We start from the raw sequence: 115,343 nt of genomic DNA, 5'->3' as shown, positions 1-115,343 counted from the left end.
AGCGTCTTTTTGCCCGTTGGGATTGGTCTTATATTGATTTGTGTTATTAGGATCTAAATCGATAGTATTATCAAAATCGCCAACGCCAATGATTTCTCCATTTGAAACTAAAATATCATTTAAAAAATTATAATCAGAAGAAGTATTTCCAACAAAACCAGCATAAGTTAGTACACCCTCATTGGTTAATTTTTGTAAGAATATGTGGTATTTGGTGTATAAATTAACTGCTAAAGGTGTTAAATTGAAAACAGCAGTACTAGGATCCATATCTACTACACCTTTAAATCTACTCACTGAATATAAATTCCCATTTTGATCAATATCAAAATCTACAAATTCATTATTCCCGTAATCGTTTTTAGCAAAATCTTTAACCCATATAAAATTCAAATTAGAATCTAATTTTACGATATAATTTTTAGCAAAAGTAGAACTGGATAAGTTGAAAGTAGCTGTTGGTGAAGGATCAAAATCATCTGTTGCTGCGTTGAACAAACCTGTTGTAAATACATTTCCACTTCCATCGATATCCATATCCAAAATTTGAGGTGTAATTCTAACCGCCTGAAGATACGAGTGATCATTTAAAGCATATTTAGCTACAAATCCATTAAATCCAGAACTAGAAACTAAATTGTTGGTTACGGTTGTAGAAGGATTAAAATCTACAGTTGCAGAAAAAGCACCTGATATGAATAGTTGATTGTTATAAACTTTTACTTTAAAAGCTTCATCATTAAATGATCCGCCAAGTTTAAAGGCTTTTAGAAAAGCACCATTAGTGTCTAATTGCCAATAAAAGGCATCACCTTGACCATTCGTACTGATAATTAAATTAGTTGAGCCAGTATCAAAGTCTGTAGAGCCTGTAAATTGTCCAACAGCATTTATTTTTCCATTTTCTTCAACATAAATAGAGTTGATAACATCAGAAGAGGTGGAACCTGTTTTTTTTACCCACAGTAAATCTATGTTTAAATTGTATTTTGCAACAAAAAAATCACCATTGCTAATTAAAGAACCTGTCGTAACCGTTTGGATATTTGTAGCAACTGATGGATCAAAATCTACACTGCCGGTGAAAGCACCTGCAAGTAATAGTTCATTATTTTTGATGACCATATCTTTTATGTCGACTAAATCATTACTGCCAATACCAACAAGGGTTTTAACTGAAATAAAATTCCTATTGGCGTCTAATTTTTGTACAAACGCTACAAGTTTATTAGTAGAAGTAGCAGTAAAGACTGCAGTACTAGGATCAAAATCGACTGTACCTATAAAAACACCACAGATGTAATAATTACCATTATCATCTTTCACTACTTTTTTCATTGTAATGTTACCATTAGTGCTTTCATAAAGTTGTGCACTATGGTACTGATATTCTTGAGCATTCGAGGTAGCGAATATCATCAAACATAAAAAATAAAAAAATGCCTTCATAATTGTAAAATTTTAAACAAATATCTAATTTATCATGAAGGCAATCCATTAGCCGAAAAGCGTATTTTTACATATAAAATTAAATTGCGCTCTCAGCAAAACGAATGGTAATCTTATTGTTTGCATACAACAATACTGTAGCTAAAACCTTAAAAGTGGTATTTTGTAATTCTATTTTTCTAGTAATACCTTTTTTTTTATCCTCGTCAGTTATAAGAGTGGATGTATTCTTACTATCATTTCTATATTTTATAATTTTAGACGACATAAAAGCAGCATTTATTTCATCCATAAGTGTTTCTGAACCTTTTTTCTGATATTCTGATACTGCATAATAAGTGGCAAAGTCGTTATACAATAAGGTTTTGAAATCTTTAATCTTCAATTTCGATTCATTTATTTCATAGCGAGTACCTTTTTCAACACCCAAATTTTCACCTTGCTTTTTATAAAAACTTGTTGTGATATAGGTTTCAATTTCATTTGAAAATTTAGCATCTAATTTTTGTGCCTGAATTGCTGCAGAGCTCAGAACAATTGAGAATAAAACAAGAAATAATAATTTTGATTTCATATTTAGTTTTTAAAATTTATATTGGTATTCTATAATCGTATACAATAAATTATCATTTGTATTAATATTGGTTTGGGTGAGATATCCGTTAGCATCATATTTATTGAAATATAAAGTGACAGGCTCTCTCACTTCTGTTAAATTCCCTTTATCGTCGTATTTTTTAAACAATTCAAAAGGTTGTTTACCTGTAATATCAGATTTAGAACCAATTTGCAAGTTGTTTTCATAATAATATTCGTCAATAATATGATCTTGTGTTGTATATTTAAATTCAACTCGTTTGGTATACTTGTTTTTGGAAGTGTAAATAAAGTCTTCTTGACACGAAATAAAACCATCATTTTCTTTAAAAATTTTGGTTTTTAAAGTCCCATCAGCATTGTACTTGAAGAGCATCAAGTTGGTAACCACATTTTGATCTAAAGCCTTTATTTCCTGCAACTGCTGCTTTCTATTGTACGAATACATTTCAGTATAAATTAAATCCGCGTCTGTTGCTTCGTATTTCACTAGCTTATCATTTTCATACGTATAGGTAAACTGTCTTGCAGTTCCATTATCATAGGATTCTGTTTTATTTTGTAAGAGGTTATTTGAAAAAAAATAACTTGTTTTTTTAAACCATTTTTTATCTCCTGTTACACGATTAATTTCGTATTCGTTTACTTCTACTTCTTTAACATTGTTTGGAAATTTAAATTCCGAAGTTTTATAGCTTTCTTGAGCATGAATCTTTATCAAGAAAAAAAGAAAAAAGAGTATTTTAGTTTTCATATTTGTATGTATTATTTATCTATCGTTACCTTGAGCGTCAATATCATATTCAACAACGTTTAATTTAGTACCATGAAACGGATACATTACACTTTGTTGTGTGGCTCTTTCTCTAAATTCAACCTGTACAATTAATTCTGGATTTTGCCATCGTTTAATTAATTTATTTTTAAGTACTTCATAATCTGGATCTGCGACATCGGTAATATGATAAATTCGAGCATTCGCTACATCCTTTCCACCAATATTTTTTTGATATAAAATAATGGCTCCTTTATAAGTAAAGTCTCTAATAGGATTAATTTTTGAAAATATTTTTAAACTGATACTTTTAGAACTTCTGTTTTCATGATATTCCAAAACTTTCTCTTTATTAGCATCATAATAAATTACGCCATTGACCTGATCTTTAACCAATTTATCTTGTGTGTATTTTTTAGATTTCCAATTATATTCTTTGGCTATTTGTGAGATATATGGAAGCAAAATACTATTAAATTGTTTTTCTTTTTCACTACCAATTGGAATGTAATCTACATAATAATATTCATCAGGAAAAAACTCTTTGAGAGTGAAACTATAATTGGCTTCGTAACGAACAATATGTCCTTTTTCATCATCGAAAATCCCTTGATTTACATCATAAATAGTAGTATCATAAGTTCTAGGGTTTTTAACTGTAGTTCTTATTTTCTCAAAAGATTGAGCTGCATCAGTTAAAATCAAGGTTACATTTGAAACTAACGAACTTTTCGATGAAACTGCTGTTGCTACTTCTGCTGTAGGTTTTCGGTATAAAACATCTGTTATTAATAGCAGCATTTTATCTTCTTGTATCACGATAGTAAAAACAGGTAAGTTCTCTTTATTTTCTAGTGCAGTAAAACTGAAACTTTCCTCTTTTCCATAAGACATTGCTTGAAGCTGATTTTTAGCAGCAATTTCTTCAAACTGTTTGACACATTTTTGCACTTCCTCGTCAATATACGCTTTAGTGTTGTCGTTATAACTCCATGCTACAAAAAAGGATGTTACATTTTGTGCTTTGTTTTTTACAATCTGAACCTCACCATATTTTACTTCAATTCGCCCTGTAAATTTTTCAAATTCGTCAGAATCTTCTAAAAAATTACCTTTGAAATTAGCAAACTGATTGGGTGCCTCTTTCCAAATTTTTGAAATCATAGAAGATACTTCTTTTTGGGAAAAAAGCAAATAAGGCGTTAACAACATTATGATTATTGAAAAATATTTCTTCATTAGAGTACTAATTGTTTGAGTTGATTAACCAAATTTTCTTGAATTTTATTATAAAACTTACTATCCGAATCGAAAATTCTATTCTGTTTAAAAATCTCATCTGTAACTGATTTAAACTCTTCAGGACTAACAGTTTCTTTAAATTGTTTCATAGACTTTAATGCATTTTCGGCACCCACATAATAAGTTGGTAAATGATCTATAAAATATAAAGTAAATGCCGTGTTACACCCTTTTTCTAACATACTATTAGCATAATCTAATATTTTGTTTTTACTAGAATCTGTATAACCCAATTCATCCAAGTAAAACATATAAGCTCTGATACTATTTTTATCGCAGAGTGCTGCTAAGGACTTAAAAAATTTAAACTTAGGATTATTCTTATCAAATGAAGTATAATAAGTACTATAAATTGTTCCTTTTCCTCCCGAATTTAATACTTTAAAGTCGTCTAAAAGCACCACTTCCATAGGCTCTAAACCATACCGATCACATAATTCAAGAATACCTTCAAGTGTTTTGCTTTTTTCAGAATATCCAATGAGACCAAATTTAATATCCTTTATTTTTTCATCGTTTTTTTTATGTCTTTTTTCCCATTCTTTAGAACTTGCTTTTTCATTATCCCTTTTAAATATAATATTGCCGTGCTCAATTGGATTGTAATTTCCTTCGATTAAACCTTTCATAAGCAATAAAACCGTTTCAGGATATTTTTGTTCTAAATACTGATACAAATCATAATATTTATCATAATTACCAAACAAAATTTTGGAATCGTTTCGACTATTATAAAAATTCACAAAAAGAGTAATAAATGCATTATCTATTTTTATTTCTTCCTGTGGGAATCGCTTTTGAAGCTGAAATACATATTCTAAATTTTGATTGGCATTCAAACCTTCTAACGAACTTAACTTCAATATTTTGCTTAAAAGTTCATCTAATCCGGCTGTATTTATAGTCTTTTCGACCTCAATTAACGCTAATAATTCGGTCATTTTTTGTTCATAATTAGGTTTTAAAACCCCATTACTCATTAATTCAAACTTAATATAAGTATCTCTTTCTGCTGTACTCAATGGAATTCCATTTTCTGCTACATACGAAATAGCTTTATGGGCTGTTGCTCGATAAACAGATTCTTCAACTTCTCGATATTTTTCCCATTTCTCACGTTGTTCTTTTTCTAATTTCTCTTGTTGCTTTAAGAATGCTTGAACTTCAATATTTTTTTGTTCGCGCTCGCGTTTTGCGCGTTCTTTTTCTTCGTCACTTTTAGATTTGTAATCATAGAAAACACTTGTTGAGCTGCTAGGTTTGTTGTAATAGGAGTTCATTCTGCTAATATATTCTTGGGTAGCACGCGCTTCTCTTCTAATCATGTCGGTATAATCGGCATATTGCGCCTGTGTAGTACCCAAACAAAACAGAAGTAAAATAAAAAAATTGTGACGCATAGTATGAGAATTAAAATTTTTTAAAATTAAATGGAATGCTTACAAAAAAAAATACGCCATTTGACTTATTCAAATTAGTCTATTTTCTCGTGCTTTTTGAATGAGTTCTATTCTATTGTGTGTTTGAAGTTTTCGATAAATATTTTCAATATGTTTTTTAACAGTTGCCGCTGAAATAAAGAGATTTTCTGCAATCGCTTTGTTTTTTAATCCTCTACTAAGTTGCTCAAGCACATCAATTTCACGAGTCGTTAACTGTATATCATCCTGATTTTCAGTAGATTCTATTTGGAAAGGATTCCGCAATAATTTTAATGTTTTCATGGCTATAGATGGAGTCATGGCCGCTCCTCCATTTAAAGTTTCAACTATACCATTAAACAAATCTTGTGGATTGACTTCTTTTAAAAAATAGCCATCTGCACCCGCTTTAATAGAATTAAAAATATGCACATCATTATCAAATACCGTTAACATGATAATTTTAATTTGTGGGTAAAGCTTTTTTACCTTTTCTACAGCCTCAACTCCATTCATTTTAGGCATTTCTATGTCCATTAAAATTAGATCAATCGTATGATTGTCATTCAATTTTTCTAATAAATCGATACCATTATTTGCAGTAAACTTTACCCTTATTGTATCAAAAAAGGACAACTTATCAATAATAGCTTTTTGTAAAAAAGCATTATCATCTACAATTGCGACTTTAATCATTTAATCTATTTTTAGTTGTATGATAATCTTTGTCCCTATTTCTTTATCTGATAGTATTGAAAAAACACCATCAATTTCTTCAATTCTTTGCTTCATATTGTTCAATCCGTTTCCCAATAGGATTTCAGAAGTTTTAAATCCGATACCATTATCCATAATTTCAATATTTAAGATCCCATTTTGATTGGTAACATTAACGTTTATTTCTGAGCAATTAGCATATTTTAAAGCATTATTTACGGCTTCTTGAATGGTTCTGTATACATTGATACCCAATACCGAAGAAAAAGAATATGATTTTAAGGAATCATCAATAGTAAAATTAAAACCTATTTCTTCTTGTGCTTTTTTGGCGTTTTCTAAGAAATTTAAAATCCTAACTTTTAAGTCTTCAAAAGTAAATTCATTGGTATTCATTGCCCAAATGGTATCTCGTAATTCAATTATAGTATCTTTAGTGAAAGTACTGATGTTATATAATTTATTTTTAATACTATTATCCAAATTTGGAAAACCGAATTTTAAATTATCTAAAGTGGAAATAATAAAAGTCAGTTGTGCGCCAATATTGTCATGTAAATCTCTTGAAATTGCAATTCTTTGTTCGTGGAGCTTGTTTTGATTTTCAATATCCCGAATGGCATTTTTTAATTGAAACTCTTGTTGTTGTTGCTTTAATTTTAATTTTTGCTGGCGATAAAGTAAAAAACCAATTAGGATACAAATTAGTATAAATAAAGCACTACCAATTAACCAATATGATTTTTTTTTATTGGCAACTTCTTCTTTAAATAAATTATTTTTTACCAGTAGAATTTCCTTTTCTTTTTTTTCGGTTTGATATTTTGCTTCAGCTTCGGCAACCGCTTTAGTTCTCTCTGAAATAAATAATGAATCTCTTATCCGTATATAATTATCCTGATTGTTTATTACTTCTTGTAAATCATTCTTTTTTTTACTGAACTGAATTTTTTGATAATAATAATCTCGCTTTTTTTCTGCACTTTTGGAAAGTTTTACAAATGCATAAGCTTTTTCAAACAACAATTCTGCCTCTTTAATTTGATTCAATTCTGAGGCAATTGTAGCTAAATTGGTATAATTTGTAGCTTGACTGTAATAATAATTGACATTTTGTTCTCTCGAAGGACTTTGTTCTTCAATGGCAACAGCTCTTGAAATCCAATTTTTGGCTTCTTTATATTTTTTCTGTTTGAGATAGGTATTCCCGATATTGTTATAGGTAGAAGAAATGTTTAAGGTGTCTTTTCCTTTTATATATTTAAATACTAAAAAATGATATTTTAAGGCTAATTCAGGCTTTTTCCAATCGTCATAGTTAATCGCAATAGCATTAATAGCGGAATACAAACTCATCAGATCTTTTTTTTGATTTTTCTGAAAAACTTCAAGCGCTGCTTTGCCATACTTTACACCCAATTCGTAATTTTCAAAATCATGATATTGCAAAGCTAAAGCCACATTAAAAGTACCTATCCAGTAATCATTCTTTTCTTTTTCAGCTTCCCGAAGTGCTGTTAATGCATATTGTATCGCTTCATTATAACTTCCTTTCTTTTTGTAGGCATTTGCTATATTATTGTAAGTCGTAAACAAATGCGATTTTTTAGTTGTTTTTCTATATTTATCAAGAGCTATTTTACCATAATAAACAGCACTATCTGGTGAACCGAAATCTAAATGTCTGGCATTTTTTGAAAGAAAGTATAAAGCCTCATCCTCAGTATTTTTTAATTTGTTTTTCGCTTTTAAAAAAAAATACTCTGAAGAATCTTTAGAAATATAGGCTTTATAAAGTAACTCATCTATACTTTGACTAAACGAAACTTGATAACAAAAAAAGAAAAATATAACTACTCTAAATAAACGCATTATTATTTTTTTAAAATTAGCTCTAAAAATGACTTTTGTAAACTAACAATTTCAATATTTAACACACTCAACCTTTCTTTAAATGCAGAATTAAACATTAAACAAATTACTGTTTTTTTATTCAGAAGAAATTGTTCTTTCAATAAAATCTCTTTTCTATAATTTAAAATTTCAATTGTATTTTCGTGCTTTTTTATTGACTCAATAAAGTATTTTAAAAAACCAAATAGCAAAACAATTACAACTAATATCAGAACAGAAAGCAAATAATACATCATACATAACATTTTAATCAATCAACAAATTTGAATAATATTATATGTTATTCAAATACGCTATATGCCGTATTTAATCTAAAAATTTTTGAATTTCTTTTTCGTCGGATACCGTTTCACCTTCAATTTCTACTTTCCATTTGATAATCTCTACAAAGGAATATAACTTAAATAATTCTTCTTTCAATCGTTTTTTTGCATCTGTTTTTAAAGACGAAGCATTAATTTTTTTGTTTAAATTTTCTCGTGCTATTTTATTGACTTTATTATAATCTTGGCCTTCAAATTCATTGAAAGTACTTTCATCAATACTATAATATTTATAATCTGGACTAATTTTAATTTCTTCTTTGGGAAGATTTGAAATCTTCAATACTTTATGAATCGAATCTACTTCAAACTTTACTTTACTTAAATCGAAACCCACCGTAACATCAGCATTAATTACAACAATGGCTTTTTTTTCAAATGAAAGTAAATCTCCCAAATATTTTTTTTGATCTTTATACGTAATCACTTCAGAAAAATGCCCTTCTGTAACTACTAATTTACCAACATTCTTAATTTGTTGTTGAATTAAAGCGGTATCGTATTCTATAGTAGAAGTGCTGTTATTTTTAATACTATTTTGATATACTAAATACAAAAGAACTAGAAAACCTAGTACTAAAAGTAATTTTCTAAATTCGGCGATTTTACTAAATAAGGTGGTGGTTGTAGACATAATTAAAAGTGTATAGCAGGATTTTCTTTGGTAATCTTTTGTTTTTTTTCTTCCAATTTACTTAAAAACTTTTGATGACTTTCCGAATCTGGATTAAAAGGTCGGTGTTTTAAAGCGCGTTGAATTTCGCAAACTTGATTCATCAAACTAAATTCTTTTTCAGCCACATAATTTTCAAAAAACTTTATCCAAATATAATCAATTGCTGTTTGATTCGGATGCAACATATCTTCAGTATAAAAACGATAATCACGCAATTCATCCATCATGATTTCGTAGCTTGGAAAATAGTTAGAAGTTGGAAGTTGGAAGTTGGGAGCATTTAAAGCTGAAATTAAATGTGCTTTACTCACATTATTTTCCACAAAACCGTCTTTAATATGTCGCACTGGTGATACTGTAAAAATAAATTTGGCCTTCGGATTTACAGCCTGAATTTCTGAGATTATAGTTTGCAAACTAGCTTCAATTTGAGCAATCGAAAGCAACTCTTTTACAAATTGTTTTTGTGGCACTTTGTGGCAATTCGCTACGATTTCATTGGTTTCAACATGTCTATAAACCCAAGAAGTTCCTAAAGTAATGAGACAATGTGTCAATGTGACAATGTGCTGATTGGTGGCATCTATTAATTGATTCAAAGTTTCAAGAAACTCCTCTTTATTTGGGTTGGAAAGTTCCGAATGTACTTCATAACAATGCCAAGCTTCATTATGATAAAAAATATCCGTTTCTGTAAAATAGGTTTTATGAATACTTCTAACCATTAATTTTTCTAAAGAAACGGGATTAAAAATAATTCCAAATGGATTGACCACTGTATCGAATTTAAAATACTCGAATTTCTGAGCCATATTTTCGGCAAAACAAGAACCTAACAACATTACTTTAGAAGTATAATCTATAGGAAAATCAGATTTTTGAATGGGTATTTGTGTTTGGAAGTTCATCGTGTTTTAAATCTTAATCCAAAAATACAAAAACTAGTTAAATAGTTGTGAAAAATTACGGTAAGACTTTTTATTCCTTACTTTTGTAGTACAAAAATTTTCAAATGAAGCTACTTTATTCTTATCTAAAAAAACACAAATTACTCCTGTTTTTCGCCTTATTAATGGCTACTATCAATATTTGTTTTAGTTTATCCGATTCAATCATTACAGGTAAATTAATGCAAGATTGTGGGGTTGGAATTGCAAAATACAAAGGCAATGAAATCGGATTTATCAAAGCGGTTGGATTTTGGTTAGGACTTTCGCTTGGTGCGGCAATGATTTCCAGAATTACTAAAAATTTTCAGGATTATTTTACCAATATTGTCATTCAAAGAACGGGTGCAGAAATGTATACGGATGGAATTAAAAAATCGTTAGATTTACCTTATGTAGATTTTGAAGACCAAAGTAGCGGACAAACTTTAAATAAATTACAAAAAGCCAGAACCGATTCAGAAAAATTGATTACACTTTCTATCTCGTTGATTTTTCAAACGATAATTGGATTTATTTTTGTGATCGTTTACATCTCTAGAATCGATTACAGAATTGCTTTCGTATTTGTAATTACAGCGCCAGTTATTGCTTATATCAGTTCGTTTTTAGGCAAAAAAATTAAAGCCGTTTCTCGAACCATTGTCATGCAAACCAATTCTTTAGCAGGTTCAACAACAGAAAGTTTACGAAATATAGAATTGGTAAAAAGTTTGGGTTTAACCGCGCAAGAAGAAGGTCGTTTGAATTCGAATACCCTGAAAATTTTACAATTAGAAATTCAGAAAATTCGATTTATTCGAAGTTTGAGTTTCATTCAAGGTACAACGGTTCATTTCATGCGAACTTGTGTAGTTTTCGCTTTGTATTATTTCTTGTTTAGTGAAAAAATTGTAGTGGGCGATTTATTAACAATGGTGTTTTTCACATTTTTCATTTTCAATCCGTTACAAGAATTAAGTGCGTTTATCATCGCGAAAAATGAAACTAAAGTTTCGATGGAAAACTTCGAACAATTATTAAATGCCAAATCAGAACACCGACCAGAAACTCCTGAACATTTCGGAAAAATAAATTCGTTAGTATTTAAAAATGTGAGTTTTCAACACAAATCGGCAAAACAACCAGCTGTTGAAAACATAGATTTTGCTATAAAACAAGGTGAAACGGTTGCATTTGTTGGCCCATCTGGCGCAGGAAAAACCACTTTAGTAAAATTATTAGTAGGCTTATACCAACCCGCAATTGGAAATGTATTGTATAATGGAATTGATTCGAAATCCATTGACATGTTAGAACTGCGTCAACAATTAGGTTTTGTGACTCAAGATGCTCAGTTATTTTCAGGTACGATTAGAGAAAATTTACTATTCGTTAAACCAGAAGCAACCGACGAAGAAGTACTAAACGCATTACACAGAGCCAGTTGTGACAATTTATTAGCTAGAGCTGATAACGGATTAAATTCAACCATTGGTGAAGGCGGAATTAAGATTTCTGGCGGCGAAAAACAACGTTTATCTATTGCGAGAGCGATTTTAAGAAATCCGAATTTATTAATTTTTGATGAAGCCACTTCTGCTTTAGATTCGATTACAGAAGAAGAAATTAATAGTACGATTCGAAATATTTCAGACGAAAATAGAATTACAGTTTTAATCGCACACCGACTTTCCACCATTATGCACGCTGATAAAATATTCGTTTTAGAACAAGGAAAAATTATCGAACAAGGCAAACACGAAGATTTATTACTTGAAAAAGGCTTGTACTACGCGATGTGGCGCCAACAAATTGGGGAAAGAAAATAAGTGCTACCAGTATTTAAAAAGAAACACAGATTAGAGAAATTACTATAATTTTAAAAATTTCTTCAATCTGTGTTTTAAAAAAAGCTTTAATTTATGTTTAAAAAAGAATATTTACATCCAAACGAAGGTTTCTCACAAGTTGTAGTTATAGAAACGGAGGAAACCAAAACCTTACATATATCTGGTCAAATTGGTGAAGGAGATGATTTAGAATCTCAAACTATAGCCACTTTTAAAAATTTAGAAACCCTTTTAAAAGAAAGTAACTCTAGTTTTCAAGATGTAGTAAAAATGACTACCTATATCGTAAATTTCAATCCGGAAGTGGATTTACCCATTTTTAGAAAAGTAAGAAAAGACTTTTTAGGTGCTGAAAATTATCCAGCCAGTACTTTAGTTGGTGTTACCGTTTTAGGAAATAGAAATTGGTTAATTGAGATAGAAGCTACGGCGGTGATTGATAAAAACAAAAACACAGATTAAAGAAATTTTTAAAATTATAGTAATTTCTCTAATCTGTGTTTTAAAAATATTTTAACTTACTTCACAAAACTAACCGCATTCTCTAAAACAGCAGCAATTCCATTAGATTTTTTCCCTTTTCCAGATGCAAAGAAAGGTTGTCCACCACCATTTCCGTCGATTAGTTTTCCTAATTCACGGATAACATTTCCAGCGTTTAAACCTTTATCTGCGACTAATTCTTTTGCGATGTAACAATGAATATTTGGTAATCCTTCTTCAATAGAAGCTAAAACTACAAATGAATTAGGTTTCGATGTTCCAATCGCTTGCGTTAAATCTTTCGTTGCACTCATCGATAAATCTACTTGTTTGACTAAGAAATTAATTCCGTTAATATCTTGAAATTCAGAAACCAAACTCGCTGATAATCCGTCGATTTTTTCTTTTACTAATTGTTCAATTTGTTTTTTCAACTTCGCATTTTCTTCTTGCAAAGAAATAACAGATTTCAAAACATCTTGTGGATTTTTCAAAGTCTCCTTAATTTCTGCTAAAGTATTTTCTTGATTCGTGTAAAAATCTTTCACGGCATCACCGGTAATGGCTTCGATTCTTCTGATTCCAGCTGCAACAGCTCCTTCTGAAACTATTTTAAATTGCCAAATATCTGCGGTATTATTTACGTGAATTCCTCCACATAATTCCATACTTTCCCCAAACTTAATCGCACGCACATTATCGCCGTATTTCTCACCAAATAAAGCCATTGCACCTTCGTCTAAAGCTTGTTGGATCGGAATACTTCTTCTTTCAATTAATGGCAATTGAGCCGAAATTCTTGTATTCACAAAAGCTTCCACTTGACGTAATTCTTCCTCCGTAACTTTAGAAAAATGAGAAAAATCGAAACGTAAATAATTCGGATTCACCAATGAACCTTTTTGTTCTACATGCGTTCCTAAAATCGTTCTTAAAGCTAAGTGCATTAAGTGAGTTGCAGAGTGATTTTTAGAAGAAGCACTTCTTGAATCGGTATTGACTTTAGCAGTGAAAACCGCATTTACATTTTCTGGTAATTGTTTGGCGAAATGTAAAATTAAGTTGTTTTCTTTTTTCGTATCGATAATGTCAATCGTTTCATTGGCTGAAACTAAAGTTCCTTTATCTCCTACTTGTCCACCACCTTCTGGATAGAAAGGCGTGTTATCTAAAACGATTTGGTATAAAATTCCGTCTTTTTTAGAATCTACTTTACGAATACGAGTAATTTTAACTTCGTTTTCAGTTTGATCATAACCTACAAACGTTTCTACATTTCCTTCAATTAAAACATTCCAATCTTCTGTAGAAACTTCTGAAGCGGCACGAGAACGTGCTTTTTGTTTTTGCAATTCTGTTTCGAAACCCACTTCGTCTAAACTAAAACCTCTTTCTCTAAGAATTAAAGCGGTTAAATCGATTGGAAATCCGAAAGTATCATATAATTCGAAGGCTTTTTCTCCAGAAACTTCTTTTCCAGAAGTATTTACCATTACGTTTTCTAACAACTGAATGCCTTGTTCTAATGTTCTTAAAAACGAAGCTTCTTCTTCACGAATTACATTCGTAACCAATTGTTGTTGCGATTTGATTTCTGGGAAAAATTCTCCCATTTGGTTTGCTAAAACAGCTACTAATTTATTTATGAAAGGTTCTTTTGTATCTAAAAACGTAAAACCATAACGAATGGCACGACGTAAAATTCTACGAATTACATAACCAGCTCCTGTGTTAGAAGGCAATTGTCCGTCTGCAATAGCAAAAGCCACCGCACGAACGTGATCTACAATTACACGAATGGCAATATTCGTTTTGTTTTGCTCTTCTGATATATTTTTAACTTCGTTTGAAGTGTATTTTAATCCAGTAATTTCTTCCACTTTCGCGATAAGCGGCGTGAAAACATCTGTATCATAATTGGATGTTACGTTTTGCATCGCCATACACAAACGCTCAAATCCCATTCCGGTATCCACGTGTTGTGCAGGTAATTTTTCAAGAGAACCATCAGCTTTACGGTTGAATTCCATGAAAACATTATTCCAAATTTCCACCACTTGTGGATGATCAGCGTTTACTAAACTTCTTCCAGAAACTTCATTTCTTTCCGCATCTGTTCTTAAATCGATATGAATTTCCGAACATGGACCACAAGGACCTTGATCGCCCATTTCCCAGAAATTGTCTTTTTTATTTCCTAAAATGATTCGGTCTTCTGGTACAAATTGCTTCCAAATGTCCCAAGCTTCCTGGTCGAAAGGCACATTATCTTCTGTACTTCCTTCAAAAACAGAAACATACAAACGGTCTTTGTCTAATTTCAATACTTCTGTTAGAAATTCCCAAGCCCATGGCAACGCTTCTTTTTTGAAATAATCGCCAAAAGACCAGTTTCCAAGCATTTCGAACATGGTATGGTGATACGTATCAAAACCAACATCTTCTAAATCGTTATGTTTTCCAGAAACACGTAAACATTTTTGCGTATCCGTAATTCGCGGACTTTTTGGCGTTCCATTTCCTAAGAAAAACTCTTTAAATTGAGCCATTCCCGAGTTGTTAAACATTAGGGTTGGATCATCTTTTAAAACAATTGGTGCTGAAGGAACAATGGTATGTCCTTTGCTTTCAAAAAATTGTAAATACGCTTTTCTTATGTCTTGTGATTTCATTTTTATGGTATTGAATCGAATAATTTAGTTGATTGAAATTTTTAAAAAAATGTTCGCAAATATGAAACAAATTTTAAGTTCTTTCGTATAATAAGTGTTACTTTGTGATAACGAGCACAAAAATAGTAAATTTTAATGAAATCGCTAACAACAAAAAGTTTCTTAAAAAGCAACTTTTTCAAATATGAAGAGAGTAAAATATTATTACGACGCCGAAAAATTAGCCTTTAAACAAATCGTTACTAAAAACAGTACGAAAATTGGTTATGCTATGCTGTTTCTATTGGCTAGTGCGTTGTTTGGTTTTTTATGTTTTTTTATTCTAAGTAACACTAGTTTTTTCGAAACTCCAAAATCGAAATTACAAGCGCGTGAGTTGGAAACCATGAAGTTGAATTACAATTTATTGAATAGAAAAATTGCTTTAATGGAAGAAGGATTATCTGCTATTGAAGAACGAGATAATAATTTGTATCGGGTTTATTTTAATAGCGCAGCCATTTCGAACGAAGAACGACGTGCTGGATTAGGTGGTGTAAACAGATATAAAGATTTAGAAGATTTTAATAACAGTGATTTGATAATTGGTTCCTCTAAAAAAGTAGATGAAATTATGAAAGCTTTAGCGATTCAATCTGTTTCTTTAGACGAAATTACAAAATTAGCGAAGCAAAAAGCGAATTTATTAAAAGCCATTCCAGCGATTCAACCTGTAAAAAATGAAGATTTAAAGCAAATGGCTTCTGGATTTGGTTACCGAAGTGATCCGTTTACTAAAATTAGAAAATTTCATAAAGGCATGGATTTTTCAGCCAAAACAGGAACACCCATTTTCGCGACAGGTGATGGAATAGTTAGAAAAGCGGATGCTAGTTTATCTGGTTATGGCAATCATATTGAAATAAGTCATGGTTACGGCTATTTAACTCTGTATGCGCATTTGAGTAAATATAAAGTTCGTGCAGGACAAAAAGTAAAACGTGGCGACATCATCGGATATGTTGGAAGCACTGGCCGAAGCGAAGCGCCACATTTACATTATGAAGTACATAAAAATGGCGAAGTAGTAAATCCATTAAATTTTTATTATGGAAGTATTTCTGCTAAAGAATATGTTTTAATTAGTAAATTAGCGAATCAAGAAAATCAATCGTTGGATTAAGCCCCTATCCCCAAAGGGGAATAAACGGCTTAATTGTTTTTAATAAATTAAAAACCTGTTACCCTCTAACAGGTTCCCCCTTTGGGGGATAGGGGGCTAAAATGCAAGTAAACTTACCAGAAAAAAGATATTATGGCATTGGCGAATTAGCGAAAGCATTTGATGTAAACGCCTCGTTAATCCGTTTTTGGGATAAAGAATTTGATGAAATCAATCCGAAAAAAAATGCAAAAGGCGACAGAATGTTTCGTCCAGATGATGTAAAAGTACTTCAAATGATTTACCATTTAGTTAAAGAACGCGGTTTTACTTTGGAAGGCGCCAAAATTCATTTGAAAGAAGGCAAAAAGAAAACCTTAGACAATTTTGAAATTATTAGTAAACTAGAAGGAATCAAACATCAATTATTAGAATTGAAAAAGGGACTTTGATTTAGTTTTCAGTCGCAGTCACAGTCACAGTATTCAGTCGCAGTATTAGAAAAATTATTAACTAAATAAAAACGAATCTGAATCTAAATCAGATTAAATTAACTAAAAAAAAGAAAATTATGAGAAAGTTTGCACCAGTATTAGCTATTGTAGGAATACTTGTTTTAGGATTTTTGTATTACATGAGTGTCAACAACGGAGCCGTTGAAGTAGATCAGTCTGTAAAAAAAGAATGGGGAAATGTGGAATCGTCTTACCAAAGAAGAAATGACTTAATTGGAAATTTAGTTAAAACTGTACAAGGTGCTGCTGAATATGAAAAAGGAACCTTAACTGCCGTAATTGAAGCCCGTGCAAAAGCAACTTCTATTACTATCGATCCAGCTAATGTTACTCCAGAACAATTGGCACAATTTCAACAAGTTCAAAGCGGAATGAGTAGTGCCTTATCTCGCTTATTAGTAACCGTTGAGCAATATCCAAGTTTAAAAGCCAATGAGAATTTTTTGAAATTACAAGATGAATTAGCAAGTACTGAAAATCAAATTTTAACGGCTCGTACAAGATATAATGAATCTATTGAGAAGTTCAATAATTATGTTTTAAAAATGCCTCGTAAAATATTTTTATCAGATTACAAAGAGAAAGCACCATTTAAAGCAGATGCTGGCGCAGAAAAAGCTCCAGATGTAGAATTTAATTTCGACAAAAAAGAAACTAAATAATGTCTAAAACCGAAGCTTTTTTAACCCAAGCGGAAGAACAAGAAATTGTTCAAGCTATTGTGATTGCCGAAAAAAATACTTCGGGAGAAATTCGTGTGCACATAGAAGAAAACAATACCAAACCTCCTGTTGAAAGAGCACAGGAGGTTTTTCATTTCCTTAAAATGGATGCCACAGAATTGAAAAACGGAGTACTTTTTTACATTTGTATGCAAACCAAAAGTTTTGCGATTATTGGCGATAAAGGAATTAACGACTTAGTGGCACCGAATTTTTGGAATTCTACAAAAGACCATGTAATTGAAAAATTCAAAGAAGGGAAATACAAAGACGGATTGGTAAGAGGAATTATTGAAGCTGGTGAACAATTGAAAAAATACTTTCCTTACAACCATGAAGAGGATACCAATGAATTGTCTAATGAAATTTCAAAAGGATAATATGAAAAAAATACTGATTTTATTCGTTTTCCTTTTTGGAATGGTTGCACAAGCACAATTTACAATTCCTGAAAAACCAAGTTTACAAACTTCTGTATATGATTATGGAAATGTTTTGTCTGATGCAGAAGAAAAGCAATTAGGTGACAAATTAGTCTATTATTCCGATTCTACTTCTACACAAATTGTAGTTGTTACAATTAATGATTTAAAAGGTGAAGATGTAGGCGTTTTAGCAACCAATTGGGCTCAAACATGGGGAATTGGTCAAGCTAAAGAAGACAATGGTGTGATTATTTTAGTTTCTAAAAATGATAGGAAAATTTCTATCCGACCTGGTTATGGTGTTGAAGATAGATTAGTTGCTGGTATTTGTGGCCAAATAATTAGAAACGATATTACTCCAGAATTTAAAGCGGGAAGTTATTATAATGGCTTAGATAAAGGTAGTGATGCTATTTTTAAAGTTCTAACTGGAAAATATAAAGGAGAACGCAAACAAAATGCTAAAGGTGGTATTATTCCTATCATAATACTTATAGTTTTTATTGCTATCTTTTTAATTCTTGTATCAAAAATGAAAGGCAATAACGGCGGGAATTCAGGCGGATTTGGCGGTCCAGATTTAATGGACGTTATTATTTTAAGCCGAATGGGTCGCGGTGGCGGTTTTGGCGGCGGAAGTTTTGGCGGCGGTTCATCTGGTGGTGGATTTGGCGGTGGCTTCGGTGGCGGATTTGGCGGCGGTGGCTTTTCTGGTGGTGGTGCTAGTGGAAGCTGGTAGTATTAGTGTTCAGTTTGCAGTTTTTAGTATTCAGTTATGAAAAGTAAATTCAATTTTGTTTTAATATTAATTTTCGGAGTTATTAGTTTTTCTTTTGGACAAACAATTAGTTTTCCAAAACCTATCGGATTTGTTAATGATTTCGAAAACATACTAAATCAAGAAGGTATTACAAAACTAGAAACACTATTGCATAATTATGAAAAACAAACTTCTAATGAAATAGTTGTTGTAACTATTAGTGAAATTGGGGACGAAACTGATTTTAACACCTATGCGCTTAGTTTAGCTCAAAATTGGGCAGTTGGCAAAAAAGGAAAAGACAATGGTTTGGTGATTGTGATTTCCAACCAATTAAGAAAAATTAGAATCTGTACAGGAACTGGAACAGAAAAAATTCTTACTGACGACATTTGCGAAACTATTTTACAAGAAAAAATACTTCCAAATTTTAAAAATGGAGAAATGTTTATTGGCATTGAAACCGGAGTAATTGCTCTTATTGAAAAATGGAAATAAACAACAAAAAACCCGACAATCTCTTATCGGGTTTTTTATTTTATTTCTGTCTGAAGTAAATATCTATTGGCACACCACTGAAATTGTAGTTTTCACGTAATTTATTTTCCAAGAAACGTTTGTATGGTTCTTTTACATATTGAGGTAAATTAGCAAAAAACACAAACTGTGGCACCGGTGTAGGCAATTGCATGCAATATTTAATTTTCACATACTTCCCTTTTAACGCTGGAGGCGGTTGGTTTTCAATAATTGGCAACATTAAATCGTTGAATTTAGAAGTCGCAACTTTTTGTTTTCTATTTTCAAAAACCTCAACAGCAGTTTCTAAACCTTTTAATAAACGTTGTTTTTCTAATGCTGAAACGAATAGAATGGGCACATCTGTAAACGGTTGAATTTGCTCACGAATTTTACGCTCGTAATCTCTTGCGGTCATAGTATCTTTTTCTACTAAATCCCATTTATTGACTAAAATTACAATTCCTTTTCTATTTTTTTCAGCTAACCAGAAAATACTTTGATCTTGACCTTCGAAACCACGAGTGGCATCAATAACTAAGATACAAACATCCGAATGTTCAATCGCACGAACCGAACGCATGACTGAATAAAATTCTAAATCTTCTTTTACTTTCGCTTTTCTTCGAATTCCGGCAGTATCTACCAAATTAAATTCGAAACCAAAACGGTTATAAGTTGTATCAATGGCATCACGAGTAGTTCCTGCAATATCGGTTACTACAAATCTATCTTCTCCAATTAAGGCATTAATAATTGACGATTTTCCAGCATTTGGTCTTCCCACAACTGCAAAACGAGGCAAAGGATTTTCATTCTCTACAACTTCTGGCAATTCTGGTAAAACTTCTACTAATTTATCTAATAATTCACCAGTTCCACTTCCATTCATGGCACCAATAGTAAAATATTCGCCCAATCCTAAATTGTAAAATTCTAACGCATCAGTCACACGTTTTGAATTATCTACTTTATTAACTGCTAGTAAAACGGGTTTAGTAACTTTACGTAGTAATTTCGCCACTTCATCATCCATTGGCGTAATGCCTTCTTCCACATCTACCATAAAAATGATAGCGTCGCATTCGTCAATTGCTAATTCTACTTGTTTTCTAATTTCACCTTCAAAAATATCATCAGAACCTTTAATGTATCCACCCGTATCAATTACAGAAAATTCTTTTCCATTCCACTCACTTTTTCCATAATTTCTGTCACGTGTAACTCCACTTACAGAGTCTACAATGGCGTCTCTACGTTGGATTAAACGATTAAAAAGTGTAGATTTTCCTACATTTGGTCTTCCTACAATGGCAACTATATTATTCATTCTTCTTATATTTTGTGCAAAGATAGTTTAAAGTTAGGAGTTTAGAGTTAGGAGTGCAGCGTTTTTCTACTTTCTCACTCTCTTTGTAACGTAACTTTGATTACTATTTAATTATTTATATTATAAAATTAATTTTTTGCTATTATTATTTTTTATTTGAAGCTATTCCAGCTGTACGCTATATTCCCGATGAAAAATCGGGAGATGCCGCTTCCATCTGGGCTAAACACTCGCTTTCTAGAAAATAAATTCTCCTTTTCTGCAAGTCTCCAAATCCCATTTACTCTTAACTGAATACTTCCAACTCTATTTTTGGTTATATCCAAATCTTCTTAATTGGAAAGCGTTACTTCTCCAATCTTTATTCACTTTTACGAAAATTTCGATATGTATTTGTTTGTCGAAAAACACTTCTAAATCGGCGCGAGCTTGCATGCCTACTTTTTTCAAAGCTGCACCTTTATGTCCGATAATAATTCCTTTTTGCGTATCGCGTTCCACCATAATAACAGAACGGATTCTTATAATTTTCTCGTCTTCCAAAAACTCTTCTGTTTCCACCTCAACCGCGTATGGAATTTCTTTATCGTAATTTAATAAAATCTTTTCACGGATTGTTTCATTTACGAAAAAACGTTCTGGTTTATCAGTTAAAGCATCTTTTGGATAATAAGGTGGTGAATCAGGTAACAAATCTACAATTCTGTTCAACACTTCTTTTACATTGAAGTTTTCTAAAGCTGAAATTGGAAAAATTTCGGCATTAGGAACTTTCGCTTGCCAGGTTTGTACTTGCTCTTCTAATAATTCTTGGTTCGATTTGTCGATTTTATTCAACAAAAGTAAAACTGGAATTTTAGCATGAATGATTTTATTGAAAAACTCTTCGTCTTTTAATTCTTTCTCGCCAATTTCGACCATATAGATTAAAATATCGGCATCTTTAAAAGCGCTTTTTACAAAATCCATCATACTGGTTTGTAAATCGTAGGCTGGTTTAATAATTCCAGGTGTATCTGAAAAGACGATTTGATAGTCTTCATCATTAACAATTCCGAAAATTCTGTGACGTGTGGTTTGCGCCTTACTGGTAATAATAGACAACTTCTCGCCTACCATAGCATTCATTAAGGTAGACTTACCCACGTTTGGGTTTCCAATTATATTAACAAAACCTGCTTTATGTGTCATGATCATTTTTTTAAATTATATATGTCTTACCAAATGTCCACCGGACATTCTCCTCTTAATATCAAATCATTTATATTAACAAAACCTGCTTTACGCGACATATATTTATTTTTTTTTGCAAAGGTACATAAAAAAAGCCACTCGTTTCAGAATGGCTTTTTGCTATAATCTGATTAAAACTGTTGTTCGAAATACTCGAAATACTGTTTTAATTATTCTGCAGCTACTAATTTACTTGCGCTACGGTAAATGAATTCGTTGTAAATATGACGACGAGCAAAACGACCTGGCGATTCTGCATTAACCATTTTCACATATGTATTTCTTGGCACACCAAAGTATTCGAATTTACTTCCATCTACAAAGCTAATGTACAAAACACCTTTATCCATATAAAAATCAGAAATTTGAGACGTTGTCGTAGTAGCTATATATTCTGCTTTTACTTTCTCTCTAGTTTCTGGCGCAATACTTACTAAAAAGTGATACGCTTCAATAATATTCTTACTTCTTTCTTCAGCGGCTAAACGTTCCACTGGATCAGCAATAGTATCTGGATGGTCTTCCTTCATGCTATTTCTGTAAATCGTTTTTAATTCTTTTAACGTTGCGTCTCTTGTAACATTCAGTAACTTTCTGTACCCAATAATTTTTTGTGTAGTCATATAATTTTGAAAATAAAAGTGCAAAAGTAGTGTTTTTTATTTAAAAAAGGAAAGAAAAAGGAAACAAATTAAAACTTAACCATTTGTTAATGAATTAATTGCATAAAAAAACCCTCTCATTTCTGAAAGGGTTCTTAGTAGCGGGAACAGGACTCGAACCTGTGACCTTCGGGTTATGAGTTTAAAAAAACAACTTTTTAAAAATTCAAAACACTGTATATCAACTAATTAAAAAACCAAATCATTAATGATAGAGCAAAAAACGTTTACTGCTTTGTTTACTTTTGTTCAGTACAAATGTATAAAAATATACTTTAAAAACAGTCTTTAAACTCAAAAAAACTATTGTTAATTTTTGTTCTTAAATTTACATTACAAAAAGCAAACAAAATATGTAAACTACTTCTTTTCGATTATTTGGACTTATCAAATACTTTTCATAAATTTAATTCTTACTAAGATTTTGGAATCACTTATCCTGAAATAGTAAATAGTGTAGTTTCCATTAACCTCGATTTATTAAATTATCAAAACAAAAAAAACAAGTATTTCTACTTGCCTTTATATTAAAAAATATATTTATATATTAATTTTAATCTAACATTAATTTAGATACACTCGCTTTTTAAATCTTATTATGGTTTAATCCTAATAATTTTATTATCTTCAAGAATTACCAAATCACTATTCATTCTTTTTTTGAATTCGATTAGCTTATCATAAACCTTATCCATTCCTTTAAGAATTTTCATTTGATGTGGAGTTATTTTATGTTCTTTCATTGTGATACTTTTTTAATTTTTTAAACTTATCTTCATCAACTAGATTTAATTCTGATTTTAAAGTCTTGTCGGCAATTAAAATTGGCTTACCCCCAGAATTGTCAAATATTAAAACTTCATCAACTATTGAAATATAAATATCGAATAAATTTCTAATTCCGTTACTATATATTCTTTTAATTACATCAGTTTCTATATTATGACCACCTTCTAAAACTCTTGTTTTAACTCTTTCAATTGCTAAATCGACATTTTGCAACCAAAAAAACAGAAGTGTTACATTATAACCTTTTCTTTGAGCTTCAGCAACTTTAAATTTATAGCTTTTAGTAGCTAAAGTGGTTTCAAAAGCAAAATTTTCATTTCCATCTAAAAGTTCTTTAATTCTGTTGAGCATAATTCTCCCAGCTTCAAATGCTACTTTCTCAGGTTGAAAAGGAGATAATCCTTTCGCAATTTCATCTGCGTTTACGAATTCTTTACAATTTAATATCTCTGGTAATATTGTAAATGAAGCAGTTGTCTTCCCTGCACCATTACATCCAGCAATTATATAAAGATTCTTGTCCATCAATGCAAATATATACAAAATTAACGAATACTTTTTAACTTCAATTAGGATATAATTTTATCTTACTATGAACATTTTAAAAACTTCAAATCCAAAAATAAATCTTCAAAATTGAAACTAAAACTACCATACTTTTACTGAAGCATATTGTTCTACGATTTAATCTTCTAAGATGCGTTCTTAATGTCAAATTCTTCCTCTCTATATAATTTGTACCAAAACGCTTTACAGAATGAAATTTCTTATCAATTAAATATTTATAATTTTTCAAACCATCTGTAAAAATCCTTTTAGCATCCGACAAATGCAAGGCATCTACAACCTTACTTAATGTTTTATTTGTTCTCTTACCAACATTAAAGCTAACTACATTCTTTGAATCTTTATCCAAAGCATAAACTAACCAAATAAAGTTTCGTTTATGATTTATGTAAGTACACATTTCATCCACTTCATAAGTTTTTCCTTTGCTAATAATTGGCTGACTTATGCTTTTAGCAATTATTATAATTCTTTTTAATAAAGTTGTTGTTGAAATTTTCAAGATTCTGGCAGTGCTTCTAATCCCTAATTCCTCTTTGGTAAACAAGATAATTTTATTGTTTATGTCCGAGAGATAAGCATTATAAGTATAATTTTCTATGAATCTCTTATTGCAATTTTTACAATAGTATTGTTGCTTTTTGTTTTTAGTAGTGCCATTTTTTATAATTTTTATCATTTTACAATTAGGGCAAGTTTTACCATCACTAATTCTGAAACATGAAGTCGGATTTTTTGTCATTAGCTTCGATTTAAGACATTATCTAAAATAAAAAAGACAAGTATCTCTACTTGCCTTTTTGTTTAAAAATTTATTTTTACCTGATTATCAATAGATTAATCATATTGAAATATCTATCACTAACTTTGATACATTACCCACTTAATCTGAAAATCTACCCTTAATATCCTCCTTTGAAAATCCAGCATTTAGTATCAATGCTGTATCTGTAATTTCCTCTTCATAAAATGCTTTTATTGAATTTTCATATTTCTCAGAATATATAATCCTATAAAATTTACCTATATTTTCAGAGAAACCTTTTGGAGCACGACCTCCATTTTCTTTATGTTTTACGCCATTGATATAATACACAAAAAAATTAAGTTCTCCTTTTGCCCATTCATCTTGAGAAACATATTTACCCACAGATACTTTACCTTTATTTTCAGTATTATACTTTATAATGTAACTTTCAAAAAGATTATAAACAAAAGTGATTAAAAATACCAATAACACAAGTCTCAAAATTATTTTTTTCATTTTATTTTTAAATTTAGTTATTTGTCTGCTAAATTTGGTAATACATTAGAACCCGTTTCAACTCCAAATGTAGCCATTTTCCCGTATGTTTTTGAAACCCCTTCTCTAAAAATTGGATTAGATTCTATTTTACCTTCAAATTTATTACTTAAAAAGCCACCACCTATTTGAAGAATTCCATGTTCAAAACTCTTTGGGGTTTGAATTCCCCATTTCCTTTCTGCATAATTATAATTAAATGTTTCACCCACAATCATTGGACCTAATCCTGGAACAGCTGAAGACAAAGCTTCAATTTGATTTATTTTTCTTATATCTCCCAGAAATTTTATGACCAAGTTCAATCACGAAATTAGGATTTGATTTTTTAAATTTAAAATATATTTTTTCATTGTTTATAATTAAAGAAAAAAACAAAAAATCTTTTTTTCTCTTTTCAAAGACAATTTTAGAATAATCGTACATACTCATCTTAAGTTCAAGGTAACTGATGTAAGTACTAAAATCTAAATCATTAAACTTAAATAATTGCGAAAACATGTTATTATAAATTCTACCACTTAAAACCAAAATTTCATCATCACTATACGCAATTAAAATTTTATCAAAAAGCAAAAAATGAATCTTATTAATTTCGTTATAAGTTTGTTTTTCATTCTGTTTATTAGTTATAATTTTATTTACATAAACTTCATACAAACTATAATTAGCCAATTTCAAATCACTTCTCTTAATTGAAAAATCTTCAAAACAAAAATCAATTTCGCTTGTTTTAATTTGAGAATTATTAAACTTAGAATATCCTAATTCATTTTTTACAAAAAAGTTTACTTCTTTCTTAAGAAATGATTGAATTGTTTTTAAAGTATCAACATTATTACTGTAACAGTTAAAAAAAACTAATGTAAAGATTAAATATATTTTCATTTTTATTACTTACTTTTCTTATCTTTTTTTTCTTTCTTCTCTTCTTTTTCTGCTTCTTTTAATTCTTTTTGAAACTTTTCCTCTAGCATTTCATATTCTGCAATTTTGTATTTTAAAATAATGAGACCAATATCAATTTGAACACCAAACGCAACTATTCCACTTGGATGACTTTCTCCATAAGGTTTATTTTCTATATGGCCTCCTTTTGCATTTTTTAATAAATCGCCAATTATATAATTTAAGGCAGGATTTATAATACCAAAATAAGCATGTCCAAATTCATGTCCGCCGATTGTAGCTAAAAAATGAGAATCACTACTATCATTTACTAATATTTTTACAGAACCATCTTTTAAATCAATCTTTGTTAATCTATTTGCGTCTTCTAATGTGATTGAAATTAGATCATTAACGTGCTTTTCAGGGTCGTTATATTCTTTTTCATACTTATTAGGATTTATTGCATAAGCTTTAACGATACTTGTTTCATAATCAGTAGTCTTCCAATCACCATCTTTATCTTTAATTATATTAGCTTTTTGTGATGGAAATGTTGTATGACCGTTTAGAACCATGTTATCGGGAACACCTTCTTGAGAAACAATCCCAACAGAAATTTCAATATTAATTTCTGATTTATCTAATTCTTCAAAAATTTCTGGTCTAGTTAATTTTAAAACATCTAGCATAAACTGGACTTTTAGTTTTTGAGATTTGGTTAAATTTTCTGGAATTACAAATTTTTTCCCATCACAATCTATGTATATAATAGGATTGTTTGCAAATGAGTTATAAGTAGTGAGTGAAGGAAATGATTTTTCTTCAGGGTCTCTTACAAACCATCTTCCCACTCTCGGATCATACATCCTTGCTCCAAAATCATAACTATTTCCTTCTCCTTTCACTTCATTATCTTTTTCCGAACCTTGATAACCATAGCGATAGGCACTGCTTGAACCATGCCTATTTGGTACGAGCATTCCAAAAGGATAGACATCATTGTACAGTAAAATAGAATCTGAAACAAGTTCAGATTAAAGAACGTAGTGTAAATATACACTTTATTTTAAACCAACAAAACCAGCCTTTTATTAGACTGGTTTTAGTTGTTTTTATACTTTGTGTGTACGAGCAAGTTGCTCGCACAAGCACGCCACCTTATGCTTGGAGGAGCAGGGAGCTGGGTATATTACCAATTATCATTTTCTTCTTCATGAAAATTAGATCTTATTATTTTAAAACCCATATTTGCTAATCTCATAACAAAATTACTAGCTGTAGAAACATTTTGAGAATTAAATTCGATAATTAGAGAATTACCTTTTTTTAAAATATCGATCATATTAATTATTTCTAAAGGCTTATATTCAGTATATTCTCTAATTACGTTTATAAATTGTATTTGATAAAAACAACTTGGGATATCTTTTATTTCAATTTTATACATTTTTAATCTTTTAATCTATATGATTTATTTTCTTGATCTTGACTATGATTAAATCTGGAGGTAGATTTAATACCTGAAGGGATTATTTCAGATGATTTTTGAGGCGACCCTTTATCTCGTAATGCTTTTAAAAGCACTCTATCTGCTCGACTTGCAAATGAAGTCCCTTGCGGATAGGTATGGTTAATTAAAATGTGATTTCCTTGTAAAAAATTTGAGTCAAAACTAACAAAATTAAAATCTCTAACCGTTCCTCTTTTGTTTTATAATGATTTACGCCACCTTTAATGAAAGGTTGTTTTTCTAATAAGTCTGTTTCAGGATTACGAAAAGAAAAATAAACAAACCATTGTTTTTTTTAATGCTTTTTCTTTTTCATCATTAGAATATTTAGACCATTTTGACACCTCAATGCCACCAGTATAAATTTTAGGTTCGGTATATTTTCTTTTAGGCTTCAATTCAAAAACGTTTACTGATTCGTTTACTGCTGCCAATATATGAAGAATTTTAGACATAAAAAAAAGGCTTTGAAAGTATCCAAAACCTTTTGTTTTCTAGCTCTACAAGCTTTTCTAATTTAGTAGCGGGAACAGGACTCGAACCTGTGACCTTCGGGTTATGAGCCCGACGAGCTGCCTACTGCTCTATCCCGCGATATATGTTTAAATCAATTTGTCAATTTCGAGAATTAATTAGTAAAACTCCTTCTTAATTCGAGTGCAAATATACAACCTATTTTGATTCTGACAAGTAAAACTTAAAAAAAAATTAAATTATTTTGATGTGATAAAAAAACAAGTACATTTGTAATGCAAAAAAAACAAAACTGTGCTTAAAAAAATATTCCATAAATTACTGTTTATCACTTCTCTTTTAGGGCTGATACTCTCTTTTACCCATGGAATAAATACTTTTTCTATCGAACAAAACAACAAAAACACTGTTGTTTCTGTCGGGAAAAATGCTTTAAAAACTTTCGTTATTTCATGAAATTGAAGAAAGCACAGACTATTTAGATTTTTTTCATGAAGAATCAGAATTAGAAGACGACTTTGAATTAGATTGATTCAATTTCAATACCAGTTCGGAAACTTTCGCATCTACGAAAACAGAAAACCAAAAACTCGATACTTAAACTTCATTTTGCCTCCAACTAAAAAGTACCCCATTATACGATTTGTTTTGTAGTTGGAAGCACCATCAAAGTTAATACAACTATTATATCTATTTGCTATAACAGCAAATTCAAATTGTTATTAACTTAATTTAGCATTTAACCAATTATAATCTGACTCAAAAAAAGATCTAGTGAAACTATTTTGAATTATAACAGAGTGTAGTTATAAAACGAAAAAACCGTCCCGATTTTATCGAGACGGTTTTTTTTATACTTCGTACTTCGTAAATCTAACTTCGTACTTAATCTTACATCATTCCTGGCATTCCTCCGCCCATTGGACTTGGAGCTGCATCTTCTTTAATTTCGATTAACGCACATTCAGTAGTTAAAATCATACCTGCAACTGAAGCAGCATTTTCTAAAGCTACACGCGTTACTTTCTTCGGATCGATAATTCCAGCCGATAACATTTGAACGTATTCTCCTGTTTTAGCGTTAAATCCGAAATCACTAGATCCTTCAGTTACTTTTGCAATAACTACCGAACCTTCACCACCTGCATTTTCCACAATTGTACGTAATGGCGCTTCAACAGCACGAGAAACAATTTGAATTCCTGTCGCTTCATCGGCATTGTCTGCTTTTAATGATGCTAAAACAGTTTTAGCTCTCACCAAAGCTACACCTCCACCGGCAACAATTCCTTCTTCCACAGCCGCACGAGTGGCATGTAAGGCATCGTCAACTCTGTCTTTTTTCTCTTTCATTTCTACTTCAGAAGCCGCACCAACATATAAAACAGCTACACCGCCAGCTAATTTAGCCAAACGCTCTTGTAACTTTTCTTTATCATAATCAGAAGTAGATGTTTCCATTTGTGCTTTAATTTGGTTGACTCTACCTTTAATCAATTCCGCATCACCAGCACCGTTCACAATAGTTGTATTGTCTTTATCTATAGAAATTGTTTCAGCAGTACCCAACATTTCTAACGTTGAATTTTCTAATGAATACCCACTTTCTTCTGCAATTACAGTTCCACCTGTTAAAATAGCGATGTCTTCCAACATAGCTTTTCTTCTGTCTCCGAAACCTGGTGCTTTTACCGCAGCAATTTTTAAGCCTCCACGTAATTTGTTTACTACTAAAGTGGCTAATGCTTGTCCGTCCACATCTTCTGCAATGATTAACAACGGGCGACCTGATTGCGCTACTGGCTCTAAAATAGGTAATAATTCTTGTAAGTTAGAAATTTTTTTATCGTACAATAACACATACGGATTGCTTAATTCAGCCACCATTTTGTCTGCATCTGTAACGAAATATGGAGACAAATATCCTCTGTCAAATTGCATTCCTTCTACAACATCAACGTATGTATCCGTTCCTTTTGCTTCTTCAACAGTAATTACACCTTCTTTTCCAACTTTCGTGAAAGCTTTAGCGATTAAATCACCAATAGTTTCATCGTTGTTAGCAGAAATTGAGGCTACTTGTTTAATTTTTTCAGAAGAATCACCAACTGATTGTGTTTGTTTTGCTAAATCGGCAACAATAGCTTCTACTGCTTTGTCAATTCCACGTTTTAAATCCATTGGATTAGCTCCAGCGGCAACGTTTTTCAAACCTTCTTTTACGATAGCTTGTGCTAAAACAGTTGCTGTTGTAGTTCCATCTCCAGCTAAATCATTCGTTTTAGAAGCTACTTCTTTTACCATTTGCGCACCCATATTTTCTAATGGATCAGCTAATTCAATTTCTTTAGCAACTGAAACTCCGTCTTTTGTAACAGTTGGACCACCAAATGATTTAGAAATAATTACATTTCTACCTTTTGGACCTAAGGTTACTTTTACTGCATTTGCTAATGCATCTACACCACGTTTTAATCCGTCACGTGCTTCAATATCAAATTTTATATCTTTTGCCATTGTAATTTTTTGTTTAAAGTTTAAGGTTGTTTTTGTTTAAATTCAACAACTTTTAAATCAATTTTAATAAATAATTTTCTCAGAAAAATAAAGTTTATAACTTAAAACTTTAGACCTGAAATTTAAAGATTATAATACCGCGTAAATTTCGTCTTCGCGCATAATTAGGTAATCTTTACCTTCGTATTTTAACTCTGTACCTGCATATTTACCATATAAAACGGTATCTCCAACTTTCACTGTCATAGTATAATCAGTTTTTCCAGCTCCAACTGCTACAACAGTTCCTTTTTGAGGTTTTTCTTTAGCTGTATCCGGTATGATAATTCCAGATGCAGTAGTAGTTTCGGCTGCAGAAGGTTCAATTACAACTCTGTCTGCAATAGGTTTGATATTTAATGCCATATTAATATGTTAATTTGATTATGTGTTGACTCTATTTCAGAAATTGTGCCAAAGCTAAATTCTGACAAATTTACTTAAATAAAAAAGCCAGCACTGACAGGCTGGCATTTATTACTTATATTTAAATAATTATTTTTTTGTTGTATCGGCAGCTGGTGTTGTTGTAGTTGCAGATTTTGCTGGAGTTGCTGGAGTAGAAACTGGAGTTACATTTTCATCTACTAATTTAGAACCACCTGTACTTCCATTAAAACTTAAAGTTGATAATAAGATCAACACGATAAGTGCACCTCCTAAAACCCAAGTTGATTTCTCTAAAAAGTCGGTAGTTTTTTGAACACCTCCCATTTGACCACCACCACCAAAAGATGAAGACAAACCTCCACTTTTAGGATTCTGAACCATAATAGTTAAGATTAATAAGAAACATACGATGATGATTAATGCTAAAAAAATTGTAAATGACATAACTTCTGTATTAATTATTTTGTTGTAAAATTTTTATATTTTTTATTCGGTCTGCAAAGAAACTACTTTTTTCTGGATATTTCAAAATTAATATTTCATAAGCTTGTATGGCTTTTGTATATTTTTTCTGCTCTAAATAAATTTGCGCTAAGGTTTCTGTCATAATAGACGATGGCATTTCATTACTTTTAGCAATATTTGCTGGCACTGACGTTGTATCTTTAGCTTGAGGAATTTTCGGGTTTAGTTCGATAAATTTTTCAATTAAATCGAATTTTTTTTCTAATTCTGAAGATATTTTAGGTTTTTTTTCTTCTTCTTGACGAACAATAGGTGTAATTTTAGCCAATTGTAACCATTCTGAAAAGGAATGAGTTTCGTTTTTTTCAAATTGTAATGGTTTGCCGATTTGCAATTCAGATTCCACTCTTTCATTCTGACTTATAAGTGATTCATTTGCTACAAATTCTGTTCGAATAGTTGCGTTGGGTTTAGAAATAGTACTTAAATCTATATCTAAAGCCTCTTCTTGCACCAATTCAAAATCGGATACGATAATATTTTGAATTTCTGTTTGGTATTTATCGTATACTTCTTGTTGGAAAACTTTAAAATCATCGGAAGTAATAAAATCAAACAGCACACTTCTATCAGTGGTGTGTGCAGCCGTTTTCTTTAATTCGTAATTGTATCTAAAACTTTCCTGATTATACAATCCTTTCAAATATAAAGCACGAGCACTTTGATAGAAAGGAAATTCTTGCACAATAGTTTCTAACACTAACGTTTGTTTGTCGTTAATGGCCTTAGAATTATTGAGTAAGTTAATATAATCGTTGGTGTTCATTTTGATTAAAGAGCCAAGTTAAAAGTAAAAAGATTAGAGTTTTAAATTTTAAAGTTACCTTACCATTTCGCTAAAGACTCATTAAAAATATCTTGAGTAATGCGTTCATAAATAACATCTAATGCTGTATTTAAGATGGAAGAAGGCAATACATTCGCGTCATAATCGTAATAAAAAGAAAAGCGCTTTTCAAAATTATCGTCTTCAGAATTTTTACTTGAATACCTTACGTTTATTGAGATTGTCATTCTATTTTGTGAAGACTGCTGCTGTGCATTTGCTCCCATTGGAGTGATACGGTATTCTACAATTTCTCCTTCATATAATAAATCGCCACCAGAAGCTACTAAGTCTAAATTGGTTTGATTTAATATCGTATTTTGTAATCTTTGTGTAAACGTTCTTTCAATACCTACTTCCACAATTTCGGCATTATTTGTAAAGTAATTTACTTGAAAGGTTTTGGCATTAATTTTTCCAGTTCCTGTAAAGTTATAACTCACATTACAACTAACAAAAGTTAACAAGGTTAAAACAGCTACTATTTTTATCTTTATTTTCATTTATTTTACAAATCAAATTGTTTAATTTTTCTATATAAAGTTCGTTCAGAAATCCCTAACTCGTCAGCTGCAGCTTTTCTTTTTCCTTTATTTTTTTCTAGCGATTTTTTGATTAACTCTATCTCTTTTGCCTCTAAACTTAGCAATTCCTCTTCATCAATAGCTTCTGCGTACAAGTAATTGTTGTTAAAATCATCATCATCTTCAAATTCTTCTTGTACAATTTCCTCTTCTTCAGGTAAAACTTTGATTTTAGATTCTTGCTCAAAAATAGTATTTTTTTCCTCAGAATTGCCATAAATTTTCTGAATCAACGATTTATTATTTTCTTGAACTTTTGCATTTCCATTTTGCATTAGTTCTAAAGTTAGCTTTTTTAAATCGTTTAAATCGCTTTTCATGTCGAACAAAACTTTATACAGAATTTCGCGTTCGTTACTAAAATCTGAAGTACTTTTTTTCTCACCAACCACTTGTAAAGAATTACTTTCTGTAGTAGGTAAGTATGATTTTAATGTAACTAGAGAAATGTCTCTATTGGTTTCTAAAACCGAAATCTGTTCGGCGGAATTTCTTAATTGTCTGATGTTTCCACTCCAACGATAATGCGTTAAATACTGCACAGCATCATCGGACAATTTAATTGGAGGCATTTTATATTTGTGTGCAAAATCGGCTGCAAATTTGCGAAACAACAAATGAATGTCTTCTTTTCTCTCGCGAAGTGCAGGCAAATTAATTTCTACTGTGCTTAAACGATAATACAAATCTTCTCGAAATTTTCCTTTTTCAATTGCCTCTAACATATTTACGTTAGTAGCGGCAACAATTCGAACATTGGTTTTTTGTACTTGTGAAGAACCAACTTTAATGAATTCACCATTTTCTAAAACACGCAATAATCGAACTTGAGTAGTTAAAGGCAACTCTCCTACTTCATCTAAGAAAATAGTTCCGCCATCGGCAACTTCAAAATACCCTTCACGAGTTCCTGTTGCACCAGTAAAAGACCCTTTTTCGTGTCCGAAAAGTTCTGAATCAATGGTTCCTTCTGGAATGGCACCACAGTTTACTGCAATATATTTTCCGTGTTTTCTGTGTGATAGAGAATGAATGATTTTCGGAATACTTTCTTTTCCCACACCACTTTCTCCTGTAACCAATACAGATATATCTGTAGGAGCAACCTGAATGGCTTTTTCTACCGCACGGTTAAGTTTTGGATCGTTTCCAATAATCTCAAAGCGTTGTTTTATATTTTGAACTGATTCCATATGTTGTTACGAAGCAATTTCGTTTATTTTTTAGCCGCGAATTTTCGAATTTATCGAATTATTTTATGTTGACTAATCTTTTTACTCTACAAATTTTCAAATTTCGAATTATTTTGTACTTACTAATCGTTTTCTTTCTAATGAAGCTTTATTGAAATTTACAATTAATCCAACATCTGCATTTGATAACTTTATATAATTTAATGTTTGAGCTAAATGTTCTTTTGAAATTTCAGTTACAGATTTGATTACAAGAATAATATCTTCAAAAACTATGAAATCTGCATAAAATTTATGTGGAAGAACAATTCCTTTGTATTCAATTTTAAACTCTTTTTCGCGTTCAAACGAAATTCCTCTTTCTTTGAACTCAATTTCTAAAGCATCTTTATAAACAATTTCCAGCAATCCTGGACCCAAACTATTATGCACTTCAATACAAGCACCAATTACCTTAAAGGTGTCTTTATTCCTATAATCTTCTAAACTCATTATTCGTTATCAATTTTTTCGAAAAATTCGAAAATTCGTGGCGTATATTATTATTTTCTAATTCATTATCTCAGAATATCCAACCGCTTCACCAATTAAGGTTCCACTAGTACAATCAGATATTTTTACCATAACGAAATCTCCTGGTTTATAATTTTCTTTTGGAAACACTACCACAGTATTTTGTGAATTTCTTCCACTCCATTGTTGATCTGAACGTTTAGAATCTTTTTCCACTAATACTTCTACAGTTTTTCCTACAAAACGCTTGGTTCTTTCTAAAGCAATACGTTGTTGTAAATCGATAATTTCATTTAAACGACGTTTTTTAATTTCATCTGGTACGTCATCTTCCATTTTTCTTGCCGCTAAAGTTCCTGGTCTTTCAGAATAAGCAAACATAAATCCGAAATCGTATTTTACATATTCTAATAAACTTAAAGTATCTTGATGATCTTCCTCCGTTTCGGTTGGAAAACCAGCAATGATATCTTGAGAAAGCGATATATCAGGAATAATTCTGTAAATGTTATCAATCAACGTCATATATTCCTCACGCGTATGTTGGCGATTCATTTCTTTTAAAATTCTGGTACTTCCACTTTGAACTGGTAAGTGAATGTACTTGCAAATATTATGGTGTTTCGCCATTACTTCAATCACTTCCACATGCATGTCTTGCGGATTAGAAGTAGAGAATCTGAAACGCATTTTTGGGAATTGCGTGGCACATCTGTCTAACAACTGAGCAAAATCTACCGAAGTGGCTTTTTGCATGTCGCTTGCTTTTTCGAAGTCTTTTTTCAATCCGCCACCATACCAAAGGTAACTGTCTACATTCTGTCCTAATAAAGTAACTTCTTTATAACCATTACTCCATAAATCGGCAATTTCTTCAATGATACTTTCTGGTTCTCGGCTGCGTTCACGACCACGAGTAAAAGGTACAACACAAAACGTACACATGTTATCGCAACCACGAGTTATGGAAACAAATGCTGTAATTCCGTTACTGCTTAAACGCACTGGAGAAATATCAGCATAAGTTTCTTCACGAGAAAGAATTACGTTAATTGCGTCACGACCGTCTTCTACTTCTCTCAATAAATTCGGAATATCTTTGTAAGCATCTGGTCCTACAACCATGTCTACAATTTTTTCTTCATCTAAGAATTTTTCTTTCAAACGTTCTGCCATACAGCCTAAAACACCAACCTTCATTTTCGGATTAACGTCTCTTTTCACTGCATTGTATACCTGTAACCGTTTGCGAACGGTTACTTCTGCTTTATCTCTAATGGAACAAGTATTTACCAAAACCAAATCAGCTTCTTCTAAAACTTGTGTAGTATTATATCCTTCATTTGCTAAAATAGAAGCCACAACCTCACTATCTGCAAAGTTCATTTGACAACCATAGCTTTCTATGAATAACTTTTTTTGGTTTTCTTTTTTTGTTTCCAAAACCAATGAAGTTCCTTGTTTACTTTCTTCAATAACCTTTTCTTCCATAACCCGTTTTATAATTTTATTTTCGGAAACTATTTATTTCGAAAATTCAGTCAGCAAAGATAGTACTAAATTTTATTTTCTGCCAAATTGTCAGCATCAGTTTAACAAAATATTTTAAAAAATAGTAGCAAATCAAAAAAACTAATAAATCAAAAAAACTATACCTATATACATTAATCAAAAAAAAAATCTACTTTTGCCAAATCAAATTAATGAAAATGGCGAAGAACTTAGTTATCGTGGAGTCACCTGCAAAGGCGAAAACCATTGAAAAATTTTTAGGAACAGATTACCAAGTAGAATCTAGTTACGGGCATATCGCCGATTTACCATCAAAGGAAATTGGTGTAGATGTAAACGATAACTTCAAACCTAAATATGAGGTTTCTCCGGATAAAAAAGCCCTAGTAAAAAAACTAAAAGACTTATCTAAAAAAGCAGATATGGTTTGGCTAGCTTCCGATGAGGACCGCGAGGGTGAGGCAATATCTTGGCATTTAGCTGAAGAATTAAAATTAGATCCCGCCAAAACAAAACGTATTGTTTTTCACGAAATTACAAAAACTGCCATCTTAAAAGCAATTGAAAATCCGAGAGATATCAATTACGATTTAGTAAATGCACAACAAGCACGCAGAGTTTTAGACCGTTTAGTAGGTTACGAATTATCACCAGTACTTTGGAAAAAAGTAAAAGGCGGTTTATCTGCTGGGCGTGTGCAATCTGTTTCTGTTCGTTTGATAGTAGAACGTGAAAGAGAAATTCAAAATTTCAAACCTATTGCAAGTTATTCCATTAGTGCAGAATTTAAAAACGAAGCCGGAAAAACAGTAAAAGCTAAACTAAGTAAAAATTTTAATACTAAAGAAGAAGCTCAAGCGTTTTTAGAAAAAAACATAAACGCCGATTTTAAAGTGGCCGATTTAGAAACGAAACCAACTAAAAAATCACCAACAGCACCTTTTACAACGTCAACTTTACAACAAGAAGCCGCTCGTAAATTGTACTTACCTGTTGGAATTACGATGCAAATTGCACAACGTTTGTACGAAGCCGGATTAATCACTTACATGAGAACAGACAGTGTTAATCTATCTCAAGAAGCTATGGCAGCTGCTCAAGCTGAAATTACTTCTTATTACGGAAAAGAATACAGCAAACCAAGAAATTACAATACTAAATCCAAAGGCGCACAAGAAGCACACGAAGCGATTCGTCCGACAGATATGAGTCGCCATTCGGTTGATATCGATAGAGATCAAGCTCGATTATATGATTTAATTTGGAAACGTACATTAGCATCTCAAATGAGTGATGCTGAATTGGAACGTACCAATGTGAAAATTGCTGCAAATACACACAACGAATATTTTTCTGCAACTGGAGAAGTAATTAAATTTGAAGGTTTCTTAAAAGTATACTTGGAAGGAAATGATGACGATGAAGAAGAACAAGAAGGCATGTTACCGGCTTTAAAAGTAAATGAAAAACTTAACAATAAATTCATTGCTGCAACCGAACGTTTTACTCGACCAGCAAGTAGATACACCGAAGCCTCTTTGGTAAAAAAATTAGAAGAATTAGGAATTGGTCGTCCTTCTACATATGCACCAACAATTTCTACCATTATCAATAGAAATTATGTAGAAAAAGGTAGCTTCGAAGGAGCAGAAAGAAAATACGAACAATTGACTTTAATTGCAAACGAAATTAAATCGCAAACACTTAAGGAAAATTCTGGTTCAGACAAAGGAAAACTAGTTCCAACTGATATTGGTGGAATTGTTACTGATTTCTTAGTTAAAAATTTTGAAACAATTTTAGATTATAATTTTACTGCAAAAGTAGAACAAGATTTTGACGAAATTGCAGCAGGAAATGAAGATTGGCATAAAATGATGAGTTCGTTTTACAATCATTTTCACCCTATTGTAACAAAAGTTGAAACTACTGCTGAACGTGAATCTGGAGAACGTATTTTAGGAACCGATCCAAAAACTGGAAAACCCGTTTCTGTACGTTTAGGAAAATATGGTGCAATGGCTCAAATTGGTGCTATTGACGATGAAGTAAAACAATTTGCTAGTTTAAGAGCCGAACAAAATTTAAGCAACATCACTTTAGAAGAAGTTTTAAATTTGTTTTTATTACCAAAGTCTTTAGGAACTTATGAAGGGGAAGAAATTGAAGTTAATAACGGACGTTTTGGTCCTTACGTAAAATTTGGAACACAATTTATTTCTTTAGCTAAAGGCGAAGAGCCATTAGACGTTACGATGGAAAGAGCTATTGAATTAATTCAAGAAAAAACAAAAGCAGACGCTCCAATTGCAACCTACGACAATTTACCTGTTCAAAAAGGTGTGGGAAGATTTGGACCTTTCCTAAAATGGAATGGCATTTTTATCAATGTCAATAAAAAATACAATTTCGATAATTTATCTCAAGAAGATATCAACGAATTAATTGAAGACAAACAACAAAAAGAGATTGAAAAAGTACTTCATAATTGGACAGATGAAGGGATAAAAGTGGAAAAAGCGCGTTGGGGAAGATCAGTAATTACAAAAGGAAAAATAAAAATTGAATTAAGTAAAGACGTTGACGCCACAAAATTAACTTTGGAAGAAGTAAAAGAAATGATTGAGAAAAAAGCTCCTGCAAAAAAAACAGCAACAAAAAAAGCTCCATCAAAAAAAGCAGTAGCCAAAAAGAAATAATACCCCATTTATCATTTTTCTTATTTCAGCAACTAATACAATTAAAAAACAATTTATGATATTCGAATACTTACAACCTGTATCGGAAGAAATTCAGAAATTTACAGAAAATTTATCTAATCAAACATTAGGTAAAAAGGTTGTATTGCATACGGAAACCGATTATCCTAATTTAGATAATATTTCGCTAGCTATTATTTGTGTTAACGAAAACAGAGGTGCAGATTTAGATAATGAAACATATAATTTCGATAATTTCAGAAAAACATTATACAGCTTATTTCCAGGAAATTGGAATAAAGGTATTGCCGATTTAGGTGATGCATTAGTTGGAAATGAAACAAGTGACACCTATTTTGTGTTAAAAACCATTTGCACAGATTTAATTAAACAAAAAATCATACCTTTGGTCATCGGTGGATCGCAAGATTTAACCTACGCAATATATCGTGCTTTTGATAAGCTAGATCAAATGGTTAATTTAGTAACTATTGACAATAAATTCGATTTTGCTAAAGAAGAAAAGTTAGAATCTGACTCTTATTTGTCCCGAATAATTGTAGAAGAACCTAATAACTTGTACAACTTTTCTAGCGTAGGTTACCAAACATATTACACATCTCAAGAAGAAATTGATTTGATTGAGAAATTATATTTTGACACCTATAGACTTGGAGAAATTATAAAAAATCCAGCAATTGTAGAGCCCATTTTTAGAGATGCAGATATTATTAGTTTAGATTTGAAAGCAATAAAATCTTCAGATTCTGGAAATACATCTGAATTTTATCCTAATGGATTAGATGGTAGGGAAATTTGCACACTTGCAAGATATGCAGGAATAAGTGATAAAGTAAGTGTTTTTGGCGTTTTCAATCAATTTTATTCAAAAAATGAAAATGAGTTAATCGCTCAAATAATTTGGTACTTTATCGAGGGTTTTCATTTGAGAACTTATGAATATCCATTTGAAGAAAAAACAAATTATTATAGATATACTGTTTTAGCTGATGACGAAGAATTAGTTTTTTATAAAAGTAATCGCTCTGAAAGATGGTGGATTGAAATAAATTACAATAATTTGTACAATAAAAATGTTAAAAAAACGTTACTACCTTGTACAAACGAAGATTATATAGCTGCTTGTAATGCTGAAATCCCGGAAAGATGGTGGAAAGCACACAAAAAAAGCTACTAAAGCATCGTTAAAAAGATAACAATTATCGGCAAAATACATATTTTTTAGTTTTTTTTAAAATAGCTATTGTATATGTCAAAATAAATAGATAGGTTTGAACCCTAAAATAAAATAAAATTTTATAACCCAATTAATATGAAAAAGTTTTTAGTATTATCGGCAGCATTAGCTTTATTAACAAGCTGTGGTAAAGGCGATAAAGGTGAACTGGTAGGAGTTAAAGGCAAGAAATGGTTTTCTGAAAAACCTTATGGCATGTCACTGATACCTGGAGGTGCATTTACTATGGGTAAGTCAGATGATGACATTGCCAACATTCAAGATGCTCCAACTAAAACTGTTACAGTTCGTTCGTTTTATATGGATGAAACCGAAATTACAAATAGTGAATACCGTCAGTTCGTAGAATGGGTCAAAGATTCAATCATCAGAACTAGATTAGCTATTCAGGCAGAAGAAGCAGGTGCTAAACCAGCAGAAGGAGGAAGAAGCGGAAAAAAAGGTGGTAGTATTGGCGACTATGGTTTTGCCGATGTAGATCCAGAGAAAATGACAGCATATGACAAATATATGTACGAAAACTATTATAGTGTAGGTACAGAAGATGACATGTATGCAAACAGAAAAACAAATAAAAAAATAAAATTGATTACAGAAACATCTAAATATCCAGATGCGGATTATGTTGAAGTAATGGATTCTATGTATTTACCTGAATCAGAATCGTTTAATGGGTTAAAAACGATTGATGTAAGTAAATTAAAATTCAAATACAATCAAGTTGATTTAAACAAAGCAGTTAAGAAAAAAGGGCGTAAAGGATTTTATGATGATGTGCCACCTTTAGAAATTTATCCAGACACTACGGCTTGGATTAAAGACTTCGCTTACTCTTACAACGAACCAATGCATAATGATTATTTTTGGCACCAAGCTTATGGAGAATATCCAGTGGTTGGAGTTTCTTGGAAACAAGCAAAAGCATTTTGTGCTTGGAGAACGATGTACAAAAACTCATATGTAAAAAAACAAAAAGGTAGAGACCAAGTAAACTCTTTCCGTTTACCAACTGAAGCAGAATGGGAATATGCGGCAAGAGGAGGTATTGAATCAGGAACATATCCTTGGGGAGGTCCATATGCTAAAAATGACAGAGGATGTTTCTTAGCTAACTTCAAACCAAACAGAGGAGATTATGCTGCTGACGGTGCATTATACACTGTAGAAGCAAAATCATACGAGCCAAATGACTTTAACTTATACAACATGGCTGGTAACGTTTCAGAATGGACAGAAACAGCTTACGATGCTGGAGCATATGAATTCGTTTCAAGTATGAATCCAAATGTAGCAGATCCTAAAAACCAAAGAAAAGTAGTTCGCGGAGGATCATGGAAAGATGTGGCTTTCTTTTTACAAGTTTCAACACGTGATTTCGAATATGCAGATTCTGCTAGAAGTTACATCGGTTTCAGAACAGTTCAAGATTATATGGGAACAGATGCTACTGGAACAAGACCAAAATAATTATTTAAAGAATTAACTTAACTAAATTAATATACTTAACTAACTAAAAATTAAAAAATTATGGCATTATTAAACAAAAAAACAATGGGGTTCCTTTATGGAATGGGGGCAGCAGTAGTAATTGTTGGAGCACTTTTTAAAATTCAACACTGGCCAGGTGCGGGACCTATGTTAATTGTTGGATTATTAACTGAAGCATTAATTTTTGCTTTATCAGCTTTTGAACCTGTGGAAAAAGATTTAGATTGGTCATTAGTATATCCAGAATTAGCTGGAGGTGACGCTAAACCAAAATCTTTGAAAAAAGAAAATCCTGCAGAAGCTCAAGGTTTATTATCTCAAAAATTAGATAATTTATTAAAAGAAGCTAAAATTGATGGTGAATTAATGGCTAGTTTAGGAAATAGCATTAAAAATTTCGAAGGTGCAGCTAAAGGCATCGCTCCTACTGTTGATGCAATGGCTTCACAAAAGAAATATGCTGAAGAAATGGTTAAAGCATCTAGTTCTTTAGAAGCTTTAAACAACTTATACGCAGCTCAAGTAGATGCAGCTCAGAAAAACGCTGAAGCTAATGCTCAAATTGCAGAAAATGCAGACAAATTAAAACAACAAATGCAAACTATGACATCAAACATTTCTTCATTAAATGCTGTTTATGGTGGAATGTTATCTGCAATGCAAAACAAAGGATAATTAGTTTTATCAAATAAATTACAATTTAATTAACTAAACTAATTATTACGAAATGGCAGGAGGAAAATTAACCCCTAGACAGAAGATGGTAAACCTAATGTACTTGGTTTTCATCGCAATGTTGGCATTAAACATGTCAAAAGAAGTATTATCAGCTTTCGGTAATTTTAACGATAAATTTACTGAATCTAACAAATTAACTGACGAAGCAAATGGAAACTTACTTTCTGCTTTAAATACAAAAGCAAGTGATGAACCAGCAAAATATGCTGAATCTGCAAAAAAAGCGTCAGAAGTAGCTAAAATTTCAAAAGATTTTGTTACTTTCATTGAGAGTGTTAAAGGCGAAGTTACTTCAGCTTATGAAGTTGATGAAAATGGAAAGTTACCATTTGAAGCAATGGATAAATCAAGTATTGATGAAAAATGGTTTTTAGGTGACGGATACAGTGCAAGAGGAAAAGAAATTGTTGGAAGAATAGATAAATATGTTGCTGATATTAAAAAGGTATTAGGATCAGATGTTAAATATATTCCTTTCATAAAAGAAATTGAAAAGAAATTTTCAACTGCTGATATCAAAAACAGAGAAGGATTAAGTATTAAATTTTTAGATTACAAAACTAAAGGTTTCCCTGATGTTTCTACTCTTACTTTTTTAACAGCTTTACAAAATGATGCAAAAAACACAGAAGCTGGAGCTTACAACTTATTTTTAGGAAATGCATTAAAAACTGCAGCTTCTATGAAAAACTTTCAAGCTATTGTGGTTTTAGATAAAAATGCATATTTCCAAGGGGAACAAGTTACAGGTAAAGTAGTTTTAGGTCGTTATGACGCAAATACTCAACCAACTTCATTCAAAGGACCAGGTAAAATTCAAAATGGACAAGCTGTTATCTCTATGACTGCTGGTGGAATTGGAGAACAAACAATCTCTGGTCAATTTGGATTCTTAGAAGATGGTAAAGAAATACCATTAAAATTTGAAGGTACTTATGTGGTTGTACCAAGACCAAACTCGGCTACTATTTCTGCTGACAAGATGAACGTAGTTTATCGTGGTGTTAATAACCCAATGACTATATCATTCGCAGGAGTTTCTAATGATAAAGTTAAAGCAAGTGCACCTGGAATGACAGGTTCTAATGGTAAATATGTTTTAAGACCAGGTGCTGGTAATACAGTAATGATTAACGTTAGCGCTACATTACCTGACGGTAAAGTAGTTTCAGATAAAAAAGAGTTCCGTATTAAAGGTTTACCTGCTCCAACTGGAAAAGTTAGAGGTATGGTTGCTGCTAGTGGACCTGCTTCAAATTTAGAAGTTGTTTCAATTTCAGCTGAAATGGAAGACTTCGATTTCCCTGTAACAGCTAACGTAACTCAATTTAACGTTAAAGTTCCGGGACAACCAACTATCGTAGTTCAAGGAAACAGAATGGACGCAAGAGCTAAAGCCGCAATTAAGAAAGCAGGAAGAGGCGATGTTGTAATTATTTCTGAAATTAAAGCTACTTTCGTTGGAATCGACCAAAGACCAAAAAGCATTTCGCCTTGTACATACGAAATCAAGTAATTTAAATAAATAATAAAATGAATTGGAGAAATTTTTTATTAGTAACAGTATTTAGTATAAGCACGTTATCGTTTGCTCAGTCTAATTTACTAAATGCAAAAACACCTGCTGAAATTGGTAAAAAAACAGAAGCAGAAATGATTGCTGACAATGACAAACCTTTACCTTACGGATACGTTGGTGATAGAGATGTCTTAATGGGAAAAACAGTATGGGAAATTATTGATGTTAATCAAAGAGTCAATTTTCCAATGTACTACCCAATTGAAGGTGATTTAGGTCCAGATAGAAAACCTTTATATGATGTTTTAACTCAGGCAATGAGAGACAAAAAGATCACTGAAGTCTATGACTCTGGTTACTTTACTGCTAAGAAAACATTAGAAGATATTGAAAAATCTTTGGTATTTACTGATACTACAGATCAAGGTATTGAAGAGTTAAATGCTGGAGCAAAATCTGTTTCAGAAGAATATATTGTAAAAACTGAAATTAAAGCAATTGATGTTCAAGGATACAAAATCAAAGGATTATGGTATTTTGATAAACGTCAAGGAGAACTAAAATATAGATTGATGGGTATTTGTCCATTAGTTCCAGATGTTTACACCATGAATTCTGAAGCTGGTAAAAATGAACCACCAATTGAATTATTTTGGGTTTACTTTCCTGCAGCAAGAGAAATTTTACATGGTGCGAAAGCATTCAATGAAAAAAACTCTGCCATGCCATTCTCATTTGACCACTTATTAAATGCTCGTCGTTTTGGCGCAGTAATTTACTTAGAGGAAAATGTTTACGGAGACCGATTAATTAAAGACTACATGAAAGAAAATTCTCAAATGCAGTTATTAGAATCCGAAAGAGTAAAAGAAAAAATACGTAATTTCGAATTAGATATGTGGAATTACTAATTAAAATATTTCTCCAATCATAATATACAAAAACTCTTACTTCGGTAAGAGTTTTTTTTTGTTTTATAAAAGTAATACACGCAATAAGTTTAAATTTGTAACAGTTTTAAAAAATAAAAATGGAAGTTGATTATCTTATTATCGGTTCTGGATTAGCCGGAATATCCTTAGCACAAACTTGTCTACAAAATCAGAAGAAAATTTTGGTACTAAATGATAATTCGCAAAACTCAACAACAATTGCTGGAGGGTTATACAACCCAGTTGTATTAAAAAGATTTACTAAAATTTGGGAAGCTGAAGCACAATTAAAAATTGCTATACCTTTTTACAAAAAATTAGAAACTTTATTACAAGAAGAATTTTTATATGAAATTCCGCTACTAAGAAAATTAAATTCCATTGAAGAACAAAACAATTGGTTTACCGCATCAGACAAACCTACGCTATCCACATATCTAGATCCTAATTTAGAAACTTTGCAAAATGAATTCGTATCAAACAACTATAAATTCGGAAAAGTAAATCAAACTGGATTTTTAGACACAAAAAAACTTAAAGAATCGTATACAAAGTACTTAATTTCTATAAATAGCTATTTAGAAGAAACCTTTGAACACTCTAAATTAGTTATTAAAGAAAATCATATTGAATATAAAACCATTAAAGCCAAACAAATTGTTTTTGCAGAGGGTTTTGGCTTACAAAACAATCCGTATTTCAACAATTTACCACTTGACGGTACAAAGGGTGAACTTTTTATTATCAAAGCTGAAAACTTAAATTTAAAAGAAATCATCAATTCTAGCATTTGGATTTTACCTATTGAAAATAATTTATATAAAGTAGGCGCCACTTACAACTGGGCAGACAAAACTACTAACCAAACTGAAGAAGGTAAAAACGAATTACTAACTAACTTAAAAAATTTAATTAGTTGTGAATTTGAAATTATCGAACACTTAGCCGGAATCCGACCAACTGTAAAAGATAGAAGACCTCTTTTAGGCAGACACCATGAACAAAAAAATCTATATATTTTAAACGGAATGGGAACAAGAGGCGTACTTTTTGCTCCTTACCTATCCGACAAATTATTCCAATTTATTGAAAACAATGTCGAATTAGACAACGAAATTTCTATCAATAGAATTTACAAAAAATTATTGCGCTAATTTTTCTTTCCAATTTTTATCAAAATCAATAAAAAAATTGATCCAAATATTTCTCGATAAGCGCATGATTATAGTGTTACACAAAATCAACGCCACAACAATAGCAATAAAGGAAGTTTTTAAAGTAGCTTGAAATCCGTAATGTGCAATCAAAAATGTGATAATTCCAATTCCTACTCCTAAACCATAACTCACAAACATAGCACCAAAAAAGAAAGAAGGCTCAATTTTATATACCTGACCACAATGGGAACACTTTTCATGCATGGCATAAATTTTCATCACGTTAAACGGATTGCCATCTAAATACATACTTTCCTCATGACATTTTGGACAACAACCTGTTACCATCGCATAAATTTTTGATCCTTTACCAAACATTTGTCTATTTTTTATGCAAAGGTAAGATAAGAGTAGTACTTTTGCAGATTATTAGAAAAAAATCATGCTGAATATACACAATCTTTCTGTTTCCTTTGGTGGAACGTATTTATTTGAAGAAGTAACCTTTAGAATGGGCGCTGGAGACCGCGTAGGTTTGGTTGGAAAAAATGGGGCTGGTAAATCAACCATGCTTAAAATTTTAGCTGGAGATTTCAAACCTGATTCTGGACAAATTGCAACAGAAAAAGAAGTGCGCATCGGATTTTTACGTCAGGATATTGATTTTGAAGGCGGAAGAACGGTTTTAGAAGAAGCCTACCAAGCGTTTAAAGAAATTAAACTTTACGAAACAAAAATCGAAGAAATCAACCATCAATTGGTAACCAGAACAGACTATGAAAGTGAAGCGTATTCCGAATTGATTCAGCAATTAAGTGATTACCAACACCAATATGAAATTCACGGAGGCTATAATTATGTGGGTGATACCGAAAAAATCTTATTAGGTTTAGGTTTCAAACGCGATGTCTTCGAAAATCAAACGGAAACCTTTTCTGGTGGATGGCGTATGCGTATTGAATTAGCGAAATTATTACTTCAAAACAACGACATCTTACTTTTAGATGAGCCCACCAACCACTTAGATATCGAGAGTATCATTTGGTTAGAAAGTTTTTTACGAAATTATCCTGGCGTGGTAGTAATTGTATCGCACGATAAAATGTTTTTAGATAATGTGACAAATCGTACCATTGAAATTTCTTTAGGAAAAGCGTATGATTTCAACAAACCATATTCGCAATATTTAGAATTACGTCACGAAATTCGCGAGAAACAATTGGCTACTCAAAAAAATCAAGCCAAAAAAATTGAAGAAACAGAAAAATTAATTGAGAAATTCCGCGCTAAAGCTTCTAAAGCCTCGATGGCACAATCTTTAATTAAAAAATTAGATAAAGTAGAACGTATTGAAGTCGATGAAGACGATAATTCAGTGATGAATATTTCGTTTCCAGTTTCAAAAGTTCCAGGAAGAGTGGTGATTGAAGCGGAACATGTAACGAAAGCTTACGGCGACAAAACCATTTTAAAAGACATTTCGCTTTTAGTAGAACGTGGCAGTAAAATTGCGTTTGTAGGTCAGAATGGCCAAGGAAAATCTACATTCATTAAAGCGATTGTAAACGAATTTGAATATGAAGGTTCTATAAAATTAGGACACAATGTGCAAGTCGGCTATTTTGCGCAAAATCAGGCAGAATATTTAGATGGTGAAATTACCTTGCTACAAACTATGGAAGATGCTGCAACTGATACTAATCGTGCAAAAGTACGCGACATGTTAGGTTCGTTTTTATTCCGCGGTGATGATGTAGAGAAAAAAGTGAAAGTACTTTCTGGAGGCGAGCGAAATCGTTTGGCTTTGTGTAAGTTGTTGTTGCAACCCATCAACGTGTTGGTGATGGATGAGCCTACGAATCACTTAGACATTAAATCGAAAAATGTATTAAAAGCCGCATTACAGAAATATGAAGGCACGCTCCTACTCGTTTCTCACGATAGAGATTTCTTACAAGACATGTCGAATTTAGTATACGAATTCAAAGACCAAAAAATTAAAGAATATTTAGGCGATATCAATTATTTCTTAGAACAACGCAACTTGGAAAACATGCGCGAAGTGGAGAAAAAAGATACCGAGAAAAAAGAAGTAACGGCAAACAATAATTCTAAAACTTCTTACGAAGACCAAAAGAAAAACAAATCGTTACAAAACCGCTTGTCTAAAATCGAAAGTCAGATTCAACAATTAGAAAAAGACATTCAAAACGACGATAAAGAATTGGCATCCAACTACGACAAACATGCAGAAAATGCCGCATTTTTCACCGCATACAACAAGAAAAAGCAAGAATTAGACAAGTTATTAGAAGATTGGGAAATCGTACAAGGAGAAATTGATAATTTGTAGCTCAATCCAGCTTTCCATTACAAAATTTTGGTTCCACTTTAAGTTTTTAAAAGTGATAAAAGCGCTTCTTAGGTCGCGTTTCACCACTAAAAAAGCTAAAAAAGCGGAACCAAAATGTTTTCCATTGCAATCTGGGCTAGAGTCATTCGTTTTGTTAGAAATTTAGACTACTTATCCAATTACGTTATCACCTGCAAGGTTTTTTAAACCTCGTAGGTGTTCTTAGTCATACAAAAACCTTGGAAAATTATCAATAAAAGACATGTAACTTTTGAAAACCGGATTCGCGTTAGTGATGGGAACGGCATCTCCCGATTTTTCATCGGGAATATAGTGGACAGCACGACCTCGTTGTTGCAACAAACTTTCTATTAAACGCAAACTTGTACAACGAGGGAACGCCCAAAAAAACTTCATAAAACAAAAAAAGTCCCGATTACTCGAGACTTTTTTTACTATTGAAACTTAATGAATTACTTCACTAAAGTCATTTCATCTACAATGTGTTTGGCACCAGAGAAGTTTTCAATTACCCAAAGTACATAACGAATATCTACGTTAATTGTTCTTTGTAGTTTTTTATCGAAAATTACGTCACCAGCCATAGCTTCAATGTTTCCATCAAACGCTAATCCGATTAATTCACCTTTTCCGTTTAATACAGGAGAACCTGAGTTACCACCTGTAATATCGTTATCAGTTAAGAAACAAACGTGTAAAGAACCGTCTTTATCTGCATAACGACCGTATTCTTTTTTAGCATTCATGTCTAAAACTTTTGTAGGTAAATCGAATTCTAAATCTCCTTTTTTGTATTTTTTAACTTGTCCGGCTAAAGTAGTATAGTTGTTAATTGTAGCGTCATTTCTTTTATCAGCTGGTAACGAACGAACTTTTCCGTAAGTTAAACGTAAAGTTGAGTTTGCATCTGGATATAAAGTAGTACCAATTTTAGATTCTCTTAAACCTTCCACCAATAAACGGAAAGAAGCTCCGAAATCGTTTTGCGCTTTCATTAACTCATCACTTCTTTTTCCGAAATGAGCCGTTAAATCGTTCGATAAAACATATAATGGATCGTTTGTTAGCATTGCCTCACTTGGTAAATCTAAGAAAGCTTTAATTCTGTCTTTAGAAGTAAAAATACTTAAATCGAACGCAGCACTTACATATTTAGTAAAATCACCATTATTTTCCTTAGCTAACTTTTCTGCAACTGGAGCTAATGCATAACCTGCTTTTTTAGTATATAAACTTAACTGAGCCGCTAAAATGTCTTTTTCAGCAGGAATGTGAACTTCTTTAAACATTTCATCTGCCATTTCTAAAATAGCAGGAGCCATTTCAGCACGTTTCGCAGCATCTGCTTTAGTATATACATCTAATTGTCTTCCTAAAGATCTACTCACTGTTCCGAAAGCTGACGTTCTGAATAATTGTTGTAAATAGTTATCGTGACGAGATTTTTCATTCGTCATGGCATAATATTTATTGATTGTAGCTACTACATTACCATATTTGGCTTTATTAGCTGGTTTATTAGCCCAAGTATTAAATTTAGCTTCTTGCGCCGCTTTTGATTTAGCAGTACCAAATTTAGTTAAGGCATCAATCATACCTTGACGGTTTTTCCAGTAATTGGCAACACCAGCAAATTTTGAAGCGTAAATTAAGTTTAAAGCATCCGACTGCACCATGTATTTTTTCATGTTGTCCATACCTGTTTTAGAACCTTCTACCCAAGCTGGATAAGCAAATTTTACGTTTTGCTCAATTCCACCTGCTGGCATCCAACGGTTTGTACGACCTGGATAACCTAAAATCATGGCGAAATCATTTTCTTTTACACCACCTAAATTAACTGGTAAGTGGTGTTTTGGTTTTAAAGGCACATTATTCGGAGAATATTCTGCTGGATTACCATTAGCATCTGCATAAATTCTGAACATTGAGAAATCTGCTGTATGACGAGGCCATTCCCAGTTGTCTGTATCACCACCAAATTTCCCTAAACTTTCTGGAGGTGTTCCCACTAAACGTACATCTTTATAATCTTGATAAACGAAATAGTAATATTCATTTCCTTGAAAAAATGGACGAACAGAAACCGTATATTTTCCGCCTTCGTTATTTTCTTTTTCGATTTTTGCAATTTCAGCATTGATTGCTTTTTCTCTATCTGCTTCACTCATTCCTGGTGTTACAACAGATAAAATTCTTTTAGAACAATCGTCCATACGAACGAAAAAACGCACGAATAAACTAGAAGGTTTTAATTCCTCTTTTCTATTAGCTGCCCAATATCCGTCTTTTAAATAATTTTTTTCAGCAGTTGATAGTTCTGCAATTGCATCATAACCACAGTGGTGATTGGTTAATACTAATCCGTCTTTAGAAATTAATTCAGCTGTACAACCTCCGTTAAATTGCACAATGGCATCTTTTAAGCTGTGATTGTTAATACTATAAATTTCCTCTGGCGTTAATTGTAACCCCATTTTTTGCATATCGCGGTGGTTCAATCTTTCGATAAACATCAAAAACCACATTCCTTCGTCGGCCTTAACACTAAATGGAACAAGCATAAATGCCGCCACTAAGGATAGAATAACTTTCTTCATAATTAGTTAGTTTAAATTTTAAAATCTTAATTTACAGATTTCGTAAAATAGTTTGTTATTTGTGTTGCGAATATACTTTATTTTTAAAAAAAAATCTAAATTTTTAGTAATCAATAAAAGCAGTTAAGAAAATTTTAACTTTTAGCCATAAAAAAAGCGTTCTGTTTTAGGAGAACGCTTTAATTTTATTTTTGTATCACTTAATCGATAATAATTTTCTTAGTGAATAAACCTTCATTGGTTTTAATTTTCAAGAAGTAAATACCTCTACTAACTTCATCTTGAATTTTAATTTCTTTAACTAAATCCGTATTTTGATAAAACTCGTTAACATAAACCATTTTACCAGTTATGTCGTAAATTTCTACGTTAAAATCAGATATGATTTCTTTAAATTGTAAATTAAAAGTTCCTGTACTTGGGTTAGGATAAATTGAAAAACCTGAAGTAGCAAAAGTTGAATTATTTAACACATTTGGCTTAAAATCGCTTACAATAGAATTAATGTAAGCCAACATAACATTTTTTTGACCTTCTGTAAACATGTACATACAAGCATCATTTGAATAATCCATATAATTCATAGATAACACCTTTTCTGGAGCATTGCATGCATCAATGGAACCAGCAGCTGCACAACCATAAGTAGCAGCAGCTTGTTTTGGTGTATCTGCAATTCCATCTTGGTCAGCACCTGCACAATTTGTTGCATTTTGATTACCAGATTTAAAAGTATGATCTAAATTAAAAAAATGACCTAATTCATGAGTAACAGTTCTTCCTAAATTATATGGAGCACCAGGAACATAACCCGTACAACCTGCACCAGAAGCAAAAGCATTATTATCCATAACAACTGTTTGTCCAGCATTTGGAGAACCTCCAAGTGGAGAATAACCTAGAATACCACCAGAAATATTTCTAACCACGAAATTCATGTATCCAGACCAAGTTGGATCTTGATCCTCATTAGCACCTGGTAAAAAATCTGTACCAAAGGTCACAGCAACATCTCCATTCACTAAACCTGTTCCTGCTGGATGGTTTTGAGTTGCCAAAACAAATTCTACATCTAAATCACCTACATTTATTCCTGGGTAAAAAGCACTATCATTAATCCAATTTGATAAATCTGCATTGGTAGCGTTATAATCGGCATTTAAAATATCAATTTGATTTTGTGCAAAACCTCTTAAACAAGTTCTTAGAGTAGCGTTAGCAGAAGCCGCAGATGGGTAATGAACAGCAACAGGAATTCTTATTACTGCATTTGTACTTTGTATTACATTCCCATTTTTCTGAGCATTTTGCTTATCTATTATTTTTTGATATTCAATTTTAAATTTAGCTTGTCTTTCCTCATATTGCTTTTTTAATACTGGATTGAACATCATTTGATTCATATGTTCTTGCATTCCACAGGTACGTTGCTGTGCAAAACCAAAAGTGGATACAAATAATAATAATAGTAATTTAGTTTTCATTTTCAATAAGATTAAATTGGTGTTCAAATATAAGAAAAGTAATAGAAACCATGAAAAAACAATAAATTTATGTTAGGCATTTAACATTTTCCATAATTTATCTTTCAATTCTGTTAATCCTTGCTGCGCTACGGAAGAAATAAACATAAATTCTGTGCCTTTAAAATCTTTATCTAATTGCACTTTCAGCTCAGCTTGTAATTCATCATCTAACATATCACATTTAGAAATGACCACTAACCGGTCTTTATCTAACATTTCTGGATTGTAACGTCTTAATTCATCTAACAAAATTTCATATTCCTTTTTTATATCAGCTGCATCAGCAGGAACTAAAAACAACAACGTTGAATTTCTTTCGATATGACGTAAAAAATAATGACCTAAGCCTTTTCCTTCCGCGGCACCTTCAATAATACCAGGAATATCCGCAATTACAAAAGATTGAAAATCGCGATATGCTACAATTCCTAAATTAGGTTTTAAAGTCGTAAAAGCATAATCTGCAATTTTTGGTTTTGCCGAAGTTAATACAGATAGTAATGTTGATTTTCCAGCGTTTGGAAATCCAACCAAACCTACATCAGCTAAAACTTTCAACTCTAAAATTACATCTACCTCTTCACCTGGAATTCCAGGCTGCGCATATCTTGGCGTTTGGTTAGTAGAACTTCTGAAATTCCAGTTTCCTAAACCACCTTTTCCACCGCGAGCTAAAATTTTAGTTTCGCCATCTTCTGTAATTTCAAATAAAACTTCACCAGTTTCTTTATCTTTCACAACCGTTCCTAACGGAACTTCAATAATTTTATCTTCTCCATCATGACCTGTACTTCTACTGCTACCTCCATCACCACCGTGACCTGACTTCACATGGCGCAAAAATTTTAAATGAAACAAGGTCCATAAATTTTTACTTCCTCTAACAATAACATGACCACCACGACCACCATCTCCACCATCTGGACCACCTTTTTCAATAAATTTTTCTCTGTGTAAATGAGAAGAACCTTTCCCGCCTTTACCAGATGCAACATATATTTTTACGTAGTCTACGAAATTTCCTTCTGTCATTTTCTTAAGTTTTCAGTTTAAAATTCAGTTTTATATATTTATACGAATGTTATTTAAACTATTTTTAATCTTTATTTATATTTATTCGGCAAAGATACAATTTTTAGCCTATTTATTTAAATACAAAAAACAGCCTAAAATGGAATCCAATTCAGGCTGTTTTAGTTGTGATTTATTCTAAATTATTCTTTTAAAGGTTTTACTAAAACTTTATCAATAATAGTACCTTCCATTTTTAAAACCTCAAACTCTAATTTATTCCAAATTAACTTCTCTTCTTCTTTCGGAATTTTACCTAACTCTGTTGCGATAAAACCACTAACTGTAGTCACTTCATAATCGTTAGTAAGTTCATCCATATCGAAGAAAGTTAAAAAATCATGTAACGAATATTGTCCATCAACTGTCCAAGTTTCGTCTTCATTCACTATAATTTGATACTCGTCTTCATCAAAATCTGAAGCTTCACCAACAAGAGCTTCTAAAATATCATTCAAAGTAATTATCCCCTGAAAAACAGCATGTTCGTCTACAATAAATGAATTATGCACTTTGGTCTTCTTGAAATTTTCCAGAGCTTTGTATGCAGATGTTTGCTCAATCAAATAATCGGGTTGCCTACAAAAATCTGCTAAATTAAAATTGTTTTTTTCAAAATTTGAAAATAAATCTTTTAGTGAAACCACTCCAATAATATTATCTAAATTTTCCTGACAAACCGGATAAAAAGAATGCAAATCCACCAATACTTTTTCTTTAATTTCTGAAACGGAATCAGACAATAACAAGTATACAATTTCGCTTCTATGCGTCATTAAAGAATTCACTTTTCTATCTCCAATATGAAACACACGTTCCACAATATCTTGTTCAATTTCTTGAACTTCCCCTACTTCAGTTCCTTCTTTAATAATAGCCTTAATTTCTTCTTCGGTAACTTTACCGTCTGCAGTTGGTTTAATTTTAAAAACTTTTAGAATAAAATCGGTTGAAGTCGTTAACAACCAAATGAAAGGAGCCGTTGCAACTGACATTAATTTCATGGGAACAGCCACAGATTTTGCGATAGCTTCTGGATAATTTAAACCAATTCTTTTAGGTAATAATTCTCCAAACACAAGAGAAAAGAAAGTTAACACAACAACCACAACACCAACTGCAAGTGAGTGTGCGTATGGAAAAGTTAATTCATACGATGCGAAAAAAGTTTCCACATCGGTAGTAATTTTATCACCAGAATAAATACCTGTTAAGATACCAATTAAAGTGATACCAATTTGCACCGTAGACAAAAATTTGTTAGGCGAATTGGCTAAATCCAAAGCTGTTTTTGCACTCGTATTGCCTTTTTTGGCAGCGGTTTCTAACCTGTTTTTTCTTGCTGATATGAGTGCAATCTCTGACATGGAGAAAATTCCATTGAGTAGTATCAACAAGAATATTATGACTATTTCCAATTTTTATGTAGTTGAATTAAATGCAATATACTTAAAATTTATCGATTATTGTACTTAATCGTGCTGTAATTTCTTCAATTGTACCAATTCCGTTCACCGCATAAAACTTACCTTGTGATTTGTAATAATCCATCAAAGGCGCTGTTTTTTCGTTATATTCTTGGTATCTATTTCTTATCTTTTCTTCATCTTGATCGTCTGGTCTTCCAGATGTTTTCCCTCTTTCTAACAAACGTTTTACCAAAATTTCGTCATCCGCTTCTAAAGCAACTGTTGCTGTAATTGCTTCATTTTTAGAAGTTAAAAAAGCATCTAAAGCTTCTGCTTGTGCAATCGTTCTTGGAAATCCATCAAACAAAAATCCTTTAGATTCTGGATTTTTATCTACTTCGCTTTGTAACATTTGAATCGTTACCGAATCAGGCACCAAATCTCCTTTATCCATGAAAGTTTTAGCCAAAAGACCTAATTCTGTTTCGTTTTTGATGTTAAATCTAAAAATATCTCCAGTTGACAAATGTGTTAGAGTGTATTTTTCTTTTAAAAATTCTGCTTGAGTTCCTTTACCAGCACCCGGCTTACCGAATAAAACTATGTTAATCATTGTGTTGTGATAATTAAAATAAATGGCAAATTTACAAACTATTGAACATATAAAAATATAAATATTACTTTTTTTAAAAAATCGTTATTTTTACAAGATGGATCAATCATTTTATAAATTAATTGAAAATAGTACTGCACACCGTTTAAATCGGGAATTTATCCGTGATTATGTAATTCAAAATCCGGATAAACTACATTTTTTAATGGCAATTGCACTGAACGAAAATGATAAAATTCATATAAAAGCATGTTGGAGTTTAGAATTAATTTTCGAACTAAAACTAGCACTTATTCTCCCTTTTTTAGAAGACTTTATTTCGAAAATGGCAAATTATAAAAATGATTCTGCAATTCGTCCGGTTTCTAAAATCTGTCTGTTTTTATCTATATCGAAAACCATAAAACTTACCGAAAATCAAGAAAACAAAATCATTGAAAACTGTCTAGATTGGTTAATTCAAGATAAAAAAGTAGCTTCAAAAGCGTATTCCATGAGAGCTTTGTATCATTTTAGTAAAAAACACACTTGGATTAAGGATGAACTAAAAATGATACTTTCACAAGATTATCCCAATCATTCCTCAGCCTATAAAGCTGCAGCAAAGGACATTTTAAAAAAACTAAAATAAATGCCAATTGCGAAACAAATTCAAATTAGTATCTTTGCGCAAACACAACAAGAACTACAATGAATTATTTCTCATCAGAATTTAGATTAGGAATTTTAGGTGGCGGTCAATTAGGTAAAATGCTTTTGACAGAAACCCGAAAATTCGATATTTCAACTCTCGTTTTAGATCCAAGTAAAGACGCACCAGCACAATTTGGCGCAACTAAATTCTTTACTGGAAGTTTAATGGATTATGAAACCGTTTATCAATTTGGTAAAATGTGTCATGCCATTACCATTGAAATTGAAAATGTAAATTTAGACGCCTTAGCACAATTGGAAGAAGAAGGACATGTTGTATTTCCTTCACCTAAAACGTTGCGATTAATCCAAAACAAAGGAAAACAAAAAGATTTTTATGTAGAAAATAACATTCCGACTTCCAAACACCAAAGATTTGTTGATTTAAATGATTTGAAAAAATCTTTAGAGAAAAACGAATTAGAATTTCCTTTCGTTTGGAAATGTGCTCAATTTGGATACGATGGAAACGGCGTGAAAATTTGTCGCTCTACAATTGATTTATTACATTTACCTGAAGTGGAATGTATTGTAGAAGAAATGATTCCATTTAAAAATGAACTTGCAGTTATTGTAGCTAGAAATGCAAATGGCGAGGTAAAAACCTATCCAGTTGTTGAAATGGAATTTCATCCTGAAGCGAATCAAGTAGAATATGTAATTTGTCCAGCAAGAATTGATGAAAAAGTAGCACAATTAGCTATTGAAACTGCTTTACAAGTATCAGAAGCTTTCCATCATGTGGGTTTATTGGCCGTTGAAATGTTTCAAACAACAACCGATGAGATTTTAGTAAATGAAGTCGCACCAAGACCACATAATTCAGGACATCACACGATTGAAGCCAGTTATACTTCACAATTTGAAAATCATTTGCGCTCGGTTTTAAACTTACCGTTAGGAAATACCGATAGTAAAGTGGCTGGAATTATGGTAAATTTAGTAGGTGAAGAAGGTTTTTCTGGTCCAGTTGTTTACGAAAACATAGAAAAAATTATGGCCATTGATGGTGTAACACCTCATATTTACGGGAAAAAAGAAACAAGACCCTTCAGAAAAATGGGACATGTAACTATCGTAAATGAAGACATGATGGAAGCAAGAAAAATTGCAGAAGAAGTGAAAAATAGTATTAGAGTGATTAGTGTTCAGTAATTAGTATTCAGTCGCAGTTTTCAGTCACAGTATTCAGCAATTAGTTAAAAAAAGAACTATAACCAACAAACAACAAAATGAGTAAAGTAGCCATTATAATGGGAAGCATTTCGGATATGCCGGTGATGCAAGAAGCCATAGACATTTTAAACGGATTTGATATAGAAACAGAAGTAGATATTGTTTCAGCACACAGAACGCCAGAAAAATTATTCGATTTTAGTAAAAACGCACATACTCGTGGCATTTCAGTAATTATTGCTGGAGCAGGTGGCGCGGCACATTTACCTGGAATGGTGGCTTCTATGAGTCCACTTCCTGTAATTGGAGTTCCTGTGAAATCAAGTAATTCTATTGATGGTTGGGATTCTGTTTTATCCATTTTACAAATGCCTGGCGGAGTTCCCGTAGCAACTGTAGCATTAAATGGCGCAAAAAATGCTGGGATTTTAGCCGCACAAATTATTGGAAGCGCTGATAAATGCGTATTGGATAAAATTGTGTTTTACAAAGAAGGCTTACGCGATACCGTTTTAAAAGCCTCTGAAAACTTGAAGAAATAAAAAACCCCGAAATAATACTAATTCGGGGTCAAAAATCTATTCACAATTAAGTGACAACTATAAAAAAAATTCTATTAGGGAAAAAAGGGCGAATAATTTCGCATCATTTCTTTTACAAATATATGCGATTTGTCGACAAAAACAAACTTTTGGTCGGCTTTTTTCTTATTTTTTTTCTTCATTTCATGAAAAACCCAATAAAATAAGGACTTTACAAAACATATAATAATTCATTTAAATTACATAATTTATAAACATATGTCGGTTTTAACTCAAAAATTCAACACAAAACATAATACGGCACCATTTTCAAAAATAAAAGTTGAAGATTATTTGCCTGCTTTTATTCAAAATATTGAAAAAGCACGTTTAGAAATTGACAACATCATTCATTCATCAGAAAATCCAACGTTTGAAAACACGATTGAAGCGTTAGATTTTGCTGGCGAACAATTGGATCGTTTATCAAATGTATTTTTCAATTTGAACTCAGCAGAAACTTCAGACGAAATGCAAAAAATTGCACAAGAAGTTACGCCCTTAATTACAGAATTCGGCAATGACATTGCGTTAAACGAAGATTTATTTAATAGAGTCAAAGCGATTTATGAAAACAGAGCCAACTTAAATCTATCTACAGAACAAGCGACTTTATTAGAAAAAAAATATAAAGGATTTGCCAGAAATGGAGCTTTATTAGCTGAAGATAAAAAAATACGTTTACGCGAAATTGACACCGAATTAGCCAAACTTCAACTGACTTTTGGAGAAAATACTTTAGCAGAAACTAATAATTTTCAATTACACCTTACCAACGAGGCCGATTTAAAAGGTTTACCAGAAGGTGCCAAAGAAGCTGCTGCAGATTTAGCCAAATCTAAAAATCTAGACGGATGGATTTTTACTTTAGATTTTCCTAGTTATGTGCCTTTTGTAACTTATATTGACAATCGTGAATTACGAAAAAAAATGGCAATTGCTTACGGAAAAAAAGCGTTTCAAAATAACGAATACAACAACGAAGAAATTACTAAGAAAATCGTGGCACTTCGTCATGAACGCGCCAATTTATTAGGATATGAAACACACGCACATTTTGTTTTAGAAGAACGAATGGCTCAAAACCCAACAAAAGTATTATCGTTTTTAAATGATATTTTAGAAAAAGCCAAACCTGCTGCCAAAAGAGAATTTGAACAATTAGCAGCATTCGCGAAAGAATTAGACGGCATTGAGCAATTAGAAAAATGGGATGGCGCTTATTATTCTGAAAAATTGAAACAAAAATTATTCAATTTAGATGATGAAGTATTAAAACCGTATTTCAAATTAGAAAACGTTTTAAACGGTGCTTTTGCCATTGCAGAAAAATTATTCGGAATTACTTTTAACGAAGTGTTTGATATCGACAAATACCATCCAGATGTACAAACGTTTGAAGTTTTAGATGAGAATAAAAATTTAGTAGCGATATTTTATACCGACTTTTTCCCAAGAAAAGGCAAACGAAATGGCGCTTGGATGACTTCATTCAAACCACAATATATTAAGGAAGGCAATAATGAGAGACCACATGTTTCTAATGTGTGTAATTTCACACCGCCAACCGCTACAAAACCCTCTTTATTAACATTTAATGAAGTGACAACTTTGTTTCACGAGTTTGGACACGGATTACATGGCATGTTAGCGAATACAACTTATCCAAGTTTGTCTGGTACTTCAGTATTTTGGGATTTTGTAGAATTACCTTCTCAAGTTATGGAAAACTGGTGTTACGAACCAGAAGCGTTGGCTTTATTTGCGAAACATTATGAAACAGGAGAAATTATTCCACAAGAATATGTCGAAAAAATTAAAGAATCGTCAAGTTTCTTAGAAGGAATGGCAACAATGCGTCAGTTGAGTTTCGGATTATTGGACATGGAATATCATGGAAAAAATCAAGTTATTGAAAATGTAAAAGCGTTCGAAAAACAAGCCATGGGCGACACCTCATTATATCCTGATGTAGCTGAAAATTGTATGAGCGTTTCCTTTTCTCATATTTTCCAAGGCGGTTATTCTTCTGGATATTACAGTTACAAATGGGCAGAAGTTTTAGATGCCGATGCGTTTGCGTATTTTCAAGAAAACGGCATTTTCAATAAAGAAGTCGCAACCAAATTCAAAGACAATGTATTGTCAAAAGGCGGAACGGATCATCCAATGACTTTATACAAAAATTTCAGAGGTCAAGAACCAAAACCAGATGCTTTGTTGAAAAGAGCTGGATTGATTTAGAGTATTAAATTTTAGATATATAGAAGCCGAAGAAAATCACTTCGGTTTCTTTTCACAATAAACTTTCATTTTTTTTTGAAAGTTTAAAAACTTTTATATATCTTTGTGTCATCAAAATGAAATTACTTTCAAAATGGAATTCAAAGAAGCTAAAAATAAATTCGTACAAACTTGGGGAGCACTTGGTTCTCAATGGGGAATAAACAAAACGATGGCGCAAATCCATGCTTTGTTGATGGTTTCTAACGAAGCAGTTTCTATGGAAGACATTATGGAAGAATTACAAATTTCTCGTGGAAATGCTAGTATGAATATTCGTGCTTTAATGGATTGGGGAATTGTATATAAAGAATATAAAGCAGGCGAAAGACGTGAATTTTTCACTGCTGAAAAAGACTTGGACGAATTAGCCGTAAAAATCTCCAAAGAAAGAAGTAAAAGAGAAATTAAACCGGCTTTGAAAGTCTTAAAAGAAGTCTCGTCGATTTCTGCTAACACCACCTCAGAAGAAAAACATTTCGTAGATCAAACCAAAAAATTATACGATTTCGTACTAAAAGCAGACAATGTATTAGATAAAATCACAGAATACAAAGACAATTGGTTGGCACAGATTCTGATGAAATTCATGAAGTAACCTAGATATAATAAAAAAATTTAATTAAAACTTTCATTTTTTTCTGAAAGTTTAAAAATAAAAAGAACTATGAAAGAACTTAATTTCTACATCAATGCAACTGCTGTCTCAATCGCCCTAATTTTAATTTTAGTGAATTTGATATGTAACACTAACGACCAAGCAAATATTGTAATACTTTTAGCTTTAGGAACATTACAAGTATGTACTTCATTTGTTTTAACTATAATTTCAGTTGTTAAGAATAAATATTTATTTGCGCTATTTATAATCTATTGGTTTATAGTTATTCTCTTTTTTAAATTTATAATTCGAGATTATTTTTACTTCTGCATCCTAATTGCGTTATATAATTTATATGTTCATTATTGTAGTTTTTCAGAATCAAAATATAATATCATTAAGTCATGAACCTCAACATTTTAGGATATTTAATTTATCTAAGTTTCACATGCATAATTATCATAAAAGTTGGAAAATTATGCTACGATAACGGAAACTTATTTGTGTCGCAATTGATTCCGAATCATGAAGCATTGTGTCATCAAATAAACAAAATGCTTTTAATGGGTTATTATTTATTGAATTTGGGATATTGTGCGATGACAATTATTTCATGGGAAAAAATTCAAAATAGCACGCAACTTATTGAAATCATTGCAACAAAATCGGCAATAATTATTCTTACCATCGGCATTATGCATTATATCAACATATTTTTAGTAACTAAATACATTAACAAATTAATTTAAAATTACATAATAAATAAAATTAGCCACGAATCATGGAATTAAAAACTATCAAAAACATAAGAATCGACAAAGTCGATTAATAATTCAAATTCAAAATAAAGATAAAAAATTAGAAAAAATTCGATAATTCGCGGCCAAAATTAAATCAATAATCAAACAATCATAAATTTAAATTAAACATACACATTATGGAAACTACAAAAATTTTAATCGGATACGCTATTTACTTACCAATTGCTTTATTTTTAACCTATTACGTAAGCAAAACCTTATTTAAAAACAGTAAAATATTCATGTTAGATATTTTCAAAGGTCGAGAAGAAATTGCTACTGCAACTAATAAATTGTTTGAAACCGGTTTTTATTTACTTAATTTGGGTTTTGCCCTAATGATTTTAGAAATGACACTTTACCAAAACGATTATCAAAGTTTAATTGAAGCTTTAAGTTATAAAATTGGGGGATTTGCCATCTATTTAGGAATCATGTTATTCTTAAACTTATATTTCTTTTTCAGAGGAAAACGCAAAGCCAGTCAAACTCAAGTAGAACAAAGAATCGTAATCAACGGATAAAGAAATCATGAATATATCTATCCCAAATTGGCTAATTATTCTGAGTGGAATAGGTCAAATATTTACAGCGCTAATTTATCCCTACATTCGTCATCAAGTTTTCGATTGGTATAATGATGTTAAACAACTGAAACCCTTGAATCAAGAAATTGCAAAAACCTATGGAAGATACATTCAAGGCTTAAATTTTTCTTTCGGAACGATTGCCATTTTATTAACTAACGAATTACAAAATCAGACGAAACTTGCCGTTGCATTAACTGGATTAATTGCAGCTTATTGGGTTGGAAAAGTAGCAACACAAATTGCCTATTATCCGATGTATGAGATTCCAAAAAGACGATTATTTAAAATTGGAAGTTATTTTATGAACACCCTTTTTGTGCTTTTTGCCTTAGTGAATACGTTACTTTTTCTTAAAAACATAGTAGGATTTTATAAATTATAAGCGATGACACATCAAGAAATACTAAAAAAGGTAGAATGGAAAGATTTAAAAAATCTGAGTTTTAAAGAAATGCTAATTGAAAACAATTTAACGATTCCATGGTTTGTACTTTCCATAACCTTAGCTTATTTTGAATATTATATTTTAGCGCTACCGTTTTCTGCCTTTTTCTTTTTAGCGGGTCTAAGACAAGTACACAATGGATTTCATAATTCGTTAGGAACTAATAAATTTTTGACTTGGTTTACGCTTTATTCCAATAGCATTCTATTACTAGTTTCTATTCATGCGGTGAAATTTAATCACATCAGACATCATAAATATTGTTTGTCTGAAGAAGATTACGAAGGAAAATCGGCAAAAATGACATGGTATGGCGCCATCCTTTACGGGCCAATCCATATGTTTTTAATTCATAAAGTTACGTTACAACTTGGAAATAAAAAGTATAAAAAAAATGTCATTTTAGAATTAATTTCGACAGCTATATTTATAACAATCGCATTTTATTTCAAAATTGATTACTTAATTTATCATATTCTAATTATGATTTTGGCAGAATTTTTAATGGCTTTTTTCGCAGTTTGGACGGTTCATCATGATACAGAAGAAACACCTGAATTTGCAAGAACACAAAGAGGCAAATGGAAAAACAAAATAACATTTAGCATGTTTTACCATTTAGAACATCATTTGTTTCCTGCTGTTCCCACCATAAAATTACCAGAATTAGCCCGAAGAATTGATAATGCTTTGCCTGAAATAGAAAAGAAAAATACTTTTTAAAACTTCTAAAAAATCTAAAATACACTATTAAATGAACTGGTCCTATCTTTTTAAAAACTGGTTTACAATTTTACTTGTTGCACCATCTTTATATGATTTAATAAATTATTACACTCACAATCAAACACTTTTCGCTTTTACAACAATTCTACCAATTACATTTATTTTAGGATTTCTATTCTCAATTCCAACGTATGTAGTATATGGAATTATATATTCTTGGCTAGCTAAAAAAGACATAAAACAAAACTTTACTAAAATAATATTAATAAGCATAACTGTAATTGGGATTTTGATATCATTCCATTTAATTTTTGATACCAAAGATAAAAACTTACCTTTAGCGTATTCACTAACATCAATATTTTTTGGTTTAATTTACAACTTAAACTTTAAAAAAAATCAAACTAGATTTCAATACAATGACAACCATAAAAATTACCACTAACTATTTCGCACCCATTGAAAAAGTATTCGATACCAATCGAAACATCGATATTCATCAGCAATCGGCAAGTAAAACCAAAGAAGTTGCTATTGCAGGAATTACATCAGGTTTAATAAATAAAAACGAAACCGTGACTTGGAAAGGCAAACATTTTGGCGTGTATTTAACCCATCAAAGTCTTATTTCCGAAATGATTTATCCTACTTATTTTATAGACGAACAACTAAAAGGGCAATTTAAAAGTTTCAAACACCAACATTTTTTCGAACAAAAAGAAAACTTTGTAGAAGTTACTGATGTTTTAGAATACGAAACACCTTATGGCATTTTCGGAACACTTTTCGACAAGATTGTATTGAAAAAACATTTAACTAATTTCATTCTTCATAGAAACGCAGTTTTGAAAAATTTAGCAGAGAAAAAATAACCGCAAATTCACAGATTATGTAAATTAATAAATAAAAGAAATCTGTGAATCTGTGGTGGTTAGCAACTCAAAAACAACAATAACATCCACCAAAAAAACGGAATCGCTTCTATCCAAAAACTTGTATAATATTTTGAGTTTTTTACCGATGCAAAATATATCGAAATACCAACGAGAACAGCTATAAAAAGATCTATTAGAAATAAAGTTAATTTGGAATGAAAGGAAGCAACAAGTAAAAAAACAAGCAAAAAAACATAACCCATTTGTTTGGCTTTTCTTACTCCAAATTTTTGAGGTATCGTTTGTAAAGTCATGGCATCAAATTGCGAATCGTAAATTTCAAATGGTAGCATTAAAGCTCCAATTAAAACAAATAACTTCAATGGAAACCAAGTGTACGTGAGTTCGATTGGGTTTGTACTTAAAAAAGGAATACAACTCACTACAATAGTGACACAAAAACTTACCATTCCAATTTTAAAAAACCAATATTTTCTAAGAAAAGGATAAAACAAAACCAAAAAAGCACTACTTACAAAAGCTACTTGCTGTAATCTGCAAAGTTGAAAAAAATAAAAAACAAAAAAAAGGAAAGCCACCATCGTAACAAAAAATACGCCATTATTTTTCTGAAAATTAAACTTTTTTGACAACCAAAAACCTTCATACTTTAAAAAGTTATATCCAACTACACTTCCAAAAAAAATGGCAAGTATCAAATGGCTTGAAAAAGAAATGTTTAACGACAACTCCGTTACTTTTACAAACGAAACTATCGCTAAAGCCACATGCAAACTACTTCTGATGTAAAAGTCGAATATTTTCTTTACTAACTTCATTCAACAAAAATAATCAAACTGTTAACAACAAGTCGAATTAGTTGATAAAAATGATAAAAAATCAATCCAAAAGCCATTATTTTTATCAGATTAATAATTACTTTTGTAATCAAATTTTAACACAACCTATTTTTATATATAATGAGAACAGATGCTTTTGCTTTAAGACACATTGGAACTGGTGAAAACGACCTTAACCATATGTTACAAACTATTGGAGTGGATTCGTTAGACCAATTAATATTTGAAACGATTCCTACAGATATTCGCTTGAAAAACGAATTAGACTTAGAAGAACCAATGACGGAATATGAATACTTAAATCATATTCAAGAATTAGGCAAAAAAAATAAGGTGTTTAAGTCGTATATTGGTTTAGGGTATCATCCAGCAATTGTTCCTGCAGTAATTCAAAGAAATATTTTTGAAAATCCGGGTTGGTATACCGCTTATACTCCGTACCAAGCAGAAATTGCACAAGGTCGTTTAGAAGCAATTTTAAATTTCCAAACCACAGTTATCGAATTAACAGGAATGGAAATTGCAAACGCATCTTTATTAGACGAGGGTACAGCTGCCGCAGAAGCAATGGCTTTATTATTCGACGTAAGAACACGTGATCAAAAGAAAAATAACGTAAAGAAATTTTTCGTATCCGAAGAAATATTACCACAAACTTTATCTGTTTTACAAACTCGCTCCACTCCTATTGGTGTGGAATTAGTTGTGGGTAACCACGAAACTTTCGATTTTTCAACTGAATTTTTCGGAGCTATCTTACAATATCCAGGAAAATACGGTCAAGTAAACGACTATACTTCTTTCATTGCTAAAGCAGCTGAAAGTGAAATTAAAGTAGCTGTTGCTGCGGATATTTTATCATTAGTAAAATTAAAATCTCCTGGTGAAATGGGTGCTGCAGTAGTTGTAGGTACAACTCAACGTTTTGGTATTCCAATGGGTTATGGTGGTCCTCATGCGGCTTTTTTCGCTACAAAAGACGAATACAAGCGTTCTATGCCAGGAAGAATCATCGGAGTTTCTATTGATGTGAACGGAAACCGCGCGTTACGTATGGCTTTAGGAACTCGCGAACAACATATTAAACGTGAAAAAGCAACTTCAAACATCTGTACTGCACAAGTTTTATTAGCAGTTATGGCTGGAATGTATGCCGTGTATCACGGACCAAAAGGTTTAAAATATATTGCTAACAAAGTTCATGAGTCGGCAAGCACAACAGCTGAAGCTTTAAATAAATTAGGAGTGTATCAAACCAATACTTCTTTTTTCGATACGATTTTAGTGAAAGCAGATGCAGCAAAAGTAAAAGCTATTGCTGAGAAAAATGAAGTGAATTTCTATTATGTAGATGCTGAAACCATTTCGATTTCTTTCAATGAAACTACTTCAATTGCAGATATCAATCAAATCATTGCTATTTTTGCAGAAGCTACTGGGAAATCAACTGAAGCTATTTCTCAATTAGCTAATGAAACAATTATACCAGAAAATTTAATTCGTACCTCTACTTTCTTACAACACGATGTATTTAACAATCATCATTCAGAAAGTCAGTTGATGCGTTATATCAAAAAATTAGAGCGTAAAGATTTATCGTTAAATCATTCGATGATTTCTTTAGGTTCTTGTACGATGAAGTTAAATGCAGCTGCTGAAATGTTGCCTTTATCTATGGCAAACTGGAACAACATTCACCCATTTGCACCACTAGACCAAGTTGAAGGTTACCTTACCATGCTTAAAAAACTAGAACAACAATTAAATGTAGTTACTGGTTTTACAGGTACCACTTTACAACCTAACTCAGGTGCACAAGGAGAATATGCTGGTTTAATGGCTATTCGTGCGTATCATTTATCACGTGGAGACAACCACAGAACAGTTTGTTTAATTCCTTCTTCGGCACACGGAACCAATCCAGCTTCTGCAGCTATGGCTGGAATGGATATTATTGTTACAAAAACTACTCCAGAAGGAAATATTGATGTAGAAGATTTAAGAGAAAAAGCCATTTTACATAAAGATAAATTATCTGCTTTAATGGTAACTTATCCTTCTACTCACGGTGTATTTGAAAGTTCAATTATTGAAATTACCAATATCATACATGAAAATGGTGGATTAGTATATATGGATGGTGCCAACATGAATGCTCAAGTTGGATTAACTAATCCTGCAACAATTGGCGCAGATGTGTGTCACTTAAACTTACACAAAACATTTGCAATTCCTCACGGAGGTGGCGGACCAGGTGTTGGACCAATTTGTGTGAACGATAAATTAGTGCCATTTTTACCTACCAATCCGATTGTTAAAGTGGGTGGTGAACAAGCCATTACTTCTATTTCTTCTGCTCCATATGGTTCGGCTTTAGTATGTTTAATTTCTTACGGATACATTTGTATGTTAGGCGCTGAAGGCTTAACAAATGCTACAAAATACGCTATTTTAAATGCGAATTACATGAAAGCGCGTTTAGAAGCTCATTATCCAATTTTATATTCTGGAGAAATGGGAAGAGCGGCACACGAAATGATATTAGATTGTCGTGCTTTTGAAGAAAACGGTATTAAAGTTACAGATATTGCGAAACGTTTAATGGATTATGGTTTCCATGCGCCAACGGTTTCTTTCCCTGTAGCAGGAACGTTAATGATTGAACCAACTGAATCTGAAGATTTAGCGGAATTAGATCGTTTCTGTGATGCGATGATTTCTATTCGTAAAGAAATAGAAGTTTCTACTAAAGACGACGCTAATAATATCCTGAGAAATGCACCACATACTTTAGCTATGGTAACCGCAAACGAATGGGTTTTCCCTTATTCTCGTGAAACTGCAGCCTTTCCTTTAGACTATATTTCTGAAAATAAATTCTGGCCAACGGTTCGTCGTGTAGATGAAGCGTATGGTGACAGAAACTTAGTTTGTTCATGTGCACCAATTGAAGCGTACATGTAATATTAAAGTACGAATTTAGATATACGATTTACGAACTTTAAAAAAGTTTATCTTTTAAATCCCAAATTCCAATACGGTTTTTGGGATTTTTTTTGAAATAGGATAAATATCAATTTCTTCATGAACTATTATTGTAAATTTGAATCAGAAACATAAAACATGAAAGACATAGCAACCCGAGAAGATATCCTTTTAATCATTAGAAATTTCTATGATAGATTACTGAAAGATCCATCAATCAATTTCTTTTTTACAAAAGCCACTCATGTGGACCAACATTTAGAAGAACATTTTGAACTATTAGCAACATTTTGGGAACAAGGTTTGTTTTTAAAAGGCGGCTACAGCAATAACATGTTCCAAATTCATAAAGACATTCATGACAAATATCCTTTTACAAACGAACATTTTGAAATTTGGTTAGATCATTTTTATACTTCCATTACAGAAAATTTCGAAGGCAACAAAGCCGACCAAATGAAAACCATGGCTTTAAATATGGCAACTGTAATGAAAATAAAATTTACTTAAAAATGGATTAACCTAATACCCTACACTTTTATTGTTTTAAGATTTTATGTGTGAACAAGGTTGCTGAATCTTTTGCTTTTACAGAAAGCCAATACATGCCACTTGGTAAATCTTTTAAAGAAATTTGTTTTTGGTTCGACTTAAGAACTACTTGTCCGATGGAATTAATCACTTCAACCGATTCAATGGAATCTTCTAATTCTATAGTTACCAGATCGTTAACAGGATTAGGATAAACAGATAAGTTGCTACGATTAAAACCATCAGCAGATAAAGTTGCATCTGTAACACATAAATTAAAGGAAGATGTGGTTAGAGGAGTAATATATTCATTAACAACACGGATATAGTATTCATTTCCAACTGTAAAATTATTATAAGTGAAAGTTTCACCTTGTCCATTCCCATTATTATTTCGACAAACTAATAGCGTTCCATTACATCCATTTTCATACACTTGAAAACCATTACTAATATCACTTACTTGAGAAATAGTAATTGTTAAACTTGCGTTAGTTGCGACAAATTTATACCAAACATCTTGTGAAGGATTAGGGGAACAAGAAGCAGAAGCTTGTCCGTCTAAAGTGGCTCCACTTAAAGCCACAGTATTTGTAGTACAAGTTGAATTTACAGGTAGTGAAATTGCGTTTAAACAAACATCATTTAATGGAGCTGGATAATTCTGAACACAAATTGAAAACTGTACATTCACCGGATTTATAAATTCATTTAAAACTCTGATGAAATACGTTTCGCCTATAATGAAACCACTCCAACTTAAAAATTCCCCAGATCCATTACCATTAACATTTCTACAAATTACTAAATTTCCAGAACAGTTATTTTGATACACTTCAAAACCATTACTAATAGCACCACCAGAAGTTAACAATACACTCATAACTTTATCTGTGGCTACAAACTTATACCAGACATCCTGAGACGGATTAGGTGAACAAGAAGTGGAAACCGAACCATCTAATGTTGCACCAGATAAATTCACATCTGTAGTTTGACAAGTAGTATTAGGTATCAAAGTAATAGCATTTGCGCATGCATCATTCACGGGTGCAGGGTAACTCTGAATGCAAAAAGAAAAAGTATTTGTTGTAGTTGCCGTAAAAGCATTGAACACTCTTAAAAGATAAGTAGTTCCAACATTGAAAGAATTGTACAATATACTTTCACCTGAACCTACAGTATTATTTGCATTTCTACAGATAATTAATGATCCAGCACAACTATTTTCATATACTTCAAAACCATTACTTATTCCAGAAGTTCCGAACAATGTTATACCCATCATTTTTTCTGTTGCCACAAAACTATACCAAACATCTTGAGAAGCACTAGTTGCACAATTGGGCGCTGCACTATTTATTGTTGCACCACTAAAAGATCCTACTGTAACATTACAAGCAGAACTTGGTGTAATTGAAATCGCATTGGAACATAAATCATTTTGACTGTAAGATGAAATAAAAACTAACAGAAAAAAAACTAACCTTATTAATTTCATATTTTTTTTTTACAAATATATAAAAAAACTATTTTTAGTATAAAATAGATGAATTAACGAATTACACACTTGTTCTTTATTTTAGAAATGTAGTAAAGGGAATTTGAAACTATTATTATTTTGAATATTTATATTGGTAATTATATATAATTTAGTTCAATGACCCTTTAGTAAGAATTAAAAACCGAAAAAATTCTGAATTCAATAATAAAAATGAATTATTTTAACAATTTCGTAATAATTATTTAATTTACGAATTGTTGAATCATTTTTGAAATTCTAATTAGTAATTTAGACTAAAATTTTTCGAAAATGAATATAAAAATTACTGGCTCAGGAAGCTACATACCTACAGAAAGAGTGACGAATTTAGATTTCGCAAAACATACTTTTTTAAATGAAGATGGTTCTGTTTTTCCTTACTCTAATGAAGTGGTCGCTCAAAAATTTTTAGAAATTACTGGTATAGAGGAGCGCAGATATGCAAGCCCAAATTTATTGACTTCTGACATAGCTTTAATTGCCGCACAACGCGCTATAGAAGCCGCTAAAATTGATCCTGAAACCTTAGACTATATTATTTTCGCACATAATTTTGGAAACGTAAAACACGGTGCTATTCAAGCTGATGCTGTACCAACTTTAGCCTCACGTGTGAAACAAAAATTAAAAATAAAAAATCCTTATTGTGTAGCATACGACATGCTTTTCGGTTGCCCTGGCTGGGTAGAAGGCGTCATTCAGGCACAAGCGTACATAAAAGCTGGAATGGCTAAAAAATGTTTAGTAATTGGAGCTGAAACACTTTCTAGAGTAGTTGATATTCACGATAGAGATTCTATGATTTATTCTGATGGAGCTGGCGCAACAGTTATTGAAGCTACTGAAGAAGAAGGTGGAATTATTAGTCATGCTTCAGCTACTTTTGCCACTGATGAAGCCGATTATTTATTTTTCGGAAATTCTTTTAATAAAAATTTAGATGCAGATGTGAGATACATCAAAATGCACGGCAGAAAAATTTACGAATTTGCGCTTAGTAATGTTCCAAATGCTATGAAATTGTGTTTAGAAAAAAGCGGATATAAAATCACAGATGTGAAGAAAATTTTGATACATCAGGCTAATGAAAAAATGGATGAAGCCATAATAAAACGTTTTTACAAACTACACAATGAAGAATTACCGGCAGGAATTATGCCAATGAGCATTCATAAATTAGGAAATTCTAGTGTAGCAACTGTTCCAACATTATACGATTTGATAGTTAATGGAAAAATTGAAAATCAAGAAATCCACAAAGGTGACATCATCATTTTTGCATCCGTTGGTGCTGGAATGAATATTAATGCAATTGTGTATAAAATGTAAAAGAGGGAAAATTTCCCTCCTTTTTAAACATTAGAAAAAAATAAAATAACCCAAACCTATTAATATTGTGTAAAGTATAAAAAGCGTGACTTCAAGTTTATAAAAATCTTTATTTTTATTTAACATCTTATTTATTTTTTTAAAATTTTCTTAACTTCAATTTTATTGTTTTCCTTTGTAACTTTTATCTGATACATACCATTAGGCATACTTGATAAATCAATTAAACTTTCACTTGAAGTAATCACTTTTCTTCCATCCATAGTGAAAATTTCAATAAATTTAATTGGTTCTTTAGATTCAACTTTAAACTTTGTTTCAACTGGATTAGGATACACAAAAACATCATTTGAAAAAATTTCAAAATCACTAACATTCAGAGCGACATCATAATAATCTTTAATATAATTAATTTCAGTTGTATTTAAAGCTCTATTGTAAATGTAAAGTTCATCTATATTTCCATTAAAAAACTGCGTAGTGCTTCCGCCACCACCCAAATAAAAATTGGAATTAATTTTGAATAGATTTTGTATGGTAGCTTGAGCTGGATAACTACTTAACTGTATCCCATTTACAAAAACTTCAAATTCTCGTGCTGCATTAGTCCCGGCCTTATGCACTACAGCAATATGTTGCCACTGACCTAAACCACCACTATTTGTATCTGAAAGTAATCTGAAATTCGCGGAGCCCTGTGCATAACCTCTAAAAAGAGTTTGATAACTACTTGACGGTTGTTGTCTCATAAAACCCGAACCAAACAAAGAAAAATGAGTTGGATTAGATAAACCTCCCTGATCTACTAGCGAATACACCCAATAACAAATTGAAAATTCAGAGCCATCTAACACGCTATTTAGAGAGCTTGTATTGACTAATTCTTGTTGATTAGCTGAATTAAAATGCACACCATTACCATATTTACCTGAGGTTACATTTCGCACGGGTACAGAAATTGTTGGTATTAATTCGTGTAAATTATTATGATTATTAAAGTTGTTTTCAAAACTATAGTATGCAATTAAACCGTTTTGAACAATACTAGCATTTGCCGCTGTGGTAAAAGAATTTACAGCACTAAAAGTTGTACCACCCGAATTTACAGATTCTACTCGATAAAAATACGTAGTTGCAGGATTTAAACCAGTAATCACTTCATTGTATGAAGCAGAGGTACTTGTTGTTACTGGAGCCGTAAAAAATTGGTTCAAATTGTTAGAAGCAGAGCCGTATCTAATAACAGTTGAAGTAGTAGCACCATTTGTTTGAATCGTATAATTTACAGAAGAAGAAGTTGGTGTGAAATTTGAAGTGCTTATTGAAGAAATTGTAGGAGGTAAAACAGTTGGCAAACCTGAACTAGTATACAAATTTTGCACTTCAGAATCTGTTAATGTTACATTATAAATTCTTAAATCATCAAGAACTCCATTCATTTGAGCAACTACAGATGGAGTCTGAAAAGCACCTATTCTAAAAACATTACTCAAAACAATATTTCTTTCAGCAACATTTTGAGACTTAATTAATACACCATCTCTATAAATTTTTGTAACCGGAGCGGCAGTCCCAACTGTTGTTGAATGTGTAACCGTGTAAAAATACCATTGATTTAAAAAAGTAAAATGATTTACATTATGTGATAAATTGAGTGTTCCACCACCATTTACTAAAAAATTAGAATTCGTACTACTACTATTTTGCACTAATTCTCTTATAGCAAAACCTTGGTTATTTGTATTTGTCCCCCAAAAAATTGGAGTTGACGCACCTGTTGAAGAATATTTTACCCAAAAGGACACAGAGAATGAAGAAGAACCTGAAGGCAAATTAGTCATAATATCACTACTTAAATAATTAGAACTTGTAAATTGGATTGCATTATTTGCTATTCCAAATCGATCAGTCGCATAAACTTCTGTTACACCGTTGTTTTGAAGTAAAAAAGTATTTGTCGCATTCGCTAATGAATTGTCAAAATTAAATTGATATACAGGAGTTTGTGCGTAAGAGCAAAAAAACATAAGACTTATGGTAAATATTAATATTTTCTTCATCATGTTTAAATTTAATTTTTAATAATTTTTTGAGTCACAATAACCCCATTTACATCTGTAATTTTTACAAGATAAACTCCATGATTCAATGAATTTAGTGAAAAGCTTTTTAAAGTAGATTGCATAACTAATTGTCCTTGCAATGAAAAAACTTCTATTTTTTTTATTTCTGAATCCATTTGGATATTTAAAATATCATTAACAGGATTCGGAAAAACAGAAAAATTGTTTTTTTGGAATGAATCCGATGACAAAACAGAAGTTCCTTTAAGTCGAACTAAATAATCAGCAGGGTTATTTTTATAAATATTAAAAAATCCACCTATAAGAATTTTTCCATCTGAATGAATGGCTACAGATGATGTAGAATTGTTAAAACCCGTGGTGATATTAAATGTTGTGTCTTTTGAACCATCAGAATTCAAACGAATTAACCTTGCTTCTAATTGACCTTTATACGTAGAATAATTTCCGACAACTACTGCTTTTCCGTCCGATTGTAAAGCAATCGCACTTGCAGTGGCATTAAATCCTTGACCCACAATATAGCTAGTATCTTTAGATCCATCAGTATTTAAACGAATTAATCGATTTTGGGTAGCCCCATTAAAACTTGTAAAACCACCAACAGCAATAATTTTACCATCTGATTGTAAGGCTAAAGAGGCTACAAATGCACCATCAATTGTATTGAAACCACTACCAATATTAAAAGATGTATCTTTAGTACCATTTGTATTTAATCGTACTAACCCATTTTGAGAAACACCATTAAAAGTAGTATAATCTCCACCAACAAGAATTTTTCCATCAGATTGAATGGCGAAACACCAAACATTAAAGTTGACACTGGTGCCAATATTAAATGAAGTATCTTTTGATCCGTCTGAATTTAATCGAACTAAAGCATTTTGTGTTGTACCATTATAAGTAGAGAAAAAACCTCCTACTAAAATTTTACCATCGGATTGAATTGCAATTGAATATACCGTGTTGTTAAAACCAGATCCAATATTAAACGAAGTGTCTTTAGAACCATCTGTGTTTAATCTAATTAATCTACCTTGTGTTACTCCATTAAAATTAATAAAATTTCCACCAACTAACACTTTACCATCGGACTGTTGCGCTATGCAATACACATTATCATTAAAACCTGTTCCTATATTAAAGCTAGTATCTTTTGTTCCATCTATATTGATTCTTACAAATCTATTCTGAGCTAAGCCATTGTAAAAGGTAAAATTTCCACCTGCATACATTTTTCCATCAGAACGAAAAGCTACAGTATTTACATAAGTTGTTGCTGCAGAATTTGGTCCTGGACCATAGACAAAATTATAATCTACATCAGCATCATTTTGTGCAAGTATTATGTTTACTTGCAAAAGAATCATTAGAGTGATAAATATTTTTTTCATTATTTAAATTTTAATTAATACTTAGACTAATTTTTAATCAGCTTTTGGATGCCTATTTCCCCATTAACACCTTCTAATTTAACAATATATATTCCTGAATTCAAATTGGCTAATGAAAAACTTGAAGTAGTTGTATTAAAAACCAATTGTCCTTGTAGAGAAAACACTTCTACTTGTTTAATATCTTCATCTGTTTCTATAGTAACCCAATCATTCGTAGGATTAGGATACATACTGAATTTTAAAGCTGCACTAAATTGCTCAGAAAAAAGAGCTGCATTTGTATTGTCCTTCACTGCATTAATTTCTGTACCATTTAATGCTCTATTATAAATATAAAACTCATCAATATAGCCTTTAAAATATTTAACAGCCGAACCACCACCTCCAATGTAAAAATCAGTGTTAAATTTGTACAAAACTGGCACATTCGATATTGGAGGAAATCCACCCTGTAAAACGCCATCAACATATAATTCTATTTGCTTGTTATTTGTGGTACCCGATTTGTGCACTAATGCAATGTGTTTCCAAGTCCCATTGATGTTAGTTACAGTGGTGTTACCTGTATTAAAAGTTGTTGCATTAATTGCATATCCCTTAGTTAAAGAAGCATAGCCCGTATTTTGTTGTTGCCTAACAAAACCAGAACCAAACATTTCAAAATGAGTAGGAAATGTCATGCTTGATGAATTTGCTTGTGAATTTACCCAATAACAAATGGTAAATTCTGTACCATCTAATGCTGTATTTAGTGAGGAAGAATTTACTAACTGTTGAGAATTTGCCGATTCAAATCGTGCACCTAAACCTACTTTACCTCCTATTCCATCCAATATTGGTGTAGAAGCAGATGGTGTTAAATTATGTAAACCATTGTGACTGTTAAAATTTTCAAAACCGTAATAAGCCACTAATCCGTTCCCTATAGTTGAGGTAGCAGCAGTTGTAGTGAAAGTATATGTAGTAGGAGTAATTGTAGTACCAGCAGTATTGGAAGATTCAATTTTATAAAAATAAGTAGTACTTGGTGTTAAACCAGTTAAAATTTCTGAAAAAACAGCAGTTGATGTAGTACTTGGACAATTAAAAGTCAGGTTCAAATTTGAGGAACTGGTTCCATAACGTATTACAGTTGTAGCATTTGCACCATTCGCATTAATTCCGTAACCTATAGTTGCAGTGGAAGCAGTAATATTAGAAGTTGTAACCGAACTAATAGCAGGAGCACTAACATTTGGATTACTTGCATTATAAATTTGATTAATTTGAGTTGTATTTAACTCCACATTATATACTCTAAAATCATCTACAGCACCATTAAAATTAGAGTTAGCAGAAAAAATATAATTACCAATAGTAAAGGTATCGAGTTGAATGTTTCTAAAAGGTGCTGTTGTGTTTAAAATTAAATTTCCATTGCGATATACTTTTGTTGCAGAACCCCCAGAACCAGGTGCAGTAGTAACTACATAATGATACCAAGTATTAACTAAAGTAAAATGATTACTTGACAAAGAAACAGTTCCACTAGGTTGTCTGATTGCTATTCCAGAAGTGGTAGTGGTACTATTGGTAACATTCTCTTGAAAACCAATGGCACCATAAGAAGAATTTGTACCATAACCAAATACATCATTATTAGCAACCATATTATATTTTACCCAAAAAGAAACAGATAGTGTAGCGTTTCCAGCGGGTAAATTTGTCATCGAATTACTCCACAACACATTATTAGCTGCAAAATTAATAGCCGCATTGGCATTCCCAAACCTGTCAGTAACATAAGATACAGGATCGCCTAAGTTAGATAATGTAATTGTATTTCCTACATTAGCAACTGAATTATCAAAATTAAACTGGTATACGGGAGTTTGTCCTATTACAAAACTCGACATGAATACAAAAACTGTTTTTAGTAAATTTTTTATCATTGTATTAAATTAAAATTTTTATTTTTTTACTTTGGAGCAATCTAGTGCTTTCAAACCCATATTAGCACTTACAAAAACACCATTGGTTCCAAATTTTTCCTCTAAAGTTCCTGCTGTAAATGTGTTAGGTTGTTCAAGAGTCATTTCTTCAAAATAACATTTTGTACCTTCTTTTTTATACGACACAACGAAGTTCATTCTACGTTTGGTTAATGTTCTCACAAAAGCATTTCCATTCCAAATATTTTCATACATGTTTATCCATGTTCCTGTTGCATATACATAATCTACAGTTTCTGCGTATTTATAATATGCCGCTCTTTCTTGAGCTGCTTTTAGAATTGCTCCATTTGAAGGTTCATCTTTAAAACCATTTACTTTATTTGGCATTGCATTTTTTGCTATAGCGTCTGCTAAGAAAAACTGACATCTGTTTAGTGCTAATTCAAAAATGCGTTCTTTAATTTTTTGTACAGTCCATTTCCTTACATCTGTACCTGCTTTATATACTAAATTAAAGTTTTGCTCGTCTAGATATTCACCATTAATAAATGAAGGGCCTTCACAAACTTTTAAACTTTTATTAAGTTTAATCGAGGTATGAATTACAAAAACATTTGGTTCAAGAAGTGAGATTTGAACATTATTCATTTCAAAAGGCATCAATTCAGCTTTATCTGTGGTATTTAACTTTCTTAAATCTAAATAATGATAGCGCATGTTTTCTTGTGCTGACGACCCATCTAAACCACTTACAATATTCGACCTTGCCAAATCTTTTACCCAACTTTCGCTACCCATTGAAAACAATAATTTTCCAAACAATTGGTCTTCCCAATTTTTAGTTCGCATCCACACATAACCTTTATCAGCATCTACTTCAACTAAAACTTTTTTGAATTTAGTTTGCTTTGGACCCCAACCTTGATCGTTACCATTATGAATTAGTGGTTTTTGGAAATAATAAATTCCACTTAAACCATTTCTGTCATTTTTAAAAGTTAGCTTTTCTAAATCCTGAGCCAAACTATCTTTCTCCGTTTCTTTTGAATTTCCATTCGAGTTTGATTTCGAAGTGGTTTTTTCTTTTAATTTTCCTAGTAATCCCTGTGCAGGAGAGACTGTTATGGAAACACAACTTAATACAAGAGCTATAACTAATTTTTTCATAATTTTTAAGTTAATATTTTAACAAATGTATTTGAGACTGAAGTGTGAAAATTCTTCAAGTTTGTGAAAAGTCTGTTTGAGTTTGTGTAACTATTTTTTTTAAAAAAACATAGTTATACATTTGTAACCAAGTAATTTGAGTATCATGAAGAACAAATACCTGTCTTTTCTATTTCTGCTATTTTTAATGGTAGGCTCTAATTTATTCGGACAAAATCCGTATTTTAATAAAATAGATAAGTCTGTAGGATTGCCAAGTAATACCATTTACGATATCACTCAAGATAAAAAAGGGTTTATTTGGTTTGCTACAAATGAAGGCATTTGCAAATATGATGGTGTTTCTTTTACCAATTTAAATACTGAAAAAGTAACTTCTAAAGCCGGATCGAGCCTAGTTGTTGGTAAAAACAATAAAATTTTTTATTGCAATTTTGATGGTTACATTTATTATGAGAAAAATAAAGTTTTAGAACCCTTACCACAAAATGAACCCTTAGGGTATAACCCTATATGTATTTTAAATGATTTTTTATTAACTACCGAAAAAAACAACATTGTAGTATACCACACCAAAACACTTCAATTAGTGAAAAAAATCCCTTTTAATCATAGCACCTTTATCACCGCTACAAAAGGAAACAATTGCTATTACATTTTAAGTGATTATTTATACTGTATTGATGCTTCTTTACAACTTAAGAAGATAAATTTACCTGAAGAATTAAAAAACAACAGTGAAGCCAAGTTGATAAAATATGGAGGTAACAAATTATATTTTTTTAACAAATACCAAAAAAAATATTTTGTTTATAGCGCTAACTCATTCCAAAAGTATGATTTACCCATAGATCAGGACATCATTCAAAATGTTTCATTTGTAGATGATAAAATATGGCTTTGTACAACAAATGGTATTTTCAAACTTAATGATGAAAATAAAGTAGAGCATCTTTTCGAAAATTATAATATTTCTTACTTTTTTAAGGATAGCTTCAAACACTATTGGATTTGCACTCTTACAGAAGGAGTATTGTTAATACCTAATTTTAACACTAAAATAATTCCTTTTCCTGAAAACATCACCCAATTTACTCGCTTTCAAAATGATTTACTAGTAAGTACAGAAAAAAATTCCATATACAGTTTCCAAATTGACCAAAACACTTCAAAAAAAATAATCAAAAACACTGATAATCATGAAATTTACTTGTTAAAAAAAGTAAATGATTACTATTTCAGCACCTCATCAAAGTTTAGAATTTACGATGCAAAAATGCGTTTAATCTCTGAAAAAAAATTAGCTGTAAAAAATATAATTGCTATAGATAAAAAATATTTTGCCGTAGCAGCTAGTGGATTTTGTGGAATATTTTGTTTCAACGAAAAATTAAAAAGTGAATGGGATGAATTTTATAAAAATAGAAAAAAAGAAAAAGATATCTTAAATGAAGTTCGAATAGAATCTAATATAAAGGCTAAATCCATCGCCTATAACACATATAATAAAACCATATATGTAAGTACAAATTTAGGAGTAATTTCTCAGACATTTCGAAATAAGAAAACTATTTTCTATAAGAATAAGCCGTTATATATAAACAATTTAATTGCGTATAAAAACCTTATTTTCGGTATTAATGCCAATGGAAAATTATTACAATTTAATGAAAAAAATAAAGTAACCGAATCTACAATAACCCATGAAGAAATTTCAAAATTAAAACGTATTGGTACAAACTTATACTTAATTACTAAAAAAAACATTATTAGATACAACCTAATTAATAAAAGTAAAATTTTGGTTTTAACGAATAATCAAGAATTTGATGTTGCTGATATTGAAGAAACTAAAACACAACTTTTGTTTGCAACCAAAAAAGGAATTATTTCTAAAAACTTAAAAGATTTAAATTCAGAACACAATCAATTTTTTTTACTCAACAACATTACAATAAATGGTCTTGTTTATGATACATTTCCAACTTCTTTGACACATAATCAAAATAATATCAAACTTAATTTTTCCATTTTAAATTACAATAACAATTATACCAATCCTATCTCTTATAAAATAAATAATAATAATTGGTACAGTCTTGAAAACAACAGTAGAAACTTAATTTTAAATGAACTTCCACCGGGAAATTACTCACTAAAGTTTAAAGTTTATAATTCTTTCACCAAAAAAAACGATGTTTTACACTATCATTTTGAAATAAAATACCCGTTTTGGAAAAAACCACTTTTTGTAATTGCTGTGCTGACTTTATTTTTTGGTATAGGCTATTTTATCGTTAAAAATCACATAAAAAAGATCAATCAAAGAAACAAAGAAAAACTTGAAAAAATCAATTTAGAAAGCGAATTAAGCAAATCAAAACTCACAGCAATCAAATCGCAAATGAATCCCCATTTCTTTTTCAATGCTTTAAACACCATTCAATCATATATATTAACAAGTGATAATAAAAAAGCTTTATTTTATTTAAAAAAATTCTCAGTGTTAACTAGGAATATACTAGAATATTCTGAAAAAGAAACTATTTGCTTGAAAGAAGAGATAAACACGCTAGGTTTATATTTGGAAATTGAAAAAGCAAGATTTAACGAAGAAGATTTTATTTTTGAAATTCATACAACACAACCTGATATTTCAGAAAATATTAAAATTCCGGCCATGCTAATTCAGCCATATATTGAAAATGCTATCAAACATGGACTTCTTCACAAAAAAGGACTAAAAAAACTAATCATTTCTCTTACGCTAAAAAAAAACTATTTAACGATAAGAATTGAGGATAATGGAATTGGACGTAAAAAAAGTATGGAATTAAACTTGCTTAAAAAAGGGAAACCTACTTCTTTTGCTACACAAGCCATGAATAACAGAATAGAACTTTTAAATAAAAACAAATCTGAAAAAATTAGTATAGATTATACTGATAAGGAAACCTCTACCTTTGATGAAAATGGAACTATAGTAACCATAAAAATTCCAATCAATTTATGAAAGCCATTATTATAGATGATGAACTACGTGCTCGAATTTCATTACGTGTTTTACTGAATGAATTTTGTCCAGAAGTAGAAATTGTTGATGAATGTGAAAACTTATCGTCAGGTGTAAAAAGCATCATCAAAAAAAAACCAGATTTAGTTTTTTTAGATATTGAAATGCCTGGCCATAGTGGATTAGAACTATTAGATTTTTTTGATGAAGATGATGTGAAATTTCAAATTATTTTCACTACAGCATATAACGAATTTGCTATAAAGGCATTTAAATTATCCGCTGTGGATTATTTATTAAAACCTATAGATGAAGTCATACTCCAAGAGGCAATTCAACGTGCAAAAAAACAAAACTTTACTAAACAAAATTTAGAAGCCTTTAAAGAACAACAATCGAATATAAATTTAAATAGAATTGCAATTCCATCAGGAAATACCTTAATATTTATTGAAACCAAAAATATTTTATATATCAAAGGAGACGGATCGTATACTGTTGTAATTCTTAAAAATGGCACCAAATACACCGTAAGTAGAAATTTAAAAAATTTCGAAGAAACAATAGAAGATTCTTCCGAATTGTTGCGAATCCACAAGTCATATATAGTAAATGTGAATGAGATTATATCCTATACTAAATCTGAAGGCGGTAGTGTTGAATTATCTAATAAAGAACATCTTCCAATTGCACAAGAAAAGGTAGATAAAATAATTGATTTTATTAAAATAGTTAAAAGATAAAAAGAGGGAAATAGATTCCCATTCCCTCTCATTAATCATTAAAATAAAATAACATAACCTAAACTTACTAGTATAACATATAAGATTATAATTGTTATCTCTAATCTGTAAAAATCTTTATTTTTGTTAATCATTATATTTTAAAATTTACTTTTTCACCAATTTTTGGGTGGCAATATTACCATTTACATCTTCAACTTTAACCATATAAATTCCATTAGATAAGTTAGAAACATTTAGTTGCTTATCTTTTGAAACAAGTACTTTCTGACCTTGTAATGAATAGATCTCAACTGTTTTGATTGCTTCATTAATTTCAATGTTTAAAATATCAGAAGCTGGATTTGGGTATAAAGTAAATTTTAGATTGTTCAAACTAAAATTATCTGAAGATAATAAATTTGGATTATTATAAATTTGAGTTACTTGTCCTTGTGTTAATGCTTGGTTGAAAATTCTAACATAATCAATATCAGCATTTATACCTACAATTCCTCCAGGATTTATTCCCATTCTAAAACTATCACCAGTTGTATTTAAAGCTGTTATCACTTTACTACCAAGCAATTGACCATCTCTATAAACATTCATCTCAGTTCCAAAATAAACAAACATATATTCATACCAAACACCTGTCGTTGCACCCGAATTTGGAACTAAATCATAGTCGTAATTTGTTCCACCCCAACCCAATAATTTAACTGTGGATGCAGTTTGATGACCTGCAAAAGCCTGACCTGTGGCACCTGTTCCCCAATTAAATAAATAATTTTCACCAGGAAAAGCTCCATTGTCATATTTTACTTTAATATGAACACTTCTTGCTGATGAACCTACTGGTAAATTTGGTAATGAAGTTTGTGTTCTTGCATTTATTAATTCTAATGCGCCATTTGAAACTGTTCCGTTAGAAACAAAAGCATGAGATCCGCCGATTGGTGTGTTTAAAGTAACTGAACCATCTTGGCTATTAAAATTATTATTAAATTCAAAGTTGTAAATTGGTGATGGTATAGCACCAAGTGCAGCAGTAGTAAATTGACTTACTCCAGATGCAGCAGTTCCGCTTCCGTTGGTAGCCACTACGCTAAAATAATAAGTTGTATTCGGTGTTAAACCAGCTAAAAGTGCGTTATAACTCGTTGCAGTTGTTGAAGTAACCGTTGGTCCTGAAGCAGATAAATTTAAGTTACTAGAACTTGTCCCGTAATTAATAACCGTTGTAGTGCTTGCATTACTTGTATTTAAAGAAAAGTTTACAGTAGCAGAAGTAGTTTGAATATTTGAAACATTTACCATACTTAATAAAGGTCCATTACCTTGTGTAGTAAATGTTGAAACTGTAGATTGTGAAACTCCGTAAGCATTTGTTCCTTCTACCGCATAATAATATAATGTATTTGGAGCTAATCCTGTTAATTGCACATTGCTAAAGTTATCTGTAAACCCTAATGCTGAAAAACCTGTAGTGGTATTATTTAAGTTAGAAGACGACAAGCCATATCTTATTACAGAAGTCGAATTACCTCCATTTGGTTTCAGAGTATAATTAATTTGCACTGCAGATGTAGTTATATTTGTTGGAGCATTTACTTCATAAGTAGGTCTTGCAACTTGTGTGTAGGTATTAATAGGAGAAAACACAGTTCCTACACTATTTGTTGCTTGAATTCTATAATACATTGTAGTTCCTGCAGCGGCGGTTGATAAATTATATTGTGTTGTAGCCGTACAAGCAGTATTTGTTGTTCCAGTTGCGGTAGTTCCAGTTGCGGTAAGTTCATTAGCTGCTGCTGTTTGACCATATAAAACAGTAGTAGTTGTAGAAGCTCCACCAGCATTTACAGTATAAGAAATGTTGGCGCCTTCGTGAATTAATGAAGAAGATACATTAGAAACAACAGGTAAAACAGCAGTTGAGGCCGGATTATACAAGTTTGCAACTTGTGCTGCTGTAAGCTCTGTATTATATATCTTCAAGTCATCAATTAAACCCGTAAAATTTGAATTATCATTAAAGGATCCTACTATAATTCGTCCTATTGTTGCTAACGTTCCTGATGTAGACCAAGTTTTCGAAAAACTAGCCAACAAAACATTATTTCTATAAATTTTAGTAGTATTTATACCATCGTGTGTTATAACATAATGATACCAGGTATTTAATTGAAAAGTAGGTGCATTTATTCCAACATTGTTTGATGCAGGTCCAAAACCATATACTTCAACTCTGTTAGGGTTTACAGTAATATTTGCAGGATTTTGCTGAAGACCAAATGCTTGATTAGCAGATTGTGTACCATAACCAAATGGATAATTATAAACATTATTTAAGTTATCAATAGATTTGAACCAAATTGAAATACTTCGCGCCATATTGCCTGTAGGCAAATTAGTCAAATTTGCTGTTAAATAACTTCCTCCACTTGATCCATTTATTTGAACGGCATTATTTGCTACTCCATTTCTATCTATACCATAAGAAATTGAATTACCTGTAACTGAAAATGTGGCCGTACCAGCTGTATTCGACAAACTCGAATTAAAGTTAAACTCCTGAATTGGTACTTGAGAATTTGATTTTACAAATACCAATAAAATAAATAGTTGTAATAATTTTTTCATAATAAAATATTTTTAAAATTTTAAACGAAATTACAAATGCACCCTTTTATTATACTATATGAATTCATAAACAGTCGATTTAACTTTATAAATAGATTATTGGATTTTAATACAATTTTGCTTTTACAAATCCAATTTTCAGGATAGTTACTATAAATGGTTGTTTTGACTTCATAAACCGTATTAATTCTAAATTTTGAAGTGAAAAAATTTTATTATTTTTGGAAAAACACAATACATGAAAATTTTAATTATAGACGACGAACCCAAAGCACGTTCTATTCTAAGAAATATAATTTCAGAATATTGCAAAGGAATAAATCAAATTGAAGAAGCTCAAAGTGTAAACGAAGCAATAAAAATTATTAATAAACAAAAACCTGAAATAGTTTTTCTAGACATCGAAATGCCTAACGAAAATGGTTTTAAATTATTTGATTATTTTAATATTCCGCCTTTTGAAACTATTTTTTGTACCGCTTATTCAGAATATGCCTTGCAGGCTTTTGAAGTTTCGGCTATTGATTATATTTTAAAACCAATAAGCGTTAGCAAAGTACAAGCAGCAATTGAAAAAGCAATAAAAACCCGCGGGCAAAATAAAATTATTGAGCAAGTTTCTATTTTAAAAGAAAATTTATCGGTACAACATTTACAAAAAATTGGCTTACCACTTTCTGACGGATTACAATTTATAAAAATAGACGATTTACTTTATTTTGAAGCTGATGGCTCATACACGCAAGTAATTACTACAAAAGGAAACTATTTAGTTTGCAAAAAAATTAAAGAGTTTGATGATTTATTAAACAACGATAATCGTTTTTACAGAGTCCATCGTTCTTTTTTAGTAAACATACAGAAAATTTCCAAATACAGTAAAAAAGATGGCGCAACTTTAGTGGTTGAAAATAATAAAGTAATACCCGTTGCTCGTGAAAAGAAAAATGGTTTTGATGAATTTATTGGTAAAATTAGTGTGTAAATGAAAAAAAAATATGTTCTATTTCTTTTTTTTACTTGTTTTATATTTAGTCAAAATAAAGATAGTTTATTACAAGTAATTAAAAATTATAAATTACAAGATACTTTACAATGTAGCCGTTTGAGTTTATATGTCGAACTGGAAAATGATGAAAATATTTGGATGAAATATAATACTGATATGTATAATATTGCATTTAAAAAAATAAACTTGAGGATTTCAAACGAACTCAAAAAAAAATATTACTATTATATCGGCACATATTTCAACAACATAGGCTTTTATTATGGAAGTAAAGACAACTATGAATTTGCTATTTTATATTACAAAAAAGCAATTTGGTTTTATAAAAAAGCAGGAAAAAACAATTCTATGGCCAATACTTTATCTAATATTGGTATTATTTTTGTAAAAAAAGGTGAACCTCAAAAATATATTGAATACAGCAATAAAGCTTTAAAATTATACAAAGAAACGAATAATTATGCAGGTGTTGCAAATATTTATGCCGATTTAGGTTACCAATACGCAGAAAATGGTTCCGAAGAAAAAGCAATAAAATATTTAGTTAAATCGTTAAAAATATCCGATTCTATAAAAAGTAAACAATCGAAAATACGATCACTGGAACATATAGTTAAAGTATTAAAAAGCCAAAACGAAAATCAAAAAGCGTTACAATATTCTTATGAGCTAGCATCCTATTTTAAAGAAATAGACGATAAAGAGTCGTTAGCTTTAACTTATTTTTCGATAGCTTCAACATATAATGCTTTAAAAGATTTTAAAAACTTATTTACCTACACTTCAAAATCTATAGAACTTTCAAAAAAAATAAATTCAACTAATACAATTGCTGCAAATTATGGTCTTTTAGCAAAATATTATTTAACCCAAAAACAAATAGAAAATTCTTTTAAATACTCTAAACTAGAACTAGATATTAGAGAGAAAAGTTTAAAAGAACCCGCCTACACAAAATCATTGTTAAGATTTGTAGAAATTTTAATACAAAGAAAAGACTACCAAACAGCCGAAAAAATTGGTTTACAGGCTTACAAAAAGGCCCAATTATTGGAAAACACAGAACTGATAATGAGCGCTGCAAAAAATTTAAAATCTATTTATATCGCAATGAATAAGAAATCTAATGCGTTAGATTTTGCAGTCATCGAACTGAATATGAATGATAGTTTAAACGCTGTAAACACTAAAAATTCTGCCATAAAAAATATTTTTAAATACGAAACCGAAAAAAGAGAAGCAGAAATAAAGCAACTTTCCCAAGCAAAAAAAATCTCGGAACTCGAAAACAAAAAGCAAAAATTTACAGTTTATTTGTTAATTTTAATAATATTTTCTGTCATTATTTCTAGTTACTTACTTTTTAAAAGATATAAAATCAATAAACAAAACGAAATACTAAAGTCTGAAATTGCAAAAACTACAGCCGAAAGAAAAGCTTCTGAAAGTGAGTTAAAAGCCTTAAAAAGCCAAATGAATCCGCATTTTATTTTTAATGCATTAAACTCTATACAAGAACAATTTATGTTTGGCGATAAATTAGTGGCTAACGAACAAATGGGAAATTTCACAACCTTAACCCGACAAATATTAACGATTTCGGGTAAAAAGAAAATTCCTTTAGAAGTAGAAGTAGATGTTTTAACTAAATATTTAGAATTGGAAAAAATGCGTTTCGAAACCGATTTTGAATATGCAATTCATGTAAACGAAAACATTGACGACCAATACATCGAATTACCACCTATGTTAATTCAACCATTTGTAGAAAACAGCATCAAACACGGATTGTTACACAAAAAAGGTTTAAAAAAATTAGTTATTCATTTTGACTTAAATGCTAACGAAACGTTTTTGTTATGTACAATAGAAGACAATGGAATAGGCAGAAAAAAATCAGAAGAAATTAAATATAAAAACAATCATAAATCGTTTTCTACAACATCAGTAGCACAGCGTTTACAAATAATTAACGATAACGAAAACATAAATGATGCTTTAGTTTATGAAGATTTACATGACACAAACAGAAATGTAATTGGAACTCGTGTTACATTAAAAATATCACTTACTTAATATTTTAAATACTTTACCACCTTTCATAACAAAAACCACTTTACCCATCGCATTAATATCTTTTTCAGGATTGCCATCAACCGCAATAATATCTGCTAATTTCCCTGCTTCTAAACTCCCTAATTTATCAGCTTGCCCTAATAAATCTGCGGCATTCATTGTTGCTGTTTTTAAAATTTCCATAAACGGCATGCCTACTTCGTTCATGTATACAAATTCTTTCCAATTTTCCCCATGTTCGTATACGCCGGCGTCGGTTCCAAAAGCAATTTTTACGCCAAATTTATAGGCTTTTGCAAAAGTACCTTGTATTTTCGGACCAATAGCTAAAGCCTTTGGCACTACTACGTCTGGATAATAATTTGGTTTCTTAGCGAAAGCTCCAACCGCTTTTCCTGCAGCAATTGTTGGTACCAAATACGTGCCACGATCTTTCATTAATTGCATGACTTCTTCACTCATATATGTACCGTGTTCAATAGAATGCACACCACCTAAAACCGCTCTTTTCATCGCTTCTTCACCATGACAATGTGCAGCCACTTTAAAACCATAATCTTTCGCAGTTTCTACAATTTTCTTGATTTCTTCAATCGTAAATTGCGAATTTTCGCCACTTCTTGCCACACTTAAAACACCACCAGAAGCTGTAATTTTAATACAATCTGCTCCATCTTTGTAACGTTGTCTTACCGCTTTAATACATTCATCTAATCCATTAGCTACACCAGCATCTGGACCAGGATTTCCCATCAAGTCTTTTCTATATCCATTTGTAGGGTCAGCATGTCCGCCCGTTGAAGCAATCGATTTACCTGCTGTAAAAATACGCGGACCTTCAATTAAACCACTATCAATTGCATTTCTTAAAGAAATATTCACACCAGTTCCACCTAAATCACGTACTGAAGTAAAACCACTATTTAAAGTTGTTTTTACATAACCAACTGCTCTAAAGGCTACATCAGCTTCGTTTAAAGTGAACTCTTCTAAATATTGCTTAGCATTAGTTTGATGCTCTACATGAACATGCATATCAATCAAACCAGGCATTACAGTAAATTTCGACAAATCGTAATAAACATCAGTTTCATGCAGTTTATAATCGCCTGAAACTATCTTTTCAATAGTATTGTTCAGAATAACTATCGTTTGATTTTCAAGCACCTTACCCGTTTTTACATCTGCTAATTTTCCGCATTTAATAACGGTCTTATTTTGAGAAAAAGACAAAAAGCTTATAAATAATGAGAAAAAGAAATATTTCATAATTAATAGTTTGAAGAAATTGATGTGTGTATAGAAATCAAAAATACAACTATTTAATTATATTTGCACAAATAAATTTAAAATAAGAAATGTACGAAAAAACATATCCTAGCAAGCGCTTCAACATTACTTTAGATTTTTTAAAAAAACACATCTCAACTTCTGAAACGATTTTTGATTTAGGTGTTCCGAATCCGTTTTCTAAAATTATGTTAGAAAACAACTATAAAGTAATTAATACGAAAGGGGAAGATTTAGATACAAATCAGAACGCTTTACGCGAAGAAAATTATGATGTGTTTACAGGATTTGAAATTTTCGAACATTTGTTAAATCCATATACCGTTTTAGAAAACGTAAAATGTGATAAAGTTTTGATTTCTATCCCATTACGCTTATGGTTTTCATCGGCTTACAGAAGTAAAACCGACAAATGGGACAGACATTACCACGAATTTGAAGATTGGCAATTGGACTGGTTATTAGAAAAAACAGGCTTCAAAATTATCGATAGCGTGAAATTTACACATCCCGTTAAAAAAATTGGTTTTCGACCGTTATTGAGATGGTTTACTCCTAGATATTATTTAGTTTACGCAGAACGAAGCCCCTTAACCCCCAAAAGGGGAATATAAAACGCAAAAAAAGTTTTATAATGAACAAAATAAAATCAACACAAAATACTTCCAACTCCCCCTTCGGGGGCTGGGGGGCTTACTACATTATCATTCCAGCATACAATGAAGAAGCTTTTATAAGCTTAACTTTACAATCGCTAGTAGAACAAACTGTTTTACCAACAAAAATTGTAGTGGTGAATGATAATTCTACAGATAGCACGACTGAAATTGTAACTTCTTTTTCTGAAAAATTCCCGTTTATAACATTAGTGAATAAAAAATCGGATGCGATTCATCTTCCAGGAAGCAAGGTAATTCAAGCGTTTCAAGAAGGTGAAAAACACATTGATGATAAGTATGATATCATTGTAAAAGTGGATGCCGATTTAATTTTTCCAAAAAAATATTTCGAAACGATTATCAAACATTTCCAATCAGATGACAAAATCGGAATGGCTGGTGGTTTTTGCTACATTGAAAAAAATGGTGATTGGGTTTTAGAAAACCTAACAGATAAAGACCATATTCGTGGTGCTTTGAAAGCTTACAGAAAAGCAACCTACCAACAAATTGGAGGCTTAAAACCTGCTATGGGTTGGGATACTGTAGACGAATTACTTTGTAAATTTTACAATTGGAAAGTAGTTACAGATGAAAGTTTACAGGTAAAACATTTAAAACCAACTGGTGCCAGTTATAACAAAGCCGCACGTTACAAACAAGGTGAAGCGTTTTATAGCTTAGGCTATGGTTTTTTTATAACAGCAGTTGCTTCTTTAAAACTAGCCAGCAGAAAAGGAAAACCTTTCTTATTTATCGATTATATCATGGGGTTTTGGAAAGCCAAATCTTCAGGAAAATCATTATTTGTTACTCCTGAACAAGCCAAATGGATACGAAACTATCGTTGGAAAAAAATGAAAGCGAAGTTGTTTTAAAAAAATAAAGCTCATAAAATGAGCTTTATTTTTTTAAAGATTTGTTACATCTTAATAAACTTAGTATTAGAAATTCCTTTCTCAGTCTTAACAACTATAAAATACTGTCCTTCAATTAATTTTGACACATCAATATTTTGTACACTTTCTGCATTAGGTATCGAAATTACAAGTTGTCCTAAAACGTTATAGATTGCAATATTGTTAATTAAAATATTATCATTTTTACTAATATTTAAAATATCATCTGAAGGATTAGGATAAACAGTAAAGTAATTTTTAAAATCAAAATTCTCAGAACTTAAAGCTTGAATTGTAGACACAAATTCATTTGTAATTATAGGATAATTGTAATCAAAATAAATATTAGCGGAATTACTAAATGAATCTCCAACTGTAAGGTTAGGTTTTGTTTTTATTTTAAAAGCGACAAACCCATCATTAGTAGCATCTTGAAAAGGTAGATTAATATTTTCAAAATAAAACTCTACTTTATTACCTTCAGATATTTTTGTAACAAACAAATGACTACCTGTCAAAGGAATTAATGTTGAAATATCAAATTTACTTGTATCAATATAATCCGTAATTGAAATATTCTGTGCATTATAAGTTCCTGTATTTTCAAAACGAATTACATAATGAACATAATTTCCAATAATTTCAGAAGTAACATTTTCACCTTGTAAGCAAGTTTTATCATTAGGATCATACGAATTCACAACTGTTTGATTGAAATCAAAAACATTATCATTAGGATTTTCGTCTACCAAAGATGATGAAATACTTGCAGAAAAACTTAAAACATCTCCTCCATTTAATGATGGACTTTCCATTGGAGAATTTGCATTAAAAGTTAATGTAATCTCTCTTTTTTCCATTGGAGCTAAATTACTAAAATTCCAAGTAATAGTATTTCCAACTAAACTAGTTCGATATGGTATAGAAGAAACAAAATCTAAAACTGCATCATCAAATAATAAAGAAACTGTACCTGATTGCATTTGATTTCCTTTGTTCTTATAAACAATCTTGTAACTTCCATTAAAACCAGGTCTTGCTGGTGTTGTTGGAAAAATTACAATTTCTAAATCAGCATGATTGCCGTTTGGTGTAATACAAAAATTTTGAAGATATGGACTTGGTTCATTTGGAAAGTTAACAGAAATACTCGAAGGAATAATATTAAAATAACCAGGGTTTTCTATTGTTGGAGTTATAGTATGAGTTCCTACTGCAAATGGGATTGCATAATTCCCTGAAGAATTTGAAATATAATCATTTAAAATTCCATTATAACTAACATTAAACTTTAAAAATGGATACAAATAATCACTTAAATCACAACCATTATTATTGGAATCTAACCTATTGGTTCCGTTTACTAAATAAGCCTCACCACCCAATAATCTCATCGTACCATTACACCAAGCCCCATTATATCGAGTAAAACTTCCAGCTACAAAAATTCTCCCATACGAGTCAATAGATATATGATTTATATTACTATTGAAAAAACCAGATTGAAAAGCTAAATCTTTAGATGAATCAATATTATATCTAACAATTTTGTATACATAAGCTTGACCACTATATGTTTGTTCACTTTTTAGGATTCTCCCATCAGGCTGAATACAGATTGCAAAATCATAAGTACCAACAATTGGAATAGGAACAAAATTTAAATCAGGAGTTCCATCTGCGCTTAATCTTAAAATCTGATTATTTGATCTAACCAATAGTTTGTCATCCTCTAATAATAACAAGACATTTGTTAAAGGAGTTGAAGTAAAAGTATTATCTATTGTTCCATCTAAATTAACTCTAACTAACCCATTAGTACTTGGTAGTATTACCTTGCCATTTGATTGTATAAACATTTTTCCTACTGGCTGATTCACTTGCATTGTAAAACTTGAATCTAAAGTACCATCTGCATTTAGTCTGATTAATTTACTTGTAATTGAGTTTCCGTTGTAGGAATCGCCTAAATCACCTGTCACAAATATTTTCCCATCAGCTTGTAGCGCTAAATTATTAATTACCACATTATTATTGTTGAATCCATTTATCAAAAAAGTAGAATCAATACTATAATCTTGATTTAATCTAATTATTTTATTAGCTGGATTCTCATTGTATTTTTGAAATAAACCACAAACTAAAATTTTACCATCAGGTTGAATTATTGCATCATTACATGATAAATCTGGATAAAAACTATTCCCATTTGAATTAAAACCTAATCTTAAATTTAAATTATCTATAATATTACCATTCGCATCATTTAACTTTAAACCTCTTTGACTAGCATATGTGGTATTCCCAACTAATAATATATTTTGATTTGAATCATATATAACTTTCTTAGTTTGATGGTTAAAGCTTGGCAGATTCATTAAATTACCTAAACCATCAAGTTTAAAAACACCAGGTGTAGAATATTCTTTAAATTTAACAGCACTCCAAATTAACATTTGCTCATCTGATAAAGATATAACTTTACTAGGACTATTATATTGAACATCAAATCCAAAACTCATATCAAGCGATGAATCTATACTAGCGTCTGAATTAAATCTTATTAACCCTTTTGAACTAATACCATTATAAGAACTAAAATTACCAACTATTAATATCTTATTATTAGGCTGAATAGAAATTGATTTAATTTGTGTGTATTGAAGATTTGCATTAAGTCCACTTTGCATACCTGATGGACTTAAAGCAAATGAGTTATCAAGCGCACCATTTATATTTAATCTTGCAAGATATTCTCTTGGCTCATTATTTATATGACTAAATCTACCTGCTATGATTAACTTACCATCTGATTGCATTTGTATATCTGAAATAGGACCATAAATATCATGTTGATATGTAGAAGTTAAAGATACCATTTGAAAATTAGTGGCAATTTGACCATTATTGTTCATTTCTCTAATATAATAACTACTAGAACTTCCATAAACAATAAATATTCTTCCATTAGATAATTGAAAAAAATTATCTACATAGTAATTTCCAGACAAGGGAGTATTAATAAAATTTCCATTAGCATCAAGCATAATTAATATTTCATTTGCCTTATGCACCAAAATTTTACCATCAGTTAATATTTTAAATTTTAAAATTGAATTTCCTATATTGTAAGAAAAAAAAGTATTATCTAATGTCCCATCTTGATTCAATCTGATCAAAAAATACCTATTAAAGATACCGTCATGAATTACAGTATCATTGTATTTTACAGCAGTGGACGTCGAAGATGTTGCATTAATACTAAGTAATATTTTACCATCAGGTTGCTTTAAAATAGATGGAAGACTATTAAGTCCAGTAAATTTACCTACTGGAAATGATTCATCTAATGACAAATCAGCATTCAATCTTACAAGACAATTTGCATGACTAACATTATTTATTGTACCATTGAAAACAGTTAAAATTTTACCATCTTGGAGAATTACTGGACTTGACATTGTGTTTATAAAAACATTTGCCTTATAATTATATGATTCATCAATTTCTGTTGGGCTTATTACCTGTGAATAACCTAATTTGAAAACAAAGAATAAAATTAGTGGTATAATCTTTTTCATTTTACTTATTTTAAAAATCAAATATACAATTTAAAAAAAAAAAAAATGCAATTAAATTCAGACTAAAATATTTTAATTCATCATTAATACATTTAAAACAAACTTATTCTTATTTTAGCAGATATTTTTAAACTATGATGCTCGTAAGATATTTATCGCAAATAGGTCGCTATTTCATTATGCTGAAAGACGTTTTCAATCGGCCTGTAAAATGGAGCGTGATGAAACAACTTATCTTGAAAGAAATTGACGATTTAATTATCGATTCACTTGGAATTGTATGTTTCATTTCGTTTTTCGTAGGTGGAGTTGTAGCCATTCAAACCGCATTGAATTTAACCAACCCATTAATTCCAAAATATTTAATTGGTTTTGCTACACGTCAATCGATAGTATTAGAATTTGCACCAACCTTTATTTCTATCATTATGGCAGGAAAAATGGGCTCCTTTATTACATCAAGTATTGGTTCTATGCGTGTTACGGAGCAAATTGAAGCCTTAGAAGTTATGGGTGTAAATGCTCTTAATTATCTGGTTTTTCCAAAAATGATTGCTGCAAGTTTATATCCTTTTGTCATTGGAATTTCTATGTTCTTGGGTATTTTTGGTGGGTATTTGGCTGGAGTTTATGGTGGTTTTACTACAAGCCAAGAATTCATTACGGGTTTACAAAATGAATTTATCCCTTTTCATATCGCCTATGCATTTATAAAAACTTTAGTCTTTGCCTTTTTATTAGCAACTATTCCCTCGTTTCATGGTTTCTTTATGAAAGGTGGCGCCTTAGAAGTGGGTAAAGCCAGTACGGTTTCTTTTGTTTGGACATCGGTAGTCATTATTTTGATGAATTATATTTTAACCCAATTACTTTTAAGCTAATGATTGAAGTACACGACATTAAAAAAAGCTTTGGAGACCAAATGGTTTTAAAAGGGATCTCTACGAGTTTTGAAGCTGGAAAAACTAGTTTAGTAATTGGACAAAGCGGTTCAGGAAAAACAGTTTTTTTAAAATCTTTATTAGGTGTTCATCATGTAGATAGTGGTCATATTGCTTTTGACGGAAGAATTTACGAAGACATGAATAAAGACGAAAAACGTGATATTCGTACAGAAATTGGAATGGTATTTCAAGGCAGTGCATTATTCGACAGCATGACCGTGGAAGAAAATATCGGTTTTCCTTTAAAAATGTTTACTAATAAAACAGCCGCAGAAATTAAAGAACGTGTGAATTTTGTAATTGACCGAGTAAATTTAATTAACGCCAATCATAAAAAACCTTCAGAAATTTCTGGTGGAATGCAAAAACGAGTAGCCATTGCAAGAGCCATTGTAAACAATCCGAAATATTTATTTTGCGATGAACCTAATTCGGGTTTAGATCCGAAAACAGCCATTGTAATTGATAATTTAATTCAAGAAATTACTAAAGAATATAATATTACTACAGTAATAAATACTCACGACATGAATTCCGTAATGGAAATTGGCGAAAAAATTGTATTCTTAAAAAACGGGTTATTAGAATGGGAAGGCAGCAATAAAGAAATTTTCAAAACTGATAATGCAGCGGTTACCGACTTTGTATATTCTAGTGAATTATTCAAACGGGTACGAAAAATGTATTTAGAAGATGATGTGTAAATGGTTTATCTTAACAGGTATACCCAACCCGTTTTGGCTTCACCTGAATTGAGTGTTAATACATAAAAATAAGTAGCATCTGGCAATAAATTACCGTTATTTGCTTGTCCATACCATTCATTTATATATCCTTGTTTGGCATATACTTCCAAACCATATCTATTATAAATCTTGATTGTCTTCACATCAAAACCAGATAAATCAAAAAATTCATTTAAGCCATCTCCATTTGGAGAAATACCTTTTGGAATTTCACAAGCTGTAGAAGAAACTGTAATTTCTTTAAAAATTTCACAATTGTTTTTTTCAATTGTTAAAGTATATTGCCCAATATTACCAGAAGGAATTGAAATGGGATTATTCATGTTTGTATAACTATTTGGACCCACCCAGTTGAAATTTATTGTTGTATCAAACGATTCGTTTATTGGAATAGCTGTTAATGTTTTAATATTGTTTTCACAAGTTTCACTAATCGTAAATTCGGGTAAACTAATTACTTCTATCATAAAATGATAAGGATCCGAAACACAATTATTATTCGTAATAATTAAAGAATACTGACCATTTGCACTGTTCTGAATCGAAGCAAATTGCAAAATAGCATTTGTTGAAGAAAAGTTATTTGGTCCCGTCCATTGATAAGTATAATTAGTATTATTGACTCCTGAATTGATTTCTAAATCTCCCTCTTTACAAATAGTATATAATGTTGGTAAAGAATTTAAAACTGGCATTTCATTAATTTGAATGGTAATAATCGCTTCGTCTACACTGGAACAATGTCCGGTTACAATATATTTAAACTGATACATCCCATATGAAACCGCAGTAGCATTCCAAATGCCATTTGGTATACTATTAGAAGTGCTTACATCTTCCCAATTTCCGTTAGAATCAAATGTACCAGACAAATAAGAATTCAAGTTGATAACATTTTGTAAACCACATAAATTAACCATATTATCTGAACCAGCTAAAGGTAGTGCTTGTGAAGAAATTGTGTAAGTTAAAACGCCATTTAAGCAAGAAGTAGGATTTCCAATGTGAGTGATTCTTAAATAGTACAATCCACTATGTATTGAAGAGACAAACGGATTAAAAGTTAAAACACTTGTTGTACTTAAAATTGTGGAAGGTGCGCCTGCTTTCCACCATTCGTACTGTAGAAAAGAATAGGTATCAGCTGACAAATTAGACAACTGATTTTCACATAAGTTAGGAATAACTTGAATTGGAAAACTAGTATTAATTTCAATTTGGTGATTCAAAATGTTACCACAAGAATCCTCAATTTGAAAATTATAAATCGCAGGTTGCAAATTAGCAAAAACATTACTCGTGCCGTTATTCACTATAAATGGTAAATTATTTTTCTCTGTAATTTTATAATTTAATTGTCCTATTCCTATCGCATTTAATTGCAAAACTGAAGTACCGCTTCCACAGTTTATAACATCATGATTAAGAACTTGAGGATGACTAAAAATTTCAAATTCTTGAATGGATTGCACACAAGTTTGTGAACTAAAAGTGGAATAGGCTTCTAAAATTCTGAATTTCCCTGAAAATATTAAATTAACATTCCATTGATTAGGTACGATTGTATAAAAATTTGCAGAATTAATTTGATTATTTATAATTTGCAAACCAGTTTCTGGATGTTCCCAATTTCCGGTAGTTTCATTTAATTTTTGAAGCCCATAACTTGGTGAAATTGCGTTTCCTTGCTGGGTAAATTTCAAATTGAAAGAACTACAAAACTGTTCAATTTCTATGGAAGTGCTAGTGTCAACATAACCAACAAAATTCACAACATTTGATTGTATATTTCCGCATAATGAAGTCATTTGTATCGTATAACTTCCAACAGGAACGTTTACTAAACTAAAAGCATTGTTACTTGTATTTGTAACCACATAAGGTAAAGGAAAAGGAAAACTTGTTGGTGCATTCAAAATGGTTACGTTACCGATAGTAGTAGAAGAATAAAATACATAAACAGAAATATTTTCAGGATTACATTCTGGATAATTTACATAATTTACATTTGCAGGTTGTGCAGGTAAAACGGTTATGCTTCTAATGTGCAAAACACTACAAGAATCTAAAATATGAAACAAATAAACGCCTTGAGGAAAGCCAATTTGTGTCCAATTATAACCCGAAAGATTTATATATGCTGATAAATTTTCTGGTAAAGTTCCAGTGTAAGTTGCTGGTGCCGAGACTAGAGTTACACTCTGAATTGTAACTTCATGAATTTCATCAATAGAAAAAGAAATTCCTCCACAACCATTATTGGATACAGAACCTACTACTGGTGTTTCAACTGGTGCGACTTGAAAATTTACTACATGTGTTTTCCCACATGCATCCGTTAATTTTACAGAATAATTTCCAACAACAACATTCAAATCAATATCTGGAGTAAAATATGGTCCCGGAAAACCTGAGTTTAACACTGTTGGATTGTAATTAGATGGTGAAATTAAAAATTCTACCATAAAGGGAAATGTTGCATTACTTGTTGAAATATTAATTTTTGGAGAACAACCTTGTAAAGTAATTACAGCAAAACTAAAATTAATAAAAATAAAATTATCATTTAAAGTTGTCGTATTACCGCAAGCGTCAACAATTTTAACATCGTAAGAATGATTGCCATCAAATCTTGGAATGACTTGAGATATTCCTTGATTACTGTAAGAGGTTAAAGTTTGAGAGAAAAATAACGGTGGCGCATTATTTGGAGGATATACCTTAAATTCTATATTTAATGGGTAAGCAATATTTCCGTTAGAGTAATTTGTAATGGCATTTAATTTAACTGTATTACAGGTTAAATCTGTTTCATTAGCAGAATAAATTAATAGTGGTGTGTAACTTTGAATAAGTGTAAAGCTATTTACCACAGCATTCCCACAAGTATCAAAAACACGAATGGAATAATTCCCTGCAGGTAACCCAGAAAAAACATTTGAACTTTGTGCAGGCATTGTAACCGGACCTGTCAACAATTCATAACTTACAGGATTTCCTGTTGTTACATTTGCTATTAAAACCCCATCGTTACCACATTTTACTTTTTGATGAGCAATCTCAAAACTTAAATTTTGTATTTGATTTAAAATACTAATATTTTGCTGTTGCGAATTGGTCTCTGAGCCAAGCGTTTGGGAGGCTGTCACTAAGTAATTTCCTGCGTTTAGTCCTGTTAAAGTCGCATTAGAAGTTATCCCAATAGGAGTTGTAGTATTTGGCAATAAGAAAACATTATACACTATTGAAGCGCCAACAGTTGTATTAGAAACCGTAAAACTTAGTGTTCCATTTCCTGAACAAGTTTCATTTGTTGCAGTAACTTGCAAACTAAAATTAGACAATTGAGAATAACCAAATTGGATAAATCCTAATAATAAAACGAAGTAAAATTTCTTCATTGAAATAATTTGTTACAAGATACTGAAATTTTTAAATCGTTGATTAAAATTTCGCGCATTTAACAAAATGTTACTTTACAAATCTAATCAAATAAAAATCCTACACACTTTAAATCTTCCCAAAAAGTTGGATACGATTTGGAAACCACTTCAGCATTTTCAATAACAATCGGAACTTTTAACGCTAAAGGAGCAAATGCCATCGCCATTCTGTGATCTTGATACGTAACAATGCTTACGTTTTCATTAATTTTTTCAGCTGGTTGAAGTGTTAAGGAATCATTTGTTACAGAAATAATTGCACCAAGTTTTGTCAACTCGGTTTTCAAAGCTTCTAACCTATCTGTTTCTTTTATTTTTAGTGTATGCAAACCTGTTAAATGACAAGCTAACCCTGAACCGAAACAAGTAACCGCAATGGTCTGTGCTATATCAGGAGCATTTTTTAAATCTAGCTCAATAGTAACTGGAAGGTTAGAATTTTCAATTTTCGTCAATAGGATACTACTATTTTCAAAAGTAGTTGCTACTCCAAAATGTTTATATATTTCAACTAAAACAGCATCACCTTGTAAACTATTTTCTTTAAAACTAGATAACTTAATTTCTGTACCAATTTCAGACAAAGCAACAATAGAGTACCAATAAGAAGCGGAAGACCAATCACTTTCTACAGTAATAACATTGGAGTTTAAGGTTTTAAGTTTGTCTACTTTTATAACATTACTTTCAAAAGCAGTTTGTACTCCTATTTCGTTTAATAACGCTAAAGTCATTTTAATGTAAGGAATGGAAGTGATTTCACCTTCTAAAGTCACTTCTAATCCTTGTTCTAATTTAGGAGCAATTAACAACAAAGCAGAAATATATTGACTACTGATATTTGCAGGCAAGGTAACTTTAAATTGATTTAAGTTTTTTCCAATGATTTTAATAGGTGGAAAACCTTCTTTTTCTTCATAAGAAATGGTAGCACCCAATGCCTTTAAGGCTGTAACTAAAATTTGAATCGGGCGTTCTTTCATTCGGGAAGAACCTGTTAAAACGACTTCTTTTCCTTCTTGAATAGCGAAATAAGCGGTAAGAAAACGCATGGCTGTTCCTGCGTGATGAATATCGAAAAGTTGCGAGTTGGAAGTTGGAAGTTGGAAGTTTTTTAATACTTCTAACATCACTTCCGAATCATCTGAATTAGAAGCATTTTCTAAAACCAAATTTGAATATAAAGCCTGTAACAACAACAAACGATTGGTTTCCGATTTAGAACCCGTTATATTGATTTTTGATTTCGGATTTTTGATTTCGGATTTTGTTAAATAAAGATTCATCAGTTAGAAACAAATTTTAGGCCTACAAGTGAAGAAATTAGAGTAAAGAGAAAGAAAATTCTCCAAAAAGTTGCGGGTTCATTAAAAACTAAAATACCAATTATCGTACTTCCAACTGCACCGATGCCTGTCCAAACTGCATAAGCTGTTCCTATCGGTAAAACTTTGGTGACTTTCACTAATAAAAGCATGCTAATGGTTAAGCAAATCAAAAAACCGCCATACCAAAGCCAGGCAGTTGTTCCTGAAGTTTCTTTGGCTTTACCTAAACAAGTAGCAAAACCCACTTCAAATAAACCTGCGATTAAAAGTAAAATCCAGTTCATTCTATTTTAGCTTTTCGTTATTTTTATGGCGGTCGTGATCGCGATTGGTTTTTAAATCTAATTTTTTATCGAAAGCTTCTTGTAAATTAATACCCGTTTGATTGGCTAAACACAGAACTACAAAAACTACATCGGCAAGTTCTTCGCCTAAATCTTTATTTTTATCGGATTCCTTTTCAGATTGTTCTCCGTAGCGACGTGCAATAATTCGGGCTACTTCACCAACTTCTTCAGTTAGTTGTGCCATATTAGTCAATTCGTTAAAATAACGAACACCGTGATTTTTAATCCAATTATCAACTTCAAGTTGTGCGTTTTGTATGTTCATGTCATTGCGAATTTATGAAGCAATCTAGATTACTTCTTTTTGAATTTAGGTAAAATAAAAGTATATAAAATAGCCATAACCAATCCGAAAACGAGTCCAAATTTCAAGGATTTATTCCAATCGTGAAATTGCAAATAATATATTAAAACCGTACAAATTGTACCGTTAAATAAAAACTCTAAAAGGGCTTTTTTAAGATTAAGATTACTCATAGATTATTGTTTTTTCAAAACTATTTTCTCATTCATTTTTAGGAAAACATCATTAAAAACAGGTCGTATAACGTCATAGTAATCACTTGGAAAAAGAGCTAAATTAACATCAAATTTCACATTAAAAACTATTGTATTACCCTTAACCTCATAAAGATATGAAAAAGCAAGTTCATTTTCTTCCGTTGCTAATTTGATTTGTTTTGGCAATTGCTCAACGACATATCCTTTCGGGATTTCAAAAACTACATTATACGATTCATTAAATGGATATACAAAATCTATTGGCAATGTTCTAGACTCTTCTTTAAACGGATTCTCTTTTAATCCAAAAAACATTAATGGTTTTATGTACATTTTTCCACTTACAATTTCAATATCTGAATTATATACATAGTCATATTCTTCTATAATTGGCTCTTCAACTTTGTCTTTATTTTTAACAGAATAATTTGAGATTTCTAATCCTGGCACCTTTTTTTCAACATTATCTAAATATGAGTCTAGAGACATTTCATTATATTTAATTCTAAAATTTAATCCTAAATTCTTAGAGAGGTTTTCCGTTATTTTTCCAAAAAGTTTTGAATCTTCTGATATTTTGGTTTCAATTGTAATGATGTTGGTAGCAGCTTTATCTGGAGTTATTATAATATTTGCATTAGAACCTGTACTTCTAATAATTCTACCATTTTCATTTAATGCTCTAAGAGGCAATACATCCATGGCAGCATATTTATCTGTTGCATCTAAAAATATGATATCATTTAAAAATTCAACACCACAAATTACATAGTTGTACGCTGCTTTACTTGGGTATAAATTAATTGGTTTATTTCTAGTAGAAATTAAAATAGGGCTAGCACTTATCCCTAATTTTCTTAACATAGCAATTAAAGTAAAATTAATTTCAGCAACATTTCCTGTTTTTTCTTGATAAGCTTTTTTTACACCTTTATCAGTATAAATAGAATTATTCTTATTCCAAACATATCTATTTTTCACAAACTCAAAGACAAGTGCAATTTTTTCTTTTTCATTAAGTTGTTTATTTCCAATTAGTCTTTTTAAATCTTCTTCAAAATACTCAGTTTTATTTAACTCTTCTCCAAAATATTTATTTTTATTTATGGATTCCGCTACACTTTCCCAAGATTCCGTAAATTGTTTTAGACCATCATTTGGAAATCTTGTTGATGCCAATTCGAACTCAATACTTGAGATATAATTTTCCATACTATTTGAATATGATTCTTCTTTAATTGCAGGTAAATCTTTTAAGAAATATTTATTTATCGTTTCGTTAAAACTCATACTTGCTAAACCAACATTTGTAGTATAACTTAGAGTCTTTTGCTTGATTTCTGAATCATTTTGTATGAAATAAAAACCTCTTGTATAGGTGTTATAAAATAAATATTCTGGAATAGAATTAGTAAATTCTGAGTAGTTCACAGGAATTTTATCTTGAAATTTCCATTGATCCATTTTATAGATGTAAGGTGAGGTTAATTCATATTTGTATTCTACAATTGAACCTACTTTAACATTAGGCATAACAAGTTTTCTAGATCCCCAATATTCATTTATTTTTTCTTTAAACTCAGACTCTGAAGACGCCTTAGTTTTTACAATTTTACCATTTTCTAAATTATAAGTTACAGCTTTAGAAAACATTACTTTTTCCTCAACATCTCCAATACTATGATTTACAACTTTATTCGCCCATTCTAATCCTTCCTTTTTATATATTTTAATTTTTACATTTACTTCAGTTACCAATGAAAAGCCTGAATTCGATTTATAAGTAAAATATGTTTTTCCTATTTCAAATAACTTACAGGCTACGGCTGAAGTATCGTTTTTATGAGTTTTTTCTAGTAACTCATCCACGCTTACTTCTCCTAATTCATATTTTTGAGAATATATCAAAATTGGAAATAACACACTTAAAAAAAATAATTTAAACTTATTCATACTTATAATTTATCTATTATTACTTTAACATTTTCTAATTTATTGATTTGCTCTCTAAACTTTCTGAATGATTCGAAATCTTCTTTAGCAAACACACCATCTTTCATTATTAATTTTCTTTTATAAATCAATTTATTATTTTCTAATAATACTTCAGAATGATATTCTCCAAATTTTTCAACTAAATCAATTTTTTCTGGTAATTGAGTTACCGTTGTATTATTTGGTAATAAAATTTCAAGTTCATCGGTATCTGTAAATCCATAATCAATTTCAAATGAAAACCTTTTATTTCTTTGTTTGGCAGGAATACTTTCAAATCTATTGAAAACATTCAAAGGTAATATAATCGAATTTAAGCCGTTTTCGTAATAGTTTTGAGCTTTAAAACTAAATTTCTCTGTAAAAGAAAAATCTTCTTTGTTATTAATTAAATTCAAATTGGAAATCTCTAAGTTATTTAAATGTCCGAAATGATTTATATAATAATCCAATTTTTGTTTTGGATTTCTAAGTTCTAAATGGGCTACATTATCATATTGTGTTAATTTAGAAACAATTTCTACATCGCCCAAAATACTACCATTTTCTGAAAGAAAAATTTTCGATTTGGTAATTTGAGTATTGTCTTCTGCTTTATAAAAATTCGTTTTAATTACTTCTCCACCATCTGGTTTAAGAAGAAAAGCATTTCGGTTTGAGGTAAACTCTCCTTGGTATCCAAACGGATTCGTTTGACTAGTACATTCTAGGAAAATATAACTATCATTATCAGGAACAGTTAAAATGACATGATTACTTTGTTTTGCTACTATATCTTCTTCAAAGCTCATTTTATTGCCTCCGTATAGAAGAGTGTAATACGAATCAACATTGTAAGCTTTAAGAATTGCTCGTGTATAATTACTTAATGCTTTACAATCCCCATAGCCATATTTCTCTACATCAGATACTTCCATAGGCTTCCAACCACCAACTCCAACTTGAACACTTATGTACCTTGTATTGTCTTGAACATATTTATAAACCTTTTTTAGAACATCTAATTTCTTATCATTAGGCGAAATGATTTTATCTAATTTTTGCTTTGTTTCTTCTGAAATAGTACTATTATTTAGAATAAAATATTCATAATATTTTTTACCAAATTCTTTCCAAGAAGACATATCAAAACTATGTCCTTCTAGAGATGCTTTATTTAAAAACATCTTTACTGATGGAAATTCTCTAGAATAATCGGCATAACTTTCAGCTTTAATTGCCAAAATATTTTTTACAGAATAGATAATTTTATCAGCTAGTTCGTTTTTTTCAACACCGTATTCTTCTAATTTTTGAGTTTTAACATTAACAGGGCATAATGGATTTTTAATAATTTCCAATTTCGATTCTAATACAGTTTCATACAAACTTGAAATGGGCGACCAACTTTTCAAAAAAGCAGTATTAATACTTTCCGTTTCGCATTCATACTCTAAAATAAAAGGATATGACAATGGTGTATAGTCAAGTTGTAAAATCCTATCATCTGAAAATATACTTACTTCATCAGTAACACTTCTGTCTTTAAAGTCGGATTTATTAAATTGTTTTATTTTTCCGCCTTGAAGATTGTAAATTGTAGTCGAAAGTTTCTTTATTTTATTAGATTTATCATAGCTTTTGGAGATATCTAAATTAGTATAACCCGATTCGTTAAATACTAAAACAGCATATTTATTGATAACATTAACCTTATCAAAACTTTTGTAATCAACTACTAAACTTTGAGAAATTTTAATAGCGTTTGCATTATCTTTTTGTTCTTGAGTGATAATTGGAAGCCTTACATTTTGACAAAATGCGCTATTAATTCCCAAAAAAAATACTAAAAAAAACAATCTCATTTATTCTCTATTTTTACTATCTATAATTATGGTAACTGGTCCGTCATTAATTAAAGCTACTTTCATATCGGCTCCAAACTGACCAGTTTGTATTTTTTTTCCTAATTCTGTTTCAACTTGTTTTACGAATTTTTCATACATTGGAATGGCAAATTCTGGTTTTGCAGCTTTGATATAACTTGGCCTGTTGCCTTTTTTAGTTAATGCATGTAGTGTAAATTGACTCACCACAATAATATCGCCGTCTACATCTTTTACAGCAAGATTCATTACTTCATTTTCATCGGGAAAAATTCTAAGATTTACAATTTTTGAAACCAACCAGTTACAATCTTCTGTTGTGTCTTCTTCTTCAATTCCGACCAAAACCAATAAACCTGTATTAATTTGTGCTACAATTTTTGAATTAATGGTTACAGAAGCTTCAGAAACTCTTTGAATAACTATTCTCATCTTGAATTAAATTAATTAGTCGTGATAAATTGCGTCTCTACGATTTTCGGGTTTCATCGCTGGCAATTCGGTCTTCGCCGTAAATATCATTTCGATAATTTTCTTCATCGCCTTCTAAAATTTTCAAATAACTTTGGTACCTGCTCCAAGCAATTTTATCTTCATCTAATGCTTTTTTTACCGCACAATGAGGTTCTTCTTTATGTAAACAATTGTTAAATTTACAATCTTCTTTTAGCACAAAAAATTCTGGAAAATAATCAGAAACTTCTTGTTTTTCCATATCTACCATTCCAAAACCTCTAATTCCGGGCGTATCAATAATTCGAATATCGTGAGACAAATCGAACATTTCTGCAAAAGTAGTAGTATGTTGTCCTTGTGAATGCGTATTCGAAATTTCTTTGGTTTTTAGATTTAAGGTTGGTTCAATTGCATTTACTAAAGTCGATTTTCCCACACCAGAATGGCCAGAAAACATTGAAACTTTACCTTTCATTAAATCCATTAATTCCGAAACACCTTTATTATCCGTTGCCGAAACTCGTAAACATTTGTAACCGATTTGCTCATAAGTGTGTTGCAAATACAATTGTTCATCTAAAGTAGCCTCGTCAAAAGTGTCAATTTTATTGAAAATTAAAATAGCTTCAATTCCGTAAGCTTTAGCTGTTACTAAAAACCTATCAATAAAACTTGTTGTAGTTATTGGATTATTGATCGTTACAATTAAAAAACCTATATCAATATTAGAAGCAATAATATGTGTTTGTTTCGATAAATTTACCGATTTACGAACAATGTAATTCTTACGATCGTGAATATTTGTAATAATTCCGTTTACTTCATCTACAGTTTCGTCTAAATCAAAATCGACCACATCACCTACTGCAATTGGGTTGGTACTCTTAATTCCTTTCATACGGAATTTACCTTTGATTCGACAATTATAAAATTGATGATCTTCAGATTTTACATAATACCAACTTCCGGTAGATTTATATACGGTTCCTATCATTAAAAGTTAGAAGTTAGAAGTTAGAAATAGAAATGGAATTCTAAACACTAACTTCATTTAATAGAACAAATATAGTTATTAATTATTTTATTTGTTTATAATTTTTTCTTGATGCGCAATACTTTCTTGGTGAATTGCTTTATAAATTTTAAGCACAAATTCTTCATTTAGACCTTTATCTTCTCCATCTAAGATCATTCGACCTAAAATTTCATTCCAGCGTTTATTCTGTAAAATAGCAACGTTTTTTTCTTTTTTTAGCGCTCCAATATTTTCAGCTAACTTCATTCTTTTCCCTAAAATTTCAATTAGTTTAGTATCTAATTCATCAATATAGGCGCGTTGTAAAGCCATTGCTTTGTTCCATTCTGCATTTTCATCGGTTTCTTTTCTCATTTTTAAATCGACAAAAATTTGTTTTAAAGTTGCTGGTGTAACTTGCTGAGCGGCATCACTCCATGCATTATCTGGATCAATATGCGTTTCAATAATTAAACCGTCGTAATTCAAATCTAAAGCTTGTTGCGAAACTTCCTGAATCATATCACGTCTTCCAGTAATGTGTGACGGATCGCAAATAAGTGGCAAATTAGGAAATTTATTTTGCAAATCAATAGCAATTTGCCATTCGGGATTATTTCTGAATTTTGTTTTTTCATACGTTGAAAATCCTCTATGTATGACGCCTAATTTTTTAATTCCAGCATTATACAAACGTTCTACTCCACCAATCCATAAAGACAAATCGGGGTTTACTGGGTTTTTTACCAAAACAATTTTGTCTGTATCTTTTAAAGCGTCTGCAATTTCCTGAACTGCGAACGGATTTACAGTTGTTCTTGCACCAATCCACAACACATCAATATCATGTTCTAGCGCCAACTTTACATGATTAGCATTGGCAACTTCAGTAGCCATTAGCAAACCGGTTTCCCCTTTTGCTTTTTGTAACCATTTGAGTCCGATTTCACCGACACCTTCAAATCCACCCGGACGAGTTCTTGGTTTCCAAATACCTGCACGAAAGATTGACACATCAGAATTTTTCAATTCGTGTGCGATTTTCAAAACTTGTTCTTCGGTTTCTGCACTGCAAGGACCAGCAATAACTAATGGGTGATTTAATTCAAAATCTACCAACCATTGTTTATGTTCTTTTGTAATTTCCATGGTTTTTAAAATAAAAAAATCCCGAAAAATTCGGGATTCACTGATTTATATCTAATATATAGTAATCCCTAGCGAAATATTTTCCACCAAGTTGCTACCATATTTAATTTGTTGCTTAACATCGATACAAATATATAAAATTTTTAATAACTTAAACTGACTAAGCCATTATCTTGTACAATTATTTGCCCAGTTATTCCGTTAGAATCTTCTGAAAGCAAGAAACAAGCAGTTTTTGAAACATCAATTGGATTTAAAATTCGTTTTAAAGGATGTTTAGCTGTCATATTTTCTCTAATCTGATCTGAACGTAAAATGCCAGCAGCTAAAGGTGTATCGATTAAAGAAGGTGCAATGGCATTCACTCTAATTTTTGGTGCAAATTCTGCAGCTAAACTTTTTACCAATCCTTCTACTGCTCCTTTTGCAGCTGCTATACTTGCGTGATATGGCATTCCAGATTGTACCGCAACCGTACTAAACATAACCACACTAGCTTGTTCCGACTTTTTTAAAGTTGGCAAATAATGCTGAAAAGCTTTTAGTGCTCCGAAAAAATTCACATTTAAATCGGCATTAAAATCTTCTAAACTCAGACGGTTAAAAGGTTTTAGATTGATGCTTCCCAAACAATACACCAAACCATCAATAGTTTCAATTGTGGGTAATTCTCCAGTTAAAGCATCTAATTGGTGCCAATTTCCGTTAAAAGAATAAGAAGGTTCTGAACGTGAAATGACGTGACAAAAATTTCCTTTTTCAGATAATTCTTTTACAATTTGCTCACCGACACCTTTGCTTCCGCCAATAATTAAGTAGTTTTTCATAGATATTATTTTTTGTACCACAAATTCACAAATTTTTAAATTTGTTAAATTCTATTCGAATTTTCGTCAATTACTAACAAATTAAAATTTTATAACTCGTAGCTAATCATTTAAGTTAATTTTATAATTTTACAATTAATAGTGTAATTCTAATTTAAATATTTTTCAAAATCGTTAATCCTTACTTTTGCTTTGATATCAAACATTAAATTGTATAAGCCAAAAAATGTACGATTCACATATATGAAATGTTTAGAACCTCTGTTTCCGTTCATTTTTCTTAATGTTTTATCGTTTGCAAACTTTTCACTTAAAACTGCAATTTGCGCTTGAAATTCAGGTTGTGCAAAATCGAAAATTTCGGATTGAATAGGTTGTGTAAATACGCTTAACAATTCATGGAACATTTCTGTAAAAAATTCCAATTCTTTAGGTTTATCAGTAGATTTTAGGATTTCTAATTCGAACAATTTTTTTGTAAAATAATCCATATTTTTCAATGATTCTGGTGTAGAAACTTCAAAATAAGGTACATAAAAATCATTTGGAATTTCTTTCATACAACCGAAATCAATCGCAATTAAATTATCGTTTTTATCTACTAAAAAATTTCCAGGATGCGGATCGGCATGAAATTTTTTCAATTGATGAATTTGGTACATGTAAAAGTTCCATAAGGTTTGCCCCACTTTATCGCGTTGTTCTTGACTTGCATTACTAGAACAAAATTCAGACAAATGGATTCCGTTCATCCAATCCATGGTTATAATTTTATCTGACGAAAGTTCAGGATAATAATGTGGGAAAAGTAAATTCTCAATTTTCTCACAATCTTGAATCACTTTCATCGATTGCGAAATTTCTAATTTATAATCGGTTTCTTCCGTTAATTTGTCTTCAACTTCTTGAAAATACTCGTCTGATGTACCTTGTAAATTAAACATTCTTATTGCAATGGGTTTCACCAAAGCAATATCAGATCCAATACTTTCGCGAATGCCTGGATATTGAATTTTAACTGCTAATTCTTTTCCATTTTTCTTCGCTTTATGCACTTGACCGATACTTGCAGCGTTTATAGAATCAGGAGAAAATGTATCAAATAATTCTTCTGGATATTTTTTAAAATACGTTTTAAAAGTTTTACGAACTAAAGGCGCTGACAAAGGCGGAACAGAAAATTGCGACAACGAAAACTTATCTGTATAAGATTGCGGCAACAAGTTTTTTTCCATGCTTAACATTTGTGCCACTTTTAAAGCACTTCCTTTTAGTTCTTTTAACCCATCATAAATATCAGTAGCATTATTTTCGTGCAATTTATCTTTAGTTAAAGACGGATTGATTACTTTTTCGCCATAATATTTTAGGTAATTTCCTCCAACTTTCACTCCAGTTGTAACTAATTTTGTTACACGCTCTATCTTTCCTGTTGGAATACTGTCTATTTTTTTCATTATATTTTGTTGAATTTATGATTTGGAAAACATGCCATTCATTTGTTCTTTCCATAAAAATTTTCCAAAATCAACAATACTTTGAGTTGGAATATTATAGGCTAAATCGAAACTTGCTTTTACTGATTTTTCAATGAAGATGTCTGTTTTTTCAAAATTGGCCGATTCGTCTTTCATCCAAAAATTGAAAATCGAAAGAAATTGCAACCAAGAAGCTTCTTGTAAAACTTTATCCTGAATTTTCACAACCGTTTCTTGTTCAATTTTAATCGGTTTGTCTAAAACGGTTAATGCATAATCTAAATATACTTCTCTAAGTTTTGATAATTTCCCTAAGTTTTTCATTGCATTTTTATTCTCTTTTAATAAATGCATGATAAAACTTCTGTTGGCAGTTGCCATTTCGAAAAAGGTAAAGTAAAAAGCAGACAATTTATTGGCACTGTCATACGTTTGAAAAGCTTCATTTTTTTCTAGTAATTCAAGTGTATAAGTAAACATAGATACAAAATATTGCTTTTCTAAAAACTCAAACGAAGCAAAAAACTGATAAAAATCGCTTTCATCCATACCATTTAGTTTGGCGAATTCGTATACAGAATTTGGTTTTTTACCATGAGTTAAACAATAATCTGTGTAAGCAGAAACAATTAAATCTTCTGAAATTGTTTTCTTTTTTTTTGGTGCAGCCATATCATTCTAATTTTGTTTAACAAATATACAAAAAAAGTAAACAATAAAATCAATATTAACTAAAAATTATTAATTAAAGAATTGATTTAAATCATAAGGTCACATAAAAGTTGAGTCAAAAATTAGAGGTTCTACTTTAATTTAATACTAATTATCATCTTTGAAACATAAATTTTCAAATTCAGAAAAAATATAATTTGTGAATTTTTAGCAAATCTGCGAAAAGCAATAAAAATTAAATTATTTATATCGAACTCCTATAATTTTATTATTTTTGTTGAAAACAAGATTATGTCGATAGAAGTAAAAAAAATTACTAAAACTTACGGAACTCAAAAAGCGTTAGATAACGTAAGTTTTTCTGTAAATAAAGGTGAAATTGTAGGTTTTTTAGGTCCGAATGGTGCTGGAAAATCGACATTAATGAAAATATTGACTACCTATTTAACAGCAGATGAAGGCGAAGCTACAGTTAATGGTTTTGATGTAACTACAGCACCAAAAAAGGTACAACAATCGGTTGGATATTTACCAGAACACAATCCGTTATACTTAGATTTATATGTTCGAGAATATTTAGAGTTTAGTGCAGATGTATATCAAACAGAAAAATCTAGAATTCAAGAAGTTATTGAATTAACTGGTTTAACTCCAGAATGTCATAAAAAAATAGGAGCGCTTTCTAAAGGTTATCGTCAACGTGTTGGATTAGCAACAGCATTATTACACAATCCAGATGTTTTGATTTTAGATGAGCCCACTACAGGATTAGACCCAAATCAGTTGGTTGAAATAAGAGAACTAATTAAGAATATTGGAAAAAACAAAACCGTATTTTTATCTACACATATTATGCAAGAAGTGGAAGCGATTTGTGATAGAATTATTATAATTCACAAAGGTCAAATTGTTGAAGATGCACAATTAGCTGATTTAGGAAAAAATTTAGAAAAAGTTTTTAGAGAAAAAACAAAAACACTTTAGATGTTAATTGTATAAAGTTTTATTTGAATGAATGAAACCCATTATAAAAAAAATATCTTCATTTCTGAAGATATTTTTTTTAAAATAAAACTAATTTTTTTCTTGGTAAGTAATGTATTTATTTCTTAATCGTGTAAAATCGTTATACAATTCTGCAATAGTTATAGAAGATAAATCGGCATCTAAAACTTTACTATAAATAATATCTTCTTCTGTTAATCCGAATTTTTTTATTGATTTTTTTAATGTTTTAACTGCTTTTTTGGTCTCATTATTTTTGTAATAGCAATTGGCCATTTCGAAATAAATTTCTTTCATCTCGGCATCTGTAGCAGTTTTTACAACCTCGTTATAAGATTTAATGGCCTCAGAATATTCTTTATTTAATGCATACTGTCTGGCTTCTGATAAAAGCAAATCTTTATCTTTAGCAATTGTTATTTGGCAAGCAAATAGCATAACGAATAGGTAGGTAATTTTTCTCATAACACATTTGGTTTTGAATTATATATCTAAAATTAGGCATATTAATTTTACCCACCAAATTTTCACTTGTCGATTATATGTGTTTTTGAACGATAGGAGTTTGCATTTCGTCGATTATTTTGACTATTCATCAATATTTGTAAATCTAAAGATGAAACTTTGAATAAAAAACAGCATTTAATTCAAAAAACAAACAATCTGATAAAAATGCAAAAAATAAAAAAAAAACAAATACCTCATTAAATTCTTACAAACTTAATGAGGTATTCTTAGTAATATGTAAAAAAATTATTTACTTTTCAATTCCACTACGTTATTTTCAACATAAATATCAACATTATTTAATCTTTTAACAAATTGCTTTCTTAAAGCTGTGTATTCTGGATAAATATCAGCCCATGCAACTTCAAACAATTTTTTATCCAAAACTGGACTAGTTTCTAAATCTTCTTTGGTAACTCCGTATTTCGAAATCGTTTCTTTTATTACCTTGAAAGCCATATAGTTGTTGTTATCTAAAAAATAACAATTTGCTACTTCGAAATATACATCCTTTAAATTAACTGCTTCATTTTTAAACATCTTAATATAAGAAACATATTCTTTTATGGCTTTGTCGTAATTTTTATTTTCTTTAGATTCTCTTGCTTGATTAAGGACAACGTCTCTGTCATTTGAATATCCTAACTGAAATGATAAACTCAAGATTAAGATGATTACTAATTTTTTCATTGTTTAGAATTTAGGGGTTTTATTTACAAAGCAAAATTATATAAAACTTGATTTGGGCTCTAATTTAATCGACACAAACACAAAAAAAACGATTAAATACAATTTAACCGTTTTTAAGCACAACTTATAACATCTTAATTTACAATGCTTTACAAGGTGTTAAAATATTTTACTAGCAATAGCTTTGATATTTTCGGCTTTACCCATTGAGTAATAGTGCAATACTGGAATTCCAGCTGCAACCAATTCGGCGCTTTGTTGAATACACCATTCAATTCCGATTTGCTTCACAGCTTCGTTATCTTTTGCTTTTACCACTGCCATAATTAAATCGTCTGGTAATTCTAAACTAAAACGATGTGGAATTAAATTCAATTGTTTTTTTGTAGCAATAGGCTTCAAACCAGGAATGATAGGAACAGTAATTCCAGCTGCTCTGCATTTTTCTACAAAATCGAAGAATTTTTTATTATCGAAAAACATTTGCGTAATGATGTAATCGGCACCATTTTTAATTTTCTGTTTTAAGAAATGAATGTCGCTATCTAAACTTGGAGCTTCCATGTGTTTTTCGGGATAACCTGCCACTCCAATACAAAAATCGGTTTTAGAAGAATTTTGCAAATCAGCATCTAAATAAATCCCGTTATTTAAATCGTGAATTTGAGAAACCAATTCTGAAGCAAAAGCATGACCTTCTTTTTCCGGTTTGAAATAAATTTCACTTTTAACCGCATCACCTCTTAGCGCTACCACATTATCAATACCCAAGAAATCTAAATCTATTAATAAATTTTCAGTATCTTCTTTGGTAAAACCACCACATAAAATATGCGGAATGGCATCTACATTATATTTGTTTTGAATTCCGGCACAAATACCAACTGTTCCGGGACGTTTTTTTACAATTTTCTTTTGAAGAAGTCCGTTTTCTAATTCTTTAAATTCGTATTCTTCACGATGATAAGTAACATCAATAAATGGTGGATTGAATTCCATTAACGGATCGATACTATCAAAAATTGATTGAATATTTTGCCCTTTTAAAGGCGGTAATATTTCAAAAGAAAACAAAGGTTTTCCGTTGGCGTTTTCTATATGTTCGGTTACTTTCATCGTTTTATTTTGTTTCAAGTTTCAGGTTTAAGTTTCAGGTTTTTAAACTTTAATTCTGAAACAACTATTTTTAATCTGTTATGTTTGGGGCTAACCATTTTTCGGCTACTTCATTTGAAACGCCTCTTCTTTTAGCATAATCATCCACTTGATCTTTTTTAATTTTCCCTAATCCGAAATATTTACTTTCAGAATTGGCAAAATAATAACCAGAAACCGAAGCTGCTGGCCACATCGCCATACTTTCGGTTAATTTAACTCCAATATTTTCTTCCACTTTCAGAATTTCCCAAATGGTTGGTTTTTCTAAATGGTCTGGACAAGCTGGATAACCTGGCGCAGGTCGGATTCCTTTATAATTTTCTTTAATTAATTCGTTATTGGATAAATTTTCATCTGAGGCATAACCCCAAATTTCTTTACGAACTTGTAAGTGTAAATATTCTGCGAAAGCTTCTGCTAATCTGTCGCCTAAGGCTTTGGTTAAAATCGAATTATAATCGTCTAATTGACTTTCAAATTCTGCTGCTTTTTCATCTACACCAAAACCAGTTGTAACACAAAAACAGCCAATATAATCTTGTTTGTTGCTATCTTTTGGCGCAATAAAATCAGCTAAAGCCAAATTAGGAGCGCCTGCTGTTTTTTGTGATTGTTGACGTAACGTTAGAAATTGAAAATTAGAAGTTGGAAGTTGGACTTCGATATCATCATCATTTACTGTATTTGCTGGAAATATTCCTAAAATACCTTTCGCTTCAAACCATTTTTCTGAAACGATTTGAGCAAGCATTTTTTGAGCATCTTTGTATAAGTCTGATGCTTGTTCCCCAACAACTTCATCAGTTAAAATAGCAGGAAATTTCCCAAATAATTCCCACGATTGAAAAAACGGCGTCCAATCGATAAAATCAACTAGTGCAGAAAGTTCCACCTCAACAATTTTTGTTCCTATAAAATTAGGTTGTATCGGTTCGAAAGCGTCCCAATCGATTTTGAATTTATTTTTTCGAGCTTCTTCAATGGTCAGAAAATTTTTCTCTCTGGCTCTGTTCAAATAGCCTTCACGTAACGAATCGTATTCCTCTTTTAATGCTGATGAAAAATCAGCTTTAGTTTCTGAATTCAATAAATTAGAAGCGACAGTTACAGCTCGAGAAGCATCATTTACATGAACTACTGTCGCTTGATATTCTGGAGCAATTTTCACAGCCGTATGCGCACGTGAAGTAGTCGCACCACCAATCATCACTGGAATTTTGATATTTAACTTATCCATTTCTTTAGCCAAATACACCATTTCATCTAACGATGGCGTAATTAATCCAC

99 protein-coding genes, 1 tRNA gene and 1 pseudogene (2 of these 101 cut by a window edge) are annotated in these 115,343 nt (G+C 31.0%); 39 read left to right on the top strand and 62 right to left on the bottom strand.

Annotation, left to right across the window (positions count from 1 at the left end; translation table 11 throughout):
* The 9 genes from G4D72_RS01725 to G4D72_RS01685 all read right to left on the bottom strand — a co-directional run.
* Positions 1-1,449 carry the 5' portion of a T9SS type A sorting domain-containing protein gene (locus G4D72_RS01725; protein WP_166075862.1) on the bottom strand. The gene continues 282 nt to the left of window position 1, outside the view, so the window shows 1,449 of its 1,731 coding nt (coding positions 1-1,449); it begins with the start codon at positions 1,447-1,449; the stop codon falls past the left edge of the window.
* 79 nt (positions 1,450-1,528) lie between these two features.
* Complete coding sequence (locus G4D72_RS01720) at positions 1,529-2,023, bottom strand: hypothetical protein (RefSeq protein WP_166075860.1); 495 nt, start codon at positions 2,021-2,023, stop codon at positions 1,529-1,531.
* Between the two features lie 9 nt (positions 2,024-2,032).
* Positions 2,033-2,800: a hypothetical protein gene (locus G4D72_RS01715; protein WP_166075859.1), complete on the bottom strand. Its 768-nt coding sequence runs from the start codon at positions 2,798-2,800 to the stop codon at positions 2,033-2,035.
* A 15-nt stretch (positions 2,801-2,815) separates the two neighbouring features.
* Positions 2,816-4,060 carry a hypothetical protein gene (locus tag G4D72_RS01710; RefSeq protein ID WP_166075858.1) on the bottom strand — a complete coding sequence of 415 codons (1,245 nt, stop codon included), beginning with the start codon at positions 4,058-4,060 and terminating at the stop codon, positions 2,816-2,818.
* Positions 4,060-5,523 (bottom strand): hypothetical protein, encoded by a 1,464-nt coding sequence (locus G4D72_RS01705; RefSeq protein WP_166075857.1) that lies wholly within the window; start codon positions 5,521-5,523, stop codon positions 4,060-4,062. Before G4D72_RS01705 ends, G4D72_RS01710 begins: the two co-directional genes overlap by 1 nt.
* 69 nt (positions 5,524-5,592) lie before the next feature.
* Positions 5,593-6,240 (bottom strand): response regulator, encoded by a 648-nt coding sequence (locus tag G4D72_RS01700; protein ID WP_166075856.1) that lies wholly within the window; start codon positions 6,238-6,240, stop codon positions 5,593-5,595.
* Positions 6,241-8,133: a tetratricopeptide repeat-containing sensor histidine kinase gene (locus G4D72_RS01695; protein WP_166075855.1), complete on the bottom strand. Its 1,893-nt coding sequence runs from the start codon at positions 8,131-8,133 to the stop codon at positions 6,241-6,243.
* A 348-nt stretch (positions 8,134-8,481) separates the two neighbouring features.
* Positions 8,482-9,132 (bottom strand): DUF4230 domain-containing protein, encoded by a 651-nt coding sequence (locus G4D72_RS01690; protein WP_166075854.1) that lies wholly within the window; start codon positions 9,130-9,132, stop codon positions 8,482-8,484.
* A gap of 2 nt (positions 9,133-9,134) precedes the next feature.
* Positions 9,135-10,082, bottom strand: a complete 948-nt coding sequence (locus tag G4D72_RS01685; RefSeq protein WP_166075853.1) for a GSCFA domain-containing protein — start codon at positions 10,080-10,082, stop codon at positions 9,135-9,137.
* A 104-nt stretch (positions 10,083-10,186) separates the two neighbouring features.
* Here G4D72_RS01685 and G4D72_RS01680 point away from each other — a divergent pair, with 104 nt between their 5' ends.
* Together G4D72_RS01680 and G4D72_RS01675 are read left to right on the top strand one after the other, a co-directional pair.
* On the top strand, positions 10,187-11,932 hold the full coding sequence (locus tag G4D72_RS01680) for an ABC transporter ATP-binding protein (RefSeq protein WP_166075852.1): 1,746 nt from the start codon (positions 10,187-10,189) through the stop codon (positions 11,930-11,932).
* A 93-nt stretch (positions 11,933-12,025) separates the two neighbouring features.
* Entirely contained in the window at positions 12,026-12,415 is a 390-nt protein-coding gene (locus G4D72_RS01675; protein ID WP_166075851.1) for a RidA family protein, read from the top strand.
* A gap of 56 nt (positions 12,416-12,471) precedes the next feature.
* On the opposite strand, the gene alaS is transcribed toward G4D72_RS01675, so the two are convergent.
* Complete coding sequence (gene alaS, locus G4D72_RS01670) at positions 12,472-15,108, bottom strand: alanine--tRNA ligase (RefSeq protein ID WP_166075850.1); 2,637 nt, start codon at positions 15,106-15,108, stop codon at positions 12,472-12,474.
* Between the two features lie 184 nt (positions 15,109-15,292).
* Here alaS and G4D72_RS01665 point away from each other — a divergent pair, with 184 nt between their 5' ends.
* The 6 genes from G4D72_RS01665 (at position 15,293) to G4D72_RS01640 (ending at position 19,169) form a co-directional block, all read left to right on the top strand.
* Positions 15,293-16,270, top strand: a complete 978-nt coding sequence (locus G4D72_RS01665; protein ID WP_166075849.1) for a M23 family metallopeptidase — start codon at positions 15,293-15,295, stop codon at positions 16,268-16,270.
* A 101-nt stretch (positions 16,271-16,371) separates the two neighbouring features.
* Positions 16,372-16,701: a MerR family transcriptional regulator gene (locus tag G4D72_RS01660; protein WP_166075848.1), complete on the top strand. Its 330-nt coding sequence runs from the start codon at positions 16,372-16,374 to the stop codon at positions 16,699-16,701.
* A 119-nt stretch (positions 16,702-16,820) separates the two neighbouring features.
* On the top strand, positions 16,821-17,426 hold the full coding sequence (locus G4D72_RS01655; RefSeq protein ID WP_166075847.1) for a LemA family protein: 606 nt from the start codon (positions 16,821-16,823) through the stop codon (positions 17,424-17,426).
* Entirely contained in the window at positions 17,426-17,866 is a 441-nt protein-coding gene (locus tag G4D72_RS01650; protein ID WP_166075846.1) for a TPM domain-containing protein, read from the top strand. The genes G4D72_RS01655 and G4D72_RS01650 overlap by 1 nt, the downstream gene beginning before the upstream one ends.
* Before the next feature lies 1 nt (position 17,867).
* Positions 17,868-18,650 carry a TPM domain-containing protein gene (locus tag G4D72_RS01645; protein WP_166075845.1) on the top strand — a complete coding sequence of 261 codons (783 nt, stop codon included), beginning with the start codon at positions 17,868-17,870 and terminating at the stop codon, positions 18,648-18,650.
* Positions 18,651-18,686: 36 nt separating this feature from the next.
* Entirely contained in the window at positions 18,687-19,169 is a 483-nt protein-coding gene (locus G4D72_RS01640; RefSeq protein WP_166075844.1) for a TPM domain-containing protein, read from the top strand.
* Positions 19,170-19,209: 40 nt separating this feature from the next.
* Here the strand turns inward: G4D72_RS01640 and der are convergent, their stop codons facing one another.
* From der to miaB, 20 genes are all read right to left on the bottom strand, one after another.
* A complete protein-coding gene (der, locus tag G4D72_RS01635; RefSeq protein ID WP_166075843.1) occupies positions 19,210-20,520 on the bottom strand; it encodes a ribosome biogenesis GTPase Der in 1,311 nt (436 codons plus the stop codon).
* A 306-nt stretch (positions 20,521-20,826) separates the two neighbouring features.
* Complete coding sequence (gene era, locus G4D72_RS01630) at positions 20,827-21,711, bottom strand: GTPase Era (protein WP_166075842.1); 885 nt, start codon at positions 21,709-21,711, stop codon at positions 20,827-20,829.
* Between the two features lie 212 nt (positions 21,712-21,923).
* Entirely contained in the window at positions 21,924-22,376 is a 453-nt protein-coding gene (locus G4D72_RS01625; protein ID WP_166075841.1) for a KTSC domain-containing protein, read from the bottom strand.
* Positions 22,377-23,144: 768 nt separating this feature from the next.
* Entirely contained in the window at positions 23,145-23,729 is a 585-nt protein-coding gene (locus G4D72_RS01620; RefSeq protein ID WP_207784833.1) for a zeta toxin family protein, read from the bottom strand.
* An 85-nt stretch (positions 23,730-23,814) separates the two neighbouring features.
* Positions 23,815-24,513 (bottom strand): IS1 family transposase, encoded by a 699-nt coding sequence (locus tag G4D72_RS01615; protein ID WP_166075840.1) that lies wholly within the window; start codon positions 24,511-24,513, stop codon positions 23,815-23,817.
* Between the two features lie 141 nt (positions 24,514-24,654).
* Complete coding sequence (locus G4D72_RS01610; RefSeq protein WP_166075839.1) at positions 24,655-25,035, bottom strand: hypothetical protein; 381 nt, start codon at positions 25,033-25,035, stop codon at positions 24,655-24,657.
* Between the two features lie 17 nt (positions 25,036-25,052).
* A complete protein-coding gene (locus G4D72_RS01605; RefSeq protein ID WP_166075838.1) occupies positions 25,053-25,322 on the bottom strand; it encodes a hypothetical protein in 270 nt (89 codons plus the stop codon).
* A 4-nt stretch (positions 25,323-25,326) separates the two neighbouring features.
* The gene (locus tag G4D72_RS01600) at positions 25,327-25,962 is read right to left on the bottom strand and encodes a hypothetical protein (protein WP_166075837.1); all 636 of its coding nucleotides are present in this window, start codon (positions 25,960-25,962) and stop codon (positions 25,327-25,329) included.
* A gap of 5 nt (positions 25,963-25,967) precedes the next feature.
* Positions 25,968-26,945 carry an RHS repeat domain-containing protein gene (locus tag G4D72_RS01595; protein WP_166075836.1) on the bottom strand — a complete coding sequence of 326 codons (978 nt, stop codon included), beginning with the start codon at positions 26,943-26,945 and terminating at the stop codon, positions 25,968-25,970.
* Between the two features lie 209 nt (positions 26,946-27,154).
* Positions 27,155-27,412 carry a hypothetical protein gene (locus G4D72_RS01590; protein WP_166075835.1) on the bottom strand — a complete coding sequence of 86 codons (258 nt, stop codon included), beginning with the start codon at positions 27,410-27,412 and terminating at the stop codon, positions 27,155-27,157.
* Between the two features lie 323 nt (positions 27,413-27,735).
* Positions 27,736-27,930: a hypothetical protein gene (locus G4D72_RS01585; protein ID WP_166075834.1), complete on the bottom strand. Its 195-nt coding sequence runs from the start codon at positions 27,928-27,930 to the stop codon at positions 27,736-27,738.
* 66 nt (positions 27,931-27,996) lie between these two features.
* Positions 27,997-28,069, bottom strand: a tRNA-Met gene (locus G4D72_RS01580).
* Between the two features lie 771 nt (positions 28,070-28,840).
* Positions 28,841-30,466, bottom strand: a complete 1,626-nt coding sequence (gene groL, locus G4D72_RS01575) for a chaperonin GroEL (RefSeq protein ID WP_166075833.1) — start codon at positions 30,464-30,466, stop codon at positions 28,841-28,843.
* 129 nt (positions 30,467-30,595) lie between these two features.
* Positions 30,596-30,871: a co-chaperone GroES gene (locus G4D72_RS01570; protein ID WP_166075832.1), complete on the bottom strand. Its 276-nt coding sequence runs from the start codon at positions 30,869-30,871 to the stop codon at positions 30,596-30,598.
* A gap of 129 nt (positions 30,872-31,000) precedes the next feature.
* A complete protein-coding gene (secG, locus tag G4D72_RS01565; RefSeq protein ID WP_166075831.1) occupies positions 31,001-31,339 on the bottom strand; it encodes a preprotein translocase subunit SecG in 339 nt (112 codons plus the stop codon).
* A 10-nt stretch (positions 31,340-31,349) separates the two neighbouring features.
* Positions 31,350-32,186: a tetratricopeptide repeat protein gene (locus G4D72_RS01560; protein WP_166075830.1), complete on the bottom strand. Its 837-nt coding sequence runs from the start codon at positions 32,184-32,186 to the stop codon at positions 31,350-31,352.
* Between the two features lie 59 nt (positions 32,187-32,245).
* Positions 32,246-32,749 (bottom strand): LPS assembly lipoprotein LptE, encoded by a 504-nt coding sequence (lptE, locus tag G4D72_RS01555; RefSeq protein WP_166075829.1) that lies wholly within the window; start codon positions 32,747-32,749, stop codon positions 32,246-32,248.
* 5 nt (positions 32,750-32,754) lie between these two features.
* Positions 32,755-34,023 carry a sigma-54 interaction domain-containing protein gene (locus G4D72_RS01550; RefSeq protein WP_166075828.1) on the bottom strand — a complete coding sequence of 423 codons (1,269 nt, stop codon included), beginning with the start codon at positions 34,021-34,023 and terminating at the stop codon, positions 32,755-32,757.
* Between the two features lie 108 nt (positions 34,024-34,131).
* Positions 34,132-34,515, bottom strand: coding sequence for a GxxExxY protein (locus tag G4D72_RS01545; protein WP_166075827.1), 384 nt, complete (start codon positions 34,513-34,515; stop codon positions 34,132-34,134).
* A gap of 57 nt (positions 34,516-34,572) precedes the next feature.
* Positions 34,573-36,027 (bottom strand): tRNA (N6-isopentenyl adenosine(37)-C2)-methylthiotransferase MiaB, encoded by a 1,455-nt coding sequence (gene miaB, locus G4D72_RS01540; protein WP_166075826.1) that lies wholly within the window; start codon positions 36,025-36,027, stop codon positions 34,573-34,575.
* 218 nt (positions 36,028-36,245) lie between these two features.
* On the opposite strand from miaB, the gene topA reads away from it, so the two are divergent.
* The 7 genes from topA to G4D72_RS01505 all read left to right on the top strand — a co-directional run bounded on the left by topA (position 36,246) and on the right by G4D72_RS01505 (position 45,836).
* Entirely contained in the window at positions 36,246-38,747 is a 2,502-nt protein-coding gene (gene topA / locus G4D72_RS01535; RefSeq protein WP_166075825.1) for a type I DNA topoisomerase, read from the top strand.
* A gap of 55 nt (positions 38,748-38,802) precedes the next feature.
* Complete coding sequence (locus G4D72_RS01530) at positions 38,803-39,945, top strand: formimidoylglutamase (protein ID WP_166075824.1); 1,143 nt, start codon at positions 38,803-38,805, stop codon at positions 39,943-39,945.
* Positions 39,946-40,080: 135 nt separating this feature from the next.
* Positions 40,081-41,472, top strand: coding sequence for a T9SS ring complex lipoprotein PorK/GldK (porK, locus tag G4D72_RS01525; RefSeq protein WP_166075823.1), 1,392 nt, complete (start codon positions 40,081-40,083; stop codon positions 41,470-41,472).
* A 60-nt stretch (positions 41,473-41,532) separates the two neighbouring features.
* A complete protein-coding gene (gene porL, locus G4D72_RS01520) occupies positions 41,533-42,168 on the top strand; it encodes a type IX secretion system motor protein PorL/GldL (protein ID WP_166075822.1) in 636 nt (211 codons plus the stop codon).
* A 52-nt stretch (positions 42,169-42,220) separates the two neighbouring features.
* Complete coding sequence (gene porM, locus G4D72_RS01515; RefSeq protein ID WP_166075821.1) at positions 42,221-43,747, top strand: type IX secretion system motor protein PorM/GldM; 1,527 nt, start codon at positions 42,221-42,223, stop codon at positions 43,745-43,747.
* A 17-nt stretch (positions 43,748-43,764) separates the two neighbouring features.
* Positions 43,765-44,661, top strand: a complete 897-nt coding sequence (porN, locus tag G4D72_RS01510) for a type IX secretion system ring subunit PorN/GldN (RefSeq protein ID WP_166075820.1) — start codon at positions 43,765-43,767, stop codon at positions 44,659-44,661.
* Between the two features lie 119 nt (positions 44,662-44,780).
* Positions 44,781-45,836 (top strand): NAD(P)/FAD-dependent oxidoreductase, encoded by a 1,056-nt coding sequence (locus tag G4D72_RS01505; protein WP_166075819.1) that lies wholly within the window; start codon positions 44,781-44,783, stop codon positions 45,834-45,836.
* Here the strand turns inward: G4D72_RS01505 and G4D72_RS01500 are convergent.
* Complete coding sequence (locus G4D72_RS01500; RefSeq protein ID WP_166075818.1) at positions 45,825-46,217, bottom strand: DUF983 domain-containing protein; 393 nt, start codon at positions 46,215-46,217, stop codon at positions 45,825-45,827. The genes G4D72_RS01505 and G4D72_RS01500 overlap by 12 nt on opposite strands.
* A 64-nt stretch (positions 46,218-46,281) precedes the next feature.
* Between G4D72_RS01500 and G4D72_RS01495 the strand changes: the two genes are divergently transcribed.
* Positions 46,282-48,192, top strand: coding sequence for an ABC-F family ATP-binding cassette domain-containing protein (locus tag G4D72_RS01495; RefSeq protein WP_166075817.1), 1,911 nt, complete (start codon positions 46,282-46,284; stop codon positions 48,190-48,192).
* Between the two features lie 473 nt (positions 48,193-48,665).
* Here G4D72_RS01495 and G4D72_RS01490 read toward each other — a convergent pair whose 3' ends face one another.
* The 5 genes from G4D72_RS01490 to G4D72_RS01470 form a co-directional block, all read right to left on the bottom strand.
* Complete coding sequence (locus tag G4D72_RS01490) at positions 48,666-50,813, bottom strand: S46 family peptidase (RefSeq protein ID WP_166075816.1); 2,148 nt, start codon at positions 50,811-50,813, stop codon at positions 48,666-48,668.
* A gap of 200 nt (positions 50,814-51,013) precedes the next feature.
* Positions 51,014-52,297, bottom strand: a complete 1,284-nt coding sequence (locus tag G4D72_RS01485) for a zinc-dependent metalloprotease (protein ID WP_166075815.1) — start codon at positions 52,295-52,297, stop codon at positions 51,014-51,016.
* Between the two features lie 72 nt (positions 52,298-52,369).
* Positions 52,370-53,371: a GTPase ObgE gene (obgE, locus tag G4D72_RS01480; RefSeq protein ID WP_166075814.1), complete on the bottom strand. Its 1,002-nt coding sequence runs from the start codon at positions 53,369-53,371 to the stop codon at positions 52,370-52,372.
* Between the two features lie 182 nt (positions 53,372-53,553).
* On the bottom strand, positions 53,554-54,828 hold the full coding sequence (locus tag G4D72_RS01475) for a hemolysin family protein (protein WP_166075813.1): 1,275 nt from the start codon (positions 54,826-54,828) through the stop codon (positions 53,554-53,556).
* A gap of 31 nt (positions 54,829-54,859) precedes the next feature.
* Positions 54,860-55,432, bottom strand: a complete 573-nt coding sequence (locus tag G4D72_RS01470; protein WP_166075812.1) for an adenylate kinase — start codon at positions 55,430-55,432, stop codon at positions 54,860-54,862.
* A 97-nt stretch (positions 55,433-55,529) separates the two neighbouring features.
* On the opposite strand from G4D72_RS01470, the gene G4D72_RS01465 reads away from it, so the two are divergent.
* From G4D72_RS01465 to G4D72_RS01415, 11 genes are all read left to right on the top strand, one after another.
* Positions 55,530-56,063 (top strand): hypothetical protein, encoded by a 534-nt coding sequence (locus G4D72_RS01465; protein ID WP_166075811.1) that lies wholly within the window; start codon positions 55,530-55,532, stop codon positions 56,061-56,063.
* A 59-nt stretch (positions 56,064-56,122) separates the two neighbouring features.
* Positions 56,123-57,280 carry a 5-(carboxyamino)imidazole ribonucleotide synthase gene (locus tag G4D72_RS01460; RefSeq protein ID WP_166075810.1) on the top strand — a complete coding sequence of 386 codons (1,158 nt, stop codon included), beginning with the start codon at positions 56,123-56,125 and terminating at the stop codon, positions 57,278-57,280.
* 77 nt (positions 57,281-57,357) lie between these two features.
* On the top strand, positions 57,358-57,843 hold the full coding sequence (purE, locus tag G4D72_RS01455; protein ID WP_166075808.1) for a 5-(carboxyamino)imidazole ribonucleotide mutase: 486 nt from the start codon (positions 57,358-57,360) through the stop codon (positions 57,841-57,843).
* A 258-nt stretch (positions 57,844-58,101) separates the two neighbouring features.
* Complete coding sequence (locus tag G4D72_RS01450) at positions 58,102-60,126, top strand: M3 family metallopeptidase (RefSeq protein WP_166075807.1); 2,025 nt, start codon at positions 58,102-58,104, stop codon at positions 60,124-60,126.
* Between the two features lie 133 nt (positions 60,127-60,259).
* A complete protein-coding gene (locus tag G4D72_RS01445) occupies positions 60,260-60,763 on the top strand; it encodes a GbsR/MarR family transcriptional regulator (RefSeq protein WP_166075806.1) in 504 nt (167 codons plus the stop codon).
* A gap of 407 nt (positions 60,764-61,170) precedes the next feature.
* A complete protein-coding gene (locus G4D72_RS01440) occupies positions 61,171-61,515 on the top strand; it encodes a hypothetical protein (protein ID WP_166075805.1) in 345 nt (114 codons plus the stop codon).
* Positions 61,516-61,703: 188 nt separating this feature from the next.
* Positions 61,704-62,090, top strand: a complete 387-nt coding sequence (locus G4D72_RS01435) for a hypothetical protein (RefSeq protein WP_166075804.1) — start codon at positions 61,704-61,706, stop codon at positions 62,088-62,090.
* Between the two features lie 7 nt (positions 62,091-62,097).
* Positions 62,098-62,538, top strand: a complete 441-nt coding sequence (locus tag G4D72_RS01430; RefSeq protein ID WP_166075803.1) for a hypothetical protein — start codon at positions 62,098-62,100, stop codon at positions 62,536-62,538.
* Between the two features lie 3 nt (positions 62,539-62,541).
* On the top strand, positions 62,542-63,324 hold the full coding sequence (locus G4D72_RS01425) for a fatty acid desaturase family protein (RefSeq protein ID WP_166075802.1): 783 nt from the start codon (positions 62,542-62,544) through the stop codon (positions 63,322-63,324).
* A gap of 31 nt (positions 63,325-63,355) precedes the next feature.
* A complete protein-coding gene (locus tag G4D72_RS01420; protein WP_166075801.1) occupies positions 63,356-63,772 on the top strand; it encodes a hypothetical protein in 417 nt (138 codons plus the stop codon).
* Entirely contained in the window at positions 63,747-64,199 is a 453-nt protein-coding gene (locus G4D72_RS01415; RefSeq protein WP_166075800.1) for an SRPBCC family protein, read from the top strand. The genes G4D72_RS01420 and G4D72_RS01415 overlap by 26 nt, the downstream gene beginning before the upstream one ends.
* A gap of 59 nt (positions 64,200-64,258) precedes the next feature.
* Here G4D72_RS01415 and G4D72_RS01410 read toward each other — a convergent pair whose 3' ends face one another.
* On the bottom strand, positions 64,259-65,041 hold the full coding sequence (locus G4D72_RS01410) for a hypothetical protein (protein ID WP_166075799.1): 783 nt from the start codon (positions 65,039-65,041) through the stop codon (positions 64,259-64,261).
* A 141-nt stretch (positions 65,042-65,182) separates the two neighbouring features.
* On the opposite strand from G4D72_RS01410, the gene gcvP reads away from it, so the two are divergent.
* Positions 65,183-68,026, top strand: coding sequence for an aminomethyl-transferring glycine dehydrogenase (gene gcvP / locus G4D72_RS01405; protein WP_166075798.1), 2,844 nt, complete (start codon positions 65,183-65,185; stop codon positions 68,024-68,026).
* Between the two features lie 159 nt (positions 68,027-68,185).
* Positions 68,186-68,557: a group III truncated hemoglobin gene (locus G4D72_RS01400; protein WP_166075797.1), complete on the top strand. Its 372-nt coding sequence runs from the start codon at positions 68,186-68,188 to the stop codon at positions 68,555-68,557.
* 28 nt (positions 68,558-68,585) lie between these two features.
* Here the strand turns inward: G4D72_RS01400 and G4D72_RS01395 are convergent, their stop codons facing one another.
* The gene (locus G4D72_RS01395) at positions 68,586-70,079 is read right to left on the bottom strand and encodes a T9SS type A sorting domain-containing protein (protein WP_166075796.1); all 1,494 of its coding nucleotides are present in this window, start codon (positions 70,077-70,079) and stop codon (positions 68,586-68,588) included.
* A 312-nt stretch (positions 70,080-70,391) separates the two neighbouring features.
* On the opposite strand from G4D72_RS01395, the gene G4D72_RS01390 reads away from it, so the two are divergent.
* Entirely contained in the window at positions 70,392-71,450 is a 1,059-nt protein-coding gene (locus tag G4D72_RS01390) for a 3-oxoacyl-ACP synthase III family protein (RefSeq protein WP_166075795.1), read from the top strand.
* A gap of 131 nt (positions 71,451-71,581) precedes the next feature.
* On the opposite strand, the gene G4D72_RS01385 is transcribed toward G4D72_RS01390, so the two are convergent.
* From G4D72_RS01385 to G4D72_RS01370, 4 genes are read right to left on the bottom strand one after another with little or no spacing between them, the layout of a single operon-like run.
* Entirely contained in the window at positions 71,582-73,510 is a 1,929-nt protein-coding gene (locus G4D72_RS01385) for a LamG-like jellyroll fold domain-containing protein (RefSeq protein WP_166075794.1), read from the bottom strand.
* A gap of 11 nt (positions 73,511-73,521) precedes the next feature.
* Positions 73,522-74,931 carry a T9SS type A sorting domain-containing protein gene (locus G4D72_RS01380; RefSeq protein WP_166075793.1) on the bottom strand — a complete coding sequence of 470 codons (1,410 nt, stop codon included), beginning with the start codon at positions 74,929-74,931 and terminating at the stop codon, positions 73,522-73,524.
* Between the two features lie 26 nt (positions 74,932-74,957).
* Complete coding sequence (locus tag G4D72_RS01375) at positions 74,958-76,865, bottom strand: LamG-like jellyroll fold domain-containing protein (RefSeq protein WP_166075792.1); 1,908 nt, start codon at positions 76,863-76,865, stop codon at positions 74,958-74,960.
* A gap of 18 nt (positions 76,866-76,883) precedes the next feature.
* Positions 76,884-78,035 (bottom strand): hypothetical protein, encoded by a 1,152-nt coding sequence (locus G4D72_RS01370; protein WP_166075791.1) that lies wholly within the window; start codon positions 78,033-78,035, stop codon positions 76,884-76,886.
* Positions 78,036-78,180: 145 nt separating this feature from the next.
* Between G4D72_RS01370 and G4D72_RS01365 the strand changes: the two genes are divergently transcribed.
* Together G4D72_RS01365 and G4D72_RS01360 are read left to right on the top strand one after the other, a co-directional pair.
* Positions 78,181-81,048: a sensor histidine kinase gene (locus G4D72_RS01365; RefSeq protein ID WP_166075790.1), complete on the top strand. Its 2,868-nt coding sequence runs from the start codon at positions 78,181-78,183 to the stop codon at positions 81,046-81,048.
* On the top strand, positions 81,045-81,791 hold the full coding sequence (locus tag G4D72_RS01360) for a LytR/AlgR family response regulator transcription factor (protein WP_166075789.1): 747 nt from the start codon (positions 81,045-81,047) through the stop codon (positions 81,789-81,791). The genes G4D72_RS01365 and G4D72_RS01360 overlap by 4 nt, the downstream gene beginning before the upstream one ends.
* Before the next feature lie 147 nt (positions 81,792-81,938).
* Here G4D72_RS01360 and G4D72_RS01355 read toward each other — a convergent pair whose 3' ends face one another.
* Entirely contained in the window at positions 81,939-84,416 is a 2,478-nt protein-coding gene (locus G4D72_RS01355; RefSeq protein WP_166075788.1) for a LamG-like jellyroll fold domain-containing protein, read from the bottom strand.
* Positions 84,417-84,654: 238 nt separating this feature from the next.
* Here G4D72_RS01355 and G4D72_RS01350 point away from each other — a divergent pair, with 238 nt between their 5' ends.
* A complete protein-coding gene (locus G4D72_RS01350; protein WP_166075787.1) occupies positions 84,655-85,401 on the top strand; it encodes a LytR/AlgR family response regulator transcription factor in 747 nt (248 codons plus the stop codon).
* Positions 85,402-87,501 (top strand): tetratricopeptide repeat-containing sensor histidine kinase, encoded by a 2,100-nt coding sequence (locus tag G4D72_RS01345; protein ID WP_166075786.1) that lies wholly within the window; start codon positions 85,402-85,404, stop codon positions 87,499-87,501.
* Here the strand turns inward: G4D72_RS01345 and G4D72_RS01340 are convergent.
* Positions 87,490-88,770: a metal-dependent hydrolase family protein gene (locus tag G4D72_RS01340; RefSeq protein WP_166075784.1), complete on the bottom strand. Its 1,281-nt coding sequence runs from the start codon at positions 88,768-88,770 to the stop codon at positions 87,490-87,492. The genes G4D72_RS01345 and G4D72_RS01340 overlap by 12 nt on opposite strands.
* 89 nt (positions 88,771-88,859) lie before the next feature.
* On the opposite strand from G4D72_RS01340, the gene G4D72_RS01335 reads away from it, so the two are divergent.
* Both G4D72_RS01335 and G4D72_RS01330 read left to right on the top strand, forming a co-directional pair.
* Positions 88,860-89,405, top strand: coding sequence for a methyltransferase (locus G4D72_RS01335; RefSeq protein WP_166075783.1), 546 nt, complete (start codon positions 88,860-88,862; stop codon positions 89,403-89,405).
* A gap of 20 nt (positions 89,406-89,425) precedes the next feature.
* On the top strand, positions 89,426-90,328 hold the full coding sequence (locus tag G4D72_RS01330; RefSeq protein WP_166075782.1) for a glycosyltransferase: 903 nt from the start codon (positions 89,426-89,428) through the stop codon (positions 90,326-90,328).
* A 44-nt stretch (positions 90,329-90,372) separates the two neighbouring features.
* Here G4D72_RS01330 and G4D72_RS01325 read toward each other — a convergent pair whose 3' ends face one another.
* Positions 90,373-93,930 carry a DUF7619 domain-containing protein gene (locus tag G4D72_RS01325; RefSeq protein WP_166075781.1) on the bottom strand — a complete coding sequence of 1,186 codons (3,558 nt, stop codon included), beginning with the start codon at positions 93,928-93,930 and terminating at the stop codon, positions 90,373-90,375.
* A 134-nt stretch (positions 93,931-94,064) separates the two neighbouring features.
* On the opposite strand from G4D72_RS01325, the gene G4D72_RS01320 reads away from it, so the two are divergent.
* Positions 94,065-94,811, top strand: coding sequence for an MlaE family ABC transporter permease (locus tag G4D72_RS01320; protein ID WP_166075780.1), 747 nt, complete (start codon positions 94,065-94,067; stop codon positions 94,809-94,811).
* On the top strand, positions 94,811-95,578 hold the full coding sequence (locus G4D72_RS01315; protein WP_166075779.1) for an ABC transporter ATP-binding protein: 768 nt from the start codon (positions 94,811-94,813) through the stop codon (positions 95,576-95,578). The genes G4D72_RS01320 and G4D72_RS01315 overlap by 1 nt, the downstream gene beginning before the upstream one ends.
* 5 nt (positions 95,579-95,583) lie before the next feature.
* On the opposite strand, the gene G4D72_RS01310 is transcribed toward G4D72_RS01315, so the two are convergent.
* The 13 genes from G4D72_RS01310 to G4D72_RS01250 all read right to left on the bottom strand — a co-directional run bounded on the left by G4D72_RS01310 (position 95,584) and on the right by G4D72_RS01250 (position 110,696).
* A complete protein-coding gene (locus G4D72_RS01310) occupies positions 95,584-99,021 on the bottom strand; it encodes a gliding motility-associated C-terminal domain-containing protein (RefSeq protein WP_166075778.1) in 3,438 nt (1,145 codons plus the stop codon).
* An 83-nt stretch (positions 99,022-99,104) separates the two neighbouring features.
* Positions 99,105-100,349, bottom strand: coding sequence for a 3-phosphoshikimate 1-carboxyvinyltransferase (aroA, locus tag G4D72_RS01305; protein WP_166075777.1), 1,245 nt, complete (start codon positions 100,347-100,349; stop codon positions 99,105-99,107).
* Positions 100,349-100,675, bottom strand: a complete 327-nt coding sequence (locus tag G4D72_RS01300) for a DMT family transporter (protein WP_166075776.1) — start codon at positions 100,673-100,675, stop codon at positions 100,349-100,351. The genes aroA and G4D72_RS01300 overlap by 1 nt, the downstream gene beginning before the upstream one ends.
* Position 100,676: 1 nt before the next feature.
* The gene (locus G4D72_RS01295; protein WP_166075775.1) at positions 100,677-101,003 is read right to left on the bottom strand and encodes a nucleotide pyrophosphohydrolase; all 327 of its coding nucleotides are present in this window, start codon (positions 101,001-101,003) and stop codon (positions 100,677-100,679) included.
* A 29-nt stretch (positions 101,004-101,032) separates the two neighbouring features.
* Positions 101,033-101,215 (bottom strand): hypothetical protein, encoded by a 183-nt coding sequence (locus tag G4D72_RS01290; protein WP_166075774.1) that lies wholly within the window; start codon positions 101,213-101,215, stop codon positions 101,033-101,035.
* Positions 101,216-101,218: 3 nt separating this feature from the next.
* On the bottom strand, positions 101,219-103,192 hold the full coding sequence (locus G4D72_RS01285) for a DUF3857 domain-containing protein (RefSeq protein WP_166075773.1): 1,974 nt from the start codon (positions 103,190-103,192) through the stop codon (positions 101,219-101,221).
* Positions 103,193-103,194: 2 nt separating this feature from the next.
* Complete coding sequence (locus tag G4D72_RS01280; RefSeq protein ID WP_166075772.1) at positions 103,195-105,078, bottom strand: DUF3857 domain-containing protein; 1,884 nt, start codon at positions 105,076-105,078, stop codon at positions 103,195-103,197.
* Positions 105,079-105,531 carry a D-aminoacyl-tRNA deacylase gene (gene dtd, locus G4D72_RS01275; protein WP_166075771.1) on the bottom strand — a complete coding sequence of 151 codons (453 nt, stop codon included), beginning with the start codon at positions 105,529-105,531 and terminating at the stop codon, positions 105,079-105,081.
* A gap of 37 nt (positions 105,532-105,568) precedes the next feature.
* Entirely contained in the window at positions 105,569-106,549 is a 981-nt protein-coding gene (gene rsgA / locus G4D72_RS01270) for a ribosome small subunit-dependent GTPase A (RefSeq protein WP_166075770.1), read from the bottom strand.
* Positions 106,550-106,636: 87 nt separating this feature from the next.
* Positions 106,637-107,719, bottom strand: a complete 1,083-nt coding sequence (locus tag G4D72_RS01265; protein ID WP_166075769.1) for a bifunctional 3-deoxy-7-phosphoheptulonate synthase/chorismate mutase type II — start codon at positions 107,717-107,719, stop codon at positions 106,637-106,639.
* 143 nt (positions 107,720-107,862) lie between these two features.
* Complete coding sequence (locus tag G4D72_RS01260) at positions 107,863-108,546, bottom strand: SDR family NAD(P)-dependent oxidoreductase (protein ID WP_166075768.1); 684 nt, start codon at positions 108,544-108,546, stop codon at positions 107,863-107,865.
* 149 nt (positions 108,547-108,695) lie between these two features.
* Complete coding sequence (locus G4D72_RS01255) at positions 108,696-110,003, bottom strand: ABC1 kinase family protein (protein ID WP_166075767.1); 1,308 nt, start codon at positions 110,001-110,003, stop codon at positions 108,696-108,698.
* 15 nt (positions 110,004-110,018) lie between these two features.
* Positions 110,019-110,696, bottom strand: a complete 678-nt coding sequence (locus tag G4D72_RS01250) for a TetR family transcriptional regulator C-terminal domain-containing protein (protein ID WP_166075766.1) — start codon at positions 110,694-110,696, stop codon at positions 110,019-110,021.
* 291 nt (positions 110,697-110,987) lie between these two features.
* Here G4D72_RS01250 and G4D72_RS01245 point away from each other — a divergent pair.
* A pseudogene (locus G4D72_RS01245) lies at positions 110,988-111,641 on the top strand (ATP-binding cassette domain-containing protein); the annotation flags it as partial.
* A 129-nt stretch (positions 111,642-111,770) separates the two neighbouring features.
* Here the strand turns inward: G4D72_RS01245 and G4D72_RS01240 are convergent.
* The 4 genes from G4D72_RS01240 to metH form a co-directional block, all read right to left on the bottom strand.
* Positions 111,771-112,166 (bottom strand): tetratricopeptide repeat protein, encoded by a 396-nt coding sequence (locus G4D72_RS01240; protein WP_166075765.1) that lies wholly within the window; start codon positions 112,164-112,166, stop codon positions 111,771-111,773.
* Positions 112,167-112,454: 288 nt separating this feature from the next.
* On the bottom strand, positions 112,455-112,898 hold the full coding sequence (locus G4D72_RS01235; protein WP_166075764.1) for a hypothetical protein: 444 nt from the start codon (positions 112,896-112,898) through the stop codon (positions 112,455-112,457).
* 159 nt (positions 112,899-113,057) lie between these two features.
* Entirely contained in the window at positions 113,058-114,014 is a 957-nt protein-coding gene (gene metF / locus G4D72_RS01230; RefSeq protein ID WP_166075763.1) for a methylenetetrahydrofolate reductase [NAD(P)H], read from the bottom strand.
* A gap of 70 nt (positions 114,015-114,084) precedes the next feature.
* Positions 114,085-115,343: the 3' end of a methionine synthase gene (metH, locus tag G4D72_RS01225; protein ID WP_166075762.1), read on the bottom strand. It continues 1,417 nt past the right edge of the window; only the last 1,259 of its 2,676 coding nucleotides appear in the window; its start codon lies beyond the right edge, outside the window; the stop codon is at positions 114,085-114,087.

Source organism: Flavobacterium difficile, assembly GCF_011392115.1.
Taxonomy (GTDB): Bacteria; Bacteroidota; Bacteroidia; order Flavobacteriales; family Flavobacteriaceae; genus Flavobacterium; species Flavobacterium difficile.
This window is presented reverse-complemented; position numbering and strand designations above follow the sequence as displayed.

Excerpts from the sequence above, each read along its gene's own strand:
- G4D72_RS01470 (WP_166075812.1), bottom strand. The coding sequence starts at position 55,432 with ATGATTAACATAGTTTTATTCGGTAAGCCGGGTGCTGGTAAAGGAACT.
- G4D72_RS01715 (WP_166075859.1), bottom strand. The coding sequence starts at position 2,800 with ATGAAAACTAAAATACTCTTTTTTCTTTTTTTCTTGATAAAGATTCAT.
- G4D72_RS01430 (WP_166075803.1), top strand. The coding sequence starts at position 62,098 with ATGAATATATCTATCCCAAATTGGCTAATTATTCTGAGTGGAATAGGT.
- purE (WP_166075808.1), top strand. The coding sequence starts at position 57,358 with ATGAGTAAAGTAGCCATTATAATGGGAAGCATTTCGGATATGCCGGTG.
- G4D72_RS01365 (WP_166075790.1), top strand. The coding sequence starts at position 78,181 with ATGAAGAACAAATACCTGTCTTTTCTATTTCTGCTATTTTTAATGGTA.
- G4D72_RS01370 (WP_166075791.1), bottom strand. The coding sequence starts at position 78,035 with ATGAAAAAATTAGTTATAGCTCTTGTATTAAGTTGTGTTTCCATAACA.
- G4D72_RS01355 (WP_166075788.1), bottom strand. The coding sequence starts at position 84,416 with ATGAAAAAATTATTACAACTATTTATTTTATTGGTATTTGTAAAATCA.
- G4D72_RS01410 (WP_166075799.1), bottom strand. The coding sequence starts at position 65,041 with ATGAAGTTAGTAAAGAAAATATTCGACTTTTACATCAGAAGTAGTTTG.
- gcvP (WP_166075798.1), top strand. The coding sequence starts at position 65,183 with ATGAGAACAGATGCTTTTGCTTTAAGACACATTGGAACTGGTGAAAAC.
- G4D72_RS01250 (WP_166075766.1), bottom strand. The coding sequence starts at position 110,696 with ATGGCTGCACCAAAAAAAAAGAAAACAATTTCAGAAGATTTAATTGTT.
- G4D72_RS01705 (WP_166075857.1), bottom strand. The coding sequence starts at position 5,523 with ATGCGTCACAATTTTTTTATTTTACTTCTGTTTTGTTTGGGTACTACA.
- G4D72_RS01265 (WP_166075769.1), bottom strand. The coding sequence starts at position 107,719 with ATGGAAATTACAAAAGAACATAAACAATGGTTGGTAGATTTTGAATTA.
- porN (WP_166075820.1), top strand. The coding sequence starts at position 43,765 with ATGAATTGGAGAAATTTTTTATTAGTAACAGTATTTAGTATAAGCACG.
- obgE (WP_166075814.1), bottom strand. The coding sequence starts at position 53,371 with ATGACAGAAGGAAATTTCGTAGACTACGTAAAAATATATGTTGCATCT.
- G4D72_RS01485 (WP_166075815.1), bottom strand. The coding sequence starts at position 52,297 with ATGAAAACTAAATTACTATTATTATTATTTGTATCCACTTTTGGTTTT.
- G4D72_RS01300 (WP_166075776.1), bottom strand. The coding sequence starts at position 100,675 with ATGAACTGGATTTTACTTTTAATCGCAGGTTTATTTGAAGTGGGTTTT.
- G4D72_RS01360 (WP_166075789.1), top strand. The coding sequence starts at position 81,045 with ATGAAAGCCATTATTATAGATGATGAACTACGTGCTCGAATTTCATTA.
- G4D72_RS01465 (WP_166075811.1), top strand. The coding sequence starts at position 55,530 with ATGGATCAATCATTTTATAAATTAATTGAAAATAGTACTGCACACCGT.
- G4D72_RS01585 (WP_166075834.1), bottom strand. The coding sequence starts at position 27,930 with ATGTCTAAAATTCTTCATATATTGGCAGCAGTAAACGAATCAGTAAAC.
- G4D72_RS01285 (WP_166075773.1), bottom strand. The coding sequence starts at position 103,192 with ATGAATAAGTTTAAATTATTTTTTTTAAGTGTGTTATTTCCAATTTTG.
- G4D72_RS01330 (WP_166075782.1), top strand. The coding sequence starts at position 89,426 with ATGAACAAAATAAAATCAACACAAAATACTTCCAACTCCCCCTTCGGG.
- G4D72_RS01290 (WP_166075774.1), bottom strand. The coding sequence starts at position 101,215 with ATGAGTAATCTTAATCTTAAAAAAGCCCTTTTAGAGTTTTTATTTAAC.
- G4D72_RS01375 (WP_166075792.1), bottom strand. The coding sequence starts at position 76,865 with ATGATAAAAAATTTACTAAAAACAGTTTTTGTATTCATGTCGAGTTTT.
- G4D72_RS01655 (WP_166075847.1), top strand. The coding sequence starts at position 16,821 with ATGAGAAAGTTTGCACCAGTATTAGCTATTGTAGGAATACTTGTTTTA.
- G4D72_RS01280 (WP_166075772.1), bottom strand. The coding sequence starts at position 105,078 with ATGAGATTGTTTTTTTTAGTATTTTTTTTGGGAATTAATAGCGCATTT.
- G4D72_RS01600 (WP_166075837.1), bottom strand. The coding sequence starts at position 25,962 with ATGAAAATATATTTAATCTTTACATTAGTTTTTTTTAACTGTTACAGT.
- G4D72_RS01490 (WP_166075816.1), bottom strand. The coding sequence starts at position 50,813 with ATGAAGAAAGTTATTCTATCCTTAGTGGCGGCATTTATGCTTGTTCCA.
- G4D72_RS01450 (WP_166075807.1), top strand. The coding sequence starts at position 58,102 with ATGTCGGTTTTAACTCAAAAATTCAACACAAAACATAATACGGCACCA.
- metF (WP_166075763.1), bottom strand. The coding sequence starts at position 114,014 with ATGAAAGTAACCGAACATATAGAAAACGCCAACGGAAAACCTTTGTTT.
- G4D72_RS01350 (WP_166075787.1), top strand. The coding sequence starts at position 84,655 with ATGAAAATTTTAATTATAGACGACGAACCCAAAGCACGTTCTATTCTA.
- G4D72_RS01240 (WP_166075765.1), bottom strand. The coding sequence starts at position 112,166 with ATGAGAAAAATTACCTACCTATTCGTTATGCTATTTGCTTGCCAAATA.
- G4D72_RS01650 (WP_166075846.1), top strand. The coding sequence starts at position 17,426 with ATGTCTAAAACCGAAGCTTTTTTAACCCAAGCGGAAGAACAAGAAATT.
- G4D72_RS01295 (WP_166075775.1), bottom strand. The coding sequence starts at position 101,003 with ATGAACATACAAAACGCACAACTTGAAGTTGATAATTGGATTAAAAAT.
- G4D72_RS01560 (WP_166075830.1), bottom strand. The coding sequence starts at position 32,186 with ATGAACACCAACGATTATATTAACTTACTCAATAATTCTAAGGCCATT.
- G4D72_RS01665 (WP_166075849.1), top strand. The coding sequence starts at position 15,293 with ATGAAGAGAGTAAAATATTATTACGACGCCGAAAAATTAGCCTTTAAA.
- porL (WP_166075822.1), top strand. The coding sequence starts at position 41,533 with ATGGCATTATTAAACAAAAAAACAATGGGGTTCCTTTATGGAATGGGG.
- G4D72_RS01340 (WP_166075784.1), bottom strand. The coding sequence starts at position 88,770 with ATGAAATATTTCTTTTTCTCATTATTTATAAGCTTTTTGTCTTTTTCT.
- secG (WP_166075831.1), bottom strand. The coding sequence starts at position 31,339 with ATGTCATTTACAATTTTTTTAGCATTAATCATCATCGTATGTTTCTTA.
- G4D72_RS01235 (WP_166075764.1), bottom strand. The coding sequence starts at position 112,898 with ATGAAAAAATTAGTAATCATCTTAATCTTGAGTTTATCATTTCAGTTA.
- G4D72_RS01400 (WP_166075797.1), top strand. The coding sequence starts at position 68,186 with ATGAAAGACATAGCAACCCGAGAAGATATCCTTTTAATCATTAGAAAT.
- G4D72_RS01325 (WP_166075781.1), bottom strand. The coding sequence starts at position 93,930 with ATGAAAAAGATTATACCACTAATTTTATTCTTTGTTTTCAAATTAGGT.
- G4D72_RS01380 (WP_166075793.1), bottom strand. The coding sequence starts at position 74,931 with ATGAAAAAAATATTTATCACTCTAATGATTCTTTTGCAAGTAAACATA.
- G4D72_RS01530 (WP_166075824.1), top strand. The coding sequence starts at position 38,803 with ATGATATTCGAATACTTACAACCTGTATCGGAAGAAATTCAGAAATTT.
- G4D72_RS01495 (WP_166075817.1), top strand. The coding sequence starts at position 46,282 with ATGCTGAATATACACAATCTTTCTGTTTCCTTTGGTGGAACGTATTTA.
- G4D72_RS01690 (WP_166075854.1), bottom strand. The coding sequence starts at position 9,132 with ATGTCTACAACCACCACCTTATTTAGTAAAATCGCCGAATTTAGAAAA.
- G4D72_RS01570 (WP_166075832.1), bottom strand. The coding sequence starts at position 30,871 with ATGGCATTAAATATCAAACCTATTGCAGACAGAGTTGTAATTGAACCT.
- G4D72_RS01345 (WP_166075786.1), top strand. The coding sequence starts at position 85,402 with ATGAAAAAAAAATATGTTCTATTTCTTTTTTTTACTTGTTTTATATTT.
- G4D72_RS01420 (WP_166075801.1), top strand. The coding sequence starts at position 63,356 with ATGAACTGGTCCTATCTTTTTAAAAACTGGTTTACAATTTTACTTGTT.
- G4D72_RS01695 (WP_166075855.1), bottom strand. The coding sequence starts at position 8,133 with ATGCGTTTATTTAGAGTAGTTATATTTTTCTTTTTTTGTTATCAAGTT.
- G4D72_RS01545 (WP_166075827.1), bottom strand. The coding sequence starts at position 34,515 with ATGAGTTTAGAAGATTATAGGAATAAAGACACCTTTAAGGTAATTGGT.
- G4D72_RS01595 (WP_166075836.1), bottom strand. The coding sequence starts at position 26,945 with ATGCTCGTACCAAATAGGCATGGTTCAAGCAGTGCCTATCGCTATGGT.
- G4D72_RS01625 (WP_166075841.1), bottom strand. The coding sequence starts at position 22,376 with ATGACTACACAAAAAATTATTGGGTACAGAAAGTTACTGAATGTTACA.
- G4D72_RS01425 (WP_166075802.1), top strand. The coding sequence starts at position 62,542 with ATGACACATCAAGAAATACTAAAAAAGGTAGAATGGAAAGATTTAAAA.
- G4D72_RS01310 (WP_166075778.1), bottom strand. The coding sequence starts at position 99,021 with ATGAAGAAATTTTACTTCGTTTTATTATTAGGATTTATCCAATTTGGT.
- G4D72_RS01505 (WP_166075819.1), top strand. The coding sequence starts at position 44,781 with ATGGAAGTTGATTATCTTATTATCGGTTCTGGATTAGCCGGAATATCC.
- miaB (WP_166075826.1), bottom strand. The coding sequence starts at position 36,027 with ATGGAAGAAAAGGTTATTGAAGAAAGTAAACAAGGAACTTCATTGGTT.
- G4D72_RS01395 (WP_166075796.1), bottom strand. The coding sequence starts at position 70,079 with ATGAAATTAATAAGGTTAGTTTTTTTTCTGTTAGTTTTTATTTCATCT.
- G4D72_RS01550 (WP_166075828.1), bottom strand. The coding sequence starts at position 34,023 with ATGGAATCAGTTCAAAATATAAAACAACGCTTTGAGATTATTGGAAAC.
- G4D72_RS01445 (WP_166075806.1), top strand. The coding sequence starts at position 60,260 with ATGGAATTCAAAGAAGCTAAAAATAAATTCGTACAAACTTGGGGAGCA.
- G4D72_RS01675 (WP_166075851.1), top strand. The coding sequence starts at position 12,026 with ATGTTTAAAAAAGAATATTTACATCCAAACGAAGGTTTCTCACAAGTT.
- G4D72_RS01590 (WP_166075835.1), bottom strand. The coding sequence starts at position 27,412 with ATGTATAAAATTGAAATAAAAGATATCCCAAGTTGTTTTTATCAAATA.
- G4D72_RS01680 (WP_166075852.1), top strand. The coding sequence starts at position 10,187 with ATGAAGCTACTTTATTCTTATCTAAAAAAACACAAATTACTCCTGTTT.
- G4D72_RS01640 (WP_166075844.1), top strand. The coding sequence starts at position 18,687 with ATGAAAAGTAAATTCAATTTTGTTTTAATATTAATTTTCGGAGTTATT.
- groL (WP_166075833.1), bottom strand. The coding sequence starts at position 30,466 with ATGGCAAAAGATATAAAATTTGATATTGAAGCACGTGACGGATTAAAA.
- G4D72_RS01435 (WP_166075804.1), top strand. The coding sequence starts at position 61,704 with ATGGAAACTACAAAAATTTTAATCGGATACGCTATTTACTTACCAATT.
- G4D72_RS01720 (WP_166075860.1), bottom strand. The coding sequence starts at position 2,023 with ATGAAATCAAAATTATTATTTCTTGTTTTATTCTCAATTGTTCTGAGC.
- aroA (WP_166075777.1), bottom strand. The coding sequence starts at position 100,349 with ATGAATCTTTATTTAACAAAATCCGAAATCAAAAATCCGAAATCAAAA.
- G4D72_RS01645 (WP_166075845.1), top strand. The coding sequence starts at position 17,868 with ATGAAAAAAATACTGATTTTATTCGTTTTCCTTTTTGGAATGGTTGCA.
- G4D72_RS01315 (WP_166075779.1), top strand. The coding sequence starts at position 94,811 with ATGATTGAAGTACACGACATTAAAAAAAGCTTTGGAGACCAAATGGTT.
- G4D72_RS01500 (WP_166075818.1), bottom strand. The coding sequence starts at position 46,217 with ATGTTTGGTAAAGGATCAAAAATTTATGCGATGGTAACAGGTTGTTGT.
- G4D72_RS01460 (WP_166075810.1), top strand. The coding sequence starts at position 56,123 with ATGAATTATTTCTCATCAGAATTTAGATTAGGAATTTTAGGTGGCGGT.
- der (WP_166075843.1), bottom strand. The coding sequence starts at position 20,520 with ATGAATAATATAGTTGCCATTGTAGGAAGACCAAATGTAGGAAAATCT.
- G4D72_RS01660 (WP_166075848.1), top strand. The coding sequence starts at position 16,372 with ATGCAAGTAAACTTACCAGAAAAAAGATATTATGGCATTGGCGAATTA.
- G4D72_RS01260 (WP_166075768.1), bottom strand. The coding sequence starts at position 108,546 with ATGAAAAACTACTTAATTATTGGCGGAAGCAAAGGTGTCGGTGAGCAA.
- G4D72_RS01620 (WP_207784833.1), bottom strand. The coding sequence starts at position 23,729 with ATGGACAAGAATCTTTATATAATTGCTGGATGTAATGGTGCAGGGAAG.
- porK (WP_166075823.1), top strand. The coding sequence starts at position 40,081 with ATGAAAAAGTTTTTAGTATTATCGGCAGCATTAGCTTTATTAACAAGC.
- G4D72_RS01415 (WP_166075800.1), top strand. The coding sequence starts at position 63,747 with ATGACAACCATAAAAATTACCACTAACTATTTCGCACCCATTGAAAAA.
- G4D72_RS01390 (WP_166075795.1), top strand. The coding sequence starts at position 70,392 with ATGAATATAAAAATTACTGGCTCAGGAAGCTACATACCTACAGAAAGA.
- G4D72_RS01255 (WP_166075767.1), bottom strand. The coding sequence starts at position 110,003 with ATGAAAAAAATAGACAGTATTCCAACAGGAAAGATAGAGCGTGTAACA.
- G4D72_RS01610 (WP_166075839.1), bottom strand. The coding sequence starts at position 25,035 with ATGAAAAAAATAATTTTGAGACTTGTGTTATTGGTATTTTTAATCACT.
- lptE (WP_166075829.1), bottom strand. The coding sequence starts at position 32,749 with ATGAAAATAAAGATAAAAATAGTAGCTGTTTTAACCTTGTTAACTTTT.
- alaS (WP_166075850.1), bottom strand. The coding sequence starts at position 15,108 with ATGAAATCACAAGACATAAGAAAAGCGTATTTACAATTTTTTGAAAGC.
- G4D72_RS01700 (WP_166075856.1), bottom strand. The coding sequence starts at position 6,240 with ATGATTAAAGTCGCAATTGTAGATGATAATGCTTTTTTACAAAAAGCT.
- G4D72_RS01710 (WP_166075858.1), bottom strand. The coding sequence starts at position 4,060 with ATGAAGAAATATTTTTCAATAATCATAATGTTGTTAACGCCTTATTTG.
- G4D72_RS01335 (WP_166075783.1), top strand. The coding sequence starts at position 88,860 with ATGTACGAAAAAACATATCCTAGCAAGCGCTTCAACATTACTTTAGAT.
- porM (WP_166075821.1), top strand. The coding sequence starts at position 42,221 with ATGGCAGGAGGAAAATTAACCCCTAGACAGAAGATGGTAAACCTAATG.
- G4D72_RS01320 (WP_166075780.1), top strand. The coding sequence starts at position 94,065 with ATGATGCTCGTAAGATATTTATCGCAAATAGGTCGCTATTTCATTATG.
- topA (WP_166075825.1), top strand. The coding sequence starts at position 36,246 with ATGGCGAAGAACTTAGTTATCGTGGAGTCACCTGCAAAGGCGAAAACC.
- rsgA (WP_166075770.1), bottom strand. The coding sequence starts at position 106,549 with ATGATAGGAACCGTATATAAATCTACCGGAAGTTGGTATTATGTAAAA.
- era (WP_166075842.1), bottom strand. The coding sequence starts at position 21,711 with ATGACACATAAAGCAGGTTTTGTTAATATAATTGGAAACCCAAACGTG.
- G4D72_RS01685 (WP_166075853.1), bottom strand. The coding sequence starts at position 10,082 with ATGAACTTCCAAACACAAATACCCATTCAAAAATCTGATTTTCCTATA.
- dtd (WP_166075771.1), bottom strand. The coding sequence starts at position 105,531 with ATGAGAATAGTTATTCAAAGAGTTTCTGAAGCTTCTGTAACCATTAAT.
- G4D72_RS01440 (WP_166075805.1), top strand. The coding sequence starts at position 61,171 with ATGAACCTCAACATTTTAGGATATTTAATTTATCTAAGTTTCACATGC.
- G4D72_RS01385 (WP_166075794.1), bottom strand. The coding sequence starts at position 73,510 with ATGAAGAAAATATTAATATTTACCATAAGTCTTATGTTTTTTTGCTCT.
- G4D72_RS01615 (WP_166075840.1), bottom strand. The coding sequence starts at position 24,513 with ATGACAAAAAATCCGACTTCATGTTTCAGAATTAGTGATGGTAAAACT.